Consider the following 115,343-nt stretch of genomic DNA (forward strand, 5'->3'; position numbering starts at 1 on the left):
CTCGCCGCAGCGGCTTAACCCGCAGAGAGTTCACTTAAGAAAACCGAATTTCTGTCCAACTGCGCGGGGCCACCTCTGCCTGGTTTCGAGGAAGAAACGGGGAAGTACATGCCATTGCCGTTACAGTAGGTCTGACTAAGAGTGTATTCCAAATCGTAAGTTGCAATGACAAGTGGAAAGTTGTGGAGCCGCACCTTTGATCTGGCAGTGTTGCCCTTATCACGAGGGCAACAGGCTAACCTCAAGCTCTGTCGACGGACAAAAGCGCTATTTTTGGCCCGGTCGGCTGGCGCGCCTTGTTGTGCGGCAACACACTCATAAATAAGAACCCAACAATCCGTCAGAACTCTCAATGCGCAGAATGTCCATGACTCGTTCAATTTGAATTGCCAAAATGATCTCTGCCTTCTGTGTCCTCCATACGCACTGCGGCAAGCGATGGCTGAAACTGGCGCAGAACCCAAAGTTTGCTTGGGTTTGAGCGCGCCTGCAATTAGCCGGTCAAGTAGTTCATTGAAAACCTCCGACAAGCGGGCTTGTTCGTTTACTGTGTCAGTACTAGGTGCAACTCTCTATTGCGTAAGCCACTTTTTCGCTGATTGTCGTTGCTAATGCTTGATAGTCGTCGTTGCTATATTGATTCTTGTGAATCGCAGGTATCGCCTTTGCCATCGCTTGATTGATGTCGCTCATGGCCTGACGCAGCGGTTCATCAGTTGTCCATTTTTTACCAGCGTTAAGCTGGAGCTTTATCGGTTCGGCACTCCCGTGGCTGTGTTTGTGCGCGCCACTTTCTACTACGAGGATATTGGGCGAGGCTCCAAGCACAATGACTGTCAGAAATACAGCGAACATGGTTTTCATCGGGTCTCCTATGCCACGGACGAAATGTCCAACCAATATTATCAAAGGCTTAAAACAAAAATGTGCGATAGGCGATCATCCGCTATTGGCCAAGGGTTGAGGTCGCCAACGGCTGCTTCGTAGAATTCCGTGTTGCTGAAATTGGAATTGGCCGAACGTCGGCTACTGGGAAAACTGACTGACCCCAATGGTTAAGGAGTTGCCAAGCGTTACCGTTGAGTTGGATGTCTATCCTTGGCCCTTGGCCAACACCTGATGCTTGATTACAGACGTACTGACGCCCGTTCCGGCCGGTGGCGTGAATTGGGCCATGCCCCCGCCATTACTCGCTCAATGGAATTCCAAATAAATACCATCGTCTTCAGCAAAGAAATTACCGGCTAATGGCGTGCGATGACGATGGGTCAATGACTTACCGGTTTCTCTGGCTGACCAAATTCCTCCAACTGCGCCGCGCGCCAGTCAGCCAGCAACTGTTCCGACGTGCTGCGAATAGCCGGATCAAGTGTATTTTCGCTGGCCACACACTCCAGATGCTGAATCAAGGCCCGCACGCGCCCCTGGCAAACACCGATCGTTGCTGCCCGTGAAAGGAGATGCATGGTGCGAGCTACCAGTTGCTCAGCAGTCAGTACTTGTAGATCCATGACATTTTTTGTCATAGCGAGCCTCAGAGAGATAACCCAAACTCGGGCGCCAACAGTTTTAACCAAGCGTCCAGCCTATCCTCTGTCATGTCCGACTGATTGTCGAGATCCAGCGCCAGCCCGACGAATTTGTCATCCAGCACCGACTGGGAAACGGAAAAGTCGTAACCTGCCGTCGGCCAAGCACCTACAACACGACCACCGCGATCAACCACGTAATCGTGAATCTCAATCATCGCGTCGACAAACTGGTTGGGATATCCCTCCTGATCACCGAGACCGAAGACCGCTACCACTTTGCCGCTGAAATCAACATCAGCCAGACGCACCAAGGCTTCTTCCCAACTTTCCCCATCGCATTCCGCACTCAACCCGGGCAGTTGCCCTTCACCCATGGTTGGCGTACCGAAGATCAGGAACTGATATGACGCGAGATCTTCCGGCATCGCCTTATTGATATTCACTGGCTCAGCCAATGTTTCGTCATCAAACCGCTTCTTGATCATTTTGGCGACTTTGCGCGTCTTGCCGGTGGTCGAACCGAAAAACAGACCGATCTTTACCATTGTTTGAATCTCCGTTGGTTGCCGTGGCTGAGCCACGTAATCGATTGGGGGTAAGTTAATAACCTTATGTTTTGTAAGGCCACTTAATGGTAATGATTCTTATTTAAATTGCAAGCGGTTTTCCAGCATGTGGCGCTGCGATCTGCTTGATTTGTGGCGCCAAGCGCTCAGCGACAGTCGGTGGTGCCGACACCTGGCATTGCTGCCCTCCACCGAAAATCGGAATTCTCGGTGCTCATGCCGGAACACGGATGCCTACCCCGGCTCAAGTTCCACACAAAAAAGCGACATGAATCAAATTAATAATTATTCGTATTTGATATAATATTAGCTGTTACTTATACATAAACAGGCAAGCCAGCCGTCGCAAGCCAGCCTTACTCTCAGGAGTTTGAAATGGACTTGCCTCGCCTAAATCCTTTGGCGTTTGCCCTGTTGGTCGCATTTTCCCCGGCAAACGCTCAGGAAACCTCCCTTTCTCCGGTCAATGTCACGGCGAAGGGCTATGCCGCAACTGATCTGGAAACACCAATCTCGACCAGCACGCTTGACCGTGAAGAAATCACCCGGCGCGGCGGGCAAAATCTGGGTGATGCCCTGCGTGGCGAACCGGGCATTGCTGTCGCCAACGATAGCGCGCAGGGCCAGAATCCGGTCATCCGCGGTCTGAGCAAGGAAAGCATGGTGCTGCTGGTCGATGGTGTGCGCTTCAACTCGGCGCAGCCGGCCGGTGCCATTGCATCGTTCATGTCGCTGGGCATGGCCGAGCGGGTCGAGGTGGTCAAGGGCGCCTCGTCGGTGCTTTACGGGACGGGGGCACTGGGCGGGGCGATCAATGTGCTGTTGCCGCAGGCCCGTTTCGTTTCAGGTATCGGCGTCGAGGCTGGTGCTTCCTACGATTCGGCCAGCCAGGGCATGCGCGGCACGGCGGTAATGAACGCCAACACCGGCGACCATGCACTGATGCTCGGTGCCTCACTGGCCCGCATCGACGATTACAAGTCGCCGGATGGCGCGGTTGCCCGTACCGGCTACGACTCCGACAGCTTCATCAGCCAATACCGCTTCCGCATCGATGCCCAGCAGCAATTGCGTGTTTCGGCCCAACTGCACAAGGATGAGGATGTCTGGTATCCCGGCTCGACCCGCCCGCACCCGACCAACCCGGCCACGCGCAGCACGACCGTGCGCTCCCCTGAACAGGAACGCCGCCTCTACGAATTGGGTTACAGCCGCAAGGGCAGTGGCGAAACACCGCTCAATCTCGACGTCCGCGTCTATCGCCAGGAAATGGAGCGGCAAATCTACGCTTATGCCAACTGGCTGAACCGCGACATCATTACCAACAGCGTCACCTTCCAGACCGACGGGTTCGACGCCAAGGCCGACTGGCTGGTGCACCCGCAGCATCTGCTCTCGTTCGGCGTCAATGCCTGGGAAATGACCGGTAACCCGGACCGTATGATGGCTGCGGCACCGACTTTCACCACCTTCTCCGCCAACAACCCGTTCCAGAATGCCCGCATCAAGGCCCTGGGAGTCTACGTTCAGGACGACATGCGCTTTGGCAAGCTCAACCTGCTGGCTGGCCTGCGCTACGACACGGTGAAGAGCGACGCCGACAGCATGAACAACGGCGCGCGGACTAGCGGCCTCGACGGCAGTGACAGCGCCGTGTCCGGCAGCCTCGGTGCGATCTATGAAGTGGCTCCGCTGCTGCGCCCCTATGCCAACTACGCCCGCGCCTTCCGTGCCCCGGGCATGCGCGAGCGCTACGAATCCGGCCTGCGCGGCGACGGCTATTACTATGCCGGCAGCCCGGAAGTCGAAGCAGAAAAAGCCGACCAGTTCGAAATCGGCATCAAGGGGGCGAATGCCGTCTTTGACTACGGCGTTTCGGCCTACTACAACCAGATCGACAATTTCATCACCGGCCAGATCCTGACTGGGGTCAGCGCCACCGCAGCTTGCGGCGCACCCAATGCCGCCAACTGCAAAAAAACCGTCAACCTTGGCAGCGCAACGATCAAGGGCATCGAGGCCAAGGCCCGCTGGCAGTTCATCAATGGCCAGTGGCTGACGGCCGGTTACTCGATGCTGCGCGGTACCAACGACGACCTCGACGAACCACTGTTCCAGATGCCGGCCGACGAGATTTCTCTGGGCTGGCTGGGCAACGTGCTACCTGGCGTCAAGGGCGACTTCACGCTGCGCCTGGTCGACCGTCAGGATCGCGTCGCGACGCAATTTACCCGCGGCGCAGAAAACGCGACTGCCGGCTTCGTCACCGCCGACCTCGGCGCGACCTGGCAGTTCGCAAAAAACCAGAGCCTGCGCTTTGCCGTCAAGAACCTGGCCGACAAGACCTACCACGAGCACCTGACCGAAGGCGTTTCCGGTTGGGAAATCAAGTCGCCCGGCCGTTCGTTCCAGCTGGCCTGGCGTGGCAGTTTCTAACCTGGAGAGCCTGAGCCTGTGATCCCGCCCCTGTTCCTGTTCCGTTTCCGCTTCCTTTCCCTGCTCGCACTGGGCTGGCTGGCTCTGCTGACGCCGGCTCATGCCGACAAACTTCCCAAGCTGATCCTGGCCGGCCCGCCCGCTGCCGTATCGACGCCGCTGATCCACATGATGGAAACCGGCGCGCTCAAGGATGTTGCCGACAGCGTCGAGTTCGTCGTCTGGAAGGATCCGGATCAGTTGCGGGTGCTGGCTTTGGGCGGCAAGGCGGATTTCGTCGCTATGCCGAGCAACGTTGCCGCCAACCTGTACAACCGGGGCGTTGGGCTAAAACTGCTCAACGTGTCGACCTGGGGCGTGCTGTGGCTGGTGTCGCGTGACGCCAAGGCGAAAACGCTGGCTGATTTTCGCGGCAAGGAAATCGCCATGCCCTTCCGGGCCGACATGCCGGACATCGTCTTCGGGCTCGTCGCCGAAAAGCAGGGGCTGGACCCGAAAAAGGACTTCGCCCTGCGCTACGTCGCTTCGCCGCTCGATGCCATGCAGCTGCTGATTACCCGGCGCGTCGATCACGCCTTGCTCGCCGAACCTGCCGTGTCGATGGCCTTGCGCAAGACCAAGTCCTTCCCGATCAGCCTCATCGCGCCGGAACTCCATCGCAGTGTCGACCTGCAACAGGAATGGGGCCGTCTTTACGGGCGCGAGGCCCGCATTCCCCAGGCCGGTATTACGGTCATCGGCAAGGCCGTGGCGGATGAAGCCCTGCAGGCCAAGGTGATGGCCGCGCACGATGCCTCGCTGCATTGGTGCCAGAAAAACGCCTTGCAGTGCGGCGAGATGGTGGCCAAGCGCATCGACCTGCTGACCCCGCAAGCGGTGGCCGATTCGCTGGCCGTCAGCCAAATGCGGGCGGTTAGCGGCCAGGCGGCACGCGGCGATCTGGAATTCTTCTTCAGCCAGTTGCTTGCCAAGAGCCCGGCGCTGGTCGGCGGCAAGCTGCCCGACGAGCGCTTTTACGGCAATCCGGTCCGGCCTTGAACCCCCCTGTCGTTCCCCAACAACCGGCGCACCGCAATCGCGCCCTGGACTGGCTGGCCGCCACCGGCAACTACCTGTGGAGCGGCTGGGGCTCGCTGGCCAGCCTTTTCATTTTTCTGGCCGTTTGGGAGTTGACCGCACAAAGCCTCGGTTCGCTGATCCTGCCGACGCCGCGCGAAGCCTTCGCCACCCTCGGCCAGTTGTTGCAGGATGGCTCGGCGCGGGACGACATCCTGATCACTGCCCGCCGCGCCCTGCTCGGCTTCGGCCTGGCACTGACGCTGGGCAGCCTGCTCGGGCTGCTCGCCGGCATCTCGATGACCGCCTCGATGATGGCGCGCCCGCTCGTCACCCTGCTTGTCGGCATGCCACCGATCGCCTGGCTGATCCTCGCCCTGCTCTGGTTCGGCGCCGGCGACGGGACGCCAGTGTTTACCGTCTTCATCGCCTGCTTCCCGATCATCTTCGTCGGCGCCATGCAGGGCACCCGGACGCTGGACGGCCAGTTGAAGGAAGTTGCCCGTATGTTCCAGCTGCCGCTGTGGATGAAATTCACCGACGTCTATCTGCCGCACATCGTCTCCTACCTGTTCCCGGCCTGGATCACGGCGCTCGGCACCTCGTGGAAGGTCGTCGTGATGGCAGAACTGCTGTCCACCACCGACGGCATCGGCGCCGCTCTGGCCGTAACGCGCAGCCATCTCGACACGGCCGCCTCGATGGCCTGGATCGTTGCGTTGGTCGGCAGCCTGCTGGCCGTCGAATACCTCTTGCTCGAACCGATCAAGCGCCGGGTCGAATCCTGGCGGGAGTTTGCATCATCAAATCCCTGAGTATTTCACGGCTGTCCCATCGCTTCGGCTACCAGCGCGTCCTTGAAGACATCGACCTGAGCGTCGCGGCCGGCGAAGCGGTGGCGCTGGTCGGCCCCTCCGGCTGCGGCAAGACGACGCTGCTCAACCTGGCGGCCGGCCTGCTCGATCCGTGGGAGGGTCGCATCGACTGCCACTTTGAGCGACCGGCCATGATGTTCCAGCAACCGCGCCTGCTACCCTGGAAACGCACCCGCGACAACATCGCCCTTGGCCTCAAGGCCGCCAGCCAGTCGCGCGCCGCCCGCCACGCTACGGCCAGCGCGCTGGCGCTGAAGATGGGCCTGACCGCCGACGATCTCGACAAATACCCGAGCGCCTTGTCCGGCGGCATGCAGAGCCGCGCGGCGCTGGCCCGCGCCTTCGCCGTGCAGCCCGATCTGCTGCTGCTCGACGAAGCCTTCTCGGCCCTCGACATCGGCCTGAAAAGCGAGCTGTACCAGTTGCTCGCCTGCGAGCGCGTGGTCAGCGGCTGTGCCGTGTTGATGATCACCCACGACCTGATGGAAGCGATCCGCCTGGCCGACCGCATCCTGGTCATGGCCGGCAGCCCCGGGCGCATCGACGCCGAGCACGCCATCGCGACGCCGGTTGCCGAGCGTGACGAAGACTGGGTCTTCGCCCGCACCGCCGAGTTCATCCGCTGGCCGGACATCCGCGCCGCCTTTGCCTTGCCGGAGCGCGCATGAATTTCATTTTTGGCCGTTTTTTCCGGTTGACCGTAGGAATCTGGATTTGCCCCTTTCGGCCCTTCTTCCTGCTCACCGCCGCCCATGGCGCGCTCGCCATCGCATGGTGGGTCGGCCTGCTGGCCGGCGTGCTGCCGCTACCCGAGGTCGCCGGCGGCCCGGTCGTCTGGCACGCCCATGAACTGCTCTTCGGTTTCGCAACCGCCTCCATCGCCGGCTTCCTGCTCACCGCCGTGCCGGAATTCACCGGCACCGCGCCGATTCCGCGCCGTCGCCTGAAACTGCTGGTTGCCATCTGGCTGGCCGGGCGCATCGCCTTCGCGCTGTCCGGCACGCTCGGCGTGCTCCCCGCTGCCACCTTCGATCTCGGCCTGCTGGCGCTACTGCTGGCCGCCGTTGTCAAACCGCTCTGGCAACAACCAAGCCGGCGCCACCTCGCCTTTTTCCACACCCTGCTCGCCCTCGGCTGCGTCCATGCCGGTTTCTACCTTGCCCTGCATCGCGGCGGCGACGCTATGCCCTGGCTGCGGCTGAGTATCGGCCTGCTGATGATCCTCATCGTCGTCGCCCTGTCGCGTATCTCGATGCGCCTGGTCAATGACGTGCTCGAAACCCAGGGCGGCTTCGCCGCGCCCTACATGGCCCGGCCGCCGAGGCGCAATCTGGCCATCGTCGCCATTGCCGCCTACAGCCTCGGCGCATTCCTGCTCCCCGGCAACGCCGTCACCGGCTGGCTCGCCCTGGCCGCAGCCGCCGCCATTTTCAACCTGCTCAACGACTGGCACGTCGGCCGGGCGCTGGGCCAGCGCTGGGTACTCATTCCCTACCTCGTCTATTGGTGCATGGCACTCGGCTACGCCGTGATCGGCTGGGGCCTGCTCGCCGACAGCCCCCTGACCAGCGCCGGCGAACACCTGCTGCTGGTCGGCGCCCTCGGCCTGTCGGTGCTCATCGTGATGGCCGTAGCCGGCCGAATGCACAGTGGTTACGGGCTGGATCACCGGCGCTGGCTGCCGTTCACGGCCGGGCTGCTGGTGGCGGCAGCCCTGCTCCGTGCCGCCGCTGGCTGGCCAGTCGCCGCCGATTTATATACCCCACTCCTACATACAGCCGCTCTGCTCTGGGTGCTGGCATGGGGCGTCTACCTGCTCTTCTCCTGGCCAGCTCTCGCCGGGCCGCGGCCGGATGGCGGGCAAGGCTGCGACGAGCCGGTCAAACCTTCTTGATGCCTTGCCGATTCACCGACTTTTACCCTGACGATCAGGTTCATTGACCTTCTTTGAATAAAATACGACAATGAGAATCATTCTTGATTAGTTAGCCAGCCAGACCGCCATCGGGTTCAGCCAGCGAGAACTATGAATCTCGTTCCGGAGTTCTCTATGGATATCGCTGCCGATTCGTTGAACACGCTCTACCGGCAACACCACAGCTGGCTGGAAGGCTGGCTGCGCAGCAAGATAGGCTGCACCCATCAGGCGGCCGATCTGGCGCATGACACTTTCGTCCGCATCATGGGCCGTGGCGAGCCACCCGAATATCGCGAGCCGCGGGCTTATCTGACGACCATCGCCCGCGGCCTGCTCATCGATCACTGGCGGCACCAGGACATCGAACGAGCCTGGCTGGAGACGCTGGCCACACTCCCCGAACGACATGCCCCCTCCGCCGAGGAGCAGGCGCTGGTACTTGAAGCGCTGTACCGGATCGACGCCTTGCTCGACCGGCTCAAGCCCAAGGTTCGCGAGGCCTTTTTGCTCAGTCAGCTCGATGGCCTGACTTACCGCGAGATCGGCGAACGCCTGGGCGTCGGCGAGCGCATGGTCAAGAAATACATGGCGCAGGCGATGATGCATTGCCTGCTCGAAGGCGACCAACCGGCATGAGCGCATCCACCGAGCACGCCTTGCTGCACGAAGCAGCCGAATGGTTCGCCATCCTGCGCGACGAGCAGGTCAGCGAGGCCGACCGCCAAGGCTGGCAGCAGTGGCTGGCCGCCAGCCCGGCCCATGCCGCTGCCTGGAAACGGGTCGAGGCCATCAGCCAGCCATTCACTCGGATCAACCGCCATGCTCCGCACGGCGCGGCATACCAGGCGCTGGCGCGGAGCCCCGCGTCCCGCCGGCAGACCCTGCGCCTGCTTGGACTCGGCGGCATGCTCCTCGGCAGCGGGCTGCTCCTTCGCCATACCCTGCCGTGGCAATCCTGGAGCCAAGCCTACGCCATTGCTCGCGCTGAATACCGCATCGCTATCGGCGACCAGAAGCAACTGGTGCTGGACGACGGCAGCCGCCTGAGTATCAACACGGCTTCCGCGGTCGACCTGGATTTTCAGCCCAATTTGCGCCGCATTATCCTGCACGAAGGCGAAATCCTCATCGAGACTGCCCCCGACCCGCAGTCGCCACACCGGCCGCTCGTCGTCGACACCCGGCTCGGCCGCCTGACCGCCCTGGGCACCCGCTTCAATGTCCTGAGCGACGCGCAAGGCATCCGGCTCGCCGTCTTTGAGGGGGTCGTCCGCATCGCGCCAACCTCCGGCCAGCCATCTGTCGATGTCGCTGCCGGACAACAAGCCAGTATCAATGTCGACCAGATTGAAGCCGGCGGCCCCGCCGACACGGCCCGGGAGCAATGGGCGCGCGGCCAGTTGATCGCCGACAACGTGCCACTGGCGCGATTCATCGACGAACTGCAGCGGTACACCCCCGTGCATCTGGGAATTGATACGGATGCCGGGCGCCATCGCCTGCTTGGTGTTTACCGGATTGCCGAACCAGCCCGCGACGTGCCGCTCATTCTCGCCGCCATCGAAAGCGCCCTGCCCGTCCGCGTGCACACGACCAACGACAACACCATTCGCATCACCCGTCGGTAAGCACCGTCCTTGCGTGCAGGGAAAACCATTCTGCACAGTTCCCCTTTTCCGATCTGATTCGGCAGACCGAATGAACAACACTATCCACTCATTCGGAGCTTTTTCATCGTGAACAGAAACATCTGCCTGAAACCGAGCCTGCTCGCCCTTGCCGTCCGCGCCGCCGTGTTGGCCATACCGGCTGCCGCTCTCCTGCCGGCTGTCGCTTTCGCCCAGACCGCGCCGGCCACGCACCACTTCGACATTCCGGCCGGCGCCTTGTCCACCGCGCTGACCCGGCTCGCTGCGCAGGCCGGCGTGCAACTTACCGCCAACGCCGAATTGACTGCCGGCAAGAGCGTTTCGGCGCTAAAGGGCACGATGACTACCGAACAGGCACTCGACCGCCTACTGGCCGGTTCCGGCACGGTCGCCGCCAGCCCCCAATCCGGCATCTATACCCTGAAGGCCGTCCCGACCGGCAAGAGTGGCGAGGCGACACTACCCCCGCTCACCGTTACAGCCGGTGCCGAACGGGCTGGCGAATTGCCCAAGGCCTATGCCGGCAAGCAGACCGCGCGCGGCGGCAAGGTCGGCATTCTCGGCAACAAGGACTTTCTCGACACGCCATTCAGCACCACCAACTACACCAGCGAACTGATTGCCGACCAGAATGCCAAGACGGTCGCCGACGTCCTGCAGAATGACCCGTCCGTCCGCTACACCACGCCGGTCGGCCACATGGTCGAGAATTTATATATCCGCGGCTTCCTGGTTACCGCCGATAACATGGCGATGAACGGCCTGTACGGTGTCGCCCCTTACGGCCACGTCCCGACCGAATTCATCGAGCGCGTCGAGATCCTCAAGGGACCGAGCGCCCTGGTCAACGGCATGGCTCCCGGCGGGGCCATTGGTGGCACGGTCAACCTCGTGCCGAAACGCGCCGAAGATACGCCGATCACGCGCGTCGGCGTCGACTTCGAATCCGGCTCGCAAGCCGGTACCCATCTCGACGTCGGTCGTCGCTTTGGTGGCGACCACGAATTCGGGGTCCGCTTCAACGGCGCCTATCGCGATGGCGAAACGGCCGTCGACGGCCAATCGAAAACACGCGAGCTGGCCGCTGTGGCGCTGGATTACCGCGGCGAACGGCTGCGCCTGAACCTCGACGCCTACAGCAGCACGGAAAAAACCGACAACGGCAGTCCGCTGATGATCTCTTTCCTGACCAATGTCATTACGCCGCCGGATTCCAGCACCAACCTGTTCAAGGGAACCTACTCGACGATGCGCAACCAGGGCGCGCTGCTGCGCGGTGAATTCGATTTCAACGAGCACCTGACCGCCTGGGCCGGCTTTGGCACACGCCGCAACGAATACGATGGCTACATCAATGGTACGCGCGCCAACAATGTCCGCCTCGACGGCGGCCATACCGGAAGCACCTCCCACCAGAACGGCTACACCAACAGCGCGACCTACGAGGTCGGCTTGCGCGGCAAGTTCGCCACCGGCCCGGTCAAGCATGAAGTCGTGCTGGCTGCGACCGGTCTGGCGCTGGAATCGGGCAACATCAGTCGCTCCAGTGCCAGTTTTGCCGCCAACATCTACGCCCCGATCAATCCGCTACTGGCCACCCATCCCGGCGATGCGCCGAAGACCGGCGAAACCACTCTGAGCGGTATCGCTCTGGTCGACACGCTGAGTTTCCTCGACGACAAGGTCGCTCTGACGCTCGGCCTGCGCAGCCAGCGGGTCGAAGACACCTCATACAACGCCACTGGCGCCATCACCGCCGACTACGACAAGAGCGTCACCACCCCGGCGGTCGGCCTGGTCCTCAAGCCGTGGAGCAACAATTTCTCGCTGTACGCCAACTACATCGAGGGCCTGAGTCGGGGCGACACGGCCCCCTCAAGCGCCGCCAACCCCAACCAGGCCTTTGCACCATACGTCTCGGAGCAGAAGGAAATTGGTGCCAAGTGGGATGCCGGCCGCTACGCCCATACGCTGGCCCTGTACGAAATCTCCCAGCCGAGCATGGTGCGCGATGCCGCGACCAACATCTACAGCATCGACGGCGAAAAGCGCGTGCGCGGCATTGAATGGTCGGTGATGGGCCAAATACTGGCCGATGTTCGCCTACTTGGTGGCGTGACCCTGGCCGAAGGCAAACAGGTCAAGACCTCGAACGGCACCAACGACGGCAAGGAGGCCTACGGCATGCCGTCCTGGCAAGGCAACCTCGGCCTTGAATGGGATATGCCCTGGCTGCCCGGCCTGACGCTGAGCGGCCGCGTCGTGCATACCGACAAGCAGTACCTGAATTCGGCCAATACGCGGGAAATCCCGAGCTGGACGCGTTACGATGCCGGCGCCCGCTACGCCACGCAGATCGCCGGCCGGAAGACAACCTTCCGCGCCAATGTCGTCAACCTGTTCGACAAGGATTACTGGGCCGGTCCTTACCATGGCGAGGGCTACACCACGCTGAGCGCACCACGTATCTTCAACCTGTCAGCGACGGTGGATTTCTGAGTTGAACGCTCCCCGACCCCTGCTTCGTCGGATCGGGATAAGGAAGGCAAGCCCCGCCAGGCTGCTTGCCTGCCGCTTTCTGCGCCGGACCGGTCTGCTGCTCGGCCTGGCGCTGCTCCTGCCGACGACGCCAACGCTGGCCGCCGGCCTCGGCGCCGGACAGCCGGTGACGATCCCGCACGCCCGGCAATACGATCTCGCTTCGCCGCAGACCGGCCAGCGCTACCGCATCTTTGTTTCCGCCCCGAGCACCCCGCCGCCGCCCGCCGGTTACCCGGTCATCTACGTGCTCGACGGCAATGCCGCCTTTCCACTGGCAGCGCACATCAGCCGCAATATCGAGCGGCGCCAGCCGGTCACCGGCATCGCGCCGGCCCTAGTCGTCGGCATCGGTTATGCCGGCAACGACGACTACCACATGGCTGCCCGCAGCCATGACTACACCCTGGCCGCTGGCCGGTACGACCCGGCCAGCGGGGGTGGGGCCGAGGGCTTCCTCGATTTCATCGAACAGGATCTGAAACCGCGCATCGCCGCCACTTTCACGGTCAACCGGAAAAAACAGGCAATTTTCGGACATTCGTACGGCGGCCTTTTCGTACTGCACACACTGTTCACCCGACCCGAGGCGTTTTCCACCTACATTGCTGCCAGCCCGTCGATCTGGTGGCAGGACAAGCATGTGCTCGACGAAATGCGCGCTTTCCTGGCCAGCCGAGGCGAGCAACAGCCATGGCCGACGGTGCAGATCAGCGTCGGCGCCACCGAGGACGAGCCGCCCAAGGGGCGCCTGTCGCCGGAGCTGCTGGCCATGCGCGCCAAACGGCCGATGGTGGCCGAAGCCCGGCAACTGACCGCCACACTGCAGTCGCATCCGGCCTCGGCCGGCCGCGTCAGCTATCACGAACTGGCTGGCGAGAATCACGGTTCGGCCTGGCCGCCAGCCTTGTCCCGGGGTTTCGACCTTTTCCTTGAATGACCGCCCGATGTCCGATATCGCCCTGCCCCTCCTTATCAGCTTTGCCGCCGCATTGCGCCTTTACCTTTCTTCACCTCGCCAGCAGTGGCTGGACAAGCCCTTGCCCGGCCGCCTGGCCAGGGCACTCCTGCTGATCGTCGCCTACCTGCTCTGGCTGCGGGTTATGCACGGCGCCGCCGCCTTCTTTGTCCTGCTCTCCATCATCATGCTGCTCTTCGCCATATTTCCCGCACTCTCGCTGCTCAAACCGTCCTCCTCACGGAGCAAAACATGAAATCGACGACCCGCGATCTGTGGAGCAAGACAGTGGCCGGCACGCTGCTCGGCTTCAGCCTGGCGCTGGCGATCAGTGCGCTGTTTGCCTGGTTCACACCCGGCGGACCAGCCGGCCTCAACAAGTTCCAGTTTGTCATGTGGCTGGTCGCGCTTGTCTGGTTGCCCATCCTCGGCGGCGTCTACTTCTTCCGCAATGCCCGCCAGGCCTGGCTGTGGTTGGGCGGCACCAACCTGCTCGCCTTCGCCGCCTATTTCGCCGGCCGGCACCTTTTCACCTGAAACGACCATGCGCAGCGAACTGATCCGCGACTACAAGACCATCCACACCTGGGCCGGCGTCGTCACCGGCCTAGCCCTCTTCATCGCCTTCTATGCCGGCGCCCTGACCATGTTCGAGGAAGCGCTGGAGAGCTGGATCGAACCGCCACAGATCCGGCACACCATACCGCTGGCCGAGGCCGACCGGCTGATCGCCGACACCCTGGCCGCCCACCCCGAAGCCGGCAAGGAATTCACCCTGCATCTGAGCGCCGACGGCAACGCGGTCAGCCATCTCAGTTGGCAGAAGGACCGCCAGGACCGCCGGCCGTGGATCGCCGAGCGCCGCGCCGACGGCGAACTCGACATCGCCCGCCGCCAGCCGTCCGGCCTGCCGCAATTCATCGACATCCTGCATCGCACCGCCGGCATTCCTGGCGACCACGACATCGGTGAGACGGTGATGGGGATCGTCAGCGCCATTTACTCCGTGGCGCTGATCTCCGGGCTGCTCGTCCTGCTGCCCTCGCTGGTCAAGTATTTCTTCGCGCTGCGCGTCGGACGTAACCTGAAGCGCATGTGGCTGGACGCCCACAACGTTGCCGGCATCACCGGCCTGCCTTTTCACCTGATCATAGCGATGACCTCTGTCATCTTCTGCTTGCACGATTATATTTATCCGCTGCAAGACCACCTGATCTACGACGGCAAGTTCCGCGCCGTGGCCGCCGCCAGCAACCCGCTGACGGCACTACCCAAGGACAAGAGCCCAAGCACTATGCTGGGCGTCGGCCAACTGCTCGATGCTACCCGCCGCCTGTCGCCAAGCCTGCAGCCGACCGCGATCCAGTATCGCGAAGCCAATACCGCCCGCGCCACTGCCCAGATCCGGGGCGACGATCCCGGCTACTTGGTGCGCAAGGCGGGATTTGTCGTGCTGGCCGCACCAAACGGGACCGTCCTTGGCACCGATTACCTCCCCGGCCAGCAAAGCGCCTTGAGCGCCGTCGTCTCCGCCTTCTTCGCCCTGCACATAGGCACCTACGGCGGGGCGACCATGCTCTGGGTCTATTTCGGCCTCGGCCTGGCCGGTGCCTTCCTGTTCTATTCTGGCAACCTGCTCTGGATCGAAACCCGTCGCCGCAAGGCCAAGGGCGACCCGGAAGGCAAGGGCCAGTCGCGCTCGGTCCGCGCCATGGCTGCGGCAACGGTCGGCGTCGCCTTCGGCTGCATTGCCGGCATTTCGGCCGCCCTCGCCAGCGCCAAATGGCTGCCCGACCAGGTGAACGATCCGGAGGCCTGGTATCAGGGCATCTACTACGCCATCTTCACCGGCAGCATAGTCTGGGCCTTCGCCATTGGCGCTGCCAAGGCAGCAGTGCAACTGCTCCGTTTTTCTGGCCTCGCTACGCTGGCCATTCCGCTGGTCAGCCTGATCGCAATCGCGTTCCCCACCCTCGGCCTCTGGGTCCATAACGCCAGCATCGGTGTCGACATCGTTGCCGCCATCGCCGGCGCCTCAATGCTGTGGATGGCGGCAAAAACAGCACACCGTAGCCGCAACGGAGCGCACGACAGCATCTGGTCGGTGGCGTCAACCGCCGGTGTAGCGCACCGAGATTGAATCACCGGTTGCGATGCGCAAGCCCATTCCGGAATCGCTCAAGGATCACATCCTTCCGTTCAATTGGGATGTGCGCAAGGTTTGGGCATTGAAAGCCGAGGTTCAACAGCTTCCGTGCGCGAAGTTTGCCTATTTTCTGGAGCTGCCGTTGTGGTCGTCAGTAGGCAACCGTGGGCTGTTGTTCGACATCAGCCAAATGGATGTCATTCGCCATCCCGGGTTATCTCGGTATCAGGTCCAGCGTCTGGACCAATGCAGCCTGGACTTTCCGATCGACGTGTTGGTGATGCACGACAAACCATGGATCCTTGATGGCGTTCACCGGATCGCCAAGCACGCCATCCTGACTCACTTGACGCTCCCCGTCCGCCTCCACGATGAATCGATCATTCCTGCGATTCGCGTGGTCTGACGGCAGCCCGTCGGAAACCATGGCTTTCGACAATTTTTTACTTCCTTTTCCGTTTGTTTGGATAGCCTGGATTCAAGGTCACCGGTCTAATTCTGCATCGCCTTCTCGCACTCCTGACAATAGCCATATAGCGTCAGGTTATGCTGGGCCAGGCGGTATCCATTCTTGGCGGCGATTTCCTGTTGCCTACCTCCGATCAGGTCATCATCGAACTCTCTTACCCGCCCGCATTTCAGGCAGACAATATGGTCGTGATGGGCGCCGTTGTTAATTTCGTAAACTGACTTGTTTCCGTCAAACACTTGCCTGGAGATTGCACCGGCTTCGTCCAGCTGAGCCAGCACCCGATAAACAGTCGCCAGGCCAATTTCATGGCCTTGCGCGACCAGGCGCCGGTACACTTCCTCGGCACATAAATGGCTTCCGGAACTACTCCGGAATACTTCAAGAATTTTCATTCGGGGATGAGTCACCTTGAGTCCCAGTCGGCGTAATTCGCTCTTTGAATTCATTGTCTCCTGCATCACTCACAGCCTTTCTTTTCCAATCAACGATTACGGATTTTTGCCAACTTCATTCACGGCGCGTCCAAAGCTGGTAACGCCTGCGCTTTTCACAAACATGCAAGGCTTGCCTGTCCGTTTGCACGACTCCTTCACCCGCCAGTAGGCGTTGTGACTGATACAACCCACCTGACAGATCACGATATCGGCTGCCGCCAGAGCGCCATCGATTCGATGCAGGCTCTCCTCCAGACCGCCATCGTGATGCATGAAATGTCCACCGGACTGCTCCACCACATCCCGATACGAATTGACTGCCCCTGAGCGACCGCCGACGCACAGCACGCATTTCCCGGACAGCTGGTTCTCCGGTAGCGCTGCCAGGCCGTCATCTTCCCTGATCAGTGATTCGATCGTCTCCTCGGCGTGTTTGGCAAAATCGCGCAAGCGACTCACTTCCCGAGCCAGTTCGTCGGCTTGCAGGCGAGCCTCCCTGGCCCTGGCCTCGGTATCGCTCAGGCGTTGCGTGAGCACCTGGCGGGTTTCAAGATCCGGCATGGCATCACGCAAAACCACCTCCCTGGCACGACTGGCCGTCCGCGCCTCAGCGGCCACCAATTCCGCCCTGAGCTGGGCTATGGTCAGGGCACCTTCACTGGCTTGCGCGGCCATTTTGCGCCGCTGCTCCTCGAGTTCGGCCTGACTCGCTTCCAGGCGTCGATTCAAATCCGCATTTTCCGTTCGCAAAGCCTTCAAGGCGTTCTGGTCAGCCCGGTTATGCGAACCCAACTGGTGCTGGATCATATGGATATCCGCATAGATCTCCTGCTCCAGTTGGTCAGTACAATCAGGATGCGTCCAGCAGGCCCACAGCGCAGCGGGAATATTCCGGCTTTCCTTGCACGCTGCCTTCCAGGCGAGACGGAGATCGGCGTCGGTCTTGATCGCAGCAAACTGACGAACAGTTAACTGACAACGCTTTTCCAGCGTCTTCTGCAACACGTCGGCCAGACGGCTTCGCTCTTCGCAACACCCCACCGCCGTCGTATGCAGCAGAAAGTCAGACGCATCCTTGGGCAGGTGCATGACCTTGTGCATCAGGCGTCGTAAATCGTCGCACTCGAAACAGACGCCAATTACCGGGCAATGAAACTTGTGCGGAATTTCCCAGAGCTTGCGGCGCCGGGAACCGCTTGCCGTAGATATCGATGGCTCGACGGGTAAGGTAACCGCGTCCGGAAATATCGAGCGCCCGCCACCGAAAACACCGCCGGCAACATGAAAGGGAAAGCCAGACATGGGGATTCTCCAAATACCGAATATCAGGAACGGATGATTGCGAGTTGTTCAAGTTTGCTCAGGCTGAGCTCGGCTGCCAGCGAGTCCCGTTCCTGCGAAAGTCGGGAATACTCCGCATGTGCCGCCTCAATCGTCCGCTCCAGCGTCCACACCCGATGTGCATCGCTGTTGAGTTGCTCGTTCGTTTCGCTGAGTTGCATCAACTTGCACCCCAGTTCAACGATGGCTGCCCCGGACTCATAACGAGCAAGCTGCTGACGATAATCGGCGCACCTCTCCGACAAACGCCTCACCTCGCTGTTCAGCGCGGCAATCCGCCTGGTACTGTCCAGGGCGCTGCACCGTAGCCGGGCTCGGCTGTCCCGCAAGGCCTGGCGCAAGTCCTGGATTTCCTCGTCCGGGCTCCGATACGGCACCACATCAGCCGCTTTCGGATGGATGGCTGCCCCGCCGGCATCACATTCCTGGACTGAACGTTCCTTAAGCGGCGCAAGCATCACGGCTCTCCAGTCCGGTTTCGAGACGACGGCTGGCGCGCTCGCACAAGGAGCGCACATCCTCGTCCAAGTCATCGAATTCAGCCAGCTGATCCAATAGCCGGATGGCGTGCCGGGCTGAATGCGCGCATCCGGTTTCCTGATGAATGAGCAATTGGCTCAGAACGCCGGCCCACAGGTTGTTGTTTGGCATGCCGAACCCCTCAAGAACGGGTCAACGCCAACCAGAGCAATCCGGCGGCAATGGCAAGGCTGGTGTAGAGACTGTCCGGCAAATGCCGGGATACAGGCGAAATAAAGTTGGCCAGCCACGGAAAAGTCGATCTGTTCGTCTGCCGGATTGGAATCTGCATGATGCCTCCAGAACAAGGATGGTCGGGATGGCTGGCTACCGGGACGGATTGGCTGGCGGAGAGTATTGCGAATGATTCTCATCCAAAACATTGGCATTGTCAACGTAATGAGAATGGTTTTTATTTGTTGGTGTGTATCCGTGTGGCGCAAAGCTTCAATCCTTCATATTTTGGCCATCCGGCCAATCATCCTGAGCTCAGTGTGCATCACCATTCTTGCCAAGAGAGATGCGAATCGTTATCATTCCACTTTCGAGTTACACTTTGATTGCAACTTGTAAACAATTAACGCCAGCCACCTAGCTTCGCAAGGCAGCCAGCCATTTGATTAATTCACTTGCTGGAGGTCTTGCATGCGCAGCCCTTTTACCCGCACGAAAATGCGGGTCATTCCATTTGTTTTATTGACGGCTTTCGCCGCCCCCACGGCTATCGCGGATATTGAGCTTGGCGACACCGTCGTCACCGCCAACCGCCACGAAACGGCTATCGACCAGATCAGTGCGACGGTAACCAGCATTAACCGGCGCGATATCGATCGTCGCTTGCCAGTGGACGACGCCGATCTTTTCCGTGACGAGCCGGACATTGCGATGGCGCGCGACATGCGCCGCCATGGGGCGACGCGGGTGAATATCCGCGGCATCGAGGACAACCGTGTTGTACAGATGATCGACGGGGTTCGTCTGCCGGATTATTTCAATGGCGGCGGCCCGACCAACTACACGATGAATGCCCCCTCGGGCCCGATGACCGACTTCCTGCGTCAGGTGGAAATCGTGCGCGGCCCGGCCTCCAGTCTTTACGGTTCCGATGCCATCGGCGGTGTCGTCGGCTACCTGACGCTCAATCCCGAAGATATCGCCCGAGGCGACGCAAAACAGGGCGTACGTCTGCGCGGCAGCTACTTCGGGGCTAGCCAGGCATTTTCCGGGAGTGTCATCGGCGCCTTGCGCAGCGAGAAACTGGACGTACTCCTCGGCTACGCCCAAATCAATGGCGAGGAAACGAAAAACCAGGGCAGCGACAGCACCTATGGCCCGCTGCGCAGCAAGGCCAATCCAGCGACAACCGAGGATCGTGGCGCGCTGGCCAAGTTCATCTTCCGGCCAGCCACCGGGCACAAGCTGACGGCCAGCTTCGAGGGGCGCGAGCAGGAGGCCGAAACCACCATCATGCGTGTGCCAGCTTCGCTGTCGCGCGTAACAGCGATGAATGGCGATGATGAAACGCGGCGCTACCGCTATGGACTGGAGTACGAACACAAGAACGGATGGTTCTACGACCGACTGGTGAGCCGTGTCTATCACCAGGAATCTGAAACTCACAACGCCAACCATCAGACGCGCAGCAATGCCCGCTATTCGGCCACCTCAGGATGTTCCGCCTCCAGCACCACGGCACCGACCGCAACCTGCGAAATTGACCAGCATTTCTTCTTCGAGCAGCAGACGAGCGGGCTTGGCCTGCAGTTTGAATCGCTCTTCCAGCTTGGCGGTGCAGCCAATCTGCTGACCTATGGCGTGGACGTCATGCGCCAGCGCGTCGAAACCAAACGGGATGGCCGCGTGCTCAACATCAACACCGGCGCCGTGACTTACGGTCTGGCTGGCGAGACATGGCCGCTGCGCGATTTTGCCAACGGCGTGACGGATACCCTGGGGCTCTACGTTCAGGATGAGATTTCCATGCTGAACGATCGCCTGTCGCTGACGCCCAGCATGCGCTACGACTACACCCGCCTGACACCGGAGGTCGATGCCCTTGCCCAGCAGGTGTTGACCATCATCAATCGCCAGGCCGCCGAAAAGGAATTCGGCCACCTGTCGCCCAAGATCGGCGGACAGTGGAAATTCAACGAGGCGCTGTCGCTGTTCGGACAAGTGGCTTCCGGCTTCCGGGCGCCGAACTACAACGAGGTCAACGGCGCTTTCCGCAATGCCGCACAGATTTATGCCAGCACGCCGAACCCGGACCTCAAGGCAGAAACCAGCCTGGGCTTCGAGGTCGGCTTGCGCGCCCGGATGGGTAGCGCCCGCGGCCAGGTGACCGTATTTGACAACCACTACAAGAACTTCATCGAGAACGTTCGTTTGTCGTGCCCGAGCGATCCCAACTGCGTCTCGGTCGGCGGCACCCCGTACACGACCTATATGTACAAGAACCTGGCCAATGTCCGGATTTATGGCGCAGAGCTTCGCGCCAACTGGGATTTCGCCAGCAACTGGCGTGTCGATGGCGCCATTGCCTACGCCCATGGCGAGAACAGCGACACCGGCCTCGCCATCAACAGCATCGAGCCCTTGCGCGCCTCCTTCGGACTGGCCTACGACGTCGGCCAGTGGGGCGGCGAATGGCGCCTGCGCCTGGCTGCCGGCAAGGATCGGGTAGATGACAGCGGCGGAACCTATTTCCGCACGCCGGGCTACGGGGTCTCCGACCTGGCCGGCTGGATCAAGCCGACGGCCAACACCCGTGTCGTCATGGCGATCAACAACGTCTTCGACCAGAAATACTGGCTGTGGTCCGACATCCGCACGGCAGAAGGAACCAATCCGACGGCGGTCGATTTCTACAGCCAGCCCGGCCGCAATCTGCGTCTCTCGTTCCAGGCCGATTTCTAATCCCGCGTTGGCGTCGGCTGCTTGCTGACAAAGCAGCCGACGCCCTTTTTTCGGAAATCAACATGCCTGCCCAACTTCCCGACGCCAGTGCCCTGATTGCTTCGCTGCTCAATCTGATGACCCGCTTCTCCTGCCTCGGCTGTCCACAGCAGGCAGCATTGATTCGCAAGGAACTGGCGCTGCTGCAAGCCTACCCGGACGACCAACTGGCCCCCTTGATCAAGCAGATCGGCCGGCAACTGGAAGACCAATGGTCGCAACTGCACATGGCTATCTCCGACGATCCCTACCCGGCCGCCGAGACGCGTGCCCTGCATTGACCGCCTGCGCCAGCCAGCCGGATTGCCGCCAGCCATGAACTTCGCCTCACTTCCGCAGAACGGACACTTGCCCGCATGAACATCCTTCGCTTCGCCTGCCTGCTCGCCGCCCTCTGCCTCGGACAGGGCGCCATCGCCGAAAATATCCTGATCATCGCTACCTCGCCGGTGCCGCCGGGCAAGTTCAAGGCTGTTTCCGAAATTGGCCAAAAATTCGGGGGGACCGTGGAAGCCAAATTCGCCGAGCGCATTCCGGCCGATCAGATCGCCAAACTGCTGGAAAACCGCGATTTTATCGTCTTCGACGCCGCCCGCAGCCACATGCAGGATGCCGTCAAGGGCAAGCTGGGCAAGACGCTCGATGGCCTGAAGACGCCGCACCTGTGGATGAAGGACAGCGGCCCGGCCGCCGCCGGCCTGCCCAAGGAGGTTGCCACCACCTTGCACGCCTATTACACCAACGGTGGGCGCACCAACTACGAAGGTTTCTTCGCCACCCTGGCCGCCCAGTTGCGCGGCCAGCCGCAGCCCAAGCTGGCCGCGCCCTTCGTCTTCCCCGACGACGCCATCTACCATCCGAAAGCGCCGAACCGCGTCTTCGCGACACCGGCCGAGTACTTCAAATGGCGTGGCATAGACCTCGCCAAGCGGCCACCGACCATCGCCATCGCCTTCCACCAGATCTACATCGGTGCCGAGCAGACCACCTTTATCGACGACCTCGTCGCCCGCATCGAAGCTGGCGGCGCCATCGCGCTGCCCTACTACGCCGGCGTGCTTGGCCCGCACAAGAAAATGCTGACCGTCGATGGAAAGCCAATCGCCGACGCCGTCATCAACACCCAGATCGTCCTCGACCCTGAAGGCCGACGCAAGGAACTGGCCGAACTCGGCATCCCGGTCACCCATGCGCTGGCCTACCGCAAGGGTGACGAAGCCGCCTGGCGCGCCGACCCGCAGGGCGTGCCGCTGATCGACGTGCCCTTCTATCTGGCTCAGGGCGAATACGCCGGCATCGTCGATGCCATCGTCGCCAATACCTCGGACAAGGCGAGCGGCGATGTCGTCGTTCTGCCGGAACAGACCGCCGCCGTAGCCAACAAGGCCTTGAATCTCGTCCGCTTGCAACGTCTGCCCAATGCCGACAAGAAGGTGGCGATGCTGTTCTGGAACTACCCGCCGGGCGAAAAGAACATGTCGGCCTCGTTCATGAATCTGCCGCGCAGCTTCGAGACGACGCTAAAAGCCATGAAGGAAGCCGGCTACGACACCCACGGCGAAACCGAGATTTCGCTTGTCACCAGTCTGCAGCGCCTGCTCGCGCCGTTCTACCGCGATGGCGAACTGGCCGGCCTGCTCCGCGACGGATTGGCCGAACGCCTGCCGGTCGCCGCCTACCGCGCCTGGCTCAAAAAGCAGCCATCAGCCATCCAGGACGAGCTGAACAACCGCTGGGGCGATCCAGAAAAATCAACCATGGTCATCGTCGACCGTGGCGAGCCGGTCTTCGTCATCCCCCGCCTCGCCGTCGGCAAAATCATTTTCAGCCCGCAGGCCCCGCGCGGCGAACGCTGGGAAGACAAGGAAAAGTCCCTCTACCACTCGACCAAGGCCGCCCCCTCGCACTTTTACCTCGCCCACTACCTGTGGCTGCGCGCGCATTTCAAGGCTGACGCGCTGGTGCACTACGGCACGCACGGCTCGCAGGAATGGCTGCCCGGCAAGGAACGCGGCCTGGCCGTCACCGACTACCCGCTGCTCGCCGTCGGCGACATGCCGGTGGTTTATCCCTACATCGTCGACAACATCGGCGAAGCCTTGCAGGCCAAGCGACGTGGCCGGGCGGTCATCGTCACCCACCAGACGCCGCCCTTCGCCCCGGCCGGCCTGCACGAAGCACTGACCCAGATTCACGACCTGCTGCACCAGTGGCTGGCGCAGGACGACGGCGCGGTCAAGGACAAGCTTGCGGTCGACCTGAAAAAACGCGTCAAAAAGGAACACATAGACCGCGACATGGGCTGGACTGAAGCGCGTATCGACCGTGAATTCCGCCCGTTCATCGACGAACTGCACAACCATCTGCACGAACTGGCGCAGACGGCGCAGCCGCTCGGCCTGCACACCTTCGGCACGGCGCCGCTCGACAAGCACCGCCTCGGTACCGTGCTGCTCATGCTCGGCAAGGGTTTCGGCGAGGCGGCGCTGCGCCAGGCCGGCGTCAAGGAGGACGACCTCGACGAACTCTTCGTCGGCGACTACACCAAGCTGACCGAATCGCCGCCCTACCGCCTGCTCGCCGACCTCATCACTGGCGGCGCTGCCCTGCCAGCCGATCCCAAGCTCGCCGCACAGCTTGAACAAGGCCGCCGCTGGTACGCCGACCTCGGCGCCCAGGGCGAAATCGCCGGCCTGCTCTCGGCCTTGGCCGGCCAGCATCGGCCGACCTCCTACGGCGGCGACCCGATCAAGAACCCGGACGTCCTGCCCACCGGCCGCAACCTCTACGGCTTCGACCCCTCGCGCGTGCCGACCAAGCAAGCCTGGGAAGCCGGCAAGGAAGCCGCCGACGCGTTGATCGCCGCACAGACGGCCAAGACTGGCCACGCCCCGAAAAAACTCGCCTTCTCGCTGTGGTCGGTGGAAACCATGCGCCATCAGGGCATCCTCGAAGCGCAGGCGCTGTGGACCGTGGGCGTCGAGCCGGTGTGGGATGCCGGCGGCCGGGTCATCGACGTCAAGCTGGTGCCGCGCGAGCAACTCAAGCGGCCGCGCGTCGATGTCGTGCTCTCGGCCACCGGCCTCTACCGCGACCATTTCCCCAACGCCATGAAGCAGCTGGCCAAGGCCGTGCAGCTTGCCGCCCGCGCCAACGAGGCCGACAACCCGCTGTACGCCAACAGCCGGACCATCGCCGAGCGGCTGATCGCCCAGGGCATCCCGGAAGCAGCCGCCAACAAGGCCGCCGAAACGCGCATCTTCTCGTCGGAATCCGGCCGCTACGGCACCGGGCTGGACGATGCGGCGCTGGCCACCGATACCTGGAAGAGCAAGGGTGAAGCCGACAAGAAGCTAGCCAATCTCTACCTCTCCAAAATGCAGTTCGCCTACGGTGCCGACGAGGCCGACTGGGGCGTTCAGGGCATCGCCGGCGCCGAGGGCAAGGCAGCCCGCCTCAACCTCTACGCCGAGCACCTGAAGGGTACCGAGGGCGCCGTGCTGGCCCGTACTTCCAACCTCTACGGCATGCTGACCACCGACGATCCCTTCCAGTACCTCGGCGGCATCGGTGCTGCGGTGCGGGCGCTCGACGGCAAGGCGCCGGAGCTCTACATCGCCAACCTGCGCAACAGCGGCGCCGATGGCAAAGGGGGCAAGATCGAAGGCGCCGCCCAGTTCCTGGCCAAGGAACTGGCTACCCGCAACTTCCACCCCGGCTACATCCAGGGCCTGATGGCCGAAGGCTACGCCGGCACCTTGCAGGTACTCGACGGCATCAACAACTTCACCGGCTGGACCACGGTATCGCGCGAAATTGTGCGCGACGACCAGTGGCAGGAGTTCGTCGACGTCTATGTCCGCGACAAACACAAGCTCGGTTTGAAAGACTGGTTCGAAAAGAACAACCCGCATGCGCTGGCCCAGAGCATTGAGAAAATGCTCGAAATGGCTCGTCACGGCTACTGGCAGGCCGACGCGAAAACCGTCGCTGAACTGAAACAGCGCTATCAGGAACTGGCCAAACGCCATGACGTGAAGAGCGATAACGCCGCATTCGAGAAATTTGCAGCGGCTGGTTTCGGCCTGGCTGCACAGTTACCCGCACCGGCGCCTTCGCCAACCCGGCCGCAAAGTGCAGCTGATCTCGTCGCACCGCCCCCACCGCCAGCCCCTCCAGTAATCACCGGCATGAAGCTGGAAAAAGTGGACAAGCAGCCCCCACCGCAACCACCGCTCGCCCTGGCTGGTGGCGCCTTGCTGCTGCTCGCCACGACGGGCGGCGCACTGAGCGTCGTTCGCCGCCAGAGGAAAGCCGCATGAATGCCAGCCTGAAACCGCTGCCCGCCCTGTTGGTTGCGCTGTTCACCGGCAGTGCATTGGCCGACGAAGCGACAACACTCAAGGAAATCACGGTCACCGCCACGGCCGACGCCGAGAGCGAGCGCCAAACTGCCGTCACCCAGAAGACCGTCATTGACCGCAAGGAAATTGAGGCGCTGGGAGGCCTGACCGTCGGTGAAGTGATCCGCAAGCTGCCCGGCATCGAGGCCGGCGCCCACAGCGGCGACGGTGGTCCATCGGCCAACGCCCGCGGCATGGGGCGCGATTCCGTGCAATTTCTGGTCGATGGCGAGCGCCCTTCGGCTAATGCCCGCTATGCCTTGACCACTGTCGGCCGTCTGCCGTCCGGCGAACTTGAACGCGTCGAAATCGTGCGCGGCGCCTCGGCCGAGCATGGCGGCAGCGCGGCGGTTACCGTCAATCTGATCATGCGCAAGACCCGGCCGCAAAACTCAACTGCGCTGAAAGCGGCCGTTGGCCTGCGTGGCGACGAGCCGAACGGCCAGTTCACGCTGAGCCAGGGCGGTGGCGATAAAGGGTTTTCGTGGATTGTGCCGCTCACCATCAACCACCATGCCATGCCGCTGGAAAAAACCACCAGCCGCCAGCAAAGCAGCAGCGGCACACGCACCCTGTGGCAGGAAGAGCGCGAAAGCAGCCCCTACCAGCTCAACGAATTCATCGTCTCGCCGCGCCTGACCTGGCGCGATGGCGAGGGCAGCCTGTCGCTGTGGCCCAGCCTCTATCACAACCGGGGCGAACGGCGCAGTGAGTTCAGTCGCGACGCCTACGCCAACCCGGCGTCCGGCACTGGTCTGGCCGCCGACGGCAGCCGCCACGAGCGCGAAGAAAGTCAGCTGACCATCGCCCGTCTGCGCGCCGAGGGCGAGCGCAAGACCGGTCTCGGCAAACTGTCCGGCCGCGTTGCCGTGATGGGCGCCCGCCGCGAGCAGGACACCGACCGCACGTGGATCGACGCCGTCGGCAACCGTACGAATGGCCGCGAGGAAATCCGCCGCGACGAGCGCGAACTCTCCTCCGCCATTCGCCTCGACCGCAGCGTCGGCGACGGCCTGTTTTCGGCCGGTATCGAGCAGAGCTGGCACCAGCGCGAGGAAAGCCAGCAGGCCACCGGCAGCAGCGTCTACGTTGGCGACTTTGAAGCCAGCGCCAGGCAATGGACGGCCTGGCTACAGCATGAATGGGCGGTCGCCAAGGCCCTGACGCTGACCTACGGTCTGCGCGGCGAACACATCGGACTCGAAGCCGACGGCCGCCAGAGCAAGGCCAGCCAGCTAGCGCCATCGCTGGCCGGGCGCTTCGAACTGGCAACCGACCTGATCCTGCGCTCATCTCTTGGTGCCGGCTTGAAAGCACCGAAACTTGAGGAAATTTCCGGGTTGACCGTGCGCGGCACCGGTTTCAATAGCCCGCTCGAAGCGGACCGTGCCGGCAATCCAAACCTGCAAGCCGAGCGCAACATCAACTCGGAACTGGCGCTCGACAAGCACTTGCCCAACGAGGCCGGCACCATCGGCGCCAATATCTACCTGCGGCGCACCGAGGATTTCATCGAACAACGCGCCGCACTCGAAGGCAGCCGCTGGGTGGATCGTCCCTACAACGAAGGCACGGCCCGTCACTGGGGGCTGGAACTTGACGCCAAGCTCAAGGGCGACGCCTTTGGCTGGAAAGGTGCGGCTATCCGCAGTCACCTGACGCTCCCCAAGGCCCGTGTCGACGACGAGCGTCTCGGCATAACCCGCGACGCCCGCGACCTGCCGCGCTACCAGTGGAGCCTTGGCGTCGACCAGGCGCTGGCCGCCTGGCAGGCCAGCACCGGCTTCCAGCTCAACCTGTTCGGTGCCACCAAGACCGACATCCCGGGCGAACTGACGACCCGCCAGAAGGCCCGAACGATGCTCGACCTCTACATCGCCCGCCGCCTGACGCCGCAGCTCAACCTGCGCCTGGAAGCCCAGAACGTGCTCGGCACCGACACCCGCCGCCTGGCCGGCGCGTGGTCGGGCAACGACAACTGGTCGCTGGCGACAAGCGAGCGCGGCCAGCGCAGCGTGATGCTGTCGCTGGAGGGCAAATGGTGAGTCCAGTTTTCATCGAGGAGAGGTTCATGGCATCGATCCGGCATCCACAGCAGCAGGACAGGGAAAACAAGGAGCAACGGGTGCTTTATCTCCTGATGGCGGGCGCCCTGCTTCTGGCGATCGTCACCGTTGTCCTCAGCATCTCCGACCTGATCGAACTGATTGATCTTCTTGCCTCCCCACCAGCTCAGCCAACTCGCCCACAAATCCCTTAATCGTCACCCCAATTTTATTGTTTTCCCTGGAGTATTCATGCCCAACCTGATCGAACTTTCGATGTACCAGATCTCGCAGCTCTTCCTGATCCCTACGCTGCTGCTGATCGCCGCCCTCTTCCTCTACGCTTTCTGGGTGCTCGGCGAATTTGCCCTGCTCGCCATCTATCGCCGGCGCGGCCAGGGGCGGCCGCTGGTTTCCATTTTTAGGCAAAATTTCCGGTTGACCGTGGATGAGCTCGATGTCATCGCCCACAAGCTGCTCGAAGCCCCGCGCATCGCCAGCCGGGTAACCCCGATGCTCGGCCTGGTCGCCACCATGATCCCCATGGGCCCGGCGCTCAAATCGCTCTCCGACGGCAACCTGGCCAAGGTTTCCGACAACCTGACCATCGCCTTCTCGGCCGTCATCCTGGCGCTGATCGCCGCCTCCATCACCTACTGGGTGGTCAATGTCCGCCGCCGCTGGCTGGCCGAGGAAATGCTGGAGATCGAGGCGCTGCGGAGCCAGACAGCATGAGTCTCAAGCTGCTGCACGAACCGGAAACCGAGGACCCGATCCTGTCGGTCGTCAATCTGATCGACATCTTCCTCGTCATCATCGCCGCGCTGCTCATCACCGTGGCGCAAAACCCGCTGATCAACCCGTTCAACAAGCAGGACGTCACGGTCATTACCGATCCCGGCAAGCCGACCATGGAAGTGACCATCAAGAAGGGCGAGAAGATCGAGCACTACAAGGCCAACGGCAACATCGGCAGCGGCGACGGCGAAAAGGCCGGCGTCGCCTACCGCATGAAGGACGGCTCGATGGTCTACGTCCCGGAAGGCAAGGAGTAAGCCATGAGCGACAACTGCGAAACCGACCCCATGCCCATCGACCTGCGCCTGGCCGCCATCGTCACCCTGCTCTCGGCCTCGGCCCTGCGCGGTCCGACGGTCGCCAAGACCGCCGCCCTGCGCACCCACCTGTTCACCGCCCTCGCCGACGAGACGCTGGCGCCGCAACTGCGCGACGCCCTCGAACAATCCCTGGCCGGCTGGCGCGCCGTGGACTGTCACCCGGCCTCGGTCAGCGTCCCGCTCTGCCCGCTGACCGCACCCGGCCAATCTTTGCACTAACCCGCTTTACATACCAAGGAGAACCCAATGTCCCGTTATACCGGCCCCCGCCTCAAAGTCCTGCGCGCCCTCGGCGTCGACCTGCCCGGCCTGTCCCGCAAGTCGATGCAGGAACGCTCCCAGCCGCCCGGCCAGCATGGCGCCAAGAAAAACGCCGGCCGCAAGTCCGAGTTCGGCCTGCAACTGATGGAAAAGCAAAAATTGCGCTACAACTACGGCCTGACCGAACGGCAACTGCGCCGTGTCGTCGTCGATGCCAAGAAAGATCGCGGTGCCACCGGCGACAAACTGGTTGAACTGCTCGAACGTCGCCTCGACAACCTCGTATTCCGTGCCGGCTTTGCCCCGACCATCCCGGCCGCCCGCCAGCTGGTCAGCCATGGCCAATTCCAGTTGAACGGCAAGCGCGTCACCATTCCGTCCATCCGCATTCGCATCGGCGACAGCTTCGGCCCGACTGATGCCGGCAAGAAAATCGACCTCGTCCGCGCCACGCTTGAAGCCCCGGCACTGGATCGGCCTGAATGGATCACCTACGACGCCGCGACGCAAACGGCCCGCCTGAGCCACCTGCCGGAAGGCGACTCAGCCCCCTTTCCGCTCGACCTCCAGCGCGTCGTCGAGTACTACGCCACGCGACTATAACCAGCCCGGCCGGACGCTCGATCATCGTCAACCAGCAACCAGGAGTCATGCACATGCAAACCACGAAACAACTGCTTCGCGCTCCGTTTCTCGGGCAAAAGAACAACGGCGTCACAGCATCTCACGCCAGCGATGCCGACGCTCCGCCCCGCTTGCCGAGAGGTCCGGCCGTCAATATTCCGTCTGCACTTGTCAAAACCTACACCAGCAATGAACTGTTTGGTGCCGGATGTGAATTGGCCATTGCCCACCGCGGCGAGCGCTACTCCCTGCGCATCACCAGTCTCGGGAAACTGATTCTCACAAAGTAGAAAAAGTTCAATAAAACACTTGCATATCGTATTGAGAATCATTATTATTTAAGCAACCAACCATATACAAGGAACATGTAGCGTGGAAGCCCTTGATCGCCCGGCAGCACTTGATGCTGCCAACGCAACGGTGCTCGCCAAACTGAATGACCTCTACCGTGAAGCCTTCTTGCATGACGGCTTTGCCGAGCTGAAAGTGGAGATACGAATTCTTCGACGCGGCCAGAAAGAAGTCATTTTGCATTGCGGAAAGCAGTACCGATACGTCATCAACTACGCGCCCGCTAACTAAGGCGCCAACGAATCAAAGCTTCCGGCCGGGGTGAGCCTGGCGGATGGCACAAGTAACAGGCTGGCAGCGAGGGGCTGCAGCGAATACATCCGGAATCCTCCGGAACTTTCGTAAAACAACCTGGTGCAGGAGTCCCTGGGGAAGGGATCCGAGACCATCCGTTAGGAAATCTTTACATGTTGACCAAACTCCTGGCCATGACCAAGGCCGAACTGAAGTCCAAGATCCAGTCCATCGACGAATCCGCAATCAAGGGCCGCGCCCTGCGCCGCCAACTGGCCGGCATGAAGAAGAAGGAAGGCGGCTTCACGCTGCTCGAACTGCTCGTCGTCGTCGCCATCCTGGCCGCCATCGCCGGCACCGCCACCATCATGCTGCACGACACCGACAAGAAGGCCTTCGCTGCCGCTCACGTTGCGATGATGGACGAACTGTCCAAGGGTATTTTGACCTTCAAGCAGATCAACGGCACCTACCCGAACAATTGGGATTCGCTGATGGCCAGCGCCGACGGCACCCTAACTGCTGCAGCGCCAACCGTCCTGCTCAATTCCGCCCTCTACGACGCTGCCACTCCGGCCAACGGCGCCATCATTAATGGCACCATCACAGCTGCCGAACTGGCCACGCTGACCGAAGTCGGCATCACCACCGTACGGGTTATCGATAACAGTATTGCAGGCTGCGCCCCAACCATTACCGCTCCCTCCACGACCCCCGCAATTGTTAACACCATCAAGGACAAGACCAACGACATCACCGTCCAGAACATCTTCCGCACGGCGGCAGCCAACGGTTGCGGTGCCGTACTAAATGCCGCGTTGGCCGCCACCACGCCAGTCATGGTCTGGCAGGGTGACCTGACCCGCGTTAATGCCCCGGCTGGCTCCAAGCTGGTTGCCTTCGGCATCGGACCGGACACCACGTTGTTCCAGTCCACCCAATACGGCGGTCTGACCAATACTCCGATTTATCGTCACGTCGCAGCGACCGAGTACAACCGCTTCGTTGCGCTGTTCAACGTTACCTCTGACCCGACCAGCCCGACCAACGGCAAGGCCACCCTGCAGGCCATCGTCGACGGCGCTGGCGATACCAAGGACGAAGAACTCGGCGAGTTTGACAACGTTCGTCCGACCTAATCAGGTCTGAGCTGAGTTTCACCGGAGCGGGCGACTGACCCCGTTCGCTCCACCCGGAGGGCGCCGATCACACGCCGGCGCCCTCCACCTCTCCCGAATCAAGAATCGAGAATCGAGAATTTCCATGGCGCTGTCCAAGGCAGGTGATCTGCGCGACCGCGGCTTTACGCTGGTCGAATTGCTGGTGGTTTGCGGCATCCTCGCCGCGCTGGCCTATACCGCCTGGGGCGGCTATGTCGGCGTTCAGCAAAGCGCCGAGGACGACATCGCCCGCGCCGAAATGCAGCGCCTGGCCGATGGCCTGAAGCGCTTCAAGGGCGATACCGGCTATTACCCTGGACAGGGGCCTTTCGTTCTTGCCACTGTCGGCACTACCGAAACAGCTACCGGCAGCGGCTTCGACTGCACGCCGCTGGGCGGCGTCCTGCGTAGCTGGGCGGCGCCCAATGCTGATGCCGACCGCGATGTCTGGTTCGCCTCGCCGGTCAACCTCGCCCTATTGTTCGACCGTCCCGCCTTGTGCGCCAACCACCCGCTCGCCTTCCTGAGCCGCTGGAACCCGGATACCCGTCGTGGCTGGCATGGCCCCTACCTCGACACCGCTTCACGCAAGTGGGTCGACCACGGTACGGATTTCAACGCCGACCAGTTAAACAATGTCGGCCCCGGCGCCAATCCGCCTTACGGCGATGGCAACCCGCTGGCTGGCAGCAAGATTCTTGATATTCCGGCCTTTGGCGCTGGTCCCCGCTACCGCGCTGCCGGTCCGACCTGGGGCGGTTGCAACGGCCAGGAACTGACTGCCGGCGCCTGCATGCTGGGCTGGCGGGAAATGCCGCGCGAAACCATCGGCTACGACGCCGCCAGGCAAGAACTACCGGCCCACGCCCGCCCCTTCGCCGTCTTCGGTCTGGCCGACAACAACGACACGCCGCGCATCGTCTATTTCGGTCGCGACGGCAAGTACGGCGGCCGCAATGCCAGCGATCCCTGCCTGCCCAATGTCCTCGCCAGCTATGGCAACGACGACGTGGTGCTCTGCCTGGCCCCCTAACTCCCAAGGAATTTCGATGCTACCGCCCACCTCCCTTTCTCCGTTCATGTCGCTGGCCGGCATGGCCCTGGGCCTCGTCCTGGTCGGCATGTCGCCGCTCAGCGTCGCTGCCGATAGCGCGCCCACAGCAGCGCTCAAAACGAACATCCAGGAAAATCAGACGGCCTACAAGGAGGTCAATCTCAGGGAACTGGTTAGCAAGTCGCGTACCGAAATTCCCGGCCAGCGCATCATTTTTGCACCCTCGCCGGTCAAGTTTCAGGCCACGCTGGCTGTGATGCCGTCGCCGCAGAAGGCGGAATACCTGATGGCCGCCCTGTCGATGATGAAGGTTTCCGATCCGCCCAAAGTCAGCCAGCGCATCGGCCTTGATTTCGGTGGCGAGAAGGCGCTGGCCGCCTACATCGACGATGCCGTCGCGGCCCGCCTGGGCGGCTCCGCCAAGGTCGGCCAGGTGCTGACCTTCTACGCCTTCCACGTGTACAACAACAACCGCGGCCCGGCGCTGCTGATTACCTCGTTCGGCGACTGATCCATGCTCCGCCGCCCCGTTCGCCACCTGCCGCACGGATTCACGCTGATCGAGTTGCTGGTCGTCGTCGCCGTGCTATCGGCCGCCTCGCTGCTCGCCTTCGGGGTTTTCTCGGAAGACCGGACGCAGATTCGCTACGACGACACGCGCCAGCGCTTGCAAATCCTGCGCCGGGCCATTCTCGGGCATAACGGGCCGGCAACTGGTGAGGCGAGCGCCGGCTTTGTCGCCGACAACGGCGCGCCGCCTGCCGATCTAGTCACGCTGCTGCAAGTCGGAGCGCTGCAGGCGCGGGCAGCCCGCTCGCCGATTTTCGACCCCAAGCCGGACGATACGACCTGCGCCAACGACGGTAGCGCGGACGATATCACCCTGGTAGCCACGTCGCCTGCCACGGCCCCCAATGTGTTTGCACCTGCAGCTCAACTGGTCAAAGGCCACGGCGGTGACTACTTGGGTGGGCTGGCCGTGAATGGGCGGTTCCGCGATGGCTGGGGTAATGTTTCGAGCACCGACGATGCCGTCAACTTTGGCTGGAATACGGTGTTCGACAGCGCCGCGAAGACGCTGACCATCACCAGCCTTGGTCTCGACAATGTCAGCGGCGGTTCCGATTTTGGCTCGGATTTCGGGTTGACCGTGGCAACCAACGACTGGCTGATACCGATCTCCGGTTGGACAGTGCAGGTCAAGAACCGGACCAACGCTGACATTAACGCCAATTCGGAGGGTTTGTCCGTCAGCTTGCTGGTTTATGCCAACACCGCCGGTGGTGATAAGTGGTACCGCTATGCCACAGCGACACTTCCTTGCCTGGATGCTGCCTACGGCACCTCCAGCGACGGGCAATGCATAAACAACAGCAATGTGACAGTTGCTGGAAGCTCGACGGTGAGCGCAGCCTTCCATGACGGCTGCAAACCTGGCGTCACCGTTCCTGGTCAAGGCCGTATTCCGCAGGGCCGTCATTTGCTCGTGCTCAGCCGCAACGGCTTAACCGGCAATCCATGGACAACCGACGACAAGGTCACCTGGACAATCTCCCCGGCGGTATCCAGCCCGATCCTCTCCCAGATCGACGCCATTGCCGGTCGCAACCTGCCGGCCGTTACGCTGGAAATTCGATGAAACATCTATTCGGCAGCTTGAGCAAGGGCTGCGAGTTCCGGGATGCGGCGGAGAAAGCGTCGGCGCCCCCACCAGGCTGGCACACAGCCATCGCTGCCCTGCGCGACAAGTTCGGCGCCGGCACCACCACCTGGCTGCTACTGACCTGGGACGTCGGCGGCATGGAGGCGGCGCTGATGCAGGTCGGCAAGGATGAAGGCAGCCTGCTGGCCGAGGCATCCTCGCCGCAAGGGCGTTTTTCTGCCGCGCTGGACGAAGTATTGCAACGCCTCGCTGTCGCCACGCCGGTACGCCCCAAGCGGGTAGCGCTGGCCGCCCGCCATGTCCTGCCGACGGTCATCGACCTGCCGGTGCAGCCTGACAAGCCGCGCCGCCCGGAACAGATGCGCGAACTGATCCAGGCCGACCTCGAGCCGGTGCTGGCCGAGTTCGGCAGCCTGTGGTCGATGGGCGCCCTGCTCCAGGCACGTGGTTACCTGACGCCGACCGACCGCGAACAGATCACCATGGAAGAAGCAGTGCGCCGGCAAAACCGGGGCAGTCAATTGCGCTATGGAGAAATTGCCATCGAACTGGAGCTAATCGAGCGCGATGCGCTGGATGAATGCCTCGACCAGCAAACCGCCCTGCAGAACCTCGATGCCTCGACATTGGCCGGCTGGCGCGGGCGTATCGAGGACAAGCACCCGCTCTGGCTGGTCTGCGGCGTCGGCCGTGCGACTTATGGCGAATGGCAGGAGGCTCTTTCCCGCCGCAACCTGCATCTGGCGGCGACGCTGCCGCTCTCCTGGCTGGCCAGCGACCCAGAGGCGGCGGAGCTGAGCCCGACAGACGGCCGTCGCGAGCAGCCGGCTCCCTGCATCGATCTTGAAATTCACGCCGAGGAAGTGGTGGCGGTCCTGCGCCGCCGCGGCCGTGTCGTGGCTACCCGCAGCGAAGGACGGATCGAGCGCGCACCGGCCGCCGACTGGGTGAACCGGATCGTCGCCGACTGGACAGCCGAGTCGCGCGCCCAGATCGCCATTCACTTCATGGACGCGGCTGACGACGAATTCGGCGAATCACTGGCCGATGCCCTGAACCTGACCACCGGCCACCCCTGCGTGGTACACCGAGCTGCGGCAACCCGTCAGGCGCTCTGGCGCAATCTCTTGCGCGAAGCGAGCGCACCCATTTCGCGACTGCCCCGGATGGCGGCCGGAGAACTGCGCGGATCGCCCTGGAAGAACCCCGATGTGCACCGCCTGCTGGCCCTGTGCGGGGTACTACTGATCCTGGCCGGTGCCGAGGGATTCCAGCGCTACCGCCTGTACACGCTCGAAAACAGGATGGTCGAGCATCAACGCAAGGAAAAACAGCACAGCACGACCGCCCAGCAGGAAGCCCAGGTCAACCTGAAACTGGTCGAGCTCAGCAAGGGCCTGGACGCCACGCGGCGACAACTCGAACCGCTGCTCAACGACCGTTCGCGCCTGGCCCGCATCATCGCCATGCGCGTCGATCTGCCCGACCTGCTCTACTTGCTGGCGCAGGCGGTCGGCAGCGATGCGGTCATGGAGGAAGTACATAACGACAACACCCATAGCGCCGGCTCGGCCATCCAGGTCATCGCCTGGTCGCCTAGCTACACCGGCGCCCAGGATTTCGTGAACCGGATGGCCGTGCTCGCCCGCGAGAAGGGCTATGGCCTGTCCCAGATGGAAATCCGGGAACGCAAGGGACGCAACAATCGGCGCGGCCATGAAGTGAAGTTCTGGCTGCTGCTCGAAGACAGCGACCTGGAGGGCAACGAGCCGTCGGCAGCGCGGACCGCCTCGCCATCGGCCTCGCCCGCACCGGCTGGCACCGGTATCTCGTCACAGGCTCCGGCACTGAGGACAAACCCATGAGTACCAGCCCAATGGAAAAATGGCTTGCCCAGTGGCACGAATGGCGCCGCAGTTGGGAAAAGCTGCCGACGCAGGATCGCAACCTGCGTACCGCCGCTGTCGCGGGGGTGCTGATTGCACTTTATGCCGCACTACTCTGGCCACAAAGCAACAAACGCATCGACAAGCTGGTCTACGACCTGGAAAAAATGGCTGTCCGCCAGAAAAACGCCGCCAAGGCCGAGGCGAAGCCACTGGTACCGCCGCCCAGTCTGGGCGGCAAGAGTACACGCGAGGCCGAACTCGAATTGCAGGCCCTCAGAGCCCAACTCGACGATGTCACGCTTGAACTGCGCGGGCTCAATGCCCGCTTCGTGCCGCTCGACGACAGCCTGGCGATGAATGCCCTGAAAAGCGGCCTGACCAATCTAGCCGAGGCCGGCGACATGGAGGTCATGGCCATCGAGCACGTCTACACCCGCAGCGAGGACAAGGACAAGCCGCCCACCCCGCAGATGCTGCAGGAGGCAGCCAGGGGCAACCCGTTCAAGCGGCCGCTGATCGTCCTGCGCGCCCGGGCAAGTTTTCGCGGCCTGATGCAGTTCCTCGACGGTCTCAACCAGTTGCCTTACGTCGCGGCGCCGGTCGGCAGCGACATTCAGGTCGAGGTTGAGCGCGATCCCAAAACCAATGTCCCCATCCGCCAGTGGCTGGATGTGCGCATCAAGTTCGCGGTGTAAGGGATGATCGAGGCACTCATCAATTTCAATGCGCTGCTTGAGCAGGTGGTCGAGCACCAAGCCTCCGACCTGCATCTGGCCGAGGGCCGAGCCGCCAGTTGGCGATTGCACGGCAATCTTGCGCCCATAAACGACAAAGTGTGGACGCAAGCCATGCTCGATGGCCTGCTCGGCGAACTGCTCGGCCCGCAGCAAGGGCGCGATCTGGCCGAAAAGGGCACGGTCGACCTCGGTTTTACGGCAAAAAGCGGCGAGCGTTTCCGAATCAACGTTTTTCGCTCGCTGGGCCGGCCGGCCCTGGTTGCCCGCCACCTCCCCTCGCGCTTTCTCAGCTTCAACGAATTACGCCTGCCTGAGAGCGTTCGCCAACTCGCCTCATTGACCGACGGCCTGGTGCTGGTCACCGGCATTACCGGCAGCGGCAAGAGCACAACGCTGGCCACCATCATCAACGAAATCAATACCAGCCTGCCGGTGCATATCCTGAGCATCGAGGATCCGGTCGAGTTCGTGCATACGCCCAACCGGGCCATCATCAGTCATCGCGAGCTGTACACCGACGTACCGGATTTCGCCAGCGCCGTGAAAGCTTCACTGCGCGAGGATCCGGACGTCATCCTGGTCGGCGAATTACGCGATACCGAAACCATGCGCGCTGCCTTGACTGCTGCCGAAACAGGCCACCTGGTGTTCTCGACGCTACATACGGCGGATACCAGCGGCGCCATCGAGCGCTTCATTGGCGGCTTCCCCGGAGACGAACAGTCGGTAGTCCGCCATCGTCTGGCCCTGGTCCTCAAGGCCGTCGTCGCCCAACAGCTATTGCCACAGAACGGACGACCGGGACGGGTCGCGGCCGTCGAAGTGCTGCAAGTTACGCCGGCTGTCGCCAACCTGATCGCCTCAGGGCGCACGGCGCAGATTTATTCGGCCATCGAGTCGGGCCGCGAAGCCGGCATGCAGACTTTCGACCAGGCGCTGGCCGGTCTCGCCCGCGACAACCTGATCGCCCTTGACGAAGGCCGGCGCCTGGCCCGCGACCCGAATGGCTTCGAGCGCCTGATGCGCCAGGGAAGAAGCGCATGAGCACGATGAACGAAGCGACGCTGATCAATGCCGGCCTGCAGGCCGAGTTGTTCGACCGCGACCTGGTCAACCGCCTGCGCGCCCAAGCCCGGGCGACGCGCATGACGCTGCTCGATGCCCTGTCGCGCGAACTCGGCTTGCCGCGCACAGCCTTCTACCTGGCGCTTGCCCAGATCCATGGCCTGCCCTATGCCCAACTGGAGCGCTGGGAACTGGATCTGGCCGCCGCCAGCCGTCTGCCCGGCACCCTGATCAAACGCCACCCGATGGCGCCGATGCGTACGCCCGAGGGCGAACTGGTCATCGTGCTGAGTGATCCAAGCGACCAGTTGGGCATTGAGACCGCAAAACGCGTGCTGGCCGGCATCGAGTTGCGTCTGGCCGTGGCCGACCCGGAAGCGCTGGCGCCGGTGCTGGCCCGCTTTGCCCCGGCCGATGCCCGCGACAGTGCGGCCGAAGACCCGGTCGCACTGTTCGATCGCCTGCTGCGTGACGCGGTACTGCGGCGGGCTTCCGACATCCATATCGAGAGCGAAAAGGAGGCGGTCAAGATCCGCCTGCGCGTCGATGGCCGCATGCAGGCCTGGGGCAGCCCGCTCGGCAAGGGACTGGGCGAAGGCATGATCTCGCGCATCAAGGTGCTCTCCGGCATGGACATCGCCGAATCGCGCGCCCCGCAGGATGGCGGCCTGAATTACACGATCAACGAACAGCCGGTCGAAATGCGCGTCGCCTCGGCGCCGACCAAGTTCGGCGAGCGGCTGACACTGCGCATCATGAAAAGCGATCCCGGCCGCCAGACGCTGGATTCGCTCGGCATGCCGCCCTTCATGATCGAGCGCCTGCGCGAAGCGCTGGCCCATCCACACGGCATCGTGCTGGTCACCGGCCCGACCGGCAGCGGCAAGAGCACGACGCTTTACGCCGTGCTGCGCGAAATGGACGCCAACGCGCTGAACATCCTGACCGCCGAAGATCCTGTCGAACAGGTGATTCCTGGCATCTCGCAAGTTCAGGTTGGCGGCAAGATCGGCTTTGCCGACGCCCTGCGCAGCTTCCTGCGCCACGATCCGGACGTTATCCTGGTCGGCGAAATCCGCGATTTCGATACTGCCGATGTCGCCCTCAAGGCGGCAACGACCGGTCACATGGTGCTGTCCACGCTGCACACCAACACGGCGGTGGGTGCCATCACCCGCTTGTCCGACATGGGCTGCGAGCGTTTCCTGATCGGCGCCACGCTGCATGGCGTCATCGCCCAGCGACTGGTCCGCATGCTCTGCCCGCACTGTCGCGAGACGCGCCCGGCCACAACAGAGGAAAGGAGTCTGCTCAAAACAGCGGAGGACGAAGCATGCAGCATCGCCGAGCCAGTCGGCTGTCCACGCTGCCTGGGCACCGGCTATCGCGGTCGAATCGGCGTTTTTGAGTCGCTCTGGCTGGATGGCGAGTTGGCCGAGCGGATCGGCAACGACGCCAGCGAGCGCGAACTGATGCAGGCCGCCGGCAATTACTGGCGGCTGGGCGACGACGCCCGTGACAAGGTTCGCCAGAATCTGACCAGCCTGGCCGAAGTCCGGCCCTACCTGCGCATGAACGGGTAAGCGGCATGGCGACATTCAGTTATCTCGGCCTCAACGCGCAGGGCAAGGAATTGCAGGGACAATTGCAGGCCGCCGACCTCAACGAAGCACGCACGCTGCTCCGCGGCCAGGGCCTGCGCATCCTCGAACTGCAGCAGGGCGACCTCGAAAGGCGCTCGCTGCTCGATGCCGTCCGTGCGCTCGTACGCTGGTTCCATAGCGGGCTCTCTGTGCGCAACAGCGACCTGATGCTCTTTTATCGGCAGATGCAGTTGATGCTGCGGGCCGGCCATACCATTCTCGAAGCCCTGGATGCGGCGGGCAAACTGTCCAGCCGGCTACGCTTGACGATGCAGCTTGACCGATGCGCCGACCGCATCCGTTCGGGCAGTAGTTTCTCGGCGGCACTGGCCATGGAGCGTTCGACTTTCCCGCGCATCGCCGTCAAGCTGGCCGAAGCCGGAGAGGCTTCGGGCGAGCTCGACTCGGTCTTCGACCGCCTGGCGGCCCTGACCGAGCGCCGGGCCGACATTCGCCGGCAACTGATGACGGCCCTGACCTATCCGAGCATCGTTCTGCTGGCAGCGATTGGTGTTATTTCGTTCATGGTCGGTTCGGTCGTGCCACGCTTTGCGGTATTCCTGCAGTCGCGCGGCAAGTCGATCCCCTGGGCGGCCAAAACGATGATGGATATCGCCGACTGGCTGCAGCGCTGGGGCGGCATGCTGGTCCTGGGCATTGCCGGAACGATCGTCGGACTGATCGTGTTGCGCCGCTTCCCTGCCGTTCGCCTGACCATGGATCGCGTTTTCCTGCACGTCCCCATCCTCGGCAGCACGCTGATGGCGGCGGCCATGGCGCAGGCGACCTGGACCTTCGGGTTGCTGCTGAAGAGCCGCCTGACAGTGCTTGAGGCCCTGCGCTCGATCACCCAGATCATCGGCAATGCCTCGCTATCAACTGCCTTCAATGCGGCCTGCGAACAGGTACTCGAAGGCCGGGCACTGGCCGTCGCCCTCGACCGCCAGCCCATCCCATCGCTGGTCCGCCACATGGCGGCGGTCGGCGAACGCAGCGGCGAGATGGAAGACGTCATGGAAGCGCTGGGCAAGCATTACCAGAAAGAGCTGGATGCCCGCGTCAAATTCCTGTCGTCGATGATCGAGCCGGTCCTCACCCTGCTCATCGGCGGCATCGTCGGTTTTGTTTACTACGCCTTCTTTCAGGCCGTCCTGGCCGTATCGACAGGAGGCGGCTGAGTCCATCCATGCCCCATCGCATCCCCAAAAATACCTCACATAGTTTCGCCTGTGGCCTCCTGATACTTGCCCTGAGCGCTCCGACATTGGCCCAGAACAAGGCCATGGAGTTATCGCGCGACAAAAGCGTCGACCTCCAGCCGACGATGCGCGAGAACCTGGCGACCATCGGTCGCTATGCCGAATCGGTGAACCGCCAGGTCGGCAAGCTCTCGGGAGACCCCGGCCAAGCCGAACCCGCCGTGCCACCTGAAGCGCCGGCCAGGCACGAAATCCCGGCGACGCGGCGACTGGACACGATGATCGACCCCTTCGAAGTTTCGCCGCAGTTGCGCGATGGCCGCCGCTCGCCGGGCAGCTTCAGCGGCCTGCCGGTGGCCAGCAAACTGGATGTGCAGCGCCAGATCCAGGTCAAGGCCCTGCTCGTTACGCCACGGGGTCGCGGCGCACAACTGCTGGTGCGCGGCCAGCAAGCCATTCTCGTCAAGGACGGCGACCTCGTCGATTTCGGCGACCTCGGCACTTTCACCATCCATGTCGGCACCGATGAAGGTGTCACCCTGACCAATCCTGGGCTGCCCCAGGGCAACAAGATCACCCTGCGATGAATACGAAAATCCATTTTCCCCTGATCGTTCTCGCCGCCAGCCTGATCGCCCTGCCAACGCTGGCCATTGAACCGGAGCAGTCGCCGGCCAGCCGGGGCAAATCTCCGGCCCGGGCGAGCGAGAAAGCGCTTTCGCCGGGCGTGCTCGGCAATATCCAGCTCTCCCAAGTCAGGCTTGAAGAGGTCGCCCGCCTGCTCTCGCAGATCGGCAACGCAAACGTTGTCGTCACCAGCAAGGTTTCCGATCTGACCGTCTCGCTCTATCTGCGCAACGCCAGCGTAGACGACATGGTGCGCAATCTGTGCCGGGCTGCCGGCGTCTGGTATCGCGTGGACTCGGCCTCGAAGACCTACGTGATCATGAGCGGCGAGGAGTACCAGAAGGATCTGGCCATCGTCCGCGACGAGAAGACGCAGGTCTTCACCTTGCGCCATCACAATGTGGTGTCGACAGCCAATGCCATCAAGGCGCTGTTCGGCGCCCGCGTTGCACTGAGCAACCCCATCGAGGAAATGCCCCCCACCTCTCTGGGCAGCGGAAACCGGACAGCGGCTGGCGGTCGGGGCGGATCCGGCAGTGGCTCCGGCAACCGGACGGGAAGCGGCAGCGGTAACCAGAGTGGCAACAACAATGCCATGGGCAATGCCGGCGTGATGGGCAACAACATGATGGGTAACACCGGCATGTCCGATAGCCAGCAGGGCATGGGCAATCAGGGACGTGCCGGCGGCGGAAGCCAGGGCGCCGCCGCCAATTACGACCCGACCACCGATCTGGGCCGGATGAGCCAGGACCGGATGGCGACGCAGACGCGCCTCGACGCCAACGGCCAGCCCGCGCTCTCGGGCTCCGACATTCAGGAAATGGCCGCCCGCCAGGGGCCGGCCATCCTCGTCACCTACAACAAGCTGAACAACCTGCTGATGGTCCGTACCGGTGACGAGCAGGCGCTGAAGGAGATCGGCAAGCTGGTTTCGGACATGGACCGTCCGCCCAAGCAGGTGCTGCTCGAGATGAAGATTCTTGAAGTGACACTCGATGATGGGTATCGCTCGGTTTTCGATATTGGCCAGAGCGGCAAAGGTACGACGAGCGGTCCCAGCGGATGGGGCACGACCAATTCGGCGGGGGTCACCAGTCGCAACAGCCTGGGCACCGGGCTTTTCGGCCTCGAATCCAATGCCAATCTGATCTGGCAGGTCATGAGCAGCAACCTGAGCCTGCGCCTGCAACTGCTGGCCAACGAGAACAAGCTCAAAGTGCTGTCCTCGCCTATGCTGGTCGCTGCCAACAACCAGATCGCCAGGCTGTTCATCGGCGACGAACGCATCCTGACCGTCGGTGCCTCTTCCCAGAGCGTGACCGGGACGACCGGTGCGACGAACACGACGATCACCGTCGAGACGGAAAAACGCGATGTCGGCCAAACCCTGGCCATCCTACCGCGGATCAACGGAGATCGTTCGATCAGCCTGACCGTGGACCAGGACAGCTCGACCGTCAAGATCGGCGATGCGACGATCCCGATCTCCACAGCAGCCGGCAATGTGATCTATTTCCCGATTGATACGGTCAATACCGCCAACCTGCAAGTCACCGCCCACGCCAAGGATGGCATAACGGTCGCCATCGGCGGCATGATCAAGGAAACCGTCACCCGCGACGACGAGAAGGTACCGGTACTCGGCGACGTGCCGGTGCTCGGCTTCTTCTTCAAGCGGGATGTCCGCGCCAAGGTGCGCACCCAGATTGTCCTGCTCATCACCCCCCGCATCATCGAGACGCCCGAGGAAGGCGACAGCATCGCCACCACCAAGACGCAGGACTTCAATGCTACGACGGCGACCTTCCCCACGACCAAGACGGTTCCCAAGCTGACCAACGACTGGCCGGTCGCCCCGCCAACCGGCATCGACCGCAGCAATGCCCGTGATGGCGATGCCGCCTATGCAGCGCTGGCCCGTTCCGCCGCGGCGGCCGTGCTGCAACGCAGTCCGAACAAGGCGCCGCCGGATGGCCTGAGCGCTGTGGCGCCAGGTGCGCGGAAATCCATGGTGCTCGACAACGGCATGGCCGCCGACGTGGCTGGCAGTTGGCTGCGCGACGGCCTCTACGTAACCGCTCTGCGCGTCAGCAACTGGAGCGCCCGCAACGCAACGCTGCAGGCGGCCGCCCTGCCCGGCCGGTGGTCGGCCATCGTCATCGAGAACCCGGAACTCGGACCCGACGGCAGCGCCGAAGCAGCGACCTGGCTCTATGCCATCTCGCGGCAACCCTTCGAGCAGGCCCTTGATCTTCCATGATGCTTTTCGATTTTCGCCTTTTTTTTCGGTTGACCGTAGCAACCGCCACCTTGGCCAGCGCCCCTGTCCTGGCGGCCGGGCGCTGGACCGACAAGCTAGCGGCCAAGATTACCGTCTTCGACGGCGCGACGCCGCGCGAATCGGAAATCAAGCTCCGTCCCGACCCGAAGATGACCGTGTTCACACCGGAAGGGCGGCGCGAGATCCCCTTCGACACACCATGGCCGACGAGCAGCACCAAGTCTGGCTGGCTGGCCATCGCTGCCGGCTATCGCCGCGACAACATGCGCTTCAACATCGGCGGAAAGGGCTATCCGAATATCCTGTCCGAGCTTGAATGGCAGACACCGGCTACCCAGATACGCGCTGACGGCGGCTGGACGCATGCCTCCGGTGCAACCCTCAAGGGACATCTGGCCATCGCCCATACCTTTGCCAAGGGCGAAAACCGCGATTCCGATTACGCCCTCGACAATCGTCAGGCCGAGTTTTCCCGATCCCATGCCGACACCACCGGCAGCGAGATGCTGGACGCCTCGCTGGGTGCCGGCTGGACCTTGCGCCTCGGCAGCGCCGCCACGTTGACGCCGCTGATCGGCCTGGCCCGCTACGAGAGCATCTATCGGTCAAGCAACGGTCGGCAAGTCCTTTCCGACGCTGCGGCCGCCAGCCTGCTCGGCATCGCCTGGAACGTTCCGCTCGGCCCCTTCGACGAACTGCACAGTCGCTATCACCCGATCTGGAGCAGCATCTGGCTGGGGCTCGATGGCGAACTCAAGGCCGGGCAACGAGTCGCGCTGCGCGGCAGCCTCAAGCACCACTGGTTTACCTACAAGGCCGAGGCCGACTGGAACCTGCGTTCCGACCTCGCCCATCCGCTCAGCTTCGTCCACAAGGATAGCGGCAAAGGCTGGGAGGCTGAGGTCGGCGCCGCCATTGCTCTGGACAAGGGACATCAGCTGAGCATCGATCTGTCGAAGCGCTCCATGAAGACGCAGCAGGGAAAGGACACCACCTTCTTCTACAACGGCGCGAGCAGCACGATAGACCTCGGCGAAGCCGTACTCGGCAGTTGGTCGATCAGCCTCGCTTATCGCTACGAATTCTGAAGTATCGGGACAAGGGAGAAAGGCCATGAATAAAACAGGCATCGCAGGCAAGAAACGCTTGATCCGGGCGCTGTTCGTTCTCGTCCTGGCGCTGGGTGCGCTGGGCTGGGCGTACTGGAAATCGCAATTGGCCTGGCAAGCCGGTTACGGCGATGCGCCGATGCCGACTGCCAGTGCCGATCCACGCCTGCTGACAGCCGGCGACATGACCACCTTCCACAAGGGTTTCAAGCCTTTCGGGCAAGCCGCCGACAACCTGCCCTGGCAATACGAGAAGATGTTCGAGGATGGCGACGGTCTGTTCGAGCGCCCGTACAGGGTGACAAGCGGTCTATCTACGGTCAACACGAAAACAGGCGAAATTTCAAACACACCGGAAGGCCTCGGGCCACTGTATAACGCCAATGCCTGTGGCTCCTGCCATTTTCGCGATGGTTCTGTGGAAAACCCCTACGTCTCCGGCCAGGTCATGACCGGCATTTTTCTGCGCATGAGCGTTCCGGACGGCAAGGGTGGATTCAGCGCGCCCGCCGGCTATCACGCCCAGCTGCGCGACAAGGCGGTGGCCGGCGTGCCGCCCGAGGGTTTCGGCGTCATCGACTGGCGTGAAATTCCCGGCACTTTCCCGGACGGCGAAAAATTCAGCCTGCGCCAGCCCCACTATCGTGTAGACAACCCCGGCTACGGCCCCTTGCCGGAAAACACCATTTTCGAGGCACGCAGCGCGCCGCGCCTGCCCGGCATGGGCCTGCTGGAAGCCATCGACGAAGCCACGCTCCTTGCCCTGGCCAAATCTCAGGAACAACACGTGGACGGCGTCTCCGGCAAGCCCAACTGGGTCACCGACCCGGAAACCGGCAAGCGCGTGATCGGCAAGTTCTCGCTCAAGGCCAACGAGCCGAGCCTGCGCGCCCAGGCTTCCGGCGCCGCTTTCAACGACATGGGGATGACCTCGCCCGTTCATCCGCGCGAACTGTGTCTGGCCAATCAGATCGCCTGTGCCAAGGCGCCGCGCAATGGCGGACCGGCTCATACCGACCTGAGCGAAGCCCAGGTCCAGGCGCTGACCGTGTATCTACAACTGCTCGCCGTTCCGGCGCGACGCAACATCGACGACACGGCCGTCCAGCTCGGTGAAACACTGTTCGCGAAAACAGGCTGCAACGCCTGCCACGCCGATACGGTCAAGACCGGCAACAGCCATCCGATCAAGCGTCTGCGTGGCCAGACCATCCATCCCTACAGCGACCTGCTGCTCCATGACATGGGGGCTGAACTCACCGGCCGGCCGGACGGTGAAGCCGGCCCCCGAGAATGGCGCACCCCGCCGCTATGGGGCATCGGCCTGACCCAGAAGAGCAATCACCACTCCATGCTGCTGCACGACCAGCGGGCGCGCAACGTCCAGGAAGCGATCCTTTGGCATGGCGGTGAAGCCGCGGTCGCCAAGGGCCGCTTCATGGCGCTGAACAAGACCGAACGTGCGGCACTTCTGAAATTTCTCGATTCTATTTAAGACACCTCCATGAAAGACACCTCCATGAAAGGCAAGCAGCGAAACAACTTCCGGCTCAAGCCGATGGTCTGGATGCTGGCCGCCCTCGTCGCCGCGCCGGGTATCGCTGCCGAATCACCGGGCAAGGAAAAAACCCTGGGCGAAGTCGTCGTCGGCAACACCCGTGAAAGCAGCGCCAAACGCCCGTTCCTGCGCGATCAGGTAGCGCCTGTAGAGAGTTGTACCGTCGAGGAATTCACCAAGTCCGGCGCCACCAATATCAACGAGGCGCTCGACAAGCGGCCGGGTGTCGCCGTCCAGGTCGAGTGCTCGATCTGCAATGCCCGTTTCATTTCGCTGAATAACCTGCCCGGCCGCTACACAACCTTGCTGATCGATGGCGTGCCGTTGTTCTCGGCCGTTTCGCAGGCCTACGGCCTCGATTCGGTCGGCCTGCGCGGACTGGAACGCATCGACCTGATGCGCGGTGCCGGCGCCTCCGGTCTGACGCCGGACGCCTTGGCTGGCACGGTCAACATGGTGACCCGCCGCCCGGTCAAGGACGAAGCGATGATCGAGATGGCCGTCGGCCAATACGGCAGCCGCCGGCTCGATGCCCAGGTGGCGACGGCGGGCACAGCCGGGGCCATTACAGCCAACATCCACACGAACAACCATGACTCAGTGGATGGCGACGGCAACGGCGTTTCCGAATACACCGGCTACAGCCGCAAGCTGGGCGGCATCGGCTTCTTCGTCGACGACATCGGCGGCTTCAAGCTCAAGGGCCGGATCGATGCCATTGACGAGAAGCGCAACGGCGGCGCCATGGGGACCGATTACGACGCGATCAGGGCCAGTCGCAGCGGCAACCCCTTCGATTTCTCCAAAGGCGCCCATGCCTCGCCCTACGTCGATGGCTGGGTCAATCCGACCGACGGCAGCAAGGTGAACTACGTGGACGGTCGCACCGGCCTCTCCGAGATCATTTTCACGAAACGCGAGTCAGCCTACGTCACCGGCGAGAAGAAGCTGGGCGATGCGCTCCTCAATGTCGCCGCCGGCTATGCCCACCATGATCAGGATTCGTTCTACGAAGGCAACGTCTACAAGGCCAAACAAAATCAAGGGTATTTGATGGGCAGCCTCAAGGCACCGCTGGCCGGCGGCGTGTGGACGGCCCTGGCCGACTGGCGCTACGAAGACCTGCGCTCGCAGGCCGAACTGCCCGACGGCACGCCGGCCAATGGCCTGGACAATTACACCTTCCGCACGCCCGGCCTTGGCCTAGCCGCCAACTACGCCTTCCTGGACGACCAGTTGGAAGTCGGCGCCAACCTGCGCTGGGAGAACCATAACGTCTACGGCGAGCAACTGGCGCCGCGCCTCAACCTGCTCTGGCGCCACAACGAACATGCCAATAGCCGGCTGTCGGGCGGCATTGGCTACCGGGCGCCAACCAGTTACTTCGAGCAGGATCACGGCATTCTCGAAACGCTGGTCATCCGCAATGCCACCAACGGTGTCGAGAAGTCGAAAAACCTGATGTACACCTTCGACTGGCAGGACGGCGACTGGAAACTGCTGGCCAACGCCCACTGGACCCGGCTGACCAACCTGGCCTGGCTCGACATCGGATCAACGGAATCGGTGCTGCGCAGCGCCGATGAGCCGGTCACGGTCAAGGGAGCCGACCTGCAGATCGGCTACCAGATAAGCAAATCGTTGGCCGCCAGCGTCGGACTCGAAGCCGCGCACTACGATTTTCCGGTCGGTACCCTGGCTTTTGCCCGCCCGGACCGTCGCGTCTATCTGTCGGCCGACTGGGACAGTGGTGGCTGGGACGTCTTCGTGCGCGCCACCTGGACCGGCCCGCAGGACCTGGCCAAGTTTTATTACCGCGACACCCAGCACTACAACTTCGACGGCAGCGCCAAGCCCGACAAGAGCCCGGCTTTCTGGACCGTCGATGCCCGCATCCAGTACGCCATCGACAAGCGCTGGGCCGTCTTCGCCGGGGCCGACAACCTATTCGACTTCAAGCAGAGCGACCACGACGGCATGTTGTGGATCGATGCCAGTGGCACCGTCGATGTCACCCATATCTGGGGACCGAACCGTGGACGCTACGTCTACGGCGGGGTTCGTTTCGAAATCTAACGCTGGGAAAAGGAATCCACCGTGTCTCGCCAAAGCCGATCACCCCTCTCCGAATTCGCCATCCTGATGCATCTCGCCGCCGGCCTCACGCTGGCGCCATCCGTTGCCCAGGCCGCTGGCGATCTAACCCGGCAGGAACCAGTCGAAATCCGCATCCAGCTCGGCAACGCCAAGGGCGAGATGCTGTTTGCACCGAACGAACTCAGTTTCGAAACCGGCAAGCTGTACAAGGTCGTGCTGACCAACCCCAGCCCGGTCGCCCACTACTTCGCGTCGCCCACACTGTCCGGCGCCGTCTTTACCCGCAAGGTGCAGGTCAACAGGCCGGACGGCAAGGCCATCGGCGAGATCAAGGGCAGCGTCAGCGAACTGGAGGTCTATCCGGGCGGCACCGTCGAATGGTGGTTCGTCCCGGTCAAGACCGCCAGCGGCGACCTGAAATGCTCCATCGCCGGCCACGCCGAGCACGGCATGGTGGGCAAGGTCAGCGTTCGCTAGGAGACCGGGACAATGGACACAACCCGGAAAAACTCATCGCTCATCAGCTGGAACAAGGCGCTTGCTGTCTGGTGGAGCTTTGTGTGGCGCGGGATGATCTACGGCCTGCTGATCGGATTCGCCCTCGGGGCTGCGGCGGGTGTCTATGCCGGGGCCATCGGGCAACCGGAAAAAGGCGTTCTTTACGGCGCCTTTGCCGGCTGGCTGGCCACCATTCCCGCCTCATTGATCGCCATGAGAAAGGCGCTCTCGACGCACCTTGCTTCACTTGCCGCCGAGGCGCGACGCTGATGGCTTGCATGCTTTTCTTGCGCGCCGAATCCTGCCTGGCCGGGCACTTGCCGTGGTGAACCAGCCATGATCGGTCGCGAACGCTGGCGCTTCGGCACTCACCCGTCACGATATGCGGCAAACGCCTGCCCGGTCGGTGGCGCCAGGACATGGCCGGCTCTGGCCGGTTTGCTGGCGACCATCCTCGCCTCCTGGGTCGATTTCGTTCCCGATACCGGCTTGGTGATCGTCAGTGCCATTCTGGCCGTGCTGCCGGCATGGCTACTCTATTGGCGCCGGATCAGGCCGGGAGCCCAGAATCGCTCGCTGTTCAAGGTCGATTTCGCCTGCATGCTCCTGCTCTTTGCCGGCACCTGGTCGACGCTGGCCGTGTTGTTGCCGGCATCGCCGATCTTGCTCGTTGGACCAATGACCGTCGAGCGCCATGTTGTCCTGTCCCGAAACACGCCATGGCAACAGGGTCTTTGCCATGCGCTCAGAATCGACAATCTGGGGTGGCCTAGAGCACGCGCCTTCTGCGTCGGCAAAGCCGTCTGGCAGGCCAGCAAGCCCGGTCAGATGATGGCCATTCGCGTTTCTCGCTCGTCGATGGGCACCTATGTCCATGAGATGGAGCCGGTTTGCGACGGCTTTGTCGAACAGCATCTCGCCGCCCCAAAGCCAACACCCTTCTTACGCCTCCCGAATTAACCAGAAATACGACAAGGAACCAGCATGAATGCCCCGCATCACCTGATCGACGAAAACATCAGCAGCGACCGCCCTGCGCTCGACGCCGCCATTGCCGCGGTCAACAGCGTTTTATTAGGTAAATCTCACGCCGTCAAACTGGCCATGGCCTGCCTCGTCGCCCGCGGCCATCTGCTCCTCGAAGACCTGCCCGGCATGGGCAAGACCGTGCTGGCGCATGCATTGGCCAAGACGCTGGGACTGGCTTTCAACCGCGTGCAGTTCACCAATGACCTGCTGCCCGGCGACCTGACCGGGGCGGCAATTTTCGTCAAGGAAAAGGGCGAGTTCGTCTTTCATCCCGGGCCGATCTTCACCCAGTTGCTGCTGGCCGACGAAATCAACCGCGCTTCGCCCAAGACTCAATCGGCGTTACTGGAGGCAATGGAAGAACGGCAGATATCGAGCGACGGCGCTACCCGGCCGCTGCCGGCACCGTTTTTCGTCATCGCCACCCAGAACCCGGTCGATCAGTTGTCAACCAATCCGCTGCCGGAAGCCCAACTCGACCGTTTCCTGATGCGCGTCTCGCTCGGCTATCCGGATGCTGCCGCCGAACTGGCCGTGCTGCGTGGCGAGGATCGCCGCGATCTGTTGGAACGCCTGCCGGCCAGTCTCGACAGCGCCGGCCTGCTCGCCCTGCAGCAAGCGGCGCGCGCCGTGCACGCCAGCGACGCGCTGCTCGCCTACATTCGCGCCCTGGCCGAACATACCCGCCATGGCGCGGGCCTGGCCTACGGCCTGTCGCCGCGCGGCGCGCTGGCATTGCTCGCCGCCGGTCGTGCCTGGGCACTGCTTGAAGGGCGCGATCATGTGCTGCCGGCCGACATTCAAACCATTTTCCCGGCGGTGGCCATGCACCGTCTGGGTCTGGGCGATGCGCGCCACGCCGAGACTGCGGCGGCCCAACTGCTGGAGGCTGTGCCGTTGCCATGACAGCATTGACCTACGGCCGCTCGCTCAAGCGCTCGCCGCTCGCCGGGCGTCACCTGCCGCTGCGCCCGACGGCAGCCGGCATCTTCTGGCTGCTGGCGGTGCTGGCGCTGATCGCGACGGCGGTCAATTACGGCAACAACCTGATCTTTGCCCTGGCTTTCCTGTTGCTGGCGGTCTGGTTGCAAAGCGCCTGGCAGTGCCATCGACTGCTCGGCAAGCTGGCCTGGCAGCCCAATTCGGTGACCCCGGTTTTTGCCGGCGAAGCCCTGCGCCTCGATGGACGCCTGAACAGCCAGCAGCGCTGCGCAGCGGAAATTGCCCTCGTCCACCGCCGAATATCCGGCACCGAGACCGCCTTTGACAGCGCTGGTGACGCGACGCCGATCTTCATGCTGCCGACCAGCCGGCGCGGCGAACAACGGATCGAGGATCTGGCCCTGGTGTCGCGCTGGCCGCTCGGCCTCTGGCAGACGCGGCGGCCCTTGGCGTCCATGCACGCCCTGGTTTATCCGCACCCGGCCGGCGAACGCCCCCTGCCCGGCGGCAATCCGCGCCAGGCTCATCGCCAGGCTGCCACCGACGATTTCCAGGGACTGCGGGCCTATGCGCCTGGCGATTCGCCGCGCCGCATCAACTGGCGCGTCTTCGGCCGGCGCGACGAACTGGCGGTCAATCGTTTCGACGGCGATGCCGGCGGCGAGGCGCTGTGGCTGGAATGGGACCTGACCGACGGCGATGGCGAAACCCGCCTGTCCCAACTGGCCGCTTGGCTGCTGGCGGCCGAGCACGCCGGCCGGGATTACGGCCTGCGCCTGCCCGGCCAGGCGCTCCCGCCGTCACGCGGGCGTCCGCATCGCGACAAATGTCTGAAGCTGCTGGCCTTGTTCAACTCTGAATCGTTTTGCCGTCCGACGCCATGAATATCCCTTCACCCAACGCGCCAAACATCGACGCCGCCTTGCTCTGGCGCACCCGCGATACCTCGCGCCACCTGATTCAGGGTTTTATTGCTGCCTTCGCCATCGCCGCCGTCACCGGCATCGTGCTCTGGCTGGGCATCGGCCACGGCAATCTCGTGCAATGGCTACTTCTTTGCCATCTGGCGGCAGGTCTGCTGGCCATCCTGTTTTTCGTCCCCTTCATCGCCATCCACTGGCGCGATGGGCGTGAGCCGTTGCTGCACCTGATCTGGCCATTCCGGTTGATCGGCGAAGTGCGCCGGGATGTCTATGCCGGCAAGCGGCTACTTGGCCATGCCTTCATGTGGTCGCTGGTGCTCGTCCTGTTCTCCGGCCTGATCGTCGCCCTGCCCGCCATCGCCTACCTCGCGGGTTATCCGGTGACACTACCTTACGGTGGCCATGTCGGACTGCTGCGCGCCCACGCCTGGCTGACCCTGCCCTTGCTCGTCTGCCTGTGGTGGCATCTGCCGAAGGAGGATCGTTCATGAAGCTGCCGATGAAACTTTCCGCTCCCCTGCGCCTCCTGCTGCTCGTCGCCACCGCGACGCTGGTGGCAGCCTTCGCCGCCGCCTTCATCCTACCGGCGCCGGACGATCTGGCGGTCGACGCCAAAAAAGGACTACCGTTCTACGACCTGCCTTTTGGCGACAACCCCTTTGCGCCGGGCGAACTGAAAACCGGTGACAAGGCCATGGTCGACTGGCGTGGCATACCGTCGGCCCGTACCTGCGGCGAATGCCACAAGCAGGAATTCATGGAGTGGGCCACATCGATCCACGCCGTGTCCGATGAAGAGTTGATCTATGCCACCACCGTCGAGGAAAACACCGGCGCCTCGAAAGCCGCCACCGTGCATGGCGCCGCCAAGGGACGCTGGTGCGAGTCCTGCCACAACCCGCTAGGCACACTGAGCGGCATGGTCACTGACTTCCCCAGCGTGCCGCGCACCGAAACTATGGAGGAAGGCGTCTCCTGCATCGTCTGCCACACCGCGACGCACGCCGAGCCGCTGGCCGGCAACGGAGCGCTAACCATCAAGCTGAACCAGATTTTCCGCCACCTGCATCCGGCCCTGATCATGGCCGCGCCTTCGCGGCACGCCAAGGACATGCAGGCCAAACGCGACGCGCCGTTGATGGGCTCCAGCGCGCTGTGCGGCGCCTGCCACACGGAAATCCGGCCGACTGCGGTCAACGGCCAGGAACCGATGAATTTCCAGGACACTTACGACGAATGGCGGCGCTCGCCGTGGGCCGCAAAAGGCGTGCAGTGCCAGGATTGCCACATGGCGCGCGACCCGGCGGCGACCGTCGCCGCCCTCAAACGCGGCGAGCAGCGCCCGCGCGGCGTGTCGCACCGGCTGTCCGGCAACAACTACCTGCTGTCCAACCCCGACCTGCCCGGTAACCTGATGACCACCCTGCGCGGCGGATCGCCAACCGGCCTCAACCGGATGTTCACCCGCCAGGAATACGCCGACGAGCAGCGCCGCACCCATCAGCAGATCGTCGCCCTGCTCAAGGAAGCCGCCGAACTTCGCCTGGAAAACGGAGTTGACCGCAACAATCGCCCACAACTGTCAGTCACCGTGGCCAACGTCGGCGCCGGCCATGCCCTGCCCACCGGGCCACTCGACCAGCGTTACATGTGGCTGGAAGTGGAAATCACCGACGAACAGGGGGGAAAGGTTTTCCACAGCGGCACTTTCGATGGCCAGAAGGGCGAAGAAGACCTCAAGTCCGTGCGCTGGGTGAAGGAGATGTACGACGCCGATGGCAAACGCGATCTGCGCCATGTACTGTTCGACACCGAGCGCCTCTACTACCCGAGAAAGCCGATCCCGGCCGGGGCCAGCGAGCGCATCGACTATGCGTTGCCTGCCCTGCCCCCCGGTCGTTACTCGGTCCGCACCCGCCTCTGGTACCGCCTGGCCTTCCAGGACATCCTGAAAAATTTCGAGAGCCAGGGGCCGGGCAAGGTCGATGTGACCATCCCGCCGCTGAGCATTGCCGAAGCCGGGCATGAATTCCAGATTCCATCATCGGCCCGACCACACAGCGACGTCAGGAATAAACCATGACAGCAACCCCCACCCGCTTCCGGGCCAGCCTGATCGGCATTCTCGGCTGGCTGATTCCACTGCTTGTCGCACTGGCTACCGGCTATTGGCTCCAGGCGACCCGTTCCAGTGACGATACTCGCCACAACGCCCGGGCGCGCGACGATATTCGGGCCATCGGCGCTGCCCTGCTGGCCCCACGCAGCGACGGCAAAACCTTGCCCGGCACGGCGCAAGGTCTGGCGTCCCTGGTCGCCGACGGCATCCTGCCCGACATTCCCGACGATCCGTGGGGGCAGCCCTACCAATATCGCAATCCGGGCACGGTGCATTCCTGGGAACTCTATTCGCTCGGCGCGGACGGCAAGGAAAGCACCGACGACATCGTCAGCTGGAATCTTTATGGGGGCCGCTGACACCATGCGCCTGAATCTTCGTCCCTCCCCGGCCACGTGGACCTTCGGCTTGCTGTTGTTGGCGCTGGTTGCCCACGCTCCGGCCCTGCCCCCCGCCGTCTGGCCGCTTCTCCTGCTGGCGCCGGCCAGTCGGCTGCTGCCGGTGCGGCGATGGACGCCGGCGCTGCGGCTGGCCGCCCTCGCCCTGTGCTATGGCAGCAGCGCCCTGGTCTTTGGCTGGCTCGACGTCAGCACGCTACGCCTCAATCTGCTGCTGGTGCTGGCGCTGAAATGGTCGGAAAGCAGAAATCAACGCGAATTCGCGCTGGTTTCGAGCGCCGCCGTGGTGGCCGTCGCCATCGGCCTGCTGCAGTGGAGCGAGGGCGCCGGCCTGGGCTTCGTGCTGGCCGCCGCATTTTGCCTGATTGCCGGGGCCGACTGGCGACCGGGCATGGCGGCCGTCGCCACCCTGCGCCGGGCCGGCCGCTACCTGCTGGCTGCCTTGCCGCTGGCCGCCGTTCTGTTCCTGTTCTTCCCGCGCGTGCCTGGCCCCTTGTGGGACATCGGCCTGACGTTCGGCCTGCCGCTGCCGGCCAGTATCGAGAAATCCAGCCAGGGCCTCGGCATCTCGGCCCACCTCAAGCCGGGCCAGACGCAAACCGGCGCCAGCGACGGCCAGGCGGTCTTGGTCGCCGAATTCAGCAACTGGGTGCCGCCGACCAGTCAGCTTTACTGGCGCGGCCCGGTCTTCTACGATTTCGACGGCCAGGAGTGGCGCCTCGACGCCGATTACGCCGAAGGCAATGGCCGCCGCATCATGCAGCAGGGCTGGCGACGCGCTTCCGATTTTGGGCAAAATTTCCAGTCGACCGTGCAAGAGGTGAAATACAAGATACGCCTGACGCCGCACAACGGGCTCTGGCTGTACGGCCTCGACCTGCCGTCGAAACTCACCGCCGAATCCTTCATCGGCCCCGACTGGCAGGTGCTATCCCACATGCCGGTACAACAGGAAATCAGTTACGAACTCGCCTCGTGGCTGGAATGGACGGCCGGCGGCGAACTGGCGCCCGCCTTGCGCGAACGCGCCCTGGCCTTGCCGGCCGGCAGCAATCCGCGTCTGCGCGAACTTGGCGAAAGCCGGCGCGGCGCAGACCCCGGAGACATCCTGCGCGACACCCTGGCCAGTCTTTCCCAGGGTGGCTACAAGGTCCGCGACCGCTTCACCCCACCGGCCAGCGAGCATGCCCTCGACAGTTTCTGGTTCGACACCCGCGAGGGCAACAGCGAGTTTTACGCCGCGGCCTTCGTCGTGCTCATGCGCGCCTCCGGCATCCCGGCCCGCCTGGTCACCGGCTATCGCGGCGGCAAGTTGATGGCACTGACCGACTACGTGGTTGTTAAGCGCAGCCACGCCCATGCCTGGGTCGAGATATGGGATGAGACCAGGGGCTGGCGGCGAGTCGACCCGGTCGACGTCATCGCGCCTGAGAAATTCGTCGGCACCCCGGCCAAAACCAAAGCAGCACCACAGCCGGCACCGCGCGCAGCGCCCGCGCCGGTCAAACCGGAGGATTCAGCAGCACCGCCGCCGACCCCGGCCGGCAATATTTCGGGAACGGCGGCGCCAACCGCAGCCCCCGACAGCAATGCCTGGAAACTGCCCGATCTCGCTGGCTGGATGGGGCGCTGGGTATTCCGGCTCGACGCCGAGCGGCAGAAGAATCTGCTCGGCGGCAAAGGCGACGGCTTTGCCTGGCTCTGGCTGATTGCAGCCGCTGCTTTGGGTAGCGCGCTGTTGTTCGGCGCCAGCCTGCTGCTTTCGCTCTGGCGGGAAAATCGCCGCCTGCCGCTGCCACAACGCACCTGGAACAAAGCCTGCCGGCTGCTCACCCGGCACGGCCTGGCGCCCGGACCCACCGAGTGCCCGAGCGATTTTGCCCGCCGAGTCGGTGTGGCCCGTCCGGCCTGGGCGGCTGCCATCAGCCAACTGGCCGACGCCTACGCCGCCTGGCGCTACGGACCAGCACCTGAAACAGCCGCTGCTCGCGTACCGGCTGCGGCGCGTTTCATGATCAACCGAATTTTGGCGGGGTAAGCAATGCCGCGTCATTTCTCTCTGCCTCAACTCAACTTCTATCGACAGATCGCCATGCCTCTTTTCCGCCTGCTCGCTTCCCTCCTTTTCAGCCTGAGCTTTCTCGGCATTGCCCCGGCCGTCAGCGCCGCCACCGATGGCGCCGCCGTCGTAGCCGAAATCACCCGGCGCGGTGATACGGCAATGACCAATTACGATCCGGCCAACCGTCTGCCCACCGCCACCGAGTTTTCCAGTCTCTATTTCGAGGTCTTCGAAGGCGCCGGCATGGAACTGGATCTTGGCTTGAAGTCGCCCAGCCTGAAAAGCGAACTGGAAGTCCAGTTCGGCATCGTCAATGGCAAAGCCATGCGCGGCGTTGCAGTTGATGATCTCAAGACCTCCTGGCTGGAACTGCGCGACAGGCTGCAGGAAGCGGGCGCCCTTTACGGTAAGCAAGAGGCCAGTGGCTTCTTGCCGGTCTTTGTCAAATCGCTGCTAATCCTGTTGCGCGAGGGGGTCGAAGCCATGCTCGTGGTCGGTGCCCTGGCCGCTTACTTGCGCCGGGCCGGCGGCGCTGATCGGATCTGGGTTCTTTACGTCGGAGTGGGCATCGCCATTCCGCTGTCGCTGCTCACCGGCTGGGCACTGACCGGCGCCTTGCAGGCAGCCGGCACCTCACGCGCCGTGGTGGAAGGGATCACCATGCTGCTGGCCGCAGCCGTGCTGTTCTATGTCAGTTTCTGGCTATTTTCCAAGCGCGAGGCGCAGCGCTGGCAGGCGTGGATTGCCGGACAGATTGACAGCGCGCTATCCCAAGGATCGCTTCTGGCGCTGGGTGGTGCCGCCTGTCTCGCCGTTTATCGCGAGGGCGCAGAAACCGTTCTTTTCTACCACGCACTAGCGGCCGGCAGTTCCGGGAACGGGGGTGCGATAGCTGCCGGCATCGGCGCGGCAATCGCCGTTTTATTGTTTGTTTACCTGGCCCTTCGCCATCTCTCACTGCGTCTTCCCTTCCACGTTTTCTTTGCCGGCACGGCCGTGCTGCTGTATGGCCTGGCCATCGTTTTCATGGGGCAAGGCATCATCGAACTACAGGCTTCCGGCCATCTCGGCAGTCTGCATCTACCTTGGGCACCCCGGATTTCATGGCTCGGCATCGCGCCAACCTTGCAAGGCATTGCTGCCCAAGGCGGCATGGTGCTGCTGCCGGTGCTGGTCTGGGCCTGGCAGAAACGGCGGACATCGCCACCATGACCGCCAAGGAACTTGCCGCCAGTCTGAATGGAGGGACGCCGCCCCGGGGCTCAACGGAAGAAGCATCCCTGCCACCCGTACCCGGTATTCTCGAAGTTCAGGCTGGCCGGCGACTATTACTGGCAATTGTCGCCGCCGGCGTCTTCTCGCTGCTGGCCTGTTCTGCGTTCTATCTATTCGAGATAGAACGGTTAACCAACCGGCAACTGGCAGCACTCGCCCACCATGCCGGCCAGACCATTCATGCAGCCGACCTCGGCTGGCAACGTGCGGTCGCCGCCGAGACCGCCAGCAGCCCCAGTAAAGTGGCGTTGTCCTGGCAGTTCACTGCCGACCAGCAGATCAATCGAGTGAGCACCCTGCGTCTGGCCAACGGCCAAACCCAAACCCGCCTGTTTCCGCTCGACAACGCCTGGCTGGCCTCCACCAGCCGGCCGGAGTTGCGTCTGTATCTGGTTTGGGGTGATCGGGTCGTCGCCTCCTCTCTAGGCGAGGCCGGCGCCGGCGAAGCATCGGCATTGGCACCGGAAGCCATCGGCCGCGTTGCACGCCAGGGAGCACTGTTCGTCCAGGCGCCGACACGCTGGGACAATCGTGAAGACAGTCCCCTCTTGGTGGCGCAGCAACGCCTGTCGCTCCCTTTTTCGTTGAGCGAGATTGCGCTGGCCGGCTTGTTCCTGTGGGGAATTCTGGCCGGGCTGATCTGGCTCACTGTCGGTATCTTGTTGAACAAGGCACTCCAGCACATCCAGTTCCTCGCCTACCACGACCCGCTGACCGGACTGATCAACCGCGCCGCACTGCGCATTGGCCTGACCCACATGTTGGCCGAGAGCCGACGCAACAAAACTCTGCTGGCCATCTTCTATCTCGACCTCGACCGTTTCAAGACCATCAACGACTCGCTTGGCCATGCCGTTGGCGATCAGGTATTGAAAGAAACCGGACAACGCCTGCTAGCCTGTGTGCGCGACACCGATTTCGTTGCCCGCCTTGGCGGTGACGAGTTCATCGTTGTCGTTGGCGAACTGAGCGATCCAAACGATGCTGCATGCATTGCACGCAAGATTATTGGTAGCCTGGCCGAACCGATCTTGTTGCACGAGCATTGCCTGCAGGCCGGCTGCTCCATCGGCATTGCCATTCACCCGGGTTCAGCCACCGACCCGGACAGCCTGATCAAACAGGCAGACGGCGCCATGTACGCAGCCAAGCAAACCGAGCGCGGCCGCTACAACTTCTACGATGAAAGTCTGGGTGCAATAGCCGACCAGCGTCTATCGCTGGAACTAAAAATGCGCCAAGCAATGAGTGAAGGCAATTTCGAAGTCCATTACCAACCGGTCGTCTGCAGCCAGAATGGCATGCAACTCAATGGCTTCGAAGCCCTGATCCGCTGGCCCCATGCCGACGGCCCCATCGCACCGGCTGACTTCATTCCTCTTGCCGAAGAAACCGGCCTGATCGTGCCGCTCGGAGATTGGATACTACGCCAGGCTTGTGCCCAGATGCAGTCATGGCATGAACAATTTGGTCATCACAAAACCTTGTCGATTTCGGTCAACGTCTCCGTTCGCCAACTTCACGCCGGAGACTTTGCCAAGCGGGTTGCCGAAGCGCTGGCCGAAAGCGGATTGCCGCCCGGTTCATTGATCCTCGAACTAACGGAAAGCCTCTATGTCGATAGCCATACCGCCATTCCCGACACCCTGCGTCGCCTACGGCATATGGGTGTTCGTCTGGCCATGGACGATTTCGGTACCGGCTATTCGGCACTGGCCAGTCTCTCTCGCCTGCCCATAGATCGCCTGAAGATAGACCGTTCCTTCGTCCGCAACATCACCGAAATTCCGGAAGAACTAGCCATCGCCCGAACCATCATCGCCATCGGCCAGCAGCTGGGTCTGGAAATCGTCGCCGAGGGTGTCGAAACTGCCGAGCAAGCTTCCCTGTTGAACAACAGCGGCTGCCATATTCAGCAAGGCTGGTTGTTCGGGCGGCCGCTCAGCAGCGACGGTAGCGCTGCCATACTGAGTCAGTTTGAATTTCAAGAATCCGGATTGGCTGCGTCTTAAGGGACTTTTCGCTCAGACGCCAACCAACTTCTAGAGCTGCCCACCATCATTTTCCATTGCAACCAGATAAGTCCCCGCATAAGCGTACCGTTTAGTCAGATGGGCCGAACATTGCCATCAAAGTCAGGTGTTCAGTAATGTCAAAGAATGAGTGTTTGGTGGTAGCACTGACGAACAACACCATTCCAGGTCCGACATCTTGTTCTTGCTCATCAATACGCAGCCGGGCGTGGCCTTCTAGCACCAGATACAGTTCATCCTCAAGGTGCGGAGCCTGCATATCCTTGGCTCCCGCTGGAAGGCGATAGATGGCACAGGACATCTGTGAACTTCGGAGAAACTCAAAAATACATGGCTCGCTACCGATAACCTTGCTCTTGAGTTCGTTCAGATTGAAGACTTTCCACACGGTTGAAGACCCCCCTAAAATTTGTCGTTGATGCGATCACACGATAGTGCCAGAGAAGACCGTCAATCGATAACAATTCCCATGTCTTGTATTCGTTACCCTTCGGAGAAACAGGGAAAAGTTTTTCTTGGGGTTATATATGCACTGAGCAAGCCGCAACTTCAGGCCCGAAATGGTACTTTGAACAACTGCCCAGGTCGCATCCCCACGTAGTGCCGAACCATTTTGCTAGCGCCTGCATCCTGCTGATCGCCCCATCCGACCTCCGTTGACCTGGATCAATCAGTCACCGCCTCAGGCGGTGCTAGAGGCATATGTACGGAGGAGCGGCAAACGCCCGCCTTCATCGTTAGTTAGCCAGCCACACTCAATCGGTTGCGACAAGCCAGCCAGGGATCATTCCCCAGGTACGAAACCATGGCTACTGACACGCTTCTAAATTCCTTCGAACTCCCCGTTTCATCCGATCTCGACCCTTGGCAGGTTGTTGTGGCGTTTGCACCTCATCTACGCATCGCCCACCAGATTACCGGTCGCGTGCGTCTCAAGGTGGATGCCACCGCGCTGAATGAAAAAACATTGCGCGAACTCGGTCCTGAACGCCTTCGTCAGGCGCTGGAAACTATCCGCGGCGCGCGCAGCATCCAGTTCAACTTGTTAGCCCGCTCCTGCGTTGTCGAATATGACCACCGGACCATTCCAGATGCAGCCTGGCCCGACATGCTGTCCGGACAGCAAACACCTGCCGCCGACATTCTGATCGGCATCCTTCAGGAAAAACACGAGGAGATTCACCATGGGAAATTATGACGAATCCGTCCTGCGCAGCCGTCGCCTTCAGCGTACCGCCCCCTTCCCGCTACTGCATCAGGCGCTGCGCATTGCGATTTACGATGAGTACGCTGCCCGCGCCTTCTATGGACGGGTAGTCGAGGCATTCGGCCCTCGCCCCCCCTTCGCCAATATTGTCAAGGCAGAAAATCAGCACGTCGAGTCATTGGGCAATCTCTGTGAACGCTACGGCGTACCCCGTCCGCTTGATCCCTTTCCCGCCGGGGCGCGACGATAGCGAGTCGCGCCGATAATATGAATTGGGCGCCAAGCTCCAAGATTATTGCTAATCGTATACAGACTCTCTGGTCGCCATGCTGTCGGTCGGCTGACAATGCTGTCAGTTGAATCAGTCATTGCCGCTCTTGTCCGATGGGCCGGACGCAAACCTCGGAAGAGCGCAGCTTACGAAGTTCCACCGCGATGGTTGCGTTTGGTGTGAGAGTTGCTTGTGGCAGAGTTGAGGCAAAGTAGATGCTAATTTGGTAACCGACACCGGTCATTCGACAAGCTCGAAGGACGCATTTTCCATCCAAATTGGATAGACGCCTCGAGCAGCGGGTTGTGGCCGGGAGCGCCTATTGAGGTCCGAAAGGCGGTCAATATTGCCTAACTGAAAGCGGTTCAAAAAATACCAATAGGAAATAGGCTGCCGATAACTGGGCCAAAAAAGCCATTGGAGTGTTTATTTCTCATGGAGCCTGAGCTAGGAGGCACCCGTTGCATAATTCACCCCGGTGAATTTGCGCAAGGCAGAAATCTGAGTTCTAGCTGAATCAACAACAAAGCAAACTCAATCCGTAAGCAACTCATGCTCCAACCCGCTTACGGATAGATAGTAATCTTGATAGCGTGACAAAACAATAAAACATAACTATCAACAACTTAACCATATAATTTGGCGGGTCCGGTGTTCGAAGGCAGAATCTCCAGCCAGGTCCCGACAGAATAAATATTTTCTCCGGCCCACAATATCCTGGCCGCTGATCCGTCTTCAGCTGTATGGATACGTCGCTGACTCAACAATCCGCCTACGAGCTGCTAACGCCAATGGCTGAACAAAACCAGCGCCTTACCGAAACCATCACTCGTGAGCGAGGACGGCTGGGCAATTTCATCCGTCAGCGCGTGCCTGACTCGAGTGAGGCCGAAGACATTTTGCAGGATGTGTTCTTCGAACTGGTCGAGGCCTATCGCTTGCCCGAGCCCATCGAGCAAGTTGGCGCCTGGCTATTCCGGGTGGCACGCAATCGCATCATCGACCGTTTCCGCAAGAAACGTGAAGAGCCTTTGCCACAAACCAGGGAAGGCCAGGAGGACGGCGAGGACGATTACTGGCTGGAGCTGGCTTTGCCTGTACTCGACAGCGGTCCTGAAGCCAGTTACGCGCGTGCCATGCTGATTGAAGCGATATCGGCTGCCCTTGATGAGCTACCCGCCAGGCAGCGCGACGTATTCATCGCCCATGAAGTGGATGGGTGCAGCTTCAAGGATCTGGCTGCCCAGAGCGGGGAGAAGCTAAACACCCTGCTGGGCTGGAAACGGCTTGCCGTGCTGCACCTGCGAGCCCGACTGCAACCGCTATATGACGAACTATCTTGGTAAAGGAAACAAAGTGAAAACGAACTGTTCAAGGGACAAGACGCGCTGCAAGACGAAGTGCTTCAAGATTGCGCTGCTGGTTGTCGTCGGTATCGCCGCCCTCGGCTGGCTGGTCATGCTCTTGTGGAACTGGCTGATGCCCGCCTTGTTCTTTGGCGCAAGGGAGGTCGACTATTGGCAGGCCATGGGGATTCTGTTGCTGAGCAAGATCCTCTTCGGCGGTTTCCGCGGCGGCTGTCATGGCCGCTGGAAGGAGCGTCGCCAGCACTGGGAGAGCATGACTCCGGAAGAGCGGGAAGAGTTGAAGGGCCATTTCAAAAGCCGCTGGGGTAACTGGTGCAGTTCGAACAAGGGCGAGGACAAGGCAGCCAGCAAGCCGGTCTCCTCAGCCGAGTAAGCGGTGCTGGCAAAACAAGCAACAATTTGAGCGATGGTCGCCGCCAGCACACCGTGGCGGCCACCAGTCATATCAACACAAATAAGCCCCTCATGTCGCCACCCCCTGCAGCACTGTCACATCAGGCACCGCGCAAATTGCCGGGCCAGTTGCGCCGTTTTATGCTGACCGTTATTCCCATCCTGGCCAGCCTTCATGCCTACATCGGCTGGCGCCTGCTGCCGGCACTGCCCTTCGGCTCGCTGGGGACAATGGTCGGCGTGTTCATCCTGGGCGTGTCCACGCTGTTGATGCCACTCGGCATGCTGGCCAACTTTCTCGTTCCTTCGCCGGTACTGGCCGACCGGATCAGTTGGTTGGGTTCGTTGACCATGGGGCTGTTTTCATCGGTATTGGTACTGACGCTGCTGCGCGATCTCTTATTGCTGGTCGCCGGCTCGCCGTCACTGGCCACCGTTTCGGCATTTGCGGTTCTCGTGCTGGCGGCATTACTGACCCTGGTCGGCTTCGTCAATGCGCGCCGCGTGGCAGGCATCGTCAGGATCGACATTCCCCTGGCAGGATTGCCGGTTTCACTGGCTGGTTTTACCATCGCCCAGATCAGCGATATCCATGTCGGCGCAACGATCAAGGGCGACTACGTCAAGGCCATAGTCGAGCGAGTAAACCGCCTGGGTGCCGACCTCATCGCCATTACCGGCGATGTCGTCGATGGCAGCGTTGACCTGCTATCCGCCGATACCGCACCGCTGGCCAAACTGGCGGCACGCCATGGCAGCTATATCGTCACCGGCAACCACGAGTACTACTCGAGCGCGGCGCCGTGGATCGCCGAATTCAAGCGTCTCGGACTGCACGTCTTGAGCAACGAACATGTACTGATCGAGCACAACGGTGCACAACTGGTGGTCGCCGGCGTTACCGACTACAGCGCCCATGTTTTTGATGCTGCCCAGCGCAGCGACCCCGAAGCTGCACTGGCCGGTAGCCCGCCCAGTGTGCTCAAGGTCTTGCTGGCCCACCAGCCGCGCTCGGCGATGGCGGCGGAAGCGGCCGGCTTCGACCTTCAACTTTCAGGCCACACCCATGGCGGGCAGTTCTGGCCCTGGAATCTCTTTGTCAGCCTGCAGCAGCCATTTACAGCCGGCTTGCACCGTCAAGGCAGGCTCTGGGTTTATACCAGTCGCGGCACCGGCTACTGGGGGCCACCCAAGCGTTTCGGGGCACCATCCGAAATCACCTTGCTGCGCTTGGTACCAGAATTGGCCAAATAACTGGTCACCTGCCATAACGAATTATCATTTTCTTTCAAGAGCAGCAACATCCCGGCATCCCATCACTCAGATCGTCTTGGGCCTTGATGGCGCTCCCTCCCTCATAAGCCCGCAATTCCCAAGAGACGCCCCATCCTCGACTGACTACTATTCAATCATCCGCTCATGTGAGCATCGCGCCACCACTTAATCGAAGTAAACAGCATGTTTAGGCCATCCGGAATATCGCCTGGGATAAAATTTTCACCATTGCGTTGCACAATGCGATGTTAATACGTTGGAAGAAAGAGAACGGGGCCGATGATGGCAATTTCAGATAGGCAAATAGCCGAGTGGCGGTTACTTTTCGGCAAAGGTATGGAATCAGCCGTTGGTGAATTCACCCCACCGGAATTTTGGGATGCGGGTCCAGACGAGGCCTGGGATCTCCGCGAAAAAGCTCGCAAAGCTTTGGCACCCGACTAGCTCAGATAACGCAAGGCACAACGCAAATTCCACACAAAAATCAAAATAGCCGTTATTTTTTGGCGCGATGACTGAAGTTTGGCCTCATTTGGCGTGCGAGAGCACCATACGACACCTGCCCTTTGAAACTAGGCGGATAGACTAGCGTGCAACTTGTCCTTCTTATGTGGAGCCACGACCGGCGTCGTACGCCAACCGCCCATCTGGAGCACTGGCTCCTTATTTCGAGGTCTACATAATTAGAGCGTTGGTGAGGAAGTCGATCGACCAGGCATGTGCTGTGAGACCGCGCATGTCGCGCAGATGGTCGTTGTACCGACGCAGTTCATCGGCAACCTGGTTAGGGGTTTCGGTAGGTTAGCGCGCGAGCTGCTCATTCCGGGAACGTGCGGCGGACGGCACCAGGCACCTAATCGAGTCAAACTGTCACCCGGCGCAGATACTCTTAGGCTGGCGCGGCAATCTGCATCAGCCCGCTCATCACAAGCGAAAGCACCTGCGCTAATTCCTCCTCAATTGTGAGGATCTCGTCCTGTCGCTGGGAGATTGCAACAATCTCAAGTCGCCCGGCAATCTCTCCTAATGACTTTGCGCCAATCGCCAAAGACAAACCTTTGAGCGTATGGGCCAGCCGGATAGCGGTTGGCCAATCATTTGCCAACCTAGCGGCACGAAATTCAGAGATGAAGTTATTGCCATAACTATCGCGGAATTCCCGCAGCAACCGCAGGTAAAAATCGGCGGAGTCATTTGCGTAACGCAGTCCCTCTGCCGTATCGATGCCGGGCAACGAAGGCAATTCGTCGGGTAGATCAACCACCATTGGAGCCGGTGCAACCCGGGGAGTCCCCGACAAACTGGCCGCAGATTCCACACCTCGGGATAGCCATTTGTGCAAAACCACAAAGAAGACATCAGGATCAACAGGCTTGACAACGAAATCATTCATTCCGGCCTGCTCGCAGATTCGTCGATCTTCCTCAAAGGCATTGGCGGTCATTGCCAGGATTGGAGTATCGGCCCACCCCGGAAGGCTGCGGATCATCCGGGTGGCTTCCAAACCATCCATATTTGGCATTTGCATGTCCATAAGGACCAGATCGTAAGATTGTACCCGCGCCTTTGCTACCGCTTCGACACCGTCTTCAGCGGTATCGGCGCCTAGTCCAACAGAGTGCAGAAGCTCGAGCGCCACTTCGCGGTTGATCTCGTTATCCTCGGCCAAAAGTATTCGTGCCCCGCCTTGGCGCTGCCGAAGTTGCACTTCGACGTCAGGAATCAATTCCTGAACCGACTCGGGAGGCATCACACCATGCCCGCGCGACAAGCGGGCGGTAAACCAAAAGGTGCTGCCTACTCCAGGTGTGCTGATTACGTTGGCCTCACCGCCCATCAGATTGGCCAGGCGACGGGAAATCGCGAGACCAAGGCCTGTACCACCGTATATACGGGTGGTCGAGTTGTCCGCCTGTTCGAATGCCTGGAACAATCGGGGCAACTTGTCTTCGGGAATGCCGATCCCCGTGTCCTGCACTTCAAAGCGGACCAGCATCTCATTGCCGTCGTCACCCAGAAGAATCGATCTTACGGAAACCGTACCCTGCGCAGTAAACTTGATGGCGTTGCCAGCGAAGTTGAGCAAAGCCTGGCGAATGCGGGTGGGGTCGCCTCGTAACCACATCGGCACGCCATCAGGTTCCACCTCAATGCGCAGCCCTTTGCCGCGAGCCTGTTCGCCAATAATGGATACCACGTTGTCGAGAATTGACGAAAGATGGAAGTCTGTTTGCTCCAATTGCAAACAGCCGGCTTCAATTTTGGAAAGATCCAGGATGTCATTAACGATACTGAGCAGATGTCGGCCAGCCATTTCAATTTTGGTTAATCGTTCTTGTTGATCGGGTGATGGCTTCGCACGCCGCATCAGGTGAGTCAGCCCGACGATCGCATTCATTGGCGTGCGGATTTCGTGGCTCATGTTGGCCAAAAAAGCGCTCTTCGCCAAAGTTGCCGCCTCTGCCTTGGCAACACTGTCTTGTAGCAAGGCGTTCGCACTAGCGAGTTCTTGGGTTCTGGACTCGACCAGTTCCTCCAAGTGACTGCGTTGCTGGTCGAGTTCCTGGCCGATGCGTTTGCGTACTGAAATATCTTCGACCACCGAAATGAAATAGTCAGGACTACCGGCCTCTGTCCGCGCCAGTGCTACCGTAAGATTGACCCAGACCAAACCTCCCTCCTTGAGCAGATAGCGCTTTTCCAGCGAGTAGGTATGTATCTCGCCAGCCAGCATCCGTCGCAGATAGTCAAGGTCAGTTTCGAGGTCGTCCGGATAGGTAATATCCTGAAAAGTTCTGGCCAGCAGTTCATCTGACGAATAGCCGACGATGGCTGCCAACCTGGCGTTGACGCGCAGCCACCGGCCGTCGAGTGCCACCAGGGCGATACCGACGGCCGCCTGCTCGAATGTGGCCTCAAAGCGTCTGTCGCTAGACCTCTGATCGACTTCGGCAGCTTGCCGCTGGCGGTCGGAACTATTCAGTTGGACGGCACTCAACCAGACAGCCACAGTCAGCAGCAGAATGGAGAGCGTTGCCATCATGCTGATGCCGAACTCTGGGGAGTACCACCCGGCAAGCTCGCCTTCGTGCCTCAACCAGAAGAGCGCAGGAGGCAGTAACAGGACCCAAGGCATCCACCGCCTCGCCAGGCGGCCACCGACGGTGTCGCTGATCAACAAGCCCATGCTGCCACGTTCTGGTCGCGCACTCAACACACCGGCACCAAGTGCTGCAAAGCAAAGGGCGGTATGTGCCGCCACCGACGAAAATGGCAAGACTTTGTATAGCCCCTCAGCATCAACAATATGGCCGAACACTGAGATGAACGCGATGCTTAGCACGGGCAGCGTCAGCAGAGGTGCCAGCCAGACTGTGCGTCCGAGTCGTCTTTCCAAACTCAATAAGGCGACGCCGGAGAAGAGAAAAGCAATAGCTGTTGCAGGCGACATTCGCCCGGTTTCAGTCAACGAGTTGGCAACCGCGGGATGCTGAACCAGCAGGTTGTCTATTGCCAAATCAACGTGGAACTGATATTCGGCCAGCGTCAGCACGCCTAGCAGCGCCACGCCGGCGCCACAGCTTTGCCCAAGAAAACGCGACCACGAGTGTGCCTTCTCATTGCGCAGCAACCACAACGCCACACCAGCCAGAACAAAGCCGCAGGCAGTGTTGGCTTTCATCGTGGCCAAGCCGGGCAGAACAGAGGTTACGACAGGTAGTTTCAACCACCAGCCGAAGAGCACGATCAGGCCAACGGCGCCAACAAACCATGCGGCCATGGTGGCCGCATGATGAAACCGATTGACTAGACCGGGAGCACTAGCAAACGGCATCACCGTTCCATCGGCACGGTCTTCATGCGACAAAATACAATCGGCGACACCTATCTTTTCTTCCAACTGAATTACTCCCCGATGACTCGTCGCCCCTGCCCATGCGAAGTAACAGTGAAACAGCCCGACTAGAGCGATTCTTCCCCTTTCAGCCCAAAATGTCTATCACGCAAATCTGGCAATAGGATCGCAGCAACTAATTACAGGGGGGAGGTATTAGAGTCGGATCAACTCGGCGTTGTTATTGACGCCCAGTTTGTCCAGAGTTCGGCACAGTCAGGTTGTGGCGCTGGCGTTGCTGATATCGAGTTAAGTAGCAATTACAGCAGGCTGTCGCCACGCAGCAAGCCTTGCAGGACTTGCCTCTCACGTACTGGCAAAGTTTTGGCAGCGGAGCGTTTGGTCCCATCCTGATTCGCTGTGATGTCTGCGGGAAAACCGGTGCCACCATGAAGCAGGCTCCATGCCAGCTACGGTTAAGGATTGTCCTATGCCTGCGCCCCGCCTTATCAAACGTTCTCTCCGTGACGTGCAGTTCTCAATCAGATGCCATTTCATACAATGTATTTTTTCTAGCGGCCTATTCCCTAATAGCAAAACCCCCCTCTCAAGTCCGCCATTCCCAGAAGATAGCCGAACTCGTACCAGGCGATGTCTCCGGGCCGCGCGCCATCGGGAAATGGGGGCAGCGGATACCTTGTGAGTTCAAGTATGGACAAAGGCGCAGTCTGATAGATGTCTATCCACGAAGCACGAAGGTCACCCCTCTGGACAGAGTGAAACCAATTGGTGTCTACGCACTCGAGGAATACAGGCTCTTGGTCGGAGTGCTGGTTGCGCGCAGACTTGTCATCCGGCTCCGGCACCTCAATGGCCGCATACACCCGCCCCTTGGGAGATCGCTCCCCTTCACCCTCTCCTTGGCCAGGCGGCACGAAGAAGCTGTTTCGGAAACCGCTCAGTTGGCGGACATGTCGTCCCATTCGCTCTCGCTCTCGCTCTTGCGCAAAGGATCGCGCCATCGTTGCCACCTTTAGCCAAGTCGTTGGACGGCTGTAGCTTTCGGGCAGATTCTGGCGAAAGAACGGATGCAGGTCGCACGGCCAGCGCTAGGGCTCGTCGTTCACTGATGGGGTGGACTCCAAACACCCGCCCGCTGGGCGAGTTCATCCTGACTCAGTCGTGCTTCGCGGCGAGCACTCTTGAGCATCTCGGCAACATCGGAAAGTGTTGTAACTGTAGCCCACAGGCGTCAAAATAGAATTAAATTGCCATTACTGTAGCCGTTGGGACACATAAACTCAAGTGAGTAATCCGATAAATCAGGAGCCCTCGCTTTTCCCAGCTCACAACACCGCCGTGCGCTTGCGCCACATTCGCGATCGAAGCAGCGGCTAACGTTCTGCTCCATCGACAGTCACTTCTGCCACCTATGGGGCGGTCACCCCCGCCCAAGCAGGAATGTCCGCCCAGCGATGCGTTTGCTCACACTGGCTGAACTGAATCCGCTTGGTGTTCCAACCCCAAACGCATCTCTGAAGAAAAGCTCAGATTGATGGGCCGAACAGGACTGGGCCCGTCCACGATCCATGAGTCGACCATATCGGCCCAAGCTTGAAGCATCACTCTTCGCTGCTCACCGTACTCGGCCTTGTTGTAGACAGCGCGCACTCCCCGTTGCTCGTGAGCCAGGCACTTCTCGATCCAGTCAGTGTTGTATCCAGCCTCATGCAACAATGTGCTGGCAGTTCGGCGAAGGTCATGCACTGTAAATGGTTCGAACTCCTCGCCGCGACCGATGATCACCTCTGTGCCTGCGACGACCAGACGGTTCAGAGTCCCATTGCTCATCGGAAAATCCGACTCGTAGCGCCCGGGATGAAGGTATGGGCTGGCGCCATAGCAGGTCTTGAAGGCAACCAGAATGTCCACGGCCTGCTGGCTGAGGTACACATTGTGCGGCCGACCAGCTTTCATCCGCTCCTTGGGAATCGTCCACACACCTGTTTCGAAATTGACCTCATCCCACTTAGCTTGGGTGAACTCACTCTTTCTCACCATCGTCAACAACATGAACTTGACTGCGAGGCGTAGCGTGGCTGCCGATGAAACATCCTCAAGCGCATTGAAGAACTTGTGGATTTCTTCCGGGAAAAGCGCCCGGTCCCTGACCTTGAAGGTTGCAATGGCGCTTGGGCGAATCGCTTCTGCGGGATTCTCAATCTTCAATCCTCTCGCCTGGATAAAGCGGAAAATCTGAAGCACGATATCCCGCGACTGAACCGCCGGTGCAGGCGCGCCACGCTCCTTGATTTTCTCGCACCTCGCCAGCAAACGCGGCGGCGTAATTTCTTCCAGCTTTAGACGACCGAATTCCGTGGCCAGGTTGCGATCGTAGATGGCCTTCCGCATCGCACGCGTCGACTCTGCCAGCTTGGCTTCGGCAAAGTACTTTTCAGCCCAACTCCCGAAGGTCATTCCCTCATTGGCTTCGATCCGTTTTTCCACCTTCGCGCGGGACGGGCTATCGCCCTGTTCGATGGCTCGTCGTGCATTTGCCAGAAGCTGACGCGCCTCGGCAAGCGACAACGACATGCCGTACTCCAGTTTCGACACATCACGCGGATTCTTGGCCGCGAGCCCCGGATCATACTGGCCGATCACCAGGGTTTCGCGACGACCGTTCAATCGATAGTCGTAGCGAAAGCTGATGTTCCCCGTACGCAGAACCGTTACGTACAGTCCTTGCTGGTCGGCGACCTTGTAAACCTTGTCAGCTGCCTTCAGCGTCCTTAACTGCTTGTCAGTAAGCATCTTTTTCCTCCAAACTCGTACCGTCAGTTGGTACCGTAAGACCATTTGACGGTATCAACTGCGGCAGTTGAAGGACCTGTTCACCGATACCGTCACCCATACCGTCAAAATCGGCGGGCTTGAGTGAGGTAGTGTGAAACTGTGTGAGACGCTAACCTGTTGTCAGGACAAGGCTATCCAGCAAAACTGGGACACCTTGGGATATCCTGAAACGAAGCTAATTCATTCCCACTCGATGGTCGCCGGCGGCTTGCCCGAGACGTCGTACACGACCCGGTTCAGACCACGGACTTCATTGATGATCCGGTTCGAGACGCGACCGAGCAGTTCGTAGGGCAGATGCGCCCAGTGGGCAGTCATGAAATCGCTGGTCACGACGGCGCGTAAGGCAACGACGTTTTCGTAGGTGCGCCCGTCGCCCATCACGCCAACGCTCTTGACCGGCAGGAAGACCGCGAAAGCTTGGCTGGTCAGGTCGTACCAGCTCTTGCCGATGTCGGCGGCAGTACAAGCACCGGCTGCAACATCACGCTCAGTAGCATGCGTCGCGCGCAATTCATCGATGAAAATGGCGTCGGCACGCTGCAGCAGATGAGCGGCTTTCAGCGTAACTTCACCAAGAATACGGACACCCAGCCCCGGCCCGGGGAACGGATGGCGATAGACCATCTCGCGCGGCAAACCAAGCGCCACGCCGAGTTCGCGGACCTCGTCCTTGAACAGCTCACGCAGCGGTTCGAGCAGCTTGAGATGCATGTCTTCCGGCAGGCCACCGACGTTGTGGTGACTCTTGATGGTATGGGCGCCCTTCTTGCCCTTGCCAGCCGATTCGATCACGTCCGGGTAGATGGTTCCCTGGGCCAGCCACTTGGCCGCGGGCAATTTTTTGGATTCAGCCTGGAAGACTTCGACGAACTCCTTGCCGATAATCTTGCGCTTCTGCTCCGGGTCGGAAACGCCGGCCAGCTTGCCCATGAAGTCGTCGACCGCATCGACCCGGATGACCTTGACGCCGAGGTTGCGGGCGAACATGTCCATGACCATGTCACCTTCGTTCAGGCGCAGCAGGCCGTGATCGACGAAGACGCAGGTCAGCTGGTCGCCGATCGCCTTGTGGATCAGCGCCGCGGCGACGCTGGAGTCGACGCCGCCGGACAGGCCGAGGATGACTTCTTCGTCGCCGACCTGGCGCTGGATGGCATCGACGGCTTCAGCGATGTAGTCGCCCATGACCCAGTCGGTGCCACAGCCGCAAATGCCATGCACGAAGCGCTCGAGAATGGCGCGGCCTTGTTGGGTGTGTGTCACTTCCGGGTGGAACTGGACGGCGTAGAACTTGCGACTCTCGTCGGCCATCGCGGCAATCGGGCAGGAGGCGGTCGAAGCCATCTTGACGAAGCCCTCCGGCAGCTCCATCACCGAATCGCCATGGCTCATCCAGACCTTGAGCATGCCGTGGCCTTCCGGGCTATAGAAGTCGGCGATGTCGTTGAGCAGTGCCGTGTGGCCGTGGGCGCGAACTTCAGAGTAGCCAAATTCGCGCGACTTGCCCGCTGCTTCCGCGGTCATCACCTTGCCGCCCAGTTGCTGGGCCATGGTCTGCATGCCGTAGCAAATGCCAAGCACCGGAACACCGAGCTCGAAAACGATTTCCGGCGCGCGTGGCGTGTCGCCTTCGGTTACCGAACTCGGCCCGCCGGACAGAATGATGCCCTTGGCGCCATAGTTACGGATGAATTCATCGGAAACGTCGTACGGATGAATTTCGCAGAACACCTTGGCTTCGCGGACGCGCCGGGCAATCAGCTGGGTGACCTGGGAACCGAAATCGAGAATGAGGATTTTCTGGTGAGCCATTTTCAAAACCTTGAATAAAAAGGGCGGCTCCCGGAGCCGCCCTCAGTAACACGGAAAAGATCAGTCGAGGTGGTAGTTCGGCGCTTCCTTGGTGATCTGCACGTCGTGGACGTGAGATTCGCGGATGCCGGCCGAGGTGATTTCGACGAAACAGGCATTGTCGTGCATGTGGGCGATGGTCGGGCTGCCGAGATAACCCATCGATGAACGCAGGCCACCCATCAACTGGTGGATCACGGCAAGCACGGAGCCCTTGTAGGGAACGCGGCCTTCGATACCTTCCGGCACGAACTTGTCGACATTGGATGTCGTTTCCTGGAAATAGCGATCAGACGAGCCTGCCTGCATGGCGCCCAGAGAGCCCATGCCGCGGTAAGACTTGTAGGAACGCCCCTGGAATAGTTCGACCTCACCAGGTGCCTCTTCCGTACCAGCAAACAGACCGCCGAGCATAACCGTATCGGCACCGGCGGCGATTGCCTTGGCAATGTCGCCGGAGTAGCGAATGCCACCGTCGGCGATCATCGGCACACCAGTCCCCTTGAGAGAGTCGGAAACGTTCTGGATGGCGGTGATTTGTGGCACGCCGACACCGGCAACGATTCGCGTCGTGCAAATCGAACCCGGGCCAATGCCGACCTTGACGCCATCAGCACCCATATCAACCAGCGCCCGCGCCGCATCGGCGGTAGCGATATTGCCGCCGATCACTTCAATCTGCGGATAGTTTTTCTTGACCCACTGGACACGATCAAGCACGCCTTGCGAGTGGCCATGGGCAGTATCAACGACGATCACGTCAACACCGGCTTCGGCCAACAATTCGACACGCTCTTCGGTACCAGCCCCGACGCCGACAGCCGCACCGGCACGCAGGCGCCCGGAGGAATCCTTATTGGCCAGCGGATGTTCGGTGGATTTCAGAATATCCTTGACGGTAATCAGGCCACGCATATGCCATTCATCATCAATGACCAGCACCCGCTCAAGACGGTGCTTGCGGATCAGTTCCTTGGCATCCTCGACGCTGGCACCTTCCCGGACGGTAACCAGGCGCTTGCGCGGCGTCATGATGGCCTTGACCGGCTGATCGAGATTGGTCTCGAAGCGCAGGTCGCGATTGGTGACAATGCCTACCACCTTGCCCGAACGATCAATCACCGGCAAACCGGAAATCTTGTACTGGCGGGTAATTTCGATCACATCACGGACAGTCATGGTCGGCGACACGGTGATCGGATCCTTGAGGATGCCCGACTCAAAACGCTTCACCTTGGCCACTTCAGCCGCCTGGGCCTTGGGTGACAAATTCTTGTGAATGATGCCGATCCCGCCTTCCTGTGCCATCGCAATGGCGAGGCGGCCTTCCGTCACGGTATCCATGGCGGCGGAAAGCAAGGGCAGGTTCAGGGTGATGTTGCGGGTCAGCCGGGTGGCCAGGCTAACGTCGCGGGGGAGAATCTGGGAGTGTGCGGGGACGAGTAGAACGTCGTCGAAAGTCAGGGCTTTTTGCAGCAGTCGCATGGCCTTTAGCCTTTAATCCAAGGTCACAAAATCGTATTATACAGAAAAGCCAAGGAAACCCAGATGACCTCGAGACCTACCTTCATTTTTTCCCTGTTTTTGCCGTTGACCGTGGCAACCATTTCCGCCCACGCAGAAACCTTTCAGTGGAAGGACAGCAATGGCCAGACTGTTGTTTCCGATGTCCCGCCACCAGCTACAGCCAAGGGACGTCGATCCATCGGCGGCATGAAACCGGCGGTTGTTTCGGAGGCCCTTCCTGAAAAAACAGGCGACGAGCCCAAAGTTGCCGACGCCCCAAAGACTACGGCGGAAAAGGATCTCGACTTCAAGAAACGGCAGCAGGAGGCGAGGGAGAAAGCCGACAAGCAAGCCAAGGAACAAGCGGCCGAAAAGGAAAAAAGCGAAAATTGCGAACGCGCCCGGCGGAACCTGGTGGCATTGGAGTCAAATCAGCCCCTCAGCACCTATGACGAAAAGGGCGAGCGCAAGTTGATGGATAGCTCGCAACGCGACCAGGAAATCGAACGCGCCCGCAGATTTGTGGCTGATTCCTGCAAATAAGCAGGATCAACCCTCGGCGTCGGAATCCCCGGCACCTTTTTTCATGACTTTGCCTTCCGCCGCCCGCTGCCTTCGAACCTCCTTGGGGTCGGCAATCAGCGGCCGGTAAATTTCGACGCGATCCAGGTTGCGCAACACAGAGTCAGGCTTGGAAAGCTTGTTCCAGATACCGAACTTGTTCTTCTTCAAGTCAATTTCCGGGTATTTCTCGAGCAACCCGGAAGCCTCCAGCGCCTGCTGCAGCGTTGCTCCGTCATTTAATCTGACGCGGACAAGCTCCTGCTTGTTTGACATGGCATAGCAAACTTCGACACTCAACATTTCAGCCATGGCTGACTCCAAAAACCTGCGTGGCACGGCGCACGAAGGCATCGACGAACGTATTGGCAATATGGCTGAACACCGGGCCAATCACTTTTTCGAACAATTTGCTGGAAAACTCATAGTGCAACTGGAATTCAATCTTGCAGGCATTCTCGGCCAGCGCCTTGAAATGCCATGAACCCTCCAGATGACGGAACGGACCGTCAACCAGGCGAATTTTCATCAGCCGGGGAAATTCCTTATCGTTTTCTGTCGTAAAACAGGACTTAACCGAATGGTAATTGATGTGCAACGTTGCAACTGTTTTAGCAGCATCGCGATACTTCACCTCGGTATGGCTGCACCAGGGCAGGAACGTGGGGTAATCCTCGCAACGGTCCACCAGTTCGAACATGCGTTCGGCGGATTGCTCGATCAAGACGGTCTTTTCAACGAGGGCCATGCAGCGGCAGTATTCCTGTTTCCTGTAGAATCGTGATTTTAAAGGAACAGCCGGTAGCATGAGCATTACGGTCAACAAAAAAGCCTTTCACGACTATTTTGTCGAAGAAAAGTACGAAGCCGGGATCGCCCTTGAAGGTTGGGAGGTCAAAGCCATTCGTGCCGGCCGAATGAACATCAAGGAATCCTACGTCATCATCAAGAGTGGCGAAATTTACTTGATCGGGATGCATATCAGCCCGCTGGCGACCGCCTCCACGCACAACCAGCATGACCCGATACGCACGCGAAAGCTGCTCTTGCACGCCAATGAAATCGGCAAGCTGATCGGCAAGGTTGAGCGGGCTGGTTACACTCTGGTACCCATCGACCTGCATTTCGTGCGCGGACGGATCAAGCTTGAAATCGGCCTGGCCAAGGGCAAGAAACAGCACGACAAACGTGCCGATGCACTGGATAAAGACTCGAAGCGGGAAGCCCAGCGCGCCATGAAAGAACGCCTTCACTAATACCATCCGGATTTAGCTGTATCATTTTTGTTCGCCGCATTGCCATACGCACAAATGACTATGTCGTTTAGTAACACTGGCTGCGGGACTTTCGCTTATCCTTGCGATGACCATGAAAACGATACGAATTGTTCTCGCAGATGACCAGTTATTGATACGCGCCGGAATCCGCGCGATTATCGAGACACTTCCCGGGTATTTGATTGAAGCCGAATGTGCCGATGGCCATGAAACCATAGCTGCCATACGCAGTTGCCAACCCGACGTTGTCCTGCTCGATATCGCCATGCCCGGACCATCGGGCATTGAGGTGGCGCGTACTATCCGCCAGTTTGATCAGGAAACAAGAATCCTTGTGCTGTCCAGCATTGACCGCCAGGAAATTGTCGAACAGGCGCTTGCTGCCGGCGTCAACGGCTATTTGCTCAAGGATTTCGTACTTGCCGAGCTGGTCCAGGCCTTAACCATGGTACTCAATGGGGGAAGCTTCCTGTCGCCAAAGCTCAGTGCAATGACCTTGCGCTCGGAAGCCGAAAGCGATTCCGGACAAAACTCTCGACTGACCACGCGGCAAACCGAGATTCTTCGCCATGTCGCATCGGGCAGAACCACCAAGGAAATTGCCCGCGAACTCGGAATCAGCCCAAAAACCGTCGAGTTTCACCGTAGTCGCCTGATGGAAAAAATAGGCGTCCACGATGTAACCGGTTTAACCCGCTTTGCGCTCCATACAGGCATCGTCAGCTGCCCCTGAACGGATAGCGACTCAGCCTTCCCTTTCAACCAGATAGCCAGCCAATTCTGCTGCCATACACTGTAAGCAAAGACTCAACGGGGCCGACATCGACGGCCAGTCAGCTACGGGGGCGAAATTGCCATTCGGGGCTTCGAGAAGGTATTGGCGAACCAGTTGTTCGATCTCGCGAGCCTGATCCAGGCACTGGTTCCCGGAAAACAGGACGCAACTGCTGCGAATATCGTGTAGCACATCTCTCAGTGCCTGCAGATCGCCCTGTTGTGCTGCATCGTCCAGTCGCCGACATAAGGCCGGGGCATTTTCAAGAAAAATGAGAACCAGTCGTTCTGCAGCCGCCTGGTTACGCCCCAGATTAACCAGCAAATACTCCAGATTGCAGAAGTCGCCACCCTTACGATTACTGCCGCTCTCAGACATTACCGAATACCTTGGCTTATTTGTATTATTCGGTCATAGCTTATGCCTGTGGGAAAAGACAGGGAACCCGGTGTTACCCTAGGGAAGACTACCTGCAAACAGAAAAGCCCGAAAAGCAGTAGCTTTCGGGCTTGACGGTAGTTGGCGGAGTGGACGGGACTCGAACCCGCGACCCCCGGCGTGACAGGCCGGTATTCTAACCAACTGAACTACCACTCCGCATCATGGCGCCCGGTTTTGGCGGGCTGCAACGAGCGGCGAATAATAGCACGGGGCTATGGTTCCGGGTGCCCGGCTACGACTACAATTTGACGTTTTCAGCCGTGCTACGGAAACGATGACCGATACCGGTACGCTCAACTTCTGCTGGTCCCAGGCCATGGTCGCCGGCTTTGTCGCGGCTGGCGTCTGCGATGCCGTCATCTCCCCCGGCTCGCGCTCGACGCCGCTGGCCCTGGCCATGTTGCGCCAGCCCCGGCTGCGCTGCCATGTTGCGGTCGACGAGCGAAGCGCAGCTTTTTTCGCGCTCGGCATTGCCAAGGCCAGCCGGAGGCCTGTGCTGGTACTAGCCACCTCGGGAACGGCGCCGGCCAACTGGCTACCGGCCGTGATCGAGGCTGGCCAGTCCGGCGTTCCACTGCTCCTGATCTCGGCTGATCGTCCGCCGGAGCTGCAGGGCTGTGGCGCCAATCAGACGATCGACCAAATCGGGCTTTTTGGCTCGCATGTCCGCGCCAGCCACGCCCTTGGCACTCCGCATGATGGATTTGCCCCCGCCTACCTGCACCGCCTCGCCGCTCGCGCCTACAAGCAGGCGACTTGGCCTCACCCCGGCCCTGTCCATATCAACCAGCCGTTCCGTGAGCCGCTGCTTCCTTTGACGGAGACTGCTGAGGCCAAAATTCCGGAAGCGATCCGCGTTGCCCACCCGGCGCTGCCGCCAGTTCAGGAGGACATTCGCGACTTCGCCAACCGCATCAGCGGACGTCCCGGCATCATTGTCTTCGGTGAAGCGCCGGCACGTCGTGAGGACAGAAAAGCCATCGCCGCCCTGGCCGAGCGGCTCAAAGCCCCGATCCTCGCCGAACCGTTGTCCGGACTGCGTTACGGGGATCATGATCGATCGCATCTGTGCGTTCGTTACAACCACTGGCTGGCGGATCGAACCTTTGTCGAAAAGCATCAGCCGGAATGGGTGTTGCGTTTCGGCGCCTTCCCGGTCACCCGAAACCTGCAAAACTACGTCAGCGGAATCCGGCAGACCCACGCAGTGGTCGAGCCATGGCCACGCTGGAGTGACCCCGCACATCGGTTGACCCATCTGTTCCGCGCCGAGCCGGCTGATGTCTGCACCGCACTGCTGGCGGAATCGCTCGTCGCCGCCCCCAGCGGCTGGCGACAGGACTTTGCCGAGCAGGAGGGCGCCGCAGCGAAAGGGGCTGATGCGTGCCACATTGCTGCCATGCTCGAAGAAATTCCGGATGCTACGCCGTTCTTCATCGGCAATTCGCTGGCCATTCGCCAACTGGACAGCCTGTCAGGCAGTGGCGAAAAAGCCATCCACTTTTACGGTAACCGCGGTGCCAGCGGTATCGATGGCAATATCTCGACAGCCATGGGGATTGCTGCGGTCCATGGCAATGTCGTTGCCCTGCTCGGCGACCTGACCACCCAGCATGACCTTGGCGGACTGGCGCTGGCCGAGGGTCGAAATGCCGTGATTGTTGTGATCAACAACGCCGGGGGCGGCATTTTCGATCATCTGCCCCAGCACCAACTACCTGAATTCGAGCGCGGCTGGCGTACCCCGCAACACATCAGCTTCGAACATGCGGCGCTGACTTTCGGCCTTGGCTTTGGCCGTACCGACTCGATTGATGCTTTCAAAAAGGCGCTGCGCGCGGCGCTCGCCGCCGGCGGCCCACATCTGATCGAACTGCAGATGCCCTGAGGCCTTGCGGTAAAATCAGCCCCCATGAATTCTCCGATCAACGCCACCGACCCGAGCAGCGCCTCGCCCCTGGGCAAGGCCACGGAATACCAGAGCCACTACGCACCCGAGTTGCTCTACCCCATTCCGCGCCAGCTCAAGCGCAGCGAACTCGGCATTGCCGATGGCGCCCTGCCCTTTGTCGGCGAGGATTTGTGGAATGCCTATGAACTGTCGTGGCTCAACCCGAAGGGCAAACCGGTCGTTGCCGTCGGCACCTTCCGCGTGCCGGCCGACAGCCCGAACCTGATCGAATCGAAGTCCTTCAAGCTCTACCTGAACTCCTTCAACCAGAGCACTTTCGCCGATGCTGAAACCGTCGCGCAGACGCTGGAGCGCGACCTCTCGGCCGCCGCCGGCAAGCCGATCGGCGTCGCGCTCGAACCGCTTGCCGACCGCCCGCAAGGCATAATCGGCATCCCGGAAGGCACCTGCCTCGACAACCTCGATATTGCCTGCGACCGCTACCAGCCTGCCCCTGAACTGCTCACCACGCAATCCGGTAACATCGTCGAAGAAACGCTGTTTTCCCACCTGCTCAAATCGAACTGTCTGGTCACCGGCCAGCCGGACTGGGCGATGGTTGTCATCCGCTACCGCGGCCAGCCGATAGACCGCGCCGGGCTGCTGCGCTACATCGTTTCATTCCGCAATCACAACGAATTCCACGAACAGTGCGTCGAGCGGATATTCACTGACATCCAGAAGCATTGCGCGCCCGAAGCGCTGGCCGTGCATGCCCGCTACACCCGTCGCGGCGGCCTGGACATCAATCCATTCCGTAGCACCGGCCAATCCTACGGTGGACCGGAAAATATCCGCGAAATCCGACAGTAGCCCCGTCCTCGCTCGCATAGAACAATAAATCCCATGGTTAAAGACGCCGCGCCCGACCTCTCGAAACACACGCCGATGATGCGCCAATATCTGGCGCTCAAGGCCAGCCACCCGAACACCTTGCTGTTCTACCGGATGGGCGATTTCTACGAACTTTTTCATGAGGATGCGGAAAAAGCGGCGCGCCTGCTCGACATCACGCTGACCACGCGCGGCCAGTCGGCTGGCGTGCCGATCAAGATGTGCGGCATCCCCTTCCATTCTCTCGAACCCTACCTCGCCCGCCTGGTAAAGCTCGGCGAATCCGCGGTGATTTGCGAACAGATTGGCGATCCGGCGACCAGCAAGGGGCCGGTCGAACGCGCCGTGGCGCGCATCGTAACCCCCGGCACGCTGACCGATGCGGCGCTGATCGACGACAAGCAGGACATCTGGCTGCTGGCAGTGACCACGCTGCGCAACACCGCCGGTCTGGCCCGGCTCAATCTGGCCAGCGGCGAATTCGTGCTGCTCGAAGTCCCTGCCGAGCAGATTCCGGCAGCACTGGAACGCATCCGCCCAGCCGAAATCCTTTACCCGGAAAGCTGGACGCCCAATTTCGGCCTCGACGTCGCCCGCACCCGGCAGCCGGACTGGTATTTTGAATTCGACTCGGCCCGCCGCCTGCTCTGCGATCAGTTCGAAGTCGCTTCGCTCGCCGGTTTCGGCGCCGAAGGGCTGAAACCCGCCATCGCCGCGGCCGGCGCCCTGCTCCAGTACGCGCAGGCGACGCAGGCCGGGAAATTAACCCATTTGCGCGGCTTGACCGTGGAAATCGAAGGCGCCTACCTCGGCCTCGATCTGGCCACGCGGCGCAACCTGGAGTTGACCGAAACCCTGCGCGGCCAGCCGTCGCCGACGTTGTTTTCCTTGCTCGACAACTGCGTGACCAGCATGGGTTCACGCCTGCTCCGTCACACGCTGCACCACCCGCTGCGCGAGCGCGATCTGCCCGCTGCTCGCCATGGCGCCGTCGAGTTCCTGCTCGACGACTATGGCCGCATCGCCGGCGAAATCCGTCGTGGCCTGCGCGGCATCGCCGACATTGAACGCATCGCCGGGCGGATCGCCCTGCGCAACGCCCGGCCGCGCGATCTGGCCAGCCTGCGCGAATCGCTGGCCCGCCTCAATGGCCTGCGCGCCCCGCTGGCCGGCGCTGTCTCGCCGCTGGTTGGGCAGCTGTTTGGCGATCTCGACACACCATTCGCCACGCTGGATCTGCTCATCCGCTCCATCGGTGCCGAGCCGGCCGCGCAGATTCGCGACGGCGGCGTCATCGCCCCGGGTTTCGATACCGATCTCGACGAATACCGCTCGCTCAACGACAACTGCGGCGCCTATCTCGTCGATATGGAAGCCCGCGAACGCGAGCGCACCGGCATCAGCAGCCTCAAGGTCGAGTACAACAAGGTGCATGGCTTCTACATCGAAGTCACGCACGCCAATACCGAGAAAATCCCGGAAGACTACCGCCGCCGGCAAACGCTGAAGAACGCCGAGCGCTACATCACGCCGGAACTCAAGGCTTTCGAGGACAAGGCGCTGTCGGCCCAGGAACGTGCGCTAGCCCGCGAGAAGCTGCTCTACGAGGCCATTCTCGACGAACTGCAACCGGTCATTCCGACCCTGCAAATCATCGCCCGCGCCGTCGCCCACCTGGACCTGCTGGCCGGCTTTGCCGAAACCGCGCTCAAGCGCAACTGGTGCAAGCCCGAATTTGCCGCAGAAATCGGGTTGACCGTGGAAGGCGGCCGCCATCCGGTGGTCGAGGGCGAACTGGCCAACAATGCCGAAACTTTCATCGCCAACGACTGCCTGCTCGCCGAAAACCGCCGTCTGCTGCTCATCACCGGCCCGAACATGGGCGGTAAATCAACCTACATGCGGCAGGTCGCGCTGATCGCCCTGCTCGCCCACATCGGCTGCTACACGCCGGCCGACCGCTGCGTGCTCGGCCCGCTCGACCGCATCTTCACCCGCATCGGCGCCTCTGACGATCTGGCTTCCGGCCGGTCGACCTTCATGGTGGAAATGACCGAAGCCGCCGCCATCCTGCACCACGCCACGGCCAACAGCCTCGTCCTGATGGACGAAATCGGCCGCGGCACCTCGACCTTCGACGGCATGGCCCTGGCCTTTGCCATCCTGCGCCACCTGATCGACAAGAACCGCTGCCTGACGCTGTTCGCCACCCACTACTTCGAGATGACCCGGCTATCGCACGAATACACCGAACTGGCCAACGTCCATCTCGGCGCCGTCGAGCACAACGACCGCATCGTCTTCATGCACGCGGTTGAAGAAGGCCCGGCCAACCAGAGCTACGGGATTCAGGTCGCCGCACTGGCCGGCATCCCGACCGCCGTCGTCCGCGCCGCCCGCAAGCAGCTCCGGGAATTCGAACAACGCGCCACGGTCGATCCGCTGCAACCTGACCTTTTCGCCCAGGATTTTTCGCCGGAAGCGCCCGAGCCAGCCGAACCAGAACCGCATCCGGCCCTCGACCACCTCGCCGCCATCGACCCGGACGCATTGACGCCGCGCGAAGCGCTCGATGCCCTCTATGCCCTGAAGGGTTTGCTGCGCTGAGCGGCTAGCCGACGATTCCCACGGTCGACCGGAAATTTTGGCCAAAAATAAAATGCTCTGCGGAGACAGCTTGCTTTCCCGGCATGCCTAAAACGCCTGATCCCAGCGTACGGACAGCCGGATCGCCGCATTGATCAGCCCGACCATGCTGTAAGTTTGCACAAAGTTGCCCCACTGCTCGCCGGTCCGCAGATCGATGTGTTCGGCCAACAAGCCATGTTTGTTCCGACAGGCCAGGAGTTTCTCGAACAATACCCGCGCCTCATCGCGCCTGCCCAGCGTCGCCAGGGCGTTGACGTACCAGAAGGCGCACACCAGGAAGGCGTTTTCCGGTTCCCCGAAATCGTCCTTTTCGACATAGCGAAAAATGAAATCGCCACGTCGCAAGTCCTTTTCGACGGCCGCCACCGTTGTCGCAAAACGCGCGTCGGCCGGGTCGAGAAAGCCGACCTCGGCGAGCAGCAACAGACTGGCATCCATGGCCTCGCCCTCGAAGGTCGAGACGAAGCTCGAACGCGCCTTGTTCCAGGCACGCAGGCTGATCGTTTCGTGGATCAAGTTGGCCTGATCGCGCCAGTAGGTAACACGCTCGGCCAGTTCGAGCTTGGTGGCGATGAGCGCCAGGCGATCACAGGCGGCCCAGCACATCACCGCTGAAAACGTATGGACGCGGGCACTGCCGCGCAACTCCCAGAGTCCGGCGTCGGGCTGGTCGTAGCACTGTCTGGCCTGGTCCCCAAGAAACTCGAGGCGCCGGAAGAGCGCTTCGTCGCCCCGGCGGGTCAGGCGCTGGTCGAAGAAAATGTGCGTGGCGGCGAGGATGGCCGAGCCGTAGACGTCGTGCTGGACCTGACGATATGCGAGATTGCCGATGCGCACCGGGCCCATGCCGCGATAACCTGACAAGGACGGAACCTCACGCTCGCCCAGTTCGCTCCGCCCATCGATGCCAAATACCGGCTGCAATGGCCCGCCGGCGGCATGGGCAGCGATATTGACGATGTAGGCGAGATAGCGTTCCATGGTTCGCGTCGCACCAAGACGGTTGAGCGCATTGACGACAAAATAGCCGTCGCGCAACCAACAATAACGGTAATCCCAATTTCGCCCGCTGTCGGCCGACTCGGGAATGGAAGTCGTCAAGGCGGCAACGATGGCGCCGGTATCGTCATAAGCATTGAGCTTGAGCGTGATGGCTGAGCGGATCACCACGTCCTGCCATTCAAAAGGAATGCCCAGTGAACGCACCCATTCGTACCAGTATTGCGCCGTCTCGTGCAGGAAGCGGCGACCGATCTCGGCTGCGCCTTCGTGCACCGTTTCATCGGCACCGAGCAACAGAGTGATGCTGTCCTCCAGAAAAAACGCAGTTTCCTGCATGACGGCAGTCAGCGAGGCATCGGTGGTCAGGCGCAGGGTCAGGGTCGGCGCGACATAGCGGATGTGGTTGCTGCCCCAGGTCAACTCCGGCTTGCTCGCCCCGTCGGCATGGGTCGGGCGCAGCCGCACGGTCAGGCGCGGACTGCCGCTCAGGCGGACGACCCGGCGGACCAGCATCATCGGTCGGAACATCCGGCCAAACTGGCCGAAGCGCGGCGCGAAATCGGTAATTTCGACGGCACCGCCATGCTCGTCGTAGAGGCGCGTCAACAGGATGGCCGTATTTTCCTGATAGTGCTGTTCGGAACGCTGGTAATCGGCCAGTTCGATGGCAAAGAAGCCATCTTCCTCGTACTCCTTGAGCAACGCACAGAAAACCGGGTCGCCATCGAATCGGGGAAAGCAGCCCCAGACGAGTTTTGCCTGTTCGTCGATCAGGGCGCCGATGGTGCAGTTGCCGATCAGGGCCAGGTCCAGGCTACTCATGACAGCCTTTCAGGGCTTCGCCCAGCCAGTTGCGGACGGCAGCGACATCGGCCAGACGATAGCGGGCGCAACTCTTGCCCGGACCGACCTTGATCGAAATGCCATCGAGACGATTGACCTCGGCAAAGCCATGTTCGTCATTGAGATCGTCGCCAATGAAGACCGGTCGCCGTTGGCAAAAAGGCGGTTCGTTGAGGTATTCGCTGACCGCCGAGCCCTTGTCGATGCCGGCCGGTTTGATCTCGACGACCCTTTTGCCGCATTGCACTTCGAGCCCGTCGCCGGCCGTTGCCGCGAGTTGGCGCATCAGGCGATGAACATAGGCGGCCAGCGTCGGGGCCAGTCGGTAGTGCAAGGCCAGCGTCAGCCCCTTGTCTTCGAGCAACAGACCCGGGTGGCGCTCCTGGAGCGGCAACAGCGCTGCCTTGATGGCGGACTTGGCATCCGGTGGTGCGGCGTGTATCCACAAGCGTCCGGCCACATCCCGTCGCTCAAGGCCGTGCAGCCCGGCCATTGGCAGGCGCGACATGCCGAGCAGTCCTTCAAGGTCGGAGATGGTCCGCCCGCTGACCAGGGCCAGCGCCCCGCCGCTGGCCCGATGCAACTGGGCGATCAAGTCGAGCAATTGCTTGTCGACAAGAACAGCGTCCGGCGTCTCGGCGATATCGATGAGCGTCCCATCGACGTCAAGGAAAAAAGCCCAACCTGCTTCCGGCATCGGCGGATTGCGTTTGCGTGACTTCGTCATGGACGTCCACTCTCCGATTTGTTGGCCAGACGACTGCGGCGACGCATGGCTGCTGCATCGAGCAGCATGCGCCCGGCCCAGCGGAAAACATTGAATTCGGCAACCAGGCCGCGCATCAGGCGCATGCGGTCACGCTGCTCGGCGAGCGGCATGCTCAGCGCAAGATGCAGGGCGGCGGCGCACTGGTCGGCATCATAAGGATTGACGATCAGGGCCTCCGACAGTTCCCGGGCGGCACCGGTGAATTCCGAGAGAATCAGCACGCCGTGCTCATCGTCACGGGCAGCGACGAATTCCTTGGCCACCAGGTTCATGCCGTCGTGCAGACTGCTGACAAAACACAGGTCGGCGGCGCGGAAATATTCGTACACCTGGATAGGTTCGTGGTGTTCGACCTTGAGCAGGATGGGCAATACTCCCTTATGCTCGAATCTGCTGTTGATGCGCATCGCGGTGGCGCGCACCTCTGCCTCGTGGTGCTGATACTCGTCGATCCCGGAGCGGGTTGGCGCGGCGATCTGGATAAAGGTAAAGCGCCCGATCCAGTCCGGATTCAGTTCCAGCAGACGTTCAATGGCGCGAAAACGCTCGACGATACCCTTGGTGTAGTCGAGGCGATCAACACCGATGCCGAACTTGTGCTCGGCCGGCAGGGCGTTCAGGCGGCGAATGTACGTCCGGCAATCCGCCACGCCCTTCGCCAGCATTTCCGGCTCTGGCGGCCAGGCAATGGAAATCGGGTAGCGGCATACGGCGGTCAGCTTGCCGCCCAGCGTAACGGTAAAGGCTTCCCGGTCTACCCGCGCTTCAAGAAAACGATCGACCGTATCGACAAAGTTATTGCAGTGCGACTGGGTATGAAAGCCGACGATACTGCTGCCGAGCAGCCCGGTCACCACTTCGTCGCGCCATGGACAGATGGCGAAAGACTCGGGATTTGGCCAGGGAATGTGCCAGAAGGTGATGATGGTAGCGTCCGGAAATTTCTCGCGGATCATTCGTGGCAAGAGGGCCAGGTGGTAGTCCTGGACAAGGACGATGGGCGCGTTGGTTTTCGCTTCGGCGACCACGGCTTCGGCAAACTTACGGTTTACTCTCTCGTATTGCGCCCAGTCGGCTGAGCGAAAGGTTGGCCGGACATGGGCAATGTGGCAAAGCGGCCAGAGTCCTTCGTTGGCAAAGCCGTAGTAATAGCCGGCTTCTTCTTCCTCACTCAACCAGATACGACGGATCTGGTAAGCCGGGTTGTCCGGCGGCACGGTAACCCGGTCATTCTTGTCGACCACCTCGCGATCGGCGGAGCCGCTGCCATGGGCAATCCAGGTTCCCGAACAGGCACGCATGATCGGCTCGAGCGCCGTCACCACGCCGCTGGCCGGGCGCTGTACTTCGATTTGATCGCCACGCCGCTGGTGGATGTAGGGTTCCCGATTTGAAACGACAAGCACATCCTCGCCGCGCAATTCGCCATGCAGAATGGCGCGCAAGGCATCCGCCGTCCAGGTGATCTGACTCTCGTCGCGAGCCCGGGTCTCGGCTTCCAGTTCGCGGATCAGGAGCTGCAGGTCGCGGGCAATCGGCTTGAATTCCGGGCGTTCCGGGCCAGCCGCAACCGACGGCTCGCGCAGCAGCCCCTCGCCGCGTAGCAGCGAACGCATCCCGGTCATCCAGCCCCGCCAGGCCATTTGGGCAATGACCACCGTGACCAGGGAAATCAGCGCAGCCAATCCCATGAAGAAATAGAAAACGTAGCGCTTGGTTTCCTCGCTGCGGCGAGTTACGAAGCTCATGTCGTGCACCAGAACCAGACGACCGTCCGGCGCCAACTCGCTGGCCACCGGTTTTACAGCCACATGCAGAGGGCCACGCGGGCTCGGTAACAAGTGTTCGCCTGGCCCTTCAAGGCGATCGAGGTCGGCGCAATCGATTTCAGTCGGCAGTGAACGGCTGGCCAGCGGCTTTCCTTGCTTAGACGTGCAGTAGCCGATGGCAAACAGGCGCTCATCCTGGGTAATGTGATTGAAAAACTCACTGACTTTGGCTTTTTTGCCTGCCGCGAGCTGCTCCTGCAGGGGAACCTCGATGGCGTTGGCGATCAGCGAGGAACGAATTTCGAGATCGCGAATAAACCAGCTAAGAGTCAATTTGTCGACTAGCGGTGCGACAGCATAGGCAATTCCGGCCAGAACCAGAATCAGAGGCAAGACGAAGCGGAGAGATAAACGCATCGGGTCACTCTCGCCATCTGCCGGCAACGCCAATACCGTAACCAGCGCTGGTGACCTGGTAGTTCCAGAATGTCGTGCTCATTTATTGCTCCTTTGGTTGCTCAATACAAAATCAATTTCCGGTCGCCCGCTGTCGCCTCCCTGCGTCAAGATGAGCGCTGGTTTCGGATTCCGGGAAATGTTCGGCGTAGGCACGCGCGGCCCCAAGCAGCGCCGCATTCGGGCTACGCAGGATGGACAGCGGCAGACTTTCCAGCCAGCCTGAGAAGCGCCCCTTTTGGGCAAAGCGCTGGCGTAGGTGGGCGAGAGACATAAGCGAGGCTATACGCAGCGCGATGCCTCCGCCGATCACAACGCCGCCGCTCGCCCTGAACATCAGCGCCAGATCGCCACCAAAACTGCCAAGCAGGCCGCCGAAACAAGCGATACTGTGTGCTGCCGCCGGGCAATTCCCTGCCTGAGCGGCGGCTGCTATTTGTGCGGCGGAACGACTCGGGCCCGGTACGCCAAGTTGCTGCCGACTGACTTCATCGATGAGTTCCAGACCAGGGCCGGACAGGATGCGCTCCCATGAAACCCGGGCAAAGCGGGTTTGGGCGAATTCAAGCACGCGCTGCTCGAATTCGTCGGCTGGGGCAAAGCCGATATGACCGCCCTCGCTGACGATGGGTTGGGGGCGACCGTCGTGATAGACCAGCGCCGCTACCCCGAGTCCGGTTCCCGGTCCGAAAACGACACGTGGCGCCTGGTCGGATACCTCCTGTGCATCGCTAGCGACGCGCCCGGAGACGGCAGGAACAGCCAGTACGTCGGCCGGCTCCAGTACCGTCAGCGACCAGGCAAGGGCAGCGAAATCGTTGATCAGGAGCAGGCCATCAAGGCCAAGGGCCAGGGCCAGTTGTTCCTCATCGACCTCCCAACTGGCGTTGGTCATCCGGGCATGGCCGGCGCTCAAGGGGGCGGCAATGGCGAGCACTGCCCCCGAGACGGGCTGTGCGAAGTCATGCAAGGCCAGGGTACAGAGCGCCGCCAGGTCGCTGGCGCTCTGCCGTTGCAACGTGAGCACTTCGCCGATCGGGCGACCCGCTTGCGTCAGGCAGAAGCGCCCGAAGGTGCCGCCGATGTCGGCCGCCAGGAGGGTTGCCGGCGCCAGCTTGGTCATCGAGCAGCCTCCGGCCGGAGGTCGGATGCTGCCGGGATGTTGTCGACCGAAGCCCGTAACTGCGGCAGATAGCCGGTAAATTTCTGCTGGATGAAGTACACCAGCCCCTCGCGAACCCGACAGCGCAAATCCCAGGCTTTGCCGGCATCGCCGGCGCTGACCAGAATGCGAAGTTGCATCGCCCGTTCGCCGGACTCGGTCACCTGCAGGCCGCAGACACGGCCATCCCACTCCGGGGCGGCGTGGCAGATGCGTTCAAGCTCCCGGCGCAGCGGTTCAAGGGGCATGGCGTAGTCAACCCAGAGAAAGACCGACCCGGTGATTTGCGATGCGGCTCGCGTCCAGTTCTCGAATGGATTCTGGATGAACCATTCGAGTGGCACGATCAGGCGGCGGTCGTCCCAGATGCGCACCACGACGTAGCTACCAGTGATTTCCTCGACCCGTCCCCACTCACCTTTGACGATTAGCACATCGTCGATCCGTATCGGCTGGGTCAAGGCGATCTGCAGGCCGGCAATCAGGTTGCCCAATACCGGCCGGGCAGCAATACCGGCAACCAGTCCGGCGACGCCGGCCGAGGCAAGCAGACTGGCCCCGATCTGACGAACGCCGGGAAAGGTCATGAGGATCGAAGCGATGCCGATCAGACCAACCAGCGTCATGACGACGCGCGAAAAGACCCGGCTCTGCGTATGCACGCTGCGCGCTCGCAGATTGTCGGCGACATCGGCTGGGTGCATGCTGATGACGGCCTCGGCCACCGCTTTGACCAGACGGAGGCAGAGGAAGGTCAGGTTGGCGATCAGCACGATATTGAGCAGATGGCGCAGCGGATTGATCAGGAAAAGTGAATCCGGGGCGCCGCCGACCACGACATGGACAAAGAGCAGCGGCAGGAGCAGTTGCATGGGATGCCGGGCGTAGGTAACGAGGCTACTGATCACCACGAAACCACTCGCCAGGCGGCAGGCCAGACGGTGCAATAGCGAATGGAGGAGCAGTCCGAGCAGCGTCGCCAGCGCGCACGCCCCCCCCAGCTCCAACCATGGACTTGCGCTTGTTACGGGAAATTCCAGCCAGTTCAGCACCGGTTTGGTTTCCTCCAGGAATAGTTCTAGGCGGAATGTAACCTGCCAATCAAACACAGGTTCCGCTTTTCGGACTGCTGCCACGATTGCCGGTTCCGTTGGAAAGGCAAGGAAAACAATGGCAGCCCAAGAGTGGTTTTAGTCCAATCGACTCGCATAATTGAACACAGAGCGGTTCATCCTACAGTAAGAACGGCTATCCTTGAACCCCCGAATTATTGTTTCTGCCTGGCTCTTGCACTGAGCAAGTACGTTTCTCTTTGATTTCATTACCGTGATAGCGCCTTGGGTAGAGGCGATTAATGGTGAAAGGAAAAGTAGTGATTCCCACGGTCAACCGGAAATTTTGGCCAAAATTGAAATGGGCCCTGCTGTTGATCGGCGCGATAACTCAGGTCCACGCCGATGTCTGGCGTTTTGCCGTCATCGGCGACACCCCCTATTCCGACTACGAGCGGGCTGAGCTGCCGAAAATGCTTGAGGCCATCGCCGAGAGCCAGGTCGAATTCGTTGCCCATATCGGCGATATCAAGTCGGGCAGGGATCGCTGCGACGACAGTCTTTTCGCTGATCGTCATGGCGTCTTCAACGCCTCACGCGTGCCCTTTGTTTTTGTACCTGGTGACAACGAGTGGTCCGACTGTGATCGCGTGTCGAATGGGAGCTACGCCCCTCTTGGGCGCCTGAACAAGTTGCGCAGCCTGTTCTGGCGCAATGGCCTGTCCCTCGGCCAGAAATCAATGACGCTTGAGCGACAGCCCGGCAACTATCCGGAACACGCCCGCTTTCGCCTTGGCCCGGTTCTATTCGTTACGCTCAATCTGCCAGGCGGCAACAACAATTGGGGAATGACCGGCCAACCGAGTCCGGAATTCCTGGCCCGAAATCCGGTCGTCATCGACTGGCTCAAGGAAAATTTCGCCCTGGCCCGGCGTGACAAACTGGCTGGTATCGTCCTGCTCTTCCAGGCCAACCCGGTCTTCACGCATTTCAATCAGGGCTTTGCCCATCAGGGCTACCGCGACTTTCTGGAACAGTTGCGCCACGAAACATCGCAATTCACCGGTCAGGTCGTCGCCGTCCATGGCGACTCACATATCAGCCGGATAGATCATCCGCTCCGGGACAAGCAAGGCCGACCAATGGGCAATTTCACGCGGGTTGAAACCCACGGCTATCCGATCATGGGCTGGACACGCGGCATCATTGATACCGAATCGCCCCCCCTGTTCCGTTTCGAAACCCATCCCTGGCCGCCCAAATAGCCATAAAAAATGCCCGCCGAAGCGGGCATTGCTTGGTGAGAGAAAAGCCACCGATCAGTGGCAGCCTTCCTCGTCGTCATCGCCGCCATGTACATGGCCGTGCTCGATTTCTTCCGCACTGGCCGGACGAATCGCCGTGACCGTGCAGGTGAAAATCAGGGCCATGCCGGCCAGCGGGTGATTGCCGTCGAGAACAACCTTGTCGTCGGCAATTTCGGTGACGCGATAGATCACAAAGTCATCCTCGCCGCCTTCTTCCGGGCCGCCTTCGAACTGCATGCCGACTTCGAGCTCCTTCGGAAAGTCCTTGCGTGGCTCGATCTGAACCATCTCGGCATCGTATTCACCAAACGCCTCGTCCGGCTGCAGCTTGACCTTGACCGATTCGCCGACCTTCTTGCCTTGCAGGGATTCCTCAATCAGCGGAAAAATGTCGTCGTAACCACCATGCAAGTAGATCAGCGGCTCGCGGCCTTCATCGACCACTTCGCCATCGGGATCGGTAACGTGGTAATCGAGTGTAATGACGGAATTCTTGGCAACCTGCGTGTTCATGAATTTAGTTCCTTGACCAGGCGCAGCACTTCCAGTGCGTGGCCCTTGTAATTGACGTTGTAAAGCGCGTGGCGAATGATACCGCGACGATCGATGATAAAGGTGGAGCGGCAAACGCCGAATTTCTTGTGGCCATCCACTTCCTTGGCCTGCCAGACACCGTATTGCTTGCAGACGGCGCCTTCCTCATCCGACAGCAGTTCGATGCCGATACCTTCCTTGTCGCGAAATTCCGCGTGCTTCATGCAGTCGTCACGACTGATACCGAACAGCACGCAGTCCTGACGGAGGAATTCGTCCTCATGGTCCGAAAAATCAGTGACTTCCTTGGTACAACAGGGTGTTCCATCCTTCGGGTAGAAGAATATAACGATGTGTTTCTGCCCCTGAAACTTCGCCAGATCGATAGTCTCCATATCGGCATCCGGCAACGAAAATGAGGGAGCCTTTTCGCCAACCTTGAGCAGCATGTTGTTCTCCTTGAGCGCTCTGCGTGGGGCACTGCTGAGAACGATTCTAACGGAGGCAAATGCTGATGACTACCGCGGTCGACGCCTTTATTTCGCTTATTTTCCGGGAACCTTTTCCGGAATCTGCACGAAGGTTTCATCCTGCCGGACCATGCCCAGCTCGAAGCGGGCGCGTTCCTCGATGGCATCGTAGCCCTGCTTCAGATCGCGGACCTCGGCATCAAGGCCCGCGTTCCTGATTTCCAGCTTCTTGGTCACTTCCTTCTGCTGCTGCAATTGACGGTCGTATTCCCAAACCTTCAGCCAGCCCCCCTTGCCCACCCACAGTGGGAACTGGAGCAGGCCGATGGCTGCGAGAAGGCCGACCGTCAGCCAGCGCATGCGTAATTAACGCAGGTTGTAGAAGGTTTCGCGGCCCGGGTAAGAAGCGGTATCGCCCAGATCTTCCTCGATGCGGATGAGCTGGTTGTACTTGGCGATACGGTCGGAACGGGACAGCGAGCCGGTCTTGATCTGGCCGGCATTGAGGCCGACAGCGATGTCGGCGATGGTGCTGTCTTCGGTCTCACCGGAACGATGCGAAATCACCGCGGTGTAACCGGCGCGCTTGGCCATTTCGACGGCAGCAAAGGTTTCGGACAGGGTGCCGATCTGGTTGATCTTGATCAGGATCGAATTGCCGATGCCCTTCTTGATGCCTTCCTTGAAGATCTTGGTGTTGGTCACGAATACGTCATCACCAACGATCTGCACGTTCTTCCCAAGGCGATCGGTGAGCAGCTTCCAGCCATCCCAGTCGGCTTCGGACATGCCGTCTTCGATGGAGACGATCGGGAACTGGTCAGCCAGGTTGGCCAGATAGTCAACGAACTGAGCCGAGGTCAGCTCCAGACCTTCGCCAGCCAGCTTGTACTTGCCGTCCTTGTAGAACTCCGAAGCGGCGCAGTCGAGCGCCAGCAGGACGTCCTTGCCCGGCACATAACCGGCTGCCTCGATGGCCTGCATGATGATCTGCAGTGCTTCAGCATGGCTGCCCAGGTTCGGGGCAAAACCGCCTTCGTCACCGACGGCGGTGGAATGACCTGCCTTGTTGAGCAGCTTCTTCAGCGCATGGAAGATTTCGGCGCCACAGCGAATGGCTTCACGGATATTGGCTGCGCCAACCGGCATCACCATGAATTCCTGAATGTCCAGGCTGTTGTTGGCGTGCTCGCCACCGTTGATGATGTTCATCATCGGCACCGGCATCTGCATCGGGCTCATGCCGCCAAAATAACGGTAGAGCGGCAGGCCGGATTCTTCAGCCGCGGCCTTGGCGACGGCCATCGAAACGGCCAGGATGGCGTTGGCGCCAAGACGCGACTTGTTGTCGGTGCCGTCGAGATCGATCATGGTCTGATCGATGAAAGCCTGCTCCTGAGCGTCAAGGCCGATGATCGCCTCGGAAATTTCGGTATTGATGTTCTCGACAGCCTGCAGCACGCCCTTACCAAGATAGCGTCCCTTGTCGCCGTCGCGCAGCTCGATCGCTTCACGCGAACCGGTAGAGGCGCCAGACGGGACTGCAGCGCGGCCCATGACACCGGACTCGAGCAGAACGTCAGCTTCAACCGTGGGGTTACCACGGGAATCGAGAATTTCACGGGCTACAACATCAACGATTGAACTCATACTTCTTCCTTATTATCAGAAGGTTAAATTAAAAACTTAAACTAAATAATTAACAGGCAAATTACTTCAGCTCTTCGAACCCAGCCGATTTGACAGCCTTATCCAGTGCAACCAACGTCGCCAGCAGGCTTTCCATGCGATCCAATGGCCAACTGTTCGGGCCATCCGACCAGGCTTTTTCCGGGCACGGATGGGTTTCCATGAACAGACCGGAGATACCGACGGCAACAGCTGCCCGAGCCAGCACCGGGACGAATTCGCGCTGACCACCCGACGTCGTACCCTGCCCGCCCGGCAACTGCACCGAGTGGGTGGCATCGAAAACAACCGGGCAACCCGTTTCGCGCATGATTGCAAGGCTACGCATATCGGACACGAGATTGTTGTAGCCGAAGGAAGCGCCCCGTTCGCAGACCATGATGTTGTCAGCACCGTTATTTACTTCGCGCGCCTTGTCGACCACGTTCTTCATGTCACCCGGCGCCAGGAACTGACCCTTCTTGATATTCACCGGCTTGCCGCAGGTTGCGACAGCATGAATGAAATCGGTCTGGCGACAGAGAAAAGCCGGAGTTTGCAGGACATCGACAACGCTGGCGACGGCAGGAATGTCTTCAATGGTATGCACATCAGTCAAGACCGGCACGCCGATCTGGCGCTGAACTTCCGAAAAGATACGCAGACCTTCCTCCAGACCCAGACCACGCACCGACTTGCCGGAGCTGCGGTTGGCCTTGTCGTAGGAAGCTTTGAAAATGTACGGAATTCCCAGTCGACCGCAGACTTCCTTCATGTGGCCGGCAACATCGAGGCAGAGCTGCTCCGATTCGGCAGTACACGGGCCGGCAATCAGGAAAAAAGGCTGGTCAAGACCAGCCTCAAAACCACAGAGTTTCATTTAGCCTTGACCTTTTGATTGGCCAGCGCGGCCTTTACGAACGACGTAAAGAGCGGATGACCCTGACGCGGGTTGGAGGTGAATTCAGGGTGGAACTGACAACCGACAAACCACGGATGGACGTCTGCCGGCAATTCGACCATTTCGCACAGATCGGTACCCGGCGCGCGGCCGGCAACGACCAGGCCCTTGGCTTCCAGTTGGGCCAGCAAGGTGTTATTGACTTCATAACGGTGGCGGTGACGTTCGGTGATCTCCGGAGCGCCGTAAATACTGCGGGCCAGAGAGCCTTCGGCCAGCTTGCAGACCTGACCGCCAAGGCGCATCGTGCCGCCGATATCGGAATCTTCACTACGCTTTTCGACCTTGCCGGAGGCGTCGAGCCATTCGGTAATCAGGCCGATGACCGGATAAGGCGTGTCCTGAACAAACTCGGTCGAGTGCGCTTCAGCCATGCCGGCGACATCGCGGGCAAACTCGACGACAGCGAGCTGCATGCCGAGACAGATACCGAGATAAGGTACCTTGTTTTCACGAGCATAACGAATGGCGGCAATCTTGCCTTCGGTACCGCGACGGCCAAAACCGCCCGGCACCAAAATGGCATCGACTCCTTTGAGGACACCAACACCGTTCTTTTCGAGATCTTCGGAATCGAGATAGACGATATTGACCTGGCTACGCGTATGAATACCAGCGTGCTTGATCGCCTCGATCAGCGACTTGTACGATTCAGTCAGGTCGACGTACTTGCCGACGAAAGCCACCGTCACTTCGTGCTGCGGATGCTCCAGCGCCACGATCAGGTTGCGCCAGACCGTCAGGTCGGCGGCCTTGGCCAGAATGTTGAGCTTGTGGCAGACGATTTCGTCGAGCATTTGTTCGTGCAGCATGCCCGGAATCTTGTAGATCGAATCGGCATCGAGACACTCGATGACGGCTTCCGGCATGACATTGCAGAACAGCGCGATCTTGCGGCGTTCCTCGACCGGAATCGAACGGTCGGCGCGGCAAAGCAGGATATCCGGCTGGATGCCGATTTCGCGCAACTCCTTGACGGAATGCTGGGTCGGCTTGGTCTTCAGCTCACCGGCGGTCGGAATGTAGGGCAGCAGCGTCAGATGCATGTAACAGACGTTGTTGCGGCCTTCTTCGAAACCGATCTGGCGAATGGCTTCCAGGAAGGGCAGCGACTCGATGTCGCCGACCGTACCGCCGACTTCGACGATGGCTACTTCGGCACCTTCGGCACCGGCCTTGATCTTGTTCTTGATCTCGTCGGTGATATGCGGAATGACCTGCACGGTCTTGCCGAGATACTCGCCGCGACGCTCTTTCTTGAGCACCGTATCGTAGATCTGGCCGGTCGTGAAGTTGTTGCGCTTGCCCATTTTGGCGCTCGTGAAGCGCTCGTAATGCCCGAGATCGAGATCGGTCTCGGCGCCGTCCTCGGTGACGAAAACCTCTCCGTGCTGGAAAGGACTCATCGTGCCAGGGTCGACGTTGATGTAGGGGTCAAGCTTGAGGTGGGTGACTTTGATGCCGCGGGATTCCAGAATGGCCCCGAGCGACGCGGCGGCGATGCCTTTGCCCAATGAGGACACGACACCACCCGTAACGAAAACAAATTTGGTCATGGAAAGACAGGCTGCGGGAAAGCAGAATCATAGCCGATAAGGGCCAAAAACCCCAAGCGTGTCGACCAAATTCGACCTTCCGCATGGAATAACGCCTGATCTCTGTAAGAGCAAGCTGATTTGCTAGAATTAATGGTTAGCCAGCTTAGCGGATGCCTCTTGAAACGCGTTCTCGTCGTCAACTTTTCCCAAACCGGACAGCTTTCGGACATTACCGAGCAAGTCATCACCCCCTTGCGGGCAGCCGGTCATGACGTACACCTCGAAACACTGGTGCCGGAAACGCCGTTTCCGTTTCCTTGGCCGATTGTCGATTTTTTCGACGCCTTCCCCGAGTGCGTTCAGCTCGATGCGCCGCCGCTGCGCCCACTCGGCATCGCCGCCGATACTCCGTTCGATCTGGTGATCCTGACCTATCAGGTCTGGTATCTCTCCCCTGCGCTCCCGATGACGGCCTTCCTGCAAAGCGCCGAAGGCCGGCAGCTGATCTGCGGCAAACCGGTCATCACGCTGGTCGCCTGCCGCAACATGTGGCTGTCGGCACAGGAGACAATGAAACAACTGATTGCCAGCGCCGGTGGCCGCCTGATCGACCACCTTGCCTTCACCGACCAGGGGCACCCGCTGGCCACATTCATCACCACGCCGCGCTGGGTATGGACCGGAAAGAAAGACAGTTTTCTGGGTCTGCCACCAGCCGGCGTGTCGCCGGAAGAAATCCGGCAAGCCAGTCGTTTCGGGTTGGCGCTGGCCGATGGCTTGAACAATGACCGGGAAAAATCCGGCCAACCGATGCTCGCCGGCTTGCGTGCGGTCACTGTCATAGCCCGTCTTGCCGTCAGCGAACGGGCCGGGCGACGGGCTTTTGGGGTCTGGTCGAAACTGGTCCGGCTGGTCGGCAAACGCGGCCAGTGGCGGCGGCGCCCTGTCGTTTTACTGTTTGTGGTTTACCTGTTCACGCTCATCGTGACCGTCGTTCCAATAAGCCTGTTGTTACAATGGCTATTTTCCCCGCTGCTCAGACCCCGGCTTGAGCGGCTCAAGGCCGAACTGGAGCAGCCTTCCGGCTCGCAGGAATTCAACTTACAAAAATATGCACCCTAGCGGCAAGGTTTATATCAACGGCACGTCGGTTTTTTTACCCAATGCGCCGGTTGGCAACGACGACATCGAAAGAGTTCTGGGCATGATTGCCGGCAAGCCGTCGCGCGCCCGGCGCATCGTGCTGCGCAACAACGGTATCCGCCAGCGCCATTACGCCATTGATCCGGTGACCGGTGCCCCGACCCATACCAACGCCCAGTTGACGGCCGAAGCCGTGCGCGGCTTGGCCTGCGAGCGTTTTTCCCCCGACGATATCGATTGCCTGGTCAGCGGCACGACCATTCCTGATCAGATCATGCCCAACCACGGCGTCATGGTGCATGGCGAACTGGGCATTCCGGCCTGCGAAGTCGTGTCGACCGCAGCCATCTGCGTGGCCGGCATCACGGCGCTCAAATATGCCTGGATGAGCGTGCTTTCGGGACAGGCCCGCAACGCAGTGGCAACCGCCTCCGAACTTTCCTCCAGCATCCTGCATGCGCGCAATTTCGCCGCCGAATCGGAACACCGGGTAGCCGAGCTGGAAACCAATCCGGAAATCGCTTTCGAAAAGGATTTCCTGCGCTGGATGCTGTCCGACGGTGCCGGGGCTTTTCTGCTGCAGGATCAGCCGCGTACCGATGGCCTGTCGCTGCGCATCGACTGGATCGACATCCTGTCGCAGGCCAATACGATGGAAGTCTGCATGTATGCCGGCGGTGAAAAGCTCGGCGACGGTTCGCTGCAGGGCTGGCAGCACTATTCGCCGGAGCAGCGGGCGACTCTGTCGATTTTCTCGGTCAAGCAGGATGTCCGTTTGCTCAATGCCGAAGTGACCTACCAGACCATCGGCAAGTCGCTGGAAAAAATGCAGCGCACCCGCGATGTAAAATCAGCCGACATCGACTGGTTCCTGCCGCACATGTCCTCTGAGTATTTCCGCCAGCCGATGGCCGACTGCATGGCCGCCGTCGGCTTCCCGATCGCCCCGGAAAAATGGTTCACCAACCTGCAGACCAAGGGCAACACCGGTTCGGCGTCGATCTACATCATGATCGACGAACTGCTCAAAAGCGGCCGCCTCAAACGGGGTGATCGTTTGCTCTGCTTCATCCCGGAAAGCGGCCGTTTCACCGGCTCGCTGATGCACCTGACGGCGGTCGACCATGCTGGATAGCGAAGTCCCGCAGGAAGGCAATAGCACGCTGGGCGGCCAGCGCAAGGCGATGTACGCACGCGGTGCCGACGGCAAGCTGCACATCGTCCAATCGGCCGGCTGGGAAGTCGAGGAAATCGTCACCCGGCAGGCCGTCGATGACCTCAACCGACTGGCCGAAGATGCCCGCCAGCGCGTCATCGCCGGCCAGACTTCGGCGCTCGAATACCACATGCACAAGGCGCGCATGGACGTGCCGTTGCTGTCGCAGGTCACCGGCCTGTGGCAATGGCGCATCCGCCGCCACTTCCGGCCCGACATCTTCCAGGGCCTGTCGGCCGGGCTGCTCAAGCGCTATGGCGACGCCATGGGCTTGACAGTCGAGCAACTCAAAAAGGCCGAATGATGGAATTCCAGCATAGCCACGCTTCCCATTGCGAAAGCGGCGTCATGTCGTCGATGCTGCGCCATCTCGGCCTGCCGATCTCGGAGGCGATGGCTTTCGGCCTGTCGTCGGCGCTCTCCTTCGCCTATCTGCCGATCATCAAGATCAACGGCCTGCCGCTGGTTGCTTACCGGATGCCACCGAAGTTCATCATCAAGGGCCTGCAGAAGCCGCTCGGCCTCAAGATGCGTTTCGAAACCTTCCGCAGCGCGGAAGCCGGCGAACAGCGCCTGAACGAACTGCTCGATGCCGGCCGACTGGTCGGCATGCAGACCTCGGTATTCTGGCTGCCCTACATGCCGGAAGACCTGCGCTTTCATTTCAATGCCCACAATGTGCTGGCCTATGGTCGCGATGCGGCGAGCGGCGACTACCAGCTATCCGACCCGGTGGTCGAAACGACGGTGACCTGTGCCCCGGCCGACTTGCGTCGCGCCCGTTTTGCCAAGGGCGTGCTGGCCCCGAAGGGGCTGCTTTACTACCCGGAAGGCAAGCCGTCCGAACCGGACTGGGCGAAAGTCCTGCCCAAGGCTATCAAGAAAACGACACGCATCCTGCTCGACTCACCGATCCCGATCATCGGCGTCCGCGGCATCCGTCGGCTGGCCAATGCCATTCAGCGCCTCGATGCAGCCGGTAACCCGGCCGCAGCCAAGATGTTCATCGGCCAAGTCGTCCGCATGCAGGAAGAAATCGGCACCGGCGGCGGCGGCTTCCGTTTCATTTACGCCGCCTTCCTGCAGGAAGCGGCCGAGCGACTGGCTCGCCCGGCGCTCAATGAACTATCCGAAACGCTCGTCGACATCGGCGACGAGTGGCGCGAATTCGCGCTGTCCACGGCCCGCATGATCCGCGACCGCGAGCCGCTCAATCCGGCCAAACTGGCCGACAAGCTACGCGCCATCGCCGACCGCGAGCAGACCTTCTTCCGCGATCTGCGCCGCGCCGCCTGATGCTCGAGATCGATGGCGTTTCCTACCGCTATCGCGATGCCGCCGCCCCGGCGTTGCAGGACGTATCGCTCAACATTCCGGCTGGCGGCATTTACGGCCTGCTCGGCCCGAACGGCGCCGGCAAGACGACACTCATTTCGCTGCTCGCCGGCTTGTTGACCGCAGCCGACGGCCGCATTTCGCTGAATGGCCAGCCACTAGCTGACGCCCGCGCCGCCAACCCGCGCGCCATCTCGCTGGTGCCGCAGGATTACGCCTTCTATCCGATGCTGACCGTCGCCGAGAATCTGGCCTTCTTTGCCGGCGCACTTGGCCTGGCGCACGGCGAGCGTCGGCAGCAGACCGACGCCGCCATCGCCTTCGCCCGGCTCGAACAAGTCACCGGCAAGCGCGCCGAACAACTCTCCGGCGGCCTGCGCCGGCGCCTCAACCTGGCCATCGGCTTGCTCGGCCGGCCGCAACTACTCCTGCTCGACGAACCCACCGTCGGCGTCGACCCGCAGTCGCGCAGCTTCTTGCTTGAATCCATCGCCGCTCTGCCCGCCGCCGGTACCACGGTGCTCTACACCAGCCACTACATGGAAGAAGTCGAGGCCATCTGCCAGCGAGTCGCCATCCTCGACCAGGGCCGCGTCCTGAGCGAAGGCACGCTCGACGACCTGCTGGCCACCGCCGACAGCAGCGCCGAAATCGAACTCGACCAGCCGCTGCCGCCCACTCTGGCCGAACGCTACGCTGCGACCGATCTCGGCCATTTCAAATTTGAGCTTTTTTTCCGGTCGACCGTGGAAGTGGCCCGTTTGCTCGAAGAGCTGGCCGAAGCTGGCTGCACCGTGCGCCAGCTACACGTCGGACGGCAAAATCTCGAACAGCTTTTCATGCGCCTGACCCGGCGCTCACTGCGGGACTAGCCAAAAAATGACCCGCCTGCTTGCCCTATGGACGAAGGAAACTCTGGCCTTGCTGCGTGACCGGCACGGGCTGGCCGCGCTTTTCGTCATGCCCATCATCTTCATTCTGGTGATGACCATGGCCTTGCACGACGCCTTCATGCCCGGCGCCGCTATCGACGTGGCCTACGCCATCGTCGACCTCGATGGCAGCCCCCATTCGCAATCGCTGGCCCGCCGCCTGGACAAGACCGGCAGCTTCCGTCGCGTGGCTGATCCGGCGACGACCGACGCCGCCCGGGCCGACATCCGCGCCGGCCGCTACGCGCTGGCGCTGGTCCTGCCCAAGGGCTTTGGCGAACGCCTGCTGACCCCGGCCGGGGCCGATGGCCAAGCCACCGAATCACTGACCCTGATGGTCGATCCGACGCTGAACCCGGCTCTGCAACTCGCCTTCCGCAACCAGACCAGCGCCGCGCTCGGCATGCTGCGGGCCGACGAACTGACGCATAGCGCCGGCAAACTGTTCGGCCTGCCGACGACTGCCCGCCCGGCCGAACGCGACTGGCCGGACGAAATCGTCAGCACCGCCGTGCAGAACGACCGCAGCATCCGCCCACCCTCGTCGGTACAGCAAAACGTGCCCGCCTGGCTGGTCTTCGCCATGTTCTTCGTCGTTATCCCGATTTCCGCCATCCTGATCACCGAACGCCAGCAAGGCACGCTGCAGCGCCTCGCGGCCATGGGCGTACCGTTCCGCGACGTGCTGCTCGGCAAGCTAGTACCCTTTTTCGTCGTCAATCAAATTCAGGCCGTCCTGATGGTTGCCGTCGGTATCTGGGGCGTCCCGCTGTTCGGTGGCGAAGCGCTCGTCATGCCGTCCGGCGCCGGGCTGTTCCATTGCTGGCTGGTGGCCGCCGCTGTCAGCCTGGCCGCTGTCGCCTGCGCCCTGTTCGTCGCCAGCGTGGCCCAGACGACGCAGCAGTCCACGATCATCGGCGGCGTCGGCAACATCCTGATGGCCGCCATCGGCGGCATCATGGTCCCCAAGTTCATGATGCCGGGCGCCATGCAGACCCTCGCCGAATGGTCGCCGATGGCCTGGGCGCTCAACGGCTTCCACACCGTCATGCTACGCCACGGCGACTTTGCCGCCATCCTGCCCGACCTTGTCAAACTTCTCGCCTGCGCGGCCCTGGCACTCGCCGCCGCGACCTGGCTCAACCGCCGCCAAAGCGCATGACCACCGACCTCCGCCTCGCCCTCAAGACCCTGATCGTCGAAGCCTGCGACAAGGATTGCGATCCGGCCAGCATCACCGACGACGAAATCCTCTTCGGGCCGGAAGCACCGCTCCAGCTCGATTCGCTTGATGCCCTGCAGGTCTCGATGGCGATCAAGAAAACCTATGGTTTGCGCCTGCCGGACAGCAAGGAAACCCGCCGCATCCTGTCCAGCGTCGCCAACATGGCCGAACACCTCGACGCCTGGCTGGCCAGCCGCGCATGACGCGTCCGGTCTTCATCGCCAATTCCGCCCTGCTCTGCGCCCGCGGCAATTCCCCGGCCACTGTTGCCAGCGCGCTGTGGAATGGTGAATGCAGCGCCGGCCAACGAAAACTGGGCGAGCGCTCCTTTCCCTACTTTGGACTGCCGCTCGACGAGCACGACTGGATGCTTCGCGCCAAGCAGGCCATCCGCCAGGTCGCCGGTCAGCTCGGTAAGCTTCCAGCCGAAACGCCACTGTTCGTAGCCTCCTCGTCATTCCAGATCGGCCATTTCGAGCAACTTGGCGCGCCGTTTGAACTGCCGGTCGCTGCCGCCTCGTTCAGCCGCCAAATCGGCGAATGGCTGGGCCTGAGCGGTGCCCGCACCAGCTTTTCCAACGCCTGCACCTCCGGCTTTTCTGCCCTCGACGCGGCGCGCAGCCTGATCGCCGCCGGACTGATCGACGACGCCATCGTCCTCGGCGTCGAACTGGCCAACGACAGCACGCTGGCTGGTTTCGCCGCCATGAAGTTGCTCTCGCGCACAGCAGGACGCCCCTTCGATGCCCGACGTGACGGCCTGGTCCTCGGCGAGGCAGTCGCTGCCGTGCACCTCAGCACCAAACCCGCCACCTGGCGCATCGCCGGGCTGCGTACCGGCCTCGACGGTTTTTCGACCACCGGCCCAAACCCTGATGGCTCCCGGATTGCCGATGTCACGGTCGACTGTCTAAAAGAGGCAAATTTGAAAGCCGCCGACATCGAGCTGATCAAGCTGCAGGCTGCCGGCTCGCCGGGCACCGACCTGGCCGAAGCCAACGCCCTGCGCAGCGTTTTCGGCCAGAACATGCCGCTGCTCCTCTCGCTCAAGCCGGGCCTCGGCCACACGCTGGGCGCCAGCGGCCTGGCCGAACTCGCCGCCCTGCTCGCCAGCCTCGATGCCGACAAGATCCCCGCCACAGCTGGTTTCTCCAAGGTCGATCCAGAAATCGCCCTGTTCCCGATGGTCGAGCGCAGCACCGAACACATCGAACGCGCCCTGCTCAACCTGATCGGTTTCGGCGGTGGTCTGGCCAGCCTGATCGTGGAGCGCCACGGATGATCAACCTGACTGCAGTACTCAGCCAAAGCTTCGCCCCCGCCGAACTGCCGGCCGCCGTACGCGCCGCCCTCGGCAAGCCGCTACGCCGGGCCGCGCCGCTCACCCAGTTGGCCTTGGTCGGCGCCCTGGCCTGCCTGCCTGCCGAGCGCCGCGCCTTGCCAACCGCCCTGCTCTGGCAATCGACCAGCGGCCCGCGCCTCGAAACACTGACCTTGCTCGATGAAGTCTGCTCTGGCAGCGCCGAGCCGATGCCTTACGATTTCCTCGCCACCCAGCCCGCCATCGCCGCCGCCCAGATCCAGAGCTTTCTGCCCGGCCTGCAAACGGCCACGCACCTGCCGCTCGACTGCGCAGGCGTCGCGAACTGGTCGTTACTGCTCAGTCTGGCCATCGTCTGCCTCAACGAAGGTCGTTGCGCCCAGGTGCTGTGCGCCCAGCTCGACCACGCGGCCGATGTCGCCAGCGGCCACTGGCTGGCCTTGAGCCGCTCACCTCTTGAAAACTCGCCGGCCAGCCTCGATTTAATAAAAGACACAGCAAACGACGCTCTGCCCGACACACCCGACTTCCCGGCCCGCCTCGCCGAATGGCTGGTGCGTAACGACGGCCCGACGCTTTCCCTGCATTCTCCCGTCGCCATGAAGCTGACGGTAGAATTCACCCGACTCTAATTTAAACAGGCCCCGCCATGTCCGAATTTGCTTTTGACGTATCCATCGAAGATTTCGAAACCAAGGTCCTCCAACCGGCCGAAAGCGTGCCGGTGGTCGTCGATTTCTGGGCGCCGTGGTGCGAGCCGTGCAAGGTGCTCAAGCCCCTGCTCGAAAAGCTGGCCGAGGAATACAAGGGCCGCTTCCTGCTCGCCATGGTCAATGCCGACGAAAACCCGGAGCTTTCCCAGCACTTCGGCGTGCGCAGCATTCCGTCCGTCAAGGTCCTGTTCCAGGGCCAGTTGGTCGATCAATTCGACGGCGTCCTGCCCGAAGGCCAGATCCGCGAATTCCTCGACCGCTTCGCCCTGCCGGCCGGCCCCGGCGGCGACCTGCGCGCCGAAGCGGCTGCGCTGGTCAGCGAAGGCAAGCTCGAAGAAGCGCTCGCCAAGCTGGTTGAAGCCAGCCAGGCCAAGCCGGAAGACCAGGCCATCCAGCTCGACGCCGTCGACGTCATGATGCAGCTCGGCCGCAACGACGAAGCCGGCCAACTGCTCTCCGGCGACTACACCCAGGAAGCCGAGCGCGCCAACGCCCTGCGCGCCCGCCTGGCGCTCGCCGCCGGTGCCGCCGATACAGCCGAACTCGAAGCCAAGCTGGCTGCCAACCCGGCCGATCATGGCGTTCGCCTCGATCTCTCGCGCGCCTTCGCCGCCCAGGGCAACTTCCGCTCCGCCATGGAAGCAGCGCTCGAGGTTGTGGTCCGCGACCGCTTCTTCGACGAAGGCGCCGGCCGCAAGGCCCTGCTGACGCTGTTCGAAGCCCTCGCCGGCAGCGACCAATACGACGATCTGATCCGCGAATTCCGTCGCAAGATGTCGGCTGCGCTGAACTAGGCTTTTCCCCGAAGACATCGGCCGTGCGGCTGTTTTACACCGATGTCTTCGTTCTGCCTCTGCCGGCCGGGCATCGTTTTCCCATGGAAAAATATTCCCGGCTGCGCGAAACCCTGCTCGCCAGCGGCGAGTTCGGTCCGGCCGATTTTCATCTGCCGCACGCCGCCAGCGACGAAGAACTGGCCCGCGCCCACGACCTCAGCTACATCCAAGCCGTTTCCCACGGTCAACTGGAAAAAACGGCCGAAAAACAAATCGGCTTTCCGTGGAGCGCCGGCATGGTCGAACGCTCCCGCCGCTCGGCCGGGGCCACCATCGGTGCCTGCCGTGCCGCGCTGGAGGACGGCGTAGCGGCCAATCTGGCCGGCGGCACACACCACGCTTTCCGTGACCATGGCGAAGGCTTCTGCGTCTTCAACGATGCCGCCGTCGCCGCCCGCGCCATGCAGGCCGAAGGCCGCGTCGAGCGCGTGCTGATCGTCGATTGCGACGTCCATCAAGGCAACGGCACGGCCAGCATCCTGCGCGGCGACGACAGCATCTTCACCTTCTCCATCCACGGCGCCCGCAACTTTCCGTTCGACAAGGAACAGAGCGACCTCGACATCGAACTGCCCGACGGCTGCTCAGACGACGCCTACCTGCTCCAACTCGGCCACGGTCTCGCTACTGCCTTCGATCTCGTCCAGCCCGATCTGGTCATCTACCTGGCCGGCGCCGATCCCTACCACGACGACCGCCTCGGGCGCCTCGGGCTGAGCTTTGAAGGCCTGGCCGCGCGCGACCTGATGGTTTTCAACAAAGCCCTGGACCACCGTGTTCCGGTCGCCATTGCCATGGCCGGCGGCTATGCCCGACAGATAAACGATACCGTCAGCATTCATCGCCAAACCATCCTTCTGGCGAAATCCATCAGAACGCCGTAAGCTGTCAAAAAACGACAGAAACTCCAAAAGCACGATGAAAAAACTGCTGGCACTGTTCGATTTGCGATCGCTACAGACGCGCATCACCATCGGCGTTCTGCTGCTTGGCCTGTTCGTCCTGTGGAGCGCTGTGTTTGCGCTGGGCCACACCATGCGCCGCGACATGGAGACAACGATCTCCCACCAACAATTCTCGACCGTCTCCCTGATTGCCGGCGAACTCGATCGCTCGATTCGGGAGCGGCAGCAGATCATCAACGTTATCGCCGACGGCTATCGCCTGAGCCGACTGGCCGACTCGCCGGAAGCCCAAGCCTCGCTGGAACGCCACCCTCTCCCCGAGAGCATTTTCAATTGGGGCGTACTGGTCATTGATCGCCAGGGCAGAGCAGTGGCAAGCATTCCACGCCAACTCAAGCGCACCGGCGTCAACTTTCTCGACTATCCCGGGATAAAGCATGTGCTGAGCGGCGCCGGGGCGACCATCACCGACCCGTTGTTCAGCGAACATAGCCAGCAACCGATCTTTGCCATCATGTCGCCGATCCACGATGAGCAAAAAAAAGTGGTTGGCGTCGTCGTTGGTGTCACCAACCTGAACCGGCCGAATTTCCTCGACCAGATCGGTGCAACCAAATACGGGGTGACTGGCGACTTCCTGATCACCGCCCCCAAGACGCGCAGCTACGTGACAGCCTCGGACAAGCGCCGATTGCTCAAGAGTGGCCCGGCGCGTGGCGTGAACGCGGTTTACGACAGTTACATCGACGGCTACGAAGGCTCCGGCCTGGCCCGCAGTTCGCGGGGCGTCCTCGAGTTGTCGTCAAGCAAACAGATACCGAGCACCGGCTGGCTCATGCAATCCGTCCTGCCAGCCGCCGAAGCCTTCGCGCCAATCGAGGATGTCGAACGGCACCTCGTCATGGTTTCCTCCGGCCTGACGCTTGTGCTGGCCATCCTTTGCTGGTGGTGGCTGAGCAGGCAGTTCCGGCCATTGGCCGAAACCTCGCAGTTGCTGGCCCGGATGAGTAGCGGCGCAGTGCCGCGCCAGGCCCTGCCGGTCCACAAGAATGATGAAATCGGGCAATTGACCACCGCTTTCAACGGGCTGCAGGAAGTCATCATTGCCGAGGAGGCCAAGGCCGCCGAGCATGCCGCCAACAACCGCCTGCGCCAGATCGTTTCCGAAGTACCGGGCGTCGTTTTCCAGTATCGGCTGGATGCCAATGGAAATGGCAGCTTTCCGTTTGCCAGCGATGCAATCAAGGATCTATATGGCGTCACGCCGGACGAGGTCCGTGAAAGCACCGACAAATTGCGCCGGATGGTTCACCCGGATGACTACCATTCTTTTATCGACGCGCTCAATGCGGCAGCAAAAAACCTGCTTCCCTGGCGCTACGAATACCGCCTGTGCATGCCCGATGGCCAGATCAAGTGGCTGCTCATTCGCGCCGTCCCGGAACCCGGTGCCAACAACGACATCATCTTCTGTGGCTTCGTCGCCGACATTACCGACATCAAGGCAATGGAGAGCGACCTGCGCAACGCCATCGCCGAACATACGCGCAAGGATGCCGAAATTGCGCGGTATCGTGACCATCTCGAACAACTGGTCGAGGAACGCACGGCCGATCTCGAACTGGCCCGGGCCGACGCCCTTCGCCTGGCCATGGCCAAGAGCGAATTCCTGGCCAAGATGAGCCATGAAATCCGCACGCCGCTGCATGGCGTGCTGGGTATGACCCACATCGCCCTGCGCGCCACGGACGAAGCCAGCAAGGCCCACGACGCCCTCGTCAAGATTCAGCATTCCGGCAAGCTGCTGCTCGGCATCATCAACGACATCCTCGACTTTTCGAAGATGGAAGCCGGCATGCTCAAGATCGAGGATGTGCCGGTGGACCTCCGTGTCATTCTCGATGAAAGCGTCGAGATGCTGCAGGAGCGTGCGATCGGCAAGGGACTCGATTTTCACCTGGCGCTGGACGATAACCTGCCGGCCGAATGTCGCAGCGACGCCCTGCGCCTGCGCCAGATCCTGCTCAATCTGCTCTCCAACGCCGTCAAGTTCACCAGTAGCGGCAGCGTCAGCCTAGAAGCGGATCTCGATGGCGACCATCTGCGTTTCCGCATTACCGATACCGGCATCGGCATATCGCCGGAACAACAGGCCAGCATTTTCAACCCCTTCGAGCAGGGTGACAACTCAACGACCCGGCGTTTCGGCGGATCCGGCCTAGGGCTGGCCATCACCGATCACCTTGTTCGCCTGATGGGCGGTACGATCAGCGTCGACAGCACACCCGACATCGGCAGTTGCTTCACCGTGCGCCTGCCCTACAGGGCGGTTCTCGTTGCAACCGAGGCAAATGCCAAAGCGGCTCAGGTCAACGCTGACGCCCCCCGACTGCTGGCCGGTTTACGAATTCTGGTCGCCGAAGACGTCGACATCAACCGCTTCATCATGAGCGAAATCCTCGCTGAGGTCGGTGCCGAGGCCAGCTTTGCCGAGGATGGCCAGCAGGCCGTCGACGCCGTTCGCAAAAATGGCGCGCAAGCCTACGATGTCGTTTTGATGGATATCCAGATGCCGGTGATGAACGGCCTCGACGCCACCCGGGCCATCTGCCAACAGGCCCCCGATCTGCCGATCATCGGCCAGACCGCTCACGCCCTGGCCGAAGAACGAGCTGCCTGCCTGGCCGCCGGCATGGTCGACCACATCACCAAACCGATCGATCCGGACACCCTGTTCGCGATGATTCTCAAGCATGTGCGCCGTCCGCCGGCGATAGAATAAGCGCATGAATCCGCACACGCTTTACCGCTCGCCAAGCCTGCGCCAGATCGAAAGCCGCCATGCCAATGACGCCCTGATGCAGCGCGCCGGGGCGGCGGCTGCGGACTGGGCGGTCAGCCTCGCCGGTGAACGGAACCACGCCATCCTCGTCCTTGCCGGACCGGGCAATAACGGCGGCGATGCTTTCGAGGTGGCACGACTGCTGCGCCAGCGCTTTTTCGACGTGCGGGTTGTTTTCGCAGGCGATGCTGGGAAACTCCCGGCCGATGCGTCGGCGGCTCAACTAGCCTTCAGCGCCGCCGGCGGCGTGACAACCACGGTTATTCCGGACGATATCCGCTGGTCGTTGATCATCGACGGCCTGTTCGGCATCGGCCTGACCCGGGCGCCGGAAGGCAGCTACGCCCAGTGGATCGCCACGGCCAATCGCCTGGCCGAACGCGACAACTGCCCGCTGCTGGCGCTCGACTGCCCATCCGGATTGAATGCCGACACCGGCGCCTGCTTTGCCCCGTGCATTCAGGCCAGCCACACGATCACTTTCATCGCCGGCAAACCTGGGCTGTTGACCGCCGACGGCCCTGATTGCTGCGGCGAGATTCGTGTCGCCAACCTCGCCCTGAACCCGGCTGACGAAGTCGAGCCGGATGCCCATGTCGTTACCCTGGCCGATTTTGCATCTCGCCTGAAACCGCGCCGCAACAACACGCACAAGGGCAGCTTCGGCAGTGCCGGCATCCTCGGCGGCGGCAAGACCATGGTCGGCGCCGCCTTTCTGGCCGGTCGTGCCGCCCTCAAACTGGGCGCCGGCCGCGTCTATCTCGGGCTGCTTGATGCCGACGCGCCGACCGTCGACCTGCAGCAACCGGAACTGATGATGCGCCGGGCCGATACGCTGCTCCAGGCCGACCTCCAGGCGCTGGCCTGCGGCCCCGGACTGGGTCGTTCGTCGGAAGCCCTGCGCCTGCTCGAACAATCGCTCAAAGCCCCCGTCCAACTCGTCCTCGACGCCGATGCACTCAACCTGCTGGCCGAAGATGGCCGTCTCGAAGGCAACCTCTACAACCGCGTCGGCCCCGCCATCATGACCCCGCACCCGGCCGAAGCGGCCCGCCTGCTCGGCTGCTCGGTGCGCGACGTGCAAACTGACCGCATCAAGGCTGCTGGCGAACTGGCCGGCCGCTACCGCTGCCATGTCGCCCTCAAGGGCTGCGGCACCGTGATTGCCACGGTCAACCGGAAAATCTGGCTAAATTCAACAGGCAATCCCGGCATGGCCACGGCCGGCATGGGCGACGTGCTAAGCGGCCTGATCGTCGCCCTGCTCGCCCAGAACTGGCCGCCCGAACTGGCCCTGCTGGCCGGCGTTCACCTGCACGGCGCGGCGGCCGATCGCCTCGTCGCCAACGGTATCGGGCCGGTTGGCCTGACTGCCGGCGACGTCATCGACGCCGCGCGCAATCTCTTCAACGAATGGGTTGCCGACAACGGCAAGCTGTAAAATCCCGCCCTCCACCGCATCCTGAATCCTGCAATGACCATCGCCTTCGACTACCCGCTCGCCGCCGAAATCTCCCGCAATGTCGCTGCTGCCCTCGCCGAAGATGTCGGCGCCGGCGACCTGACCGCCAGCCTCGTTCCCGGCGAACGCCAGGTCAAGGCCACGGTGATCTGCCGCGAACCCGGCGTACTCTGCGGCCGCGGCTGGTTCGACGAATGCGTCGCCCGCCTCGATCCGAGCGCCCGTATCACGTGGCATGCCGCCGATGGCGAGCGTATCGTGGCCAATCAACTGCTCTGCGAGATCGACGGCAACGGGCGCGCCCTGCTCACCGCCGAACGCAGCGCCCTCAACTTCCTGCAACTGCTCTCGGCGGTGGCCAGCAAGGCGCGCATCTACGCCGATGCGATCGCCGGCACCAAGGCGCAGGTCGTCGATACCCGCAAGACGTTGCCCGGCCTGCGCATCGCTCAGAAATACGCAGTTCGCGCTGGCGGCGGCGGCAATCATCGCCTGGCCCTGTGGGACGCCATCCTGATCAAGGAAAACCATATCCACGCGGCTGGCGGCATCGCCCAAGCGATGGCTGCCGCCAAAAAAGTGGCGGCTGGTGCAGCTGATCGCTGCAAGTTCATTCAGGTCGAAGTTGAAAACCTCGACGAACTGGATCAGGCCCTGAACGCTGGCGCGACGATGATCCTGCTCGACAATTTCGACAACGACCTGCTCCGCCAGGCCGTCGCCATCAATGCCGGCCGCGCCGTTCTCGAGGCCTCCGGCAACGTCACGCTGGAGACCATCCGGGCCATTGCCGAAACCGGCGTCGACCGCATTTCGGTCGGTGCACTGACCAAGGACGTCAAGGCGCTCGATCTCTCAATGCGTTTCGTCGGCTAGAATTCTGAACAGATTGTCGTCATAATCAGCGCCCGGCGATCCAAAAATAATCAGGGGAATCTTAGATGCTGTTTGCGCTGTTCTACGTCGTTGCCATTTTCATACTGGTATTGCACTTCACGGGCTTCCTCGCCCGGCGCAACCTCGAATGGCTGGTCATCGTACTGGCCGTCGCCGTCTTCCCTGCCGTCATCTACCTCTAGAGGCGAAGCAAACCTCTAGGGTTTGCGCGCGACAAGGTCGATCAACGCCGAGCGGCCGATATGGGCCGAACCTTCTTCTATCGTATCCTCATGCTCATGAAGCGAGACGATTTCCCAGTCGGCGAAGAACTCACGCAACATCTCTGCCGTATACAGACTTTCCACCGCTGACGGCCCGCCCGTCCGGTATTCCAGCTGTTTCGGCGTATAGCCCTGCAGGAACAGCAAGCCCCCCGATTTCACCGCCTGCTTCATCCCGGCCAACTGGCGCGGCCGCTCGGCCGGGGTGGCGAACTGAATGAAGATGCCGACCACGGCGTCGAATTCTTCGCGTGGCCAGTCCCAGTTCAAAATATCGGCCTGCACGAGGTCGACCGTGACATTCCGGCCACGGGCCAGTTTGGCTGCCTTCTCCAAGGCTACCGGTGAAATTTCGGTGGCGGTTACCTGACAGCCCTGCTCGGCCAACCACACAGCGTTGCGTCCCTCGCCATCGGCAACGGAGAGAACGCTCATGCCCGCCCCGAAATTTTCTGCCTGCGCTGCGAGAAACTTGTTGGGCGCGGTGCCAAACAGGTAGTCGTCGCCCACGCCACGATAGCGGGCCGACCAGAAGGCTTCGTGATCAAAAGTCGTCATTGCGTTTCATCCTGGATTCCGGTTTGAAAATTGCTTGGGACACACCGGGCAACGCTGCCCGAGGCCACTGACAATAGCTCGTTATTGTGCAACAGCCTTCCTTCCAGGGGTCAACGACGACACCGGACAAAACGTCTTCATACCAACATTGTCAGGACCGCGACAACATGAAAACACTGATCCGGGTTACCGAAATCTGGGTGCCCAACAAACAACATACGCACCTCGAATTCTTCGATGGCCTCTATGGCGAACTCGCCGAATTCAAAGGAGCCAGCCAAACGATGACTTTTCCCTACGGCGAGGGAATGCCCGGCAAGGCTTGGGCAACAAGGCGACCGGTCATTCTGCACAGTTTCGAGAACTCCTACTTTCTGCGCACCGAAGCCGCCAGCAAAGCCGGCCTGACGGCGGGTATCGCCCTGCCTATCTTCGCCGGCGACTATCTGCAGGCGGTCATCGTCTTCTTCATCGGCGACGACCTCGACAACGTCGGCGGTATCGAAATCTGGAGCAACACGCCAGCCGAATCCTTCGACATGGGCATGGACGACGGCTATTACGGCACGGCCGAGACCTTCGAATGGACCGCTCGCCACACCAAGTTCCGGCCCGGCTTCGGCCTGCCCGGCACCGTATGGCAAAGCGGCATGCCGTGCATCATGCAGGATCTGCTTAGTTCGAAACGGACCTTGCGCCACGACAGCAACGTCCGGATCGGTATCAGCAAGGGCGTCGGCATTCCCTGTTCCTTCGACAGCAAGCAGGCGCTGGTGATGACCTTTCTCTCGGCGCTGGGGACGCCCATCGCCCGGCGCTTTGAAATCTGGGTGCCCAACGAGGACGGCAGCGGCCTGCGTTTCGGGGCGGGCGATTGCGACCAGATGCCGCATCTTTCCGAGTGCCATGGCGAGGCGACCATTGCCCCATGGGAGGGCGCAATTGGCGAATCCTGGATAAAAGGCATCCCGACGGTGCGCGACAACCTGGTATTCGAGCCCGGCCCGGCAGCACGTGCCGCCACCGCGGCCGGCCTGACCTCGATGGTGGTCATCCCGGTGATTCAGGACGGCCGTTTCAAGGCAGCCGTGACCTGGTATTTCTGAGCAAGAAAAAGGGCAGCCTCTGCTGCCCTCCTGCGGTCAATACGGTGCGATCAGACGCGTTCGACGAGATAGCGTTTGACTGCCTCGACGTCAGGCGCCATGACCACGACACGTTGCGGCAGGTTCTCGATGCCAGCCAGGTCGGCCGGGCGGACCGGCTCGGTGCCCAGCGCTTCGCGGATGGTTTCCTCGAACTTGGCTGGTTGCGCCGTTTCGAGCACGATCATCGGGACGTTCGGCAAACGATGCTCGAGCGCCACCTTCAGGCCATCAGCCGTGTGCGTATCGAGCATGACGTTGTAGCGGCCTTGAGCAAATCGGATGGTGTTGATGCGGTCGATGTGCGTGCTCTTGCCGGAAACGAATTTGAATTTTGGCAAGTTTTTCCAGTTGACCGTGGAAGACAGGTCGAAAGCCTCGCCCTTGTCGACTTTCGCCCACAACTCCTTGACCACCGCCGGATCGCGACCGACCAGATCGAATACGAAGCGCTCGAAGTTGGAGGCCTTGGAAATATCCATCGACGGGCTCGAGGTGATGCTGGTCTGGGCAGCGGTGCGCGGACGATAGACGCCGGTGCGGAAGAACTCGTCGAGCACGTCGTTCTCGTTGGTGGCGAGCACCAGGCGGGCGATCGGCAGGCCCATCTGGTGGGCGATGTGGCCGGCGCAGATGTTGCCGAAGTTGCCCGACGGCACGGCGAAGGCGACCTGCTCGTCATTTGATTTCGTGGCCAGGAAGTAGCCCTGGAAGTAATAGACGATCTGTGCCGCAACGCGGGCCCAGTTGATCGAATTGACGGCGCCGATCTTGTACTTGGCCTTGAATTCGGCGTCGTTGGAGACGGCCTTGACGATGTCCTGGGCGTCGTCGAACAGGCCGGTAACGGCGATGTTGAAGATGTTGGCATCCTGCAGCGAATACATCTGGGCGCGCTGGAAGGCGCTCATCTTGCCATCCGGCGAGAGCATGAAGACCTTGACGTTGTGCTTGCCGCGCATGGCGTATTCGGCCGCCGAACCGGTGTCGCCGGAGGTAGCCCCGAGAATGTTGATCGCCTCGTTGCGCTTGTCGAGCACGTACTCGAACAGGTTGCCGAGCAACTGCATGGCCATGTCCTTGAAGGCCAGCGTCGGGCCGTTCGACAGTTCCTGCGTGTAGAGGCCGTCTTCGAGCTTGGTCAGCGGCGTGATCTGGGCGGCATCGCCACCGTTGCGCGTGTGACAATAAACTTGGGCGGTGTAGGTTTTGGCGACCAGCGCCTTGAGGTCGGCAGCCGGGATGTCAGTGATGAATTTGGCGAGAATTTCGTAGGCCAGATCGGCGTACGACAGCTGGCGCCATGCATCGAGTTCGTCACGACCGATCTGCGGATAGCTTTCCGGCAGATAGAGGCCGCCATCGGGCGCCAGGCCACCGAGCAGAATGTCGCAGAAGGACTGGGGCGCGGCGTGACCGCGGGTCGAAATGTAGCGCATGGCGAAAACCTGAAAGGCGAAAAACCGTGATTTTACCGCGTGGACCGGGTGACGCGCACGGCTTGCAGCACGGCGATGACGAAGAGAGCCAGCCCACATGCCGCCAGGGCGGCGCCGAGTACCTCCAGTCCGGCCAGCAAGGCCAGCGCTGAAGACAGGAACAGCCCGGCCCGTACCGAACCGGACGACGCCAGCCTCCGCCGCATCAACAGTCGCTCCGGGGTCTGCGGACCGGGCCAGCGCCAGACCGGCAGCAACTGGCTCAACGCACCGCTCACCAGCGGCAGCAGGAAACCGCTCGCCCAGGCCAGCAAGGACGGCCGGGTCGAAATAATGTCGGCGCCGTGCAGCAAGCCAGCCGCCAGCGTGAGCAGCAACCCGATGACCGCCGCCAGCAGCGAAGCACTGACGCCATCGCGAAGCAGCGGCCAGATGCCGAAACGTCGCCCCCATTGCCCGAGCAAGCCAAGGGCCGCGACCAGCATGAGCGCCGTGCCGGGTGCGGCGAATGGCCAGGAGATGGCGGCGCCGGTCGCCACCATCAGGGCGCCGGAAGCGACCAGCCATAAACGCCGGCGCAACCAGCCACCCGCCTCGGGATCAGCCAGTCCCAAGGCGGTCGGCAGCAGAACCGGCAAGGTACCCAGGGCGGCCAGACCAACCAAACCAAGCGTATTGAGATGCAGATGAAAAACCCGCAGCGCTTGCCAATAAGACGGCCAGACCGGAATCA

106 protein-coding genes and 1 tRNA gene (1 of these 107 running past the window's edge) are annotated in these 115,343 nt (G+C 61.4%); 77 read left to right on the forward strand and 30 right to left on the reverse strand.

What is annotated here, in order from left to right; all coding sequences use genetic code 11:
* Positions 1-558 precede the first annotated feature (558 nt).
* The 3 genes from AC07TV_RS12775 to AC07TV_RS12785 form a co-directional block, all read right to left on the reverse strand.
* On the reverse strand, positions 559-864 hold the full coding sequence (locus AC07TV_RS12775) for a hypothetical protein (protein ID WP_494648740.1): 306 nt from the start codon (positions 862-864) through the stop codon (positions 559-561).
* Between the two features lie 404 nt (positions 865-1,268).
* Entirely contained in the window at positions 1,269-1,526 is a 258-nt protein-coding gene (locus AC07TV_RS12780) for a hypothetical protein (RefSeq protein WP_494648742.1), read from the reverse strand.
* 8 nt (positions 1,527-1,534) lie between these two features.
* Positions 1,535-2,077 (reverse strand): flavodoxin, encoded by a 543-nt coding sequence (locus AC07TV_RS12785; RefSeq protein WP_494648743.1) that lies wholly within the window; start codon positions 2,075-2,077, stop codon positions 1,535-1,537.
* A gap of 396 nt (positions 2,078-2,473) precedes the next feature.
* On the opposite strand from AC07TV_RS12785, the gene AC07TV_RS12790 reads away from it, so the two are divergent.
* From AC07TV_RS12790 to AC07TV_RS12850, 13 genes are all read left to right on the forward strand, one after another.
* Entirely contained in the window at positions 2,474-4,534 is a 2,061-nt protein-coding gene (locus AC07TV_RS12790; RefSeq protein ID WP_494648744.1) for a TonB-dependent receptor, read from the forward strand.
* Positions 4,535-4,594: 60 nt separating this feature from the next.
* A complete protein-coding gene (locus tag AC07TV_RS12795; RefSeq protein ID WP_494648977.1) occupies positions 4,595-5,572 on the forward strand; it encodes an ABC transporter substrate-binding protein in 978 nt (325 codons plus the stop codon).
* A complete protein-coding gene (locus AC07TV_RS12800) occupies positions 5,569-6,405 on the forward strand; it encodes an ABC transporter permease (RefSeq protein ID WP_494648745.1) in 837 nt (278 codons plus the stop codon). The genes AC07TV_RS12795 and AC07TV_RS12800 overlap by 4 nt, the downstream gene beginning before the upstream one ends.
* A 50-nt stretch (positions 6,406-6,455) precedes the next feature.
* Complete coding sequence (locus AC07TV_RS12805) at positions 6,456-7,133, forward strand: ABC transporter ATP-binding protein (RefSeq protein WP_494648978.1); 678 nt, start codon at positions 6,456-6,458, stop codon at positions 7,131-7,133.
* Entirely contained in the window at positions 7,130-8,359 is a 1,230-nt protein-coding gene (locus tag AC07TV_RS12810) for an NnrS family protein (RefSeq protein WP_494648746.1), read from the forward strand. Before AC07TV_RS12805 ends, AC07TV_RS12810 begins: the two co-directional genes overlap by 4 nt.
* A gap of 156 nt (positions 8,360-8,515) precedes the next feature.
* Positions 8,516-9,019 carry a sigma-70 family RNA polymerase sigma factor gene (locus AC07TV_RS12815; RefSeq protein WP_494648747.1) on the forward strand — a complete coding sequence of 168 codons (504 nt, stop codon included), beginning with the start codon at positions 8,516-8,518 and terminating at the stop codon, positions 9,017-9,019.
* Complete coding sequence (locus AC07TV_RS12820) at positions 9,016-10,011, forward strand: FecR domain-containing protein (protein WP_494648748.1); 996 nt, start codon at positions 9,016-9,018, stop codon at positions 10,009-10,011. The genes AC07TV_RS12815 and AC07TV_RS12820 overlap by 4 nt, the downstream gene beginning before the upstream one ends.
* Before the next feature lie 108 nt (positions 10,012-10,119).
* Positions 10,120-12,531 (forward strand): TonB-dependent siderophore receptor, encoded by a 2,412-nt coding sequence (locus AC07TV_RS12825; protein ID WP_494648749.1) that lies wholly within the window; start codon positions 10,120-10,122, stop codon positions 12,529-12,531.
* A gap of 1 nt (position 12,532) precedes the next feature.
* A complete protein-coding gene (locus AC07TV_RS12830; RefSeq protein ID WP_494648750.1) occupies positions 12,533-13,510 on the forward strand; it encodes an alpha/beta hydrolase in 978 nt (325 codons plus the stop codon).
* A 7-nt stretch (positions 13,511-13,517) separates the two neighbouring features.
* Complete coding sequence (locus AC07TV_RS12835) at positions 13,518-13,784, forward strand: hypothetical protein (RefSeq protein ID WP_494648751.1); 267 nt, start codon at positions 13,518-13,520, stop codon at positions 13,782-13,784.
* Complete coding sequence (locus AC07TV_RS12840) at positions 13,781-14,065, forward strand: hypothetical protein (protein ID WP_494648752.1); 285 nt, start codon at positions 13,781-13,783, stop codon at positions 14,063-14,065. Before AC07TV_RS12835 ends, AC07TV_RS12840 begins: the two co-directional genes overlap by 4 nt.
* A 7-nt stretch (positions 14,066-14,072) precedes the next feature.
* Positions 14,073-15,668, forward strand: coding sequence for a PepSY-associated TM helix domain-containing protein (locus AC07TV_RS12845; protein ID WP_494648753.1), 1,596 nt, complete (start codon positions 14,073-14,075; stop codon positions 15,666-15,668).
* A 13-nt stretch (positions 15,669-15,681) separates the two neighbouring features.
* Positions 15,682-16,080: a hypothetical protein gene (locus AC07TV_RS12850; RefSeq protein ID WP_494648754.1), complete on the forward strand. Its 399-nt coding sequence runs from the start codon at positions 15,682-15,684 to the stop codon at positions 16,078-16,080.
* A gap of 86 nt (positions 16,081-16,166) precedes the next feature.
* On the opposite strand, the gene fur is transcribed toward AC07TV_RS12850, so the two are convergent.
* Genes fur through AC07TV_RS12870 form a run of 4 tightly spaced genes read right to left on the reverse strand, consistent with a single transcriptional unit; the run spans position 16,167 to position 18,572 of the window.
* Positions 16,167-16,592, reverse strand: coding sequence for a ferric iron uptake transcriptional regulator (gene fur / locus AC07TV_RS12855; RefSeq protein ID WP_494648755.1), 426 nt, complete (start codon positions 16,590-16,592; stop codon positions 16,167-16,169).
* Between the two features lie 42 nt (positions 16,593-16,634).
* A complete protein-coding gene (locus tag AC07TV_RS12860) occupies positions 16,635-17,882 on the reverse strand; it encodes a DUF2325 domain-containing protein (protein WP_494648756.1) in 1,248 nt (415 codons plus the stop codon).
* 23 nt (positions 17,883-17,905) lie between these two features.
* Positions 17,906-18,379, reverse strand: a complete 474-nt coding sequence (locus AC07TV_RS12865; RefSeq protein WP_494648757.1) for a hypothetical protein — start codon at positions 18,377-18,379, stop codon at positions 17,906-17,908.
* Positions 18,363-18,572 carry a hypothetical protein gene (locus tag AC07TV_RS12870; RefSeq protein ID WP_494648758.1) on the reverse strand — a complete coding sequence of 70 codons (210 nt, stop codon included), beginning with the start codon at positions 18,570-18,572 and terminating at the stop codon, positions 18,363-18,365. The genes AC07TV_RS12865 and AC07TV_RS12870 overlap by 17 nt, the downstream gene beginning before the upstream one ends.
* A 513-nt stretch (positions 18,573-19,085) precedes the next feature.
* Here AC07TV_RS12870 and AC07TV_RS12875 point away from each other — a divergent pair.
* From AC07TV_RS12875 to AC07TV_RS13050, 36 genes are all read left to right on the forward strand, one after another.
* Positions 19,086-21,356 carry a TonB-dependent hemoglobin/transferrin/lactoferrin family receptor gene (locus AC07TV_RS12875; RefSeq protein ID WP_494648759.1) on the forward strand — a complete coding sequence of 757 codons (2,271 nt, stop codon included), beginning with the start codon at positions 19,086-19,088 and terminating at the stop codon, positions 21,354-21,356.
* Between the two features lie 62 nt (positions 21,357-21,418).
* Positions 21,419-21,676, forward strand: a complete 258-nt coding sequence (locus AC07TV_RS12880) for a hypothetical protein (protein ID WP_494648760.1) — start codon at positions 21,419-21,421, stop codon at positions 21,674-21,676.
* Between the two features lie 75 nt (positions 21,677-21,751).
* Entirely contained in the window at positions 21,752-25,717 is a 3,966-nt protein-coding gene (gene cobN / locus AC07TV_RS12885) for a cobaltochelatase subunit CobN (protein ID WP_494648761.1), read from the forward strand.
* On the forward strand, positions 25,714-27,843 hold the full coding sequence (locus AC07TV_RS12890; RefSeq protein ID WP_494648762.1) for a TonB-dependent receptor plug domain-containing protein: 2,130 nt from the start codon (positions 25,714-25,716) through the stop codon (positions 27,841-27,843). The genes cobN and AC07TV_RS12890 overlap by 4 nt, the downstream gene beginning before the upstream one ends.
* 26 nt (positions 27,844-27,869) lie before the next feature.
* Positions 27,870-28,058, forward strand: a complete 189-nt coding sequence (locus AC07TV_RS12895; protein WP_494648763.1) for a hypothetical protein — start codon at positions 27,870-27,872, stop codon at positions 28,056-28,058.
* A 37-nt stretch (positions 28,059-28,095) separates the two neighbouring features.
* Entirely contained in the window at positions 28,096-28,578 is a 483-nt protein-coding gene (locus AC07TV_RS12900; protein ID WP_494648764.1) for a MotA/TolQ/ExbB proton channel family protein, read from the forward strand.
* On the forward strand, positions 28,575-28,898 hold the full coding sequence (locus tag AC07TV_RS12905; protein ID WP_226448025.1) for a DUF2149 domain-containing protein: 324 nt from the start codon (positions 28,575-28,577) through the stop codon (positions 28,896-28,898). Before AC07TV_RS12900 ends, AC07TV_RS12905 begins: the two co-directional genes overlap by 4 nt.
* A 3-nt stretch (positions 28,899-28,901) precedes the next feature.
* Positions 28,902-29,180, forward strand: a complete 279-nt coding sequence (locus tag AC07TV_RS12910; protein WP_494648765.1) for a hypothetical protein — start codon at positions 28,902-28,904, stop codon at positions 29,178-29,180.
* A 27-nt stretch (positions 29,181-29,207) separates the two neighbouring features.
* Entirely contained in the window at positions 29,208-29,825 is a 618-nt protein-coding gene (rpsD, locus tag AC07TV_RS12915) for a 30S ribosomal protein S4 (RefSeq protein WP_494648766.1), read from the forward strand.
* A 53-nt stretch (positions 29,826-29,878) separates the two neighbouring features.
* Positions 29,879-30,136 carry a hemin uptake protein HemP gene (gene hemP, locus AC07TV_RS12920; RefSeq protein ID WP_494648767.1) on the forward strand — a complete coding sequence of 86 codons (258 nt, stop codon included), beginning with the start codon at positions 29,879-29,881 and terminating at the stop codon, positions 30,134-30,136.
* Positions 30,137-30,218: 82 nt separating this feature from the next.
* Positions 30,219-30,428, forward strand: a complete 210-nt coding sequence (locus AC07TV_RS12925) for a hypothetical protein (protein ID WP_494648768.1) — start codon at positions 30,219-30,221, stop codon at positions 30,426-30,428.
* 176 nt (positions 30,429-30,604) lie between these two features.
* Positions 30,605-31,570 carry a type II secretion system protein gene (locus AC07TV_RS12930; protein ID WP_494648769.1) on the forward strand — a complete coding sequence of 322 codons (966 nt, stop codon included), beginning with the start codon at positions 30,605-30,607 and terminating at the stop codon, positions 31,568-31,570.
* Positions 31,571-31,694: 124 nt separating this feature from the next.
* Positions 31,695-32,624 (forward strand): type IV pilin protein, encoded by a 930-nt coding sequence (locus AC07TV_RS12935; protein ID WP_494648770.1) that lies wholly within the window; start codon positions 31,695-31,697, stop codon positions 32,622-32,624.
* A gap of 16 nt (positions 32,625-32,640) precedes the next feature.
* Complete coding sequence (locus tag AC07TV_RS12940) at positions 32,641-33,156, forward strand: hypothetical protein (RefSeq protein WP_494648771.1); 516 nt, start codon at positions 32,641-32,643, stop codon at positions 33,154-33,156.
* Between the two features lie 3 nt (positions 33,157-33,159).
* Complete coding sequence (locus AC07TV_RS12945; RefSeq protein WP_494648772.1) at positions 33,160-34,284, forward strand: type II secretion system protein; 1,125 nt, start codon at positions 33,160-33,162, stop codon at positions 34,282-34,284.
* Positions 34,281-36,173 carry a hypothetical protein gene (locus tag AC07TV_RS12950; RefSeq protein WP_494648773.1) on the forward strand — a complete coding sequence of 631 codons (1,893 nt, stop codon included), beginning with the start codon at positions 34,281-34,283 and terminating at the stop codon, positions 36,171-36,173. Before AC07TV_RS12945 ends, AC07TV_RS12950 begins: the two co-directional genes overlap by 4 nt.
* Positions 36,170-36,892: a hypothetical protein gene (locus AC07TV_RS12955; RefSeq protein ID WP_494648774.1), complete on the forward strand. Its 723-nt coding sequence runs from the start codon at positions 36,170-36,172 to the stop codon at positions 36,890-36,892. Before AC07TV_RS12950 ends, AC07TV_RS12955 begins: the two co-directional genes overlap by 4 nt.
* A 3-nt stretch (positions 36,893-36,895) precedes the next feature.
* Positions 36,896-37,978, forward strand: coding sequence for a type IV pilus twitching motility protein PilT (locus AC07TV_RS12960; RefSeq protein ID WP_494648775.1), 1,083 nt, complete (start codon positions 36,896-36,898; stop codon positions 37,976-37,978).
* Positions 37,975-39,582, forward strand: coding sequence for a GspE/PulE family protein (locus tag AC07TV_RS12965; RefSeq protein WP_494648776.1), 1,608 nt, complete (start codon positions 37,975-37,977; stop codon positions 39,580-39,582). The genes AC07TV_RS12960 and AC07TV_RS12965 overlap by 4 nt, the downstream gene beginning before the upstream one ends.
* Positions 39,583-39,587: 5 nt before the next feature.
* Positions 39,588-40,820, forward strand: a complete 1,233-nt coding sequence (locus AC07TV_RS12970) for a type II secretion system F family protein (RefSeq protein ID WP_494648777.1) — start codon at positions 39,588-39,590, stop codon at positions 40,818-40,820.
* A gap of 8 nt (positions 40,821-40,828) precedes the next feature.
* A complete protein-coding gene (locus AC07TV_RS12975; RefSeq protein WP_494648778.1) occupies positions 40,829-41,428 on the forward strand; it encodes a hypothetical protein in 600 nt (199 codons plus the stop codon).
* Positions 41,425-43,731, forward strand: a complete 2,307-nt coding sequence (locus AC07TV_RS12980; RefSeq protein ID WP_494648779.1) for a type II secretion system protein GspD — start codon at positions 41,425-41,427, stop codon at positions 43,729-43,731. The genes AC07TV_RS12975 and AC07TV_RS12980 overlap by 4 nt, the downstream gene beginning before the upstream one ends.
* A gap of 50 nt (positions 43,732-43,781) precedes the next feature.
* Positions 43,782-44,840: a hypothetical protein gene (locus tag AC07TV_RS12985; RefSeq protein WP_494648780.1), complete on the forward strand. Its 1,059-nt coding sequence runs from the start codon at positions 43,782-43,784 to the stop codon at positions 44,838-44,840.
* A 25-nt stretch (positions 44,841-44,865) separates the two neighbouring features.
* Entirely contained in the window at positions 44,866-46,356 is a 1,491-nt protein-coding gene (locus AC07TV_RS12990) for a di-heme oxidoreductase family protein (RefSeq protein ID WP_494648781.1), read from the forward strand.
* A 9-nt stretch (positions 46,357-46,365) separates the two neighbouring features.
* Positions 46,366-48,495, forward strand: coding sequence for a TonB-dependent receptor plug domain-containing protein (locus AC07TV_RS12995; RefSeq protein ID WP_494648782.1), 2,130 nt, complete (start codon positions 46,366-46,368; stop codon positions 48,493-48,495).
* Between the two features lie 21 nt (positions 48,496-48,516).
* Positions 48,517-48,993, forward strand: coding sequence for a cupredoxin domain-containing protein (locus tag AC07TV_RS13000; RefSeq protein WP_494648783.1), 477 nt, complete (start codon positions 48,517-48,519; stop codon positions 48,991-48,993).
* Positions 48,994-49,005: 12 nt separating this feature from the next.
* A complete protein-coding gene (locus AC07TV_RS13005) occupies positions 49,006-49,284 on the forward strand; it encodes a hypothetical protein (protein WP_494648784.1) in 279 nt (92 codons plus the stop codon).
* Positions 49,285-49,350: 66 nt separating this feature from the next.
* Positions 49,351-49,974 carry a hypothetical protein gene (locus AC07TV_RS13010; protein ID WP_494648785.1) on the forward strand — a complete coding sequence of 208 codons (624 nt, stop codon included), beginning with the start codon at positions 49,351-49,353 and terminating at the stop codon, positions 49,972-49,974.
* 24 nt (positions 49,975-49,998) lie between these two features.
* On the forward strand, positions 49,999-50,949 hold the full coding sequence (locus AC07TV_RS13015; RefSeq protein ID WP_494648786.1) for an AAA family ATPase: 951 nt from the start codon (positions 49,999-50,001) through the stop codon (positions 50,947-50,949).
* Entirely contained in the window at positions 50,946-51,869 is a 924-nt protein-coding gene (locus AC07TV_RS13020; RefSeq protein WP_494648787.1) for a DUF58 domain-containing protein, read from the forward strand. The genes AC07TV_RS13015 and AC07TV_RS13020 overlap by 4 nt, the downstream gene beginning before the upstream one ends.
* The gene (locus tag AC07TV_RS13025) at positions 51,866-52,399 is read left to right on the forward strand and encodes a hypothetical protein (RefSeq protein ID WP_494648788.1); all 534 of its coding nucleotides are present in this window, start codon (positions 51,866-51,868) and stop codon (positions 52,397-52,399) included. Before AC07TV_RS13020 ends, AC07TV_RS13025 begins: the two co-directional genes overlap by 4 nt.
* Positions 52,396-53,991, forward strand: coding sequence for a multiheme c-type cytochrome (locus AC07TV_RS13030; protein WP_494648789.1), 1,596 nt, complete (start codon positions 52,396-52,398; stop codon positions 53,989-53,991). Before AC07TV_RS13025 ends, AC07TV_RS13030 begins: the two co-directional genes overlap by 4 nt.
* Positions 53,988-54,386, forward strand: coding sequence for a type II secretion system protein GspG (locus AC07TV_RS13035; protein ID WP_494648790.1), 399 nt, complete (start codon positions 53,988-53,990; stop codon positions 54,384-54,386). Before AC07TV_RS13030 ends, AC07TV_RS13035 begins: the two co-directional genes overlap by 4 nt.
* A complete protein-coding gene (locus tag AC07TV_RS13040) occupies positions 54,373-56,463 on the forward strand; it encodes a transglutaminase TgpA family protein (RefSeq protein WP_494648791.1) in 2,091 nt (696 codons plus the stop codon). Before AC07TV_RS13035 ends, AC07TV_RS13040 begins: the two co-directional genes overlap by 14 nt.
* Before the next feature lie 3 nt (positions 56,464-56,466).
* Positions 56,467-57,699: an FTR1 family iron permease gene (locus AC07TV_RS13045; protein WP_494648792.1), complete on the forward strand. Its 1,233-nt coding sequence runs from the start codon at positions 56,467-56,469 to the stop codon at positions 57,697-57,699.
* Complete coding sequence (locus tag AC07TV_RS13050) at positions 57,696-59,774, forward strand: putative bifunctional diguanylate cyclase/phosphodiesterase (RefSeq protein WP_494648793.1); 2,079 nt, start codon at positions 57,696-57,698, stop codon at positions 59,772-59,774. The genes AC07TV_RS13045 and AC07TV_RS13050 overlap by 4 nt, the downstream gene beginning before the upstream one ends.
* A gap of 91 nt (positions 59,775-59,865) precedes the next feature.
* Here AC07TV_RS13050 and AC07TV_RS13055 read toward each other — a convergent pair whose 3' ends face one another.
* On the reverse strand, positions 59,866-60,183 hold the full coding sequence (locus AC07TV_RS13055; protein WP_494648794.1) for a cupin domain-containing protein: 318 nt from the start codon (positions 60,181-60,183) through the stop codon (positions 59,866-59,868).
* A 417-nt stretch (positions 60,184-60,600) separates the two neighbouring features.
* On the opposite strand from AC07TV_RS13055, the gene AC07TV_RS13060 reads away from it, so the two are divergent.
* From AC07TV_RS13060 to AC07TV_RS13080, 5 genes are all read left to right on the forward strand, one after another.
* On the forward strand, positions 60,601-60,993 hold the full coding sequence (locus AC07TV_RS13060) for a cation transporter (protein WP_494648795.1): 393 nt from the start codon (positions 60,601-60,603) through the stop codon (positions 60,991-60,993).
* On the forward strand, positions 60,980-61,252 hold the full coding sequence (locus AC07TV_RS13065) for a ferritin family protein (protein ID WP_494648796.1): 273 nt from the start codon (positions 60,980-60,982) through the stop codon (positions 61,250-61,252). The genes AC07TV_RS13060 and AC07TV_RS13065 overlap by 14 nt, the downstream gene beginning before the upstream one ends.
* Positions 61,253-62,064: 812 nt before the next feature.
* A complete protein-coding gene (locus AC07TV_RS13070; protein WP_494648797.1) occupies positions 62,065-62,619 on the forward strand; it encodes an RNA polymerase sigma factor in 555 nt (184 codons plus the stop codon).
* A gap of 10 nt (positions 62,620-62,629) precedes the next feature.
* Positions 62,630-63,013 carry a hypothetical protein gene (locus AC07TV_RS13075; RefSeq protein ID WP_494648798.1) on the forward strand — a complete coding sequence of 128 codons (384 nt, stop codon included), beginning with the start codon at positions 62,630-62,632 and terminating at the stop codon, positions 63,011-63,013.
* 92 nt (positions 63,014-63,105) lie between these two features.
* Positions 63,106-64,287 (forward strand): metallophosphoesterase, encoded by a 1,182-nt coding sequence (locus AC07TV_RS13080; RefSeq protein ID WP_494648799.1) that lies wholly within the window; start codon positions 63,106-63,108, stop codon positions 64,285-64,287.
* Between the two features lie 910 nt (positions 64,288-65,197).
* Here the strand turns inward: AC07TV_RS13080 and AC07TV_RS13085 are convergent.
* The 4 genes from AC07TV_RS13085 to guaB form a co-directional block, all read right to left on the reverse strand.
* Positions 65,198-68,209 (reverse strand): ATP-binding protein, encoded by a 3,012-nt coding sequence (locus AC07TV_RS13085; protein WP_494648800.1) that lies wholly within the window; start codon positions 68,207-68,209, stop codon positions 65,198-65,200.
* Positions 68,210-69,628: 1,419 nt separating this feature from the next.
* The gene (locus AC07TV_RS13090; protein WP_494648801.1) at positions 69,629-70,957 is read right to left on the reverse strand and encodes a tyrosine-type recombinase/integrase; all 1,329 of its coding nucleotides are present in this window, start codon (positions 70,955-70,957) and stop codon (positions 69,629-69,631) included.
* A gap of 222 nt (positions 70,958-71,179) precedes the next feature.
* Entirely contained in the window at positions 71,180-72,814 is a 1,635-nt protein-coding gene (gene guaA / locus AC07TV_RS13095; protein WP_494648802.1) for a glutamine-hydrolyzing GMP synthase, read from the reverse strand.
* Positions 72,815-72,874: 60 nt separating this feature from the next.
* Positions 72,875-74,338: an IMP dehydrogenase gene (guaB, locus tag AC07TV_RS13100; protein WP_494648803.1), complete on the reverse strand. Its 1,464-nt coding sequence runs from the start codon at positions 74,336-74,338 to the stop codon at positions 72,875-72,877.
* 63 nt (positions 74,339-74,401) lie between these two features.
* Here guaB and AC07TV_RS13105 point away from each other — a divergent pair, with 63 nt between their 5' ends.
* Positions 74,402-74,902 carry a DUF4124 domain-containing protein gene (locus tag AC07TV_RS13105; protein WP_494648804.1) on the forward strand — a complete coding sequence of 167 codons (501 nt, stop codon included), beginning with the start codon at positions 74,402-74,404 and terminating at the stop codon, positions 74,900-74,902.
* 6 nt (positions 74,903-74,908) lie between these two features.
* Here AC07TV_RS13105 and AC07TV_RS13110 read toward each other — a convergent pair whose 3' ends face one another.
* Positions 74,909-75,232: an RnfH family protein gene (locus AC07TV_RS13110; protein WP_494648805.1), complete on the reverse strand. Its 324-nt coding sequence runs from the start codon at positions 75,230-75,232 to the stop codon at positions 74,909-74,911.
* Positions 75,225-75,668 (reverse strand): type II toxin-antitoxin system RatA family toxin, encoded by a 444-nt coding sequence (locus tag AC07TV_RS13115; protein ID WP_494648806.1) that lies wholly within the window; start codon positions 75,666-75,668, stop codon positions 75,225-75,227. The genes AC07TV_RS13110 and AC07TV_RS13115 overlap by 8 nt, the downstream gene beginning before the upstream one ends.
* 58 nt (positions 75,669-75,726) lie before the next feature.
* Here AC07TV_RS13115 and smpB point away from each other — a divergent pair, with 58 nt between their 5' ends.
* Both smpB and AC07TV_RS13125 read left to right on the forward strand, forming a co-directional pair.
* Positions 75,727-76,176 carry an SsrA-binding protein SmpB gene (gene smpB / locus AC07TV_RS13120; protein WP_226405405.1) on the forward strand — a complete coding sequence of 150 codons (450 nt, stop codon included), beginning with the start codon at positions 75,727-75,729 and terminating at the stop codon, positions 76,174-76,176.
* A gap of 106 nt (positions 76,177-76,282) precedes the next feature.
* Positions 76,283-76,930: a response regulator gene (locus AC07TV_RS13125; protein ID WP_494648807.1), complete on the forward strand. Its 648-nt coding sequence runs from the start codon at positions 76,283-76,285 to the stop codon at positions 76,928-76,930.
* A gap of 12 nt (positions 76,931-76,942) precedes the next feature.
* Here the strand turns inward: AC07TV_RS13125 and AC07TV_RS13130 are convergent, their stop codons facing one another.
* Together AC07TV_RS13130 and AC07TV_RS13135 are read right to left on the reverse strand one after the other, a co-directional pair.
* Complete coding sequence (locus AC07TV_RS13130) at positions 76,943-77,350, reverse strand: Hpt domain-containing protein (protein ID WP_494648808.1); 408 nt, start codon at positions 77,348-77,350, stop codon at positions 76,943-76,945.
* Between the two features lie 142 nt (positions 77,351-77,492).
* Positions 77,493-77,569 (reverse strand) — tRNA-Asp (locus tag AC07TV_RS13135).
* Positions 77,570-77,687: 118 nt separating this feature from the next.
* Here AC07TV_RS13135 and menD point away from each other — a divergent pair.
* The 3 genes from menD to mutS are packed head-to-tail and all read left to right on the forward strand — an operon-like array spanning position 77,688 to position 82,805.
* Positions 77,688-79,301, forward strand: a complete 1,614-nt coding sequence (gene menD, locus AC07TV_RS13140; protein ID WP_494648809.1) for a 2-succinyl-5-enolpyruvyl-6-hydroxy-3-cyclohexene-1-carboxylic-acid synthase — start codon at positions 77,688-77,690, stop codon at positions 79,299-79,301.
* 24 nt (positions 79,302-79,325) lie between these two features.
* Complete coding sequence (queF, locus tag AC07TV_RS13145) at positions 79,326-80,177, forward strand: NADPH-dependent 7-cyano-7-deazaguanine reductase QueF (protein WP_494648810.1); 852 nt, start codon at positions 79,326-79,328, stop codon at positions 80,175-80,177.
* 33 nt (positions 80,178-80,210) lie between these two features.
* Positions 80,211-82,805, forward strand: a complete 2,595-nt coding sequence (gene mutS, locus AC07TV_RS13150; RefSeq protein WP_494648811.1) for a DNA mismatch repair protein MutS — start codon at positions 80,211-80,213, stop codon at positions 82,803-82,805.
* Between the two features lie 87 nt (positions 82,806-82,892).
* On the opposite strand, the gene AC07TV_RS13155 is transcribed toward mutS, so the two are convergent.
* The 5 genes from AC07TV_RS13155 to AC07TV_RS13175 all read right to left on the reverse strand — a co-directional run bounded on the left by AC07TV_RS13155 (position 82,893) and on the right by AC07TV_RS13175 (position 89,900).
* Positions 82,893-84,671: a glycoside hydrolase family 15 protein gene (locus AC07TV_RS13155; protein WP_494648812.1), complete on the reverse strand. Its 1,779-nt coding sequence runs from the start codon at positions 84,669-84,671 to the stop codon at positions 82,893-82,895.
* Positions 84,664-85,419, reverse strand: a complete 756-nt coding sequence (gene otsB / locus AC07TV_RS13160; protein ID WP_494648813.1) for a trehalose-phosphatase — start codon at positions 85,417-85,419, stop codon at positions 84,664-84,666. The genes AC07TV_RS13155 and otsB overlap by 8 nt, the downstream gene beginning before the upstream one ends.
* Positions 85,416-87,647, reverse strand: a complete 2,232-nt coding sequence (locus tag AC07TV_RS13165) for an alpha,alpha-trehalose-phosphate synthase (UDP-forming) (protein ID WP_494648814.1) — start codon at positions 87,645-87,647, stop codon at positions 85,416-85,418. The genes otsB and AC07TV_RS13165 overlap by 4 nt, the downstream gene beginning before the upstream one ends.
* A gap of 112 nt (positions 87,648-87,759) precedes the next feature.
* Positions 87,760-88,809, reverse strand: a complete 1,050-nt coding sequence (locus AC07TV_RS13170) for a glucokinase (RefSeq protein WP_494648815.1) — start codon at positions 88,807-88,809, stop codon at positions 87,760-87,762.
* Positions 88,806-89,900 (reverse strand): mechanosensitive ion channel family protein, encoded by a 1,095-nt coding sequence (locus AC07TV_RS13175; protein WP_494648816.1) that lies wholly within the window; start codon positions 89,898-89,900, stop codon positions 88,806-88,808. Before AC07TV_RS13175 ends, AC07TV_RS13170 begins: the two co-directional genes overlap by 4 nt.
* 356 nt (positions 89,901-90,256) lie before the next feature.
* Here AC07TV_RS13175 and AC07TV_RS13180 point away from each other — a divergent pair, with 356 nt between their 5' ends.
* On the forward strand, positions 90,257-91,165 hold the full coding sequence (locus tag AC07TV_RS13180; RefSeq protein ID WP_494648817.1) for a hypothetical protein: 909 nt from the start codon (positions 90,257-90,259) through the stop codon (positions 91,163-91,165).
* A gap of 54 nt (positions 91,166-91,219) precedes the next feature.
* On the opposite strand, the gene AC07TV_RS13185 is transcribed toward AC07TV_RS13180, so the two are convergent.
* The 6 genes from AC07TV_RS13185 to pyrG all read right to left on the reverse strand — a co-directional run bounded on the left by AC07TV_RS13185 (position 91,220) and on the right by pyrG (position 96,396).
* Positions 91,220-91,720, reverse strand: coding sequence for an FKBP-type peptidyl-prolyl cis-trans isomerase (locus AC07TV_RS13185; protein WP_494648818.1), 501 nt, complete (start codon positions 91,718-91,720; stop codon positions 91,220-91,222).
* Positions 91,717-92,190 carry a peroxiredoxin gene (locus AC07TV_RS13190; RefSeq protein WP_494648819.1) on the reverse strand — a complete coding sequence of 158 codons (474 nt, stop codon included), beginning with the start codon at positions 92,188-92,190 and terminating at the stop codon, positions 91,717-91,719. Before AC07TV_RS13190 ends, AC07TV_RS13185 begins: the two co-directional genes overlap by 4 nt.
* Before the next feature lie 96 nt (positions 92,191-92,286).
* Positions 92,287-92,571 carry a cell division protein FtsB gene (ftsB, locus tag AC07TV_RS13195; protein ID WP_226405391.1) on the reverse strand — a complete coding sequence of 95 codons (285 nt, stop codon included), beginning with the start codon at positions 92,569-92,571 and terminating at the stop codon, positions 92,287-92,289.
* Between the two features lie 6 nt (positions 92,572-92,577).
* Complete coding sequence (gene eno, locus AC07TV_RS13200; RefSeq protein ID WP_494648820.1) at positions 92,578-93,861, reverse strand: phosphopyruvate hydratase; 1,284 nt, start codon at positions 93,859-93,861, stop codon at positions 92,578-92,580.
* A 61-nt stretch (positions 93,862-93,922) separates the two neighbouring features.
* Entirely contained in the window at positions 93,923-94,759 is an 837-nt protein-coding gene (gene kdsA / locus AC07TV_RS13205) for a 3-deoxy-8-phosphooctulonate synthase (protein ID WP_494648821.1), read from the reverse strand.
* The gene (pyrG, locus tag AC07TV_RS13210; protein ID WP_494648823.1) at positions 94,756-96,396 is read right to left on the reverse strand and encodes a CTP synthase; all 1,641 of its coding nucleotides are present in this window, start codon (positions 96,394-96,396) and stop codon (positions 94,756-94,758) included. The genes kdsA and pyrG overlap by 4 nt, the downstream gene beginning before the upstream one ends.
* 159 nt (positions 96,397-96,555) lie before the next feature.
* Between pyrG and AC07TV_RS13215 the strand changes: the two genes are divergently transcribed.
* From AC07TV_RS13215 to AC07TV_RS13285, 15 genes are all read left to right on the forward strand, one after another.
* Complete coding sequence (locus AC07TV_RS13215; protein WP_494648824.1) at positions 96,556-97,500, forward strand: dialkylresorcinol condensing enzyme; 945 nt, start codon at positions 96,556-96,558, stop codon at positions 97,498-97,500.
* Entirely contained in the window at positions 97,490-98,656 is a 1,167-nt protein-coding gene (locus AC07TV_RS13220) for a beta-ketoacyl-ACP synthase III (RefSeq protein ID WP_494648825.1), read from the forward strand. Before AC07TV_RS13215 ends, AC07TV_RS13220 begins: the two co-directional genes overlap by 11 nt.
* Positions 98,646-99,041 carry a DarG family dialkylresorcinol biosynthesis protein gene (locus AC07TV_RS13225; protein WP_494648826.1) on the forward strand — a complete coding sequence of 132 codons (396 nt, stop codon included), beginning with the start codon at positions 98,646-98,648 and terminating at the stop codon, positions 99,039-99,041. The genes AC07TV_RS13220 and AC07TV_RS13225 overlap by 11 nt, the downstream gene beginning before the upstream one ends.
* Positions 99,038-100,033, forward strand: a complete 996-nt coding sequence (gene darH, locus AC07TV_RS13230) for a BtrH-related acyltransferase DarH (RefSeq protein WP_494648827.1) — start codon at positions 99,038-99,040, stop codon at positions 100,031-100,033. Before AC07TV_RS13225 ends, darH begins: the two co-directional genes overlap by 4 nt.
* Positions 100,033-100,944: an ABC transporter ATP-binding protein gene (locus AC07TV_RS13235; protein ID WP_494648828.1), complete on the forward strand. Its 912-nt coding sequence runs from the start codon at positions 100,033-100,035 to the stop codon at positions 100,942-100,944. The genes darH and AC07TV_RS13235 overlap by 1 nt, the downstream gene beginning before the upstream one ends.
* Positions 100,945-100,951: 7 nt before the next feature.
* Positions 100,952-102,166, forward strand: coding sequence for an ABC transporter permease (locus AC07TV_RS13240; protein WP_494648829.1), 1,215 nt, complete (start codon positions 100,952-100,954; stop codon positions 102,164-102,166).
* A complete protein-coding gene (locus tag AC07TV_RS13245) occupies positions 102,163-102,432 on the forward strand; it encodes an acyl carrier protein (RefSeq protein ID WP_494648830.1) in 270 nt (89 codons plus the stop codon). The genes AC07TV_RS13240 and AC07TV_RS13245 overlap by 4 nt, the downstream gene beginning before the upstream one ends.
* The gene (locus AC07TV_RS13250; RefSeq protein ID WP_494648831.1) at positions 102,429-103,511 is read left to right on the forward strand and encodes a beta-ketoacyl synthase N-terminal-like domain-containing protein; all 1,083 of its coding nucleotides are present in this window, start codon (positions 102,429-102,431) and stop codon (positions 103,509-103,511) included. Before AC07TV_RS13245 ends, AC07TV_RS13250 begins: the two co-directional genes overlap by 4 nt.
* The gene (locus tag AC07TV_RS13255) at positions 103,508-104,182 is read left to right on the forward strand and encodes a hypothetical protein (protein ID WP_494648832.1); all 675 of its coding nucleotides are present in this window, start codon (positions 103,508-103,510) and stop codon (positions 104,180-104,182) included. Before AC07TV_RS13250 ends, AC07TV_RS13255 begins: the two co-directional genes overlap by 4 nt.
* A 17-nt stretch (positions 104,183-104,199) precedes the next feature.
* Positions 104,200-105,057, forward strand: a complete 858-nt coding sequence (locus AC07TV_RS13260) for a tetratricopeptide repeat protein (protein ID WP_494648833.1) — start codon at positions 104,200-104,202, stop codon at positions 105,055-105,057.
* A 23-nt stretch (positions 105,058-105,080) separates the two neighbouring features.
* Positions 105,081-105,983 (forward strand): histone deacetylase family protein, encoded by a 903-nt coding sequence (locus tag AC07TV_RS13265; protein ID WP_494648834.1) that lies wholly within the window; start codon positions 105,081-105,083, stop codon positions 105,981-105,983.
* Positions 105,984-106,017: 34 nt separating this feature from the next.
* On the forward strand, positions 106,018-108,786 hold the full coding sequence (locus tag AC07TV_RS13270; RefSeq protein WP_494648835.1) for an ATP-binding protein: 2,769 nt from the start codon (positions 106,018-106,020) through the stop codon (positions 108,784-108,786).
* Positions 108,787-108,790: 4 nt separating this feature from the next.
* Positions 108,791-110,287, forward strand: a complete 1,497-nt coding sequence (locus AC07TV_RS13275; protein WP_494648836.1) for an NAD(P)H-hydrate dehydratase — start codon at positions 108,791-108,793, stop codon at positions 110,285-110,287.
* Positions 110,288-110,320: 33 nt separating this feature from the next.
* A complete protein-coding gene (gene nadC, locus AC07TV_RS13280; RefSeq protein ID WP_494648837.1) occupies positions 110,321-111,184 on the forward strand; it encodes a carboxylating nicotinate-nucleotide diphosphorylase in 864 nt (287 codons plus the stop codon).
* A 65-nt stretch (positions 111,185-111,249) separates the two neighbouring features.
* The gene (locus AC07TV_RS13285) at positions 111,250-111,387 is read left to right on the forward strand and encodes a hypothetical protein (protein ID WP_494648839.1); all 138 of its coding nucleotides are present in this window, start codon (positions 111,250-111,252) and stop codon (positions 111,385-111,387) included.
* Between the two features lie 15 nt (positions 111,388-111,402).
* Here AC07TV_RS13285 and AC07TV_RS13290 read toward each other — a convergent pair whose 3' ends face one another.
* Positions 111,403-112,026, reverse strand: coding sequence for a class I SAM-dependent methyltransferase (locus AC07TV_RS13290; protein ID WP_494648840.1), 624 nt, complete (start codon positions 112,024-112,026; stop codon positions 111,403-111,405).
* 167 nt (positions 112,027-112,193) lie between these two features.
* Between AC07TV_RS13290 and AC07TV_RS13295 the strand changes: the two genes are divergently transcribed.
* Complete coding sequence (locus AC07TV_RS13295; protein WP_494648841.1) at positions 112,194-113,132, forward strand: GAF domain-containing protein; 939 nt, start codon at positions 112,194-112,196, stop codon at positions 113,130-113,132.
* Between the two features lie 50 nt (positions 113,133-113,182).
* Here the strand turns inward: AC07TV_RS13295 and thrC are convergent, their stop codons facing one another.
* Together thrC and AC07TV_RS13305 are read right to left on the reverse strand one after the other, a co-directional pair.
* Complete coding sequence (gene thrC / locus AC07TV_RS13300; RefSeq protein WP_494648842.1) at positions 113,183-114,610, reverse strand: threonine synthase; 1,428 nt, start codon at positions 114,608-114,610, stop codon at positions 113,183-113,185.
* A 32-nt stretch (positions 114,611-114,642) separates the two neighbouring features.
* Positions 114,643-115,343 carry the 3' portion of a hypothetical protein gene (locus tag AC07TV_RS13305; RefSeq protein WP_494648843.1) on the reverse strand. 424 nt of this gene lie beyond the right edge of the window, so the window shows 701 of its 1,125 coding nt (coding positions 425-1,125); the start codon falls outside the window, past its right edge; the stop codon is at positions 114,643-114,645.

The sequence above is a fragment of the Azonexus sp. GW821-FHT04F04 genome, from assembly GCF_059420025.1.

What these genes read in the sequence shown, in the direction of transcription:
- AC07TV_RS13130 (WP_494648808.1), bottom strand. Translation starts at nt 77,350, where the DNA reads ATGTCTGAGAGCGGCAGTAATCGTAAGGGTGGCGACTTCTGCAATCTG.
- AC07TV_RS12900 (WP_494648764.1), top strand. Translation starts at nt 28,096, where the DNA reads ATGCCCAACCTGATCGAACTTTCGATGTACCAGATCTCGCAGCTCTTC.
- AC07TV_RS13105 (WP_494648804.1), top strand. Translation starts at nt 74,402, where the DNA reads ATGACCTCGAGACCTACCTTCATTTTTTCCCTGTTTTTGCCGTTGACC.
- AC07TV_RS12960 (WP_494648775.1), top strand. Translation starts at nt 36,896, where the DNA reads ATGATCGAGGCACTCATCAATTTCAATGCGCTGCTTGAGCAGGTGGTC.
- guaA (WP_494648802.1), bottom strand. Translation starts at nt 72,814, where the DNA reads ATGGCTCACCAGAAAATCCTCATTCTCGATTTCGGTTCCCAGGTCACC.
- AC07TV_RS12890 (WP_494648762.1), top strand. Translation starts at nt 25,714, where the DNA reads ATGAATGCCAGCCTGAAACCGCTGCCCGCCCTGTTGGTTGCGCTGTTC.
- AC07TV_RS13170 (WP_494648815.1), bottom strand. Translation starts at nt 88,809, where the DNA reads ATGACCAAGCTGGCGCCGGCAACCCTCCTGGCGGCCGACATCGGCGGC.
- fur (WP_494648755.1), bottom strand. Translation starts at nt 16,592, where the DNA reads ATGAATTCAAAGAGCGAATTACGCCGACTGGGACTCAAGGTGACTCAT.
- AC07TV_RS12820 (WP_494648748.1), top strand. Translation starts at nt 9,016, where the DNA reads ATGAGCGCATCCACCGAGCACGCCTTGCTGCACGAAGCAGCCGAATGG.
- AC07TV_RS12895 (WP_494648763.1), top strand. Translation starts at nt 27,870, where the DNA reads ATGGCATCGATCCGGCATCCACAGCAGCAGGACAGGGAAAACAAGGAG.
- AC07TV_RS13225 (WP_494648826.1), top strand. Translation starts at nt 98,646, where the DNA reads ATGCTGGATAGCGAAGTCCCGCAGGAAGGCAATAGCACGCTGGGCGGC.
- ftsB (WP_226405391.1), bottom strand. Translation starts at nt 92,571, where the DNA reads ATGCGCTGGCTGACGGTCGGCCTTCTCGCAGCCATCGGCCTGCTCCAG.
- AC07TV_RS13270 (WP_494648835.1), top strand. Translation starts at nt 106,018, where the DNA reads ATGAAAAAACTGCTGGCACTGTTCGATTTGCGATCGCTACAGACGCGC.
- AC07TV_RS12940 (WP_494648771.1), top strand. Translation starts at nt 32,641, where the DNA reads ATGCTACCGCCCACCTCCCTTTCTCCGTTCATGTCGCTGGCCGGCATG.
- AC07TV_RS13115 (WP_494648806.1), bottom strand. Translation starts at nt 75,668, where the DNA reads ATGGCCCTCGTTGAAAAGACCGTCTTGATCGAGCAATCCGCCGAACGC.
- AC07TV_RS12945 (WP_494648772.1), top strand. Translation starts at nt 33,160, where the DNA reads ATGCTCCGCCGCCCCGTTCGCCACCTGCCGCACGGATTCACGCTGATC.
- AC07TV_RS12870 (WP_494648758.1), bottom strand. Translation starts at nt 18,572, where the DNA reads ATGCCAAACAACAACCTGTGGGCCGGCGTTCTGAGCCAATTGCTCATT.
- AC07TV_RS12865 (WP_494648757.1), bottom strand. Translation starts at nt 18,379, where the DNA reads ATGCTTGCGCCGCTTAAGGAACGTTCAGTCCAGGAATGTGATGCCGGC.
- AC07TV_RS12880 (WP_494648760.1), top strand. Translation starts at nt 21,419, where the DNA reads ATGCCTGCCCAACTTCCCGACGCCAGTGCCCTGATTGCTTCGCTGCTC.
- AC07TV_RS12840 (WP_494648752.1), top strand. Translation starts at nt 13,781, where the DNA reads ATGAAATCGACGACCCGCGATCTGTGGAGCAAGACAGTGGCCGGCACG.
- AC07TV_RS12790 (WP_494648744.1), top strand. Translation starts at nt 2,474, where the DNA reads ATGGACTTGCCTCGCCTAAATCCTTTGGCGTTTGCCCTGTTGGTCGCA.
- AC07TV_RS13275 (WP_494648836.1), top strand. Translation starts at nt 108,791, where the DNA reads ATGAATCCGCACACGCTTTACCGCTCGCCAAGCCTGCGCCAGATCGAA.
- AC07TV_RS13155 (WP_494648812.1), bottom strand. Translation starts at nt 84,671, where the DNA reads ATGAGTAGCCTGGACCTGGCCCTGATCGGCAACTGCACCATCGGCGCC.
- AC07TV_RS13245 (WP_494648830.1), top strand. Translation starts at nt 102,163, where the DNA reads ATGACCACCGACCTCCGCCTCGCCCTCAAGACCCTGATCGTCGAAGCC.
- AC07TV_RS12850 (WP_494648754.1), top strand. Translation starts at nt 15,682, where the DNA reads ATGCGCAAGCCCATTCCGGAATCGCTCAAGGATCACATCCTTCCGTTC.
- AC07TV_RS13045 (WP_494648792.1), top strand. Translation starts at nt 56,467, where the DNA reads ATGCCGCGTCATTTCTCTCTGCCTCAACTCAACTTCTATCGACAGATC.
- AC07TV_RS12990 (WP_494648781.1), top strand. Translation starts at nt 44,866, where the DNA reads ATGAATAAAACAGGCATCGCAGGCAAGAAACGCTTGATCCGGGCGCTG.
- menD (WP_494648809.1), top strand. Translation starts at nt 77,688, where the DNA reads ATGACCGATACCGGTACGCTCAACTTCTGCTGGTCCCAGGCCATGGTC.
- mutS (WP_494648811.1), top strand. Translation starts at nt 80,211, where the DNA reads ATGGTTAAAGACGCCGCGCCCGACCTCTCGAAACACACGCCGATGATG.
- AC07TV_RS13250 (WP_494648831.1), top strand. Translation starts at nt 102,429, where the DNA reads ATGACGCGTCCGGTCTTCATCGCCAATTCCGCCCTGCTCTGCGCCCGC.
- AC07TV_RS13295 (WP_494648841.1), top strand. Translation starts at nt 112,194, where the DNA reads ATGAAAACACTGATCCGGGTTACCGAAATCTGGGTGCCCAACAAACAA.
- thrC (WP_494648842.1), bottom strand. Translation starts at nt 114,610, where the DNA reads ATGCGCTACATTTCGACCCGCGGTCACGCCGCGCCCCAGTCCTTCTGC.
- AC07TV_RS13015 (WP_494648786.1), top strand. Translation starts at nt 49,999, where the DNA reads ATGAATGCCCCGCATCACCTGATCGACGAAAACATCAGCAGCGACCGC.
- rpsD (WP_494648766.1), top strand. Translation starts at nt 29,208, where the DNA reads ATGTCCCGTTATACCGGCCCCCGCCTCAAAGTCCTGCGCGCCCTCGGC.
- AC07TV_RS12935 (WP_494648770.1), top strand. Translation starts at nt 31,695, where the DNA reads ATGGCGCTGTCCAAGGCAGGTGATCTGCGCGACCGCGGCTTTACGCTG.
- AC07TV_RS13165 (WP_494648814.1), bottom strand. Translation starts at nt 87,647, where the DNA reads ATGCGTTTATCTCTCCGCTTCGTCTTGCCTCTGATTCTGGTTCTGGCC.
- guaB (WP_494648803.1), bottom strand. Translation starts at nt 74,338, where the DNA reads ATGCGACTGCTGCAAAAAGCCCTGACTTTCGACGACGTTCTACTCGTC.
- cobN (WP_494648761.1), top strand. Translation starts at nt 21,752, where the DNA reads ATGAACATCCTTCGCTTCGCCTGCCTGCTCGCCGCCCTCTGCCTCGGA.
- AC07TV_RS13035 (WP_494648790.1), top strand. Translation starts at nt 53,988, where the DNA reads ATGACAGCAACCCCCACCCGCTTCCGGGCCAGCCTGATCGGCATTCTC.
- AC07TV_RS12910 (WP_494648765.1), top strand. Translation starts at nt 28,902, where the DNA reads ATGAGCGACAACTGCGAAACCGACCCCATGCCCATCGACCTGCGCCTG.
- AC07TV_RS13220 (WP_494648825.1), top strand. Translation starts at nt 97,490, where the DNA reads ATGCACCCTAGCGGCAAGGTTTATATCAACGGCACGTCGGTTTTTTTA.
- AC07TV_RS13005 (WP_494648784.1), top strand. Translation starts at nt 49,006, where the DNA reads ATGGACACAACCCGGAAAAACTCATCGCTCATCAGCTGGAACAAGGCG.
- AC07TV_RS13040 (WP_494648791.1), top strand. Translation starts at nt 54,373, where the DNA reads ATGGGGGCCGCTGACACCATGCGCCTGAATCTTCGTCCCTCCCCGGCC.
- AC07TV_RS13235 (WP_494648828.1), top strand. Translation starts at nt 100,033, where the DNA reads ATGCTCGAGATCGATGGCGTTTCCTACCGCTATCGCGATGCCGCCGCC.
- darH (WP_494648827.1), top strand. Translation starts at nt 99,038, where the DNA reads ATGATGGAATTCCAGCATAGCCACGCTTCCCATTGCGAAAGCGGCGTC.
- AC07TV_RS12970 (WP_494648777.1), top strand. Translation starts at nt 39,588, where the DNA reads ATGGCGACATTCAGTTATCTCGGCCTCAACGCGCAGGGCAAGGAATTG.
- AC07TV_RS13190 (WP_494648819.1), bottom strand. Translation starts at nt 92,190, where the DNA reads ATGCTGCTCAAGGTTGGCGAAAAGGCTCCCTCATTTTCGTTGCCGGAT.
- AC07TV_RS13060 (WP_494648795.1), top strand. Translation starts at nt 60,601, where the DNA reads ATGGCTACTGACACGCTTCTAAATTCCTTCGAACTCCCCGTTTCATCC.
- AC07TV_RS13020 (WP_494648787.1), top strand. Translation starts at nt 50,946, where the DNA reads ATGACAGCATTGACCTACGGCCGCTCGCTCAAGCGCTCGCCGCTCGCC.
- AC07TV_RS13065 (WP_494648796.1), top strand. Translation starts at nt 60,980, where the DNA reads ATGGGAAATTATGACGAATCCGTCCTGCGCAGCCGTCGCCTTCAGCGT.
- AC07TV_RS13050 (WP_494648793.1), top strand. Translation starts at nt 57,696, where the DNA reads ATGACCGCCAAGGAACTTGCCGCCAGTCTGAATGGAGGGACGCCGCCC.
- AC07TV_RS12785 (WP_494648743.1), bottom strand. Translation starts at nt 2,077, where the DNA reads ATGGTAAAGATCGGTCTGTTTTTCGGTTCGACCACCGGCAAGACGCGC.
- AC07TV_RS12965 (WP_494648776.1), top strand. Translation starts at nt 37,975, where the DNA reads ATGAGCACGATGAACGAAGCGACGCTGATCAATGCCGGCCTGCAGGCC.
- hemP (WP_494648767.1), top strand. Translation starts at nt 29,879, where the DNA reads ATGCAAACCACGAAACAACTGCTTCGCGCTCCGTTTCTCGGGCAAAAG.
- AC07TV_RS13070 (WP_494648797.1), top strand. Translation starts at nt 62,065, where the DNA reads ATGGCTGAACAAAACCAGCGCCTTACCGAAACCATCACTCGTGAGCGA.
- AC07TV_RS13290 (WP_494648840.1), bottom strand. Translation starts at nt 112,026, where the DNA reads ATGACGACTTTTGATCACGAAGCCTTCTGGTCGGCCCGCTATCGTGGC.
- kdsA (WP_494648821.1), bottom strand. Translation starts at nt 94,759, where the DNA reads ATGAAACTCTGTGGTTTTGAGGCTGGTCTTGACCAGCCTTTTTTCCTG.
- AC07TV_RS12975 (WP_494648778.1), top strand. Translation starts at nt 40,829, where the DNA reads ATGCCCCATCGCATCCCCAAAAATACCTCACATAGTTTCGCCTGTGGC.
- AC07TV_RS12950 (WP_494648773.1), top strand. Translation starts at nt 34,281, where the DNA reads ATGAAACATCTATTCGGCAGCTTGAGCAAGGGCTGCGAGTTCCGGGAT.
- AC07TV_RS13025 (WP_494648788.1), top strand. Translation starts at nt 51,866, where the DNA reads ATGAATATCCCTTCACCCAACGCGCCAAACATCGACGCCGCCTTGCTC.
- pyrG (WP_494648823.1), bottom strand. Translation starts at nt 96,396, where the DNA reads ATGACCAAATTTGTTTTCGTTACGGGTGGTGTCGTGTCCTCATTGGGC.
- AC07TV_RS13240 (WP_494648829.1), top strand. Translation starts at nt 100,952, where the DNA reads ATGACCCGCCTGCTTGCCCTATGGACGAAGGAAACTCTGGCCTTGCTG.
- AC07TV_RS13285 (WP_494648839.1), top strand. Translation starts at nt 111,250, where the DNA reads ATGCTGTTTGCGCTGTTCTACGTCGTTGCCATTTTCATACTGGTATTG.
- AC07TV_RS13030 (WP_494648789.1), top strand. Translation starts at nt 52,396, where the DNA reads ATGAAGCTGCCGATGAAACTTTCCGCTCCCCTGCGCCTCCTGCTGCTC.
- AC07TV_RS12955 (WP_494648774.1), top strand. Translation starts at nt 36,170, where the DNA reads ATGAGTACCAGCCCAATGGAAAAATGGCTTGCCCAGTGGCACGAATGG.
- eno (WP_494648820.1), bottom strand. Translation starts at nt 93,861, where the DNA reads ATGAGTTCAATCGTTGATGTTGTAGCCCGTGAAATTCTCGATTCCCGT.
- queF (WP_494648810.1), top strand. Translation starts at nt 79,326, where the DNA reads ATGAATTCTCCGATCAACGCCACCGACCCGAGCAGCGCCTCGCCCCTG.
- AC07TV_RS12875 (WP_494648759.1), top strand. Translation starts at nt 19,086, where the DNA reads ATGCGCAGCCCTTTTACCCGCACGAAAATGCGGGTCATTCCATTTGTT.
- AC07TV_RS13080 (WP_494648799.1), top strand. Translation starts at nt 63,106, where the DNA reads ATGTCGCCACCCCCTGCAGCACTGTCACATCAGGCACCGCGCAAATTG.
- AC07TV_RS12810 (WP_494648746.1), top strand. Translation starts at nt 7,130, where the DNA reads ATGAATTTCATTTTTGGCCGTTTTTTCCGGTTGACCGTAGGAATCTGG.
- AC07TV_RS12930 (WP_494648769.1), top strand. Translation starts at nt 30,605, where the DNA reads ATGTTGACCAAACTCCTGGCCATGACCAAGGCCGAACTGAAGTCCAAG.
- AC07TV_RS13010 (WP_494648785.1), top strand. Translation starts at nt 49,351, where the DNA reads ATGATCGGTCGCGAACGCTGGCGCTTCGGCACTCACCCGTCACGATAT.
- AC07TV_RS12980 (WP_494648779.1), top strand. Translation starts at nt 41,425, where the DNA reads ATGAATACGAAAATCCATTTTCCCCTGATCGTTCTCGCCGCCAGCCTG.
- nadC (WP_494648837.1), top strand. Translation starts at nt 110,321, where the DNA reads ATGACCATCGCCTTCGACTACCCGCTCGCCGCCGAAATCTCCCGCAAT.
- AC07TV_RS13185 (WP_494648818.1), bottom strand. Translation starts at nt 91,720, where the DNA reads ATGAACACGCAGGTTGCCAAGAATTCCGTCATTACACTCGATTACCAC.
- AC07TV_RS13125 (WP_494648807.1), top strand. Translation starts at nt 76,283, where the DNA reads ATGACCATGAAAACGATACGAATTGTTCTCGCAGATGACCAGTTATTG.
- smpB (WP_226405405.1), top strand. Translation starts at nt 75,727, where the DNA reads ATGAGCATTACGGTCAACAAAAAAGCCTTTCACGACTATTTTGTCGAA.
- AC07TV_RS13260 (WP_494648833.1), top strand. Translation starts at nt 104,200, where the DNA reads ATGTCCGAATTTGCTTTTGACGTATCCATCGAAGATTTCGAAACCAAG.
- AC07TV_RS12995 (WP_494648782.1), top strand. Translation starts at nt 46,366, where the DNA reads ATGAAAGACACCTCCATGAAAGGCAAGCAGCGAAACAACTTCCGGCTC.
- AC07TV_RS13255 (WP_494648832.1), top strand. Translation starts at nt 103,508, where the DNA reads ATGATCAACCTGACTGCAGTACTCAGCCAAAGCTTCGCCCCCGCCGAA.
- AC07TV_RS12860 (WP_494648756.1), bottom strand. Translation starts at nt 17,882, where the DNA reads ATGTCTGGCTTTCCCTTTCATGTTGCCGGCGGTGTTTTCGGTGGCGGG.
- AC07TV_RS12845 (WP_494648753.1), top strand. Translation starts at nt 14,073, where the DNA reads ATGCGCAGCGAACTGATCCGCGACTACAAGACCATCCACACCTGGGCC.
- otsB (WP_494648813.1), bottom strand. Translation starts at nt 85,419, where the DNA reads ATGACGAAGTCACGCAAACGCAATCCGCCGATGCCGGAAGCAGGTTGG.
- AC07TV_RS13090 (WP_494648801.1), bottom strand. Translation starts at nt 70,957, where the DNA reads ATGCTTACTGACAAGCAGTTAAGGACGCTGAAGGCAGCTGACAAGGTT.
- AC07TV_RS12905 (WP_226448025.1), top strand. Translation starts at nt 28,575, where the DNA reads ATGAGTCTCAAGCTGCTGCACGAACCGGAAACCGAGGACCCGATCCTG.
- AC07TV_RS12815 (WP_494648747.1), top strand. Translation starts at nt 8,516, where the DNA reads ATGGATATCGCTGCCGATTCGTTGAACACGCTCTACCGGCAACACCAC.
- AC07TV_RS12775 (WP_494648740.1), bottom strand. Translation starts at nt 864, where the DNA reads ATGAAAACCATGTTCGCTGTATTTCTGACAGTCATTGTGCTTGGAGCC.
- AC07TV_RS13110 (WP_494648805.1), bottom strand. Translation starts at nt 75,232, where the DNA reads ATGGCTGAAATGTTGAGTGTCGAAGTTTGCTATGCCATGTCAAACAAG.
- AC07TV_RS12780 (WP_494648742.1), bottom strand. Translation starts at nt 1,526, where the DNA reads ATGACAAAAAATGTCATGGATCTACAAGTACTGACTGCTGAGCAACTG.
- AC07TV_RS12835 (WP_494648751.1), top strand. Translation starts at nt 13,518, where the DNA reads ATGTCCGATATCGCCCTGCCCCTCCTTATCAGCTTTGCCGCCGCATTG.